The organism is Companilactobacillus sp. HBUAS59699 (genome assembly GCF_036913575.1).
Classification (GTDB): Bacteria; Bacillota; Bacilli; order Lactobacillales; family Lactobacillaceae; genus Companilactobacillus.
The window spans coordinates 1-115,343 of the sequence record NZ_JAYKTV010000002.1 but is presented as its reverse complement, the minus strand read 5'-3'; the positions used below and the strand labels follow the sequence as shown (position 1 = coordinate 115,343).

The following is a 115,343-nucleotide window of genomic DNA, read 5'->3' as shown; positions in this document are numbered from 1 at the left end:
CGATGTCGATGGATTGTACCTAGTAGGTGGAACGGCTTGTCTCGGTGGACTTGAAGATATCATCGAAGCCAGAACTAAGATTCCAACGTTCAAACCGGCCAATCCAATGTTTGTTACACCATTAGGAATCGCCTTAAGTTGTACGGATCAATTAATGTAAAGGATGAGGAGGAAACACCATGGACTTAAGAATTATCAAATCACCTGGCGAAGGAACACTTGCCATATTGAAGCGTCGTAAAGGTTCAGGACCTAGAGAAGAAATCCCAACTCCTGATGCAGTTGGTCTAGTACAAGGCAAACTGATTGAAATGGTTTGTGCAGCAGATTTGGCTGAAAAAGCCGTAGGTGTAACTGTTGAAGATATTCGTGGGTCATGTCCACAAAATATGATTATGCTAGCGATCTTTGGTGACACCGCATCAGTAATATCAGCAATGGAAACCATTCAAAAGGGAAGCAAGGCTCAAGAAGAATGGTAACAGCGAAACTAGTCGATAATATCTGGGCAACCAGAAAATCCGAACAGTTAAACGGCTTGAAGCTAATGCTTGCGGAATTGATCGGCGGCTCCCGTGATGGGGAACGATTAGTAGTCTGCGATGTAATTGGCGCAGGAATCGGTGATCGTGTGATTATTACCACTGGATCTTCTGCAAGAAGAATGCTGGGAGATGATGCGATTCCAGCTGATGCGGCCGTAGTCGGAATTATTGATGAAAATTGCGAATCTGTATAGGAGAGGGCTAGGCTATGAAAAAATTGATATGTGCTGACGATGTTACGAAGGCACACGAACAAGGCACTCAGACGATTTGTATTGATAGTAAGAACACCATAATTACTCCTTCAGCAAGAGATATGGCAGATACGTTAGATCTCAAGTTTGAAGAAGGAGCACCTAAAGAAGAGAATTCTCTGAATGTTGCCTTACCAAAAGATTTGACTAAAGAGACACTCGTGGAAATGCTAAGAGCAATCTTAGCTGGAGATACAGCTAGTGATAAACCCTATATTTACAAGAAGCATAGTAACGGCTTAAAGACCGTTGATGGTTCCAGCGTCAAGATGGATGTGTTCGAAACAGGAAATCCAGATGCAAACGTTCATTTTCAGGAAATTATTAGTAAAGAAGAATCTCATATAAGTGCGGGATTCCTGGAAATCGACCATTCACATTTTGACTGGGAATTAACTTATGAAGAAATCGATTATGTTATCGATGGAACATTAACAGTTGATATCGATGGAACAACTTATACAGCCACTGCTGGAGATGTTGTCTTCGTACCTAAGGGCAGCAAAGTAACATGGGGATCACCAGATAAAGCAAAGATCTTCTATGCAACGTATCCAGCCAACTGGGCCGATTTGGTCTAAAGGAGTAAGCGATGAAAGCATTAGGATTAGTAGAAACCCATGGTTTGATTGCTTCGATCGAGGCTCTCGATGTCATGTTGAAAACAGCAGAAGTACAGCTACACTCTAGAGAGTTTGTCAGAGGCGGATTAGTAACAGTCACAGTTGTTGGCGATGTCGGCGCCGTTAAGACAGCTGTAGATGCAGCTGATTCTGCAGTCAGAAATCTCGGTGAAGAATTACTTTGTTCAACTCATGTAATTCCAAGACCTGATGGAAGTATCGAGGGATTGTTTCCAAAAGGACCCGAAACAATCAGATCAGACGAAGATGATGTAGAAGAATTAATGAAAGAAACAGAAAACCAAATAGACGAGGTCAAATCCAGATCGAACCAAAACGATTCGGATGTAACTGATAAACATGATGAAGTTGATTCAGAAGAGCAATCGGCAGAAGAAGCAAACCCAACAGAGGATGTTTCGACAAATAATCCAACTGACAATGCGGATTCGGCAGATGTTCCAAAGACTGAGACTTCTGAAGGTGGAATTACTGAAGATGAATTAAAGAACATGAAGGTAGTCGACCTACGCAATATGGCTAAAAAGCATTCGGATTTTCCGATAGCTAGAAAAGATATCTATCGAGTCAATAAAGAGAAGCTTATTAAGGCATTGTTCGACTACTTTAATAAAGATTGACCTGAGGAAGTAGAGGAGTATCAGTAATGAATAACTTTGACAAGGATTTACGCTCAATTCAAGAAGCACGTGATTTAGCAAGAGCAGGACATAAGGCAGCCGTTGAAATGTCAACTTTCAATGAGACACAAGTTGATGCCATTCTTGAAAGCATGAAGACAGCCGCAGAAAAATTCTCCGTTAGCTTAGCTAAAGCAGCCGTTGATGAAACTGGTTTTGGTAAGGTAGCTGATAAAGCATATAAGAACCATGCCGCATCAACATTGCTATACGAACAAATCAAAGACGAAAAGACAGTAGGGATCATTCATGAAGACAAAGAAAAAGGTCTTCTAGATGTTGCTGAACCAGTTGGATTAGTTCTTGGTATCGTACCTTCAACTAACCCAACATCAACCGTGATCTTCAAAGCTATGATTGCCTTGAAATCAAGAAATGCTATCGTCTTTGCTCCACATCCAGCTGCTGCTGAATGTACAAAGAAAGCCGCTGATATGATGAATCGTGCAGCCGTTGCTGCCGGAGCACCAGAAGGTATCATCAGTTGTGTTGGTAACTCAACAATGGGTTCAACTAACGAATTGATGCACGCTAAAGAAGTTAAATTGATCATCGCCACAGGTGGTCCTGGTATGGTTAAAGCCGCATATAGTTCTGGTAAACCAGCCATCGGTGTTGGTGCTGGTAATTCACCAGCTTACATCGAACGTAGCGCTAACGTTAAAGATGCAGTTGCCAAAATCGTTGCAAGTAAGACTTTTGATAACGGAACAATTTGTGCTTCAGAACAATCGATCATCTGTGAAGAAGCCAATAAAGCTGAAGTTATCAGTGAATTGAAAGCTAAGGGTGCTTACTTCATGTCACCTGAAGAAACAAAGATGGCTACTAAAGTTCTCTTCAAGAACGGTGGACACGCAATGAATGCTAAATTCGTTGGACGTACTCCACAAGTTATTGCTAACGCAGCTGGCTTCACTGTTCCATCAACAGCAACATTGTTGATCGGGGAGCAAGGCGGAGTTGGTGAAGGTTATCCACTTTCATACGAAAAACTTACAACTGTTCTTGGATTCTACGTAGTTAAGGATTGGGAAGAAGCTTGTCATTTAAGTATCGACCTATTACAAAATGGTATTGGTCATACAATGAGTATTCATACTAATAACCGCGATATGGTCTTGAAGTTTGCCGCTAAACCAGCATCACGTATCCTTGTAAACACTGGTGGTAGTCAAGGTGGTACAGGTATCAGTACTGGCTTGCCAATTGCCTTCACACTAGGATGTGGTACTTATGGTGGAAGCTCTGTATCAGAGAATGTTAGTCCTAAACATCTTCTTAATATCAAAGAAGTAGCATATGGATTAAAAGATGTAACAACATTGGTAGAAGACGATAAGTCATTCAACCATCCAGAATTAGTTGATAGTTTTGGAGCAGATGAAGATTGTGAAGGTTCAAGCTGTCAAACAGCTCCGGCATCACAACCAGCAACTGCTAAGAAGGACTTCTCAGATGATGATTTGAAACAATTGTCAGATGTAGTTCGCAAAGTATTATCACAAATGAATGCTTAAGGAAAGGTGGGTAATAATGGAAGATTATGAAGAATTATTAGGTACGCTTCTTGAGAAATTAAGCCCAAGTAGTAGCAATGCTGCTAAGATAACTAATTCAGCAGCAACTACAACAACGGCATCTAATGATCAAACAATTCCAGTAGGAATTTCAAATAGACACATTCACCTTTCTCAAGATGCATTAGATAAGCTTTTTGGAACAGGCTTTCAACTTACTAAGTTGAAAGACTTGTCTCAACCAGGTCAATACGCAAGTAAAGAATGCGTTATGATCTGTGGACCTAAAGGGATGATCAATAAAGTGAGAATCTTAGGTCCAGTTCGTCCCCAAACTCAAGTAGAGATCCTACAAGGAGACTCATTCAAACTTGGAGTTAAAGGAGTTCTCCGTCTGTCAGGCGACTTGAGTGGAACTCCAGGGATCACAATCATTGGACCTAAAGGTTCACTTGAAATTCCCGAAGGTGTGATCGTGGCCAAACGTCACATTCACATGCTTCCAGAAGAAGCAGCTAGATTCGGTGTTACAAATGGCGAATCAGTTGCTATCAAGTTTGATGGTCCAAGAGGCGGTACATTAACAGATGTTATTATTCGTGCTAAAGCGAATTCTGGCTTAGAAGTACATATAGATACTGAAGAAGCCAATGCACTAGGAGTTACACCAGGTACAAAAATCAAAATTATTAAGAGTGAAAATTAGGAGGAATAAAAAATGAAATCAGATGCATTAGGTATGATCGAAACTAAAGGATTAATCGGTTCAATTGAAGCAGCGGATTCTATGGTAAAGGCTGCTAACGTAACACTTGTAGGTAAAGAAAGAGTTGGCGGTGGTATCGTCACAGTTATGGTTCGTGGAGATGTTGGTGCCGTTAAAGCAGCTACAGATGCCGGAGCAGCAGCTGCACAACGTGTTGGAGAATTACTATCAGTTCACGTAATTCCTCGTCCACACGCAGAAGTAGAATCAATTTTGCCACACACAAACGCAGCAGTTACAGAAGACTAATTTAAAAATTCAAATTAAGAAGCTGACCGGATATCATTCGTAGATGGTTCAGCTTCTTTTTTCTTAACTTAATTATCGATGAATTAAGCAGGTGAAAAAATGAAAACAATCATAATTGGTTCAAATCACGCCGGCATCGCTGCCGCAAATACTTTGTTAGACAATTATCCAGATCAAGAAGTAACGATGATCGATCAAAATAGTAATCTAAGTTATTTAGGATGTGGAACAGCGCTCTGGGTCGGACGTCAGATCGACTCGTATGAAAAACTGTTTTATACCAAGAAGGAAGATTTTGAAGCTAAGGGAGCCAAGATTTATTTAGAGACATCCGTTTCAAAAATCGATTTCTTCACTAAAAAAGTCTATTGCAACACACTTGATGGCAGATCATTCGTTGAAAAATACGACAAGTTGATTCTGGCAACTGGTTCTGTTCCAATCAAACCCAATATTCCTGGAGCTGATTTAGATAACATTCACTTCCTCAAGTTATTCCAAGATGGTCAAGTGGTCGATAAATTACTGGAACAATCCAATATTCGTAATGTTGCTGTTATTGGTGCAGGGTATATCGGCGTCGAGATAGCTGAAGCCATCAAACGTCGTAACAAAAAGGTTCTATTGTTCGATACAGCCGATCGTTCGTTGTCGAGTTATTATGACAAAGAATTCACTGATAAGATGGACGAGAATTTGATTGAACATGGGATAGATGTCCATTTTGGTGAGCGTGCTCAAGAATATAAAGGAACTGAGAAGGTCGAAGCCGTTGTTACTAACAAGGGTGAATACCCAGTTGATTTAGTAATCAATGCTATTGGATTCTTGCCAAACAATTATCTTGGTAAAGATCATTTGGAGTTGTTCCGTAACGGTGCTTACTTTGTTGATAACCATCAACAGACATCTGACCCGTCAGTTTATGCTGTTGGTGATTGTGCAACTATTTACTCCAACGCATTAGAAAAGACGACCTACATTGCACTAGCGACTAATGCTGTTCGTTCAGGAATCGTAGCTGGACACAATGTCGGTGGAACCAAGCTCGATGCTACTGGTGTTCAAGGTTCAAATGGTATCTCTATCTTTGGCTTGAACATGGTGTCAACAGGAATATCAGTGGCGGCAGCTGAGAAAAATGGCTTTAAGGTCTTACATACGGATTTTGAAGATCTACAAAAACCAGGATTTATGAAGGAAAACGCAGAAGTTAAATTGCGTATCGTCTATGATGCTGACAATCGTCGAGTTTTAGGTGCTCAAATGTGTTCAACTGCCGATATTTCAATGGGAATACACATGTTCTCACTGGCAATAGAACAAAAGGTGACGATCGATCAACTTAAGTTGTTGGATATTTTCTTCCTACCACATTTCAATCAGCCATATAATTACATTACAATGGCAGCACTGAACGCTAAATAGTGTTGATATATCAGTGTTTATAACCCTTTTACAATTAATTGATATACTCAAATTAGACTTGACTAAAACGTTTTCAAATGTTAGATTATGTTTGAAATAAACAACAACAAACAGTAAAAGGGGAATGCGTTTAATGAGTACATACGAAGATTTTCAAAAATTAAATCCAGATTATAAAATATTAACGATCGATGATCCTGATTTTAAGAAGTACGGAACCGTTTATAATGATTACGATATTAGTGAAATCAATGACTTTATGAATGATAAAGTTAAAATCTCCAGTCCAGGTAATACTTATGTGCCTTCTAATCCTGATCTTGAAGCAATTCCTACTATTCAAGAGATCGGTACAGATGTTTTTGCTGGTATGCCAATTGAAGCTGGTGAGTGTACAGGACAATCAACAAGTTTTACAGCAATTGAATATCATCAAGGAAGTGAACTAAATATCTTCCAAACTGACGTCATCATGGTTTTAGGTAAACGCCAAGTATTAGATACTAAGGGATTGTACAGCCCAAGTGAAGATGGACAAATTTTCTTTGTTCCAGCAGGTACAGTCGTTGAATTTTACAGTGATACACTTCACTATGCTCCAATCAAAGTACACGATTCAGGTTTCAAGTTTATCGTTATGTTGATTGCTGGTACAAACCAAGAATTACCTTCAGACTTCAAGAGCAACAATCCTCGTATTGTTAAGAAGAATAAGTTCCAAGTTGTTGATCCAAGTAGAAAAGACAAAATTGCTATTGGTGTTAAAGTAGGCTTAACAGGCAAGCTAGTAACAATGAAACCATTAGCTGAATAAAAGTGTTACAAAAGATAATCAAATAGGTCCAGCATTTATTCGTAAATGCTGGACCTATTTTTATTGAACAAAAAGTATGCGATCATCGAATTATTTTGATTTGGTATTAATTGAACTTGATAATAATAATTTGTAGGATATATTTTTAACAGGTAGTTACCACTTTCAGGAAAATAAATGGTAGTTACCAATTGTGAAAAATGATTTTTTTGGTATAACCGCGATATAACAGCATTTAAACCGATAAACAAATTGAAAATCTGATTTAGAAATCTATTCATGATGATGATCTTATGCAAAAATAAATAAATTCTTAATAATTTGAACAAAAATATGAAAGAATGTTTGAATATCTGTCTTTTCAATTTTTCTTAATGTACGCTATTGTTTTAACCGAACATTAACAAACTTTGGTGCATACCGGTTCTACAAAGGATGATATGCTTGATTTATCGCGGTTTGGAACCTATAAATAATTCAAATGTAACTCCAAAAACCGAATATTTTTTGTTTAATCAATTAGCAATTTGTGTGCCAATTGAATTTTTTTGTTTAAAGTGGTGTTTTTTTTCTGAAAAAATGATATTATGAAAGGGTTCACATGAAGGGTGAGCTCATTAAAGCGTTTTAATTATGAAATAATTCATTTTTATTTTTGTGTTGGAGTTACCATAAGGTAGCTTATGTAAGCGCTTTAATACATATACAATTTATATAAGGAGGATTAAAGATGGTAGGGATTATCATTGCTAGTCATGGTGAATTCGCCAAGGGTATCAAACAATCCGGTTCAATGATTTTCGGTGAACAAGAAGATGTTCAAGCCGTTACATTGATGCCTGATATGGGACCTGATGACTTAAAAGCAAAGCTTGAAGAAGCTATTGCAACTTTTAAAGATCAAGACCAAGTCTTGTTCCTAGTCGATCTTTGGGGTGGTACACCTTTCAATCAAGTTAATGGCTTGTTTGAAGCACATAAGGACAAGTGGGCAATCGTCGCCGGCTTGAACTTACCAATGTTGATCGAAGCATATGCTTCACGTCTATCAATGGAAAGTGCACAAGAAATTGCCGCACATATCATTGAAACAGCAAAAGAAGGGGTTAAGGTTCGTCCAGAAGCTCTTCAACCTAAAGAAGAAGCAAAGGCTGCTGCACCTGCTGACAACTCTGCTAATGCTGGTAGACCTGGATCATTCGATTACGTCTTAGCACGTATCGATTCACGTTTACTTCACGGACAAGTTGCTACTGCTTGGTCAAAATCAGTATCACCTACACGTATCATCGTTGTATCTGACGCTGTTGCTAAAGATGATCTACGTACTCAATTGATTCAACAAGCTGCACCAGTTGGTGTTAAGGCTCACGTTGTTCCAGTTGACCAAATGATCAAATTAGCAAAAGACGACAAGCACTTTGGTGGTCAACGTGCATTGCTATTATTCGAAACACCACAAGATGCATTACGTGCTATCGAAGGTGGAGTTCCACTTAAAGAACTTAACGTTGGTTCAATGGCTCATTCAGTTGGTAAAGTTCAACCTAACAAGGTTTTGGCTTTCGACCAAAATGACATTGACACGTTCAAGAAGCTTGAGGATAAGGGTGTTAAGTTTGACGTTCGTAAAGTCCCAACAGATTCAAAGGACAATATGGATGCAATCTTAAATAAAGCTCAAGAAGAATTAAATAAGAATAAATAATTTTTAGATATTTTATGGAGGGTTAATACTTATGCAATTAAATGCTATTCAAATTGTATTAGTCGTTCTAGTATCATTCCTAGCTGGTATGGAAGGTATTCTTGATGAATTCCATTTCCATCAACCAGTTATTGCATGTACTTTAATCGGCTTAGTTACAGGTAATTTAGTACCTTGCTTGATCCTAGGTGGTTCATTACAAATGATCGCTTTAGGTTGGGCTAATATCGGTGCTGCCGTTGCTCCTGATGCTGCTTTGGCATCTGTTGCTTCTGCAATTATTTTGGTTCTTGGTGGCGAAGGTAAGGCTGGTGTTACATCAGCTATTGCTATCGCTGTTCCACTTGCCGTTGCTGGTTTGTTACTAACAATCATCGTTCGTACAATCACAACTGGTATTGTTCATATCATGGATAAGGCTGCTGAAGAAGGTAGTTTTAGAAAGATTGAAATGTGGCAAATTATTGCTATTTGTTTACAAGGTATTCGTATCGCTATCCCTGCAGCATTGATTCTTGCTGTTGGTGCTGGTCCCGTTAGAGGAATGCTACAAGCAATGCCTACATGGTTAACTGATGGTCTTGCCGTCGGTGGTGGTATGGTTGTTGCTGTTGGTTATGCAATGGTTATCAACATGATGGCTTCTAAGGAAGTATGGCCATTCTTCGCAATTGGTTTCGTTCTAGCTACAGTTACAGATCTTACACTTATCGCACTTGGTACTATCGGTATCTCACTTGCCTTGATTTACCTAACTCTTTCAAAGAGCGGTGGTTCAAACAACGGCGGTGGCGGTTCAAACACCGGTGATCCAGTTGGCGACATAATCGATAATTACTAGGACGGAGGAAGAATAAAAATGGCAGAAGAATTAAAGTTATCTAAAAAAGATCGAATCTCCGTTTGGTGGCGTTCAACTTTCATCCAAGGTTCATGGAACTACGAACGTATGCAAAACGGTGGCTGGGCATATTCATTGATCCCAGCACTTAAAAAATTATATACAACTAAAGAAGACCGCGCTTCAGCATTGAAACGTCACTTGGAATTCTTTAATACTCACCCATACTTAGCCTCACCTATTTTAGGTGTTACTATGGCTCTTGAAGAGGAACGTGCCAATGGTGCTCCTATTGACGACGTTGCTATCCAAGGTGTTAAAGTTGGTATGATGGGTCCTTTGGCCGGTATTGGTGACCCTGTGTTCTGGTTCACTGTTAAGCCTATCGTTGGTGCCCTAGCTGCTTCACTTGCTATGACAGGTAGTATCTTAGGACCAATCATTTACTTCGTAGTATGGAATGCAATTCGTATGGGATTCATGTGGTATACACAAGAACTAGGTTACAAAGCTGGTTCTGCTATCACAGAAGATATGTCTGGTGGTGTTCTACAAGACATTACTAAAGGTGCTTCAATTCTAGGTATGTTTATCCTAGGGTCCTTGATCAACCGTTGGGTTGTTGTTAAGTTCACACCTACTGTTTCAACAGTTAAACTTGACAAGGGTGCTTATATTGATTGGGCACATCTTCCAGCAGGCGCACAAGGTATTAAGGAAGCTCTTATTCAACAAAAAGCTGGTCTATCATTGACAGCTCACAAAGTTACAACATTGCAAGATAACTTGGATCAATTGGTACCAGGTTTGGCTGCTTTGCTTCTAACATTGTTCTGCATGTGGTTACTAAAGAAGAAAGTTTCACCTATCGTTATTATTCTTGGACTATTCGTAGTCGGTGTTCTTCTACATGTTGTTCACGTTATGTAATAATTTAATTGAGCATTTGGCTCCTTTTGGATGGACTCTTATGGGTTCATCCTTTTTTAGTTGTATAATGTTAATAATTATTTATATCAGAGAATGGAGTGGATTAGATGGTCCAATCGATCAACACGAAGGCTGATCTTGTAATTGACGGAACTTCACATATGGGCTTGTCAGAATATGGCAAGATCATGATTGGTGATAAGGGATTTGAATTTTATAGCGATCGCGATAAGAAGAACTTTATTCAAATTCCTTGGAATGAGGTAGATAAAGTGATCGTTTCAGTTATCTTTAAGGGTAAGTGGATACCTCGTTATGCCTTTAGAACTAAGAAGAATGGTCTCTTTACATTTTCATCTAAAGATCCTAAGAAAGCTTTGCGAACAATTCGTAAATACATTGATCCCAATGACATAGTACAATCTCTAGGATTCTTTCAAGTGCTTAGTCGTAGTTTAAAAAATATTTTTACTAAAAAAAATAAATAGACGCCAATTTGGCGTCTATTCAGTCTGATGGCTTCCAATTTCAAAATTGGAGGCCATTTTTAATAATTATTTTAATACCTCAACTGAGATGGGAACAGAGGTTGCGGCAAAGATAATGCTAATAAAAGGACTCTCTTTCATACCTAAAACGTAAGTTAGTGCGACTGGAACGATTATACCAAGAAAACCAATATGTTATATATATCTTTTAAAAATTGCATATAGTTATGTGTTTATTCAGAATCCAGACCGTGCTTAGTATAAGCGTAGATAAAAATCAAAATGCTTAAAATTGTCCATACTGTTAGAACTGCTATATCTTTGAAGTTTGGAGAATAAGTTTTTGTCAGCATATCATTTATAAAATTAATGAATGTTCCTGAATATGTGAATGAAGTGATTTGCGCAACAGTTTTGTTGATCATCTGAAACATCGGCGTCATAGTAAATGTCAAAAGAATTGGCATACTGATATTACCAGCCTGCATTTGGTTTTTTGAATATATACCGATTATGTAACCGATCAAGATACTGATTAATCCGCATAAAGTTGTGTAAATCATGTATATTGGCCAATCAATTTTATTCATAGGAATCCCAGCGACTGGTACCAAAATAATGTTTACGATAATTATTATAAGAATTGATGGAATAATACTACCGATTACAAATTCGGTACCATTGACTGATGACGTCATCAGAACTCTCAATGTGTTCTTTTCCTTTTCTTCGGCCAATGGATAGCTCCCCATCATAATTCCACCCATTATTGCATTGAATAATACTCCAAATCCTAGTAAAAAAGCTCCAGTCATAACCGCCTTAGGCATCGATATTTTCATTATAAGAACGAATCCAATGGCCAGTAATGGTGCAACCATAATAGATACATTGGTGATGATTGATTGTAATTTCAATTGTAAAATAGCATTTATTTTTCTAAGCGATAAGTTCAAATTAGGTTCCTCCCAGTGACTTCTAAAAAGACGGTTTCCAATGTTGGTTCACATGAATGAATAGTTACTAATTCATTGCTAGTCATCCACCAATTTATCTTTTGCACAGTTTCTTCAGATTGTGATAAAACCAGTTCTTCATTATTTTTCAATAAAATTTTATAGCGTTTTTTCTTGTTGTGATTTAGTCGTATTTCTTGAGGAGTTCCTGTTTCAACAATTTTGCCGTCATTTAATAATGCTAAGTGGTCACAAAGTTTTTCTGCTTCTTCCATATTGTGGGTAGTTAAAAAAATTGCCGTTCCTTTATCTCTCAATTCTCTAATCAGTCTATGAATTTCTACTTGAGTACTAGGATCTAAGCCACTGGTTGGTTCATCTAGAAAAAGTACTTTAGGACTATGGAGAACCGCACGTGCTAAAACCAGTCTTTGACGCATTCCCTGAGATAATTTGCCCGCATTCTTTTTTCTATCTTCAAATAATCCAACTTTTTTGAGAGTTTCATCAATTTTAGAAGTCTGAACATTTAATAGTTTACTGAATATTTCTAAATTTTTGTATACTGATAATTTGTCATATAAACCACTATTATGTGTAACGATGCCTATTTGTTCGTAGATGTTTTCGTTTATTTTGTCTGTGGAAACATTAAGAACTGATGCGAAACCAGAACTTTGTTTCATTTGTCCCGTAAGAATTTTTATAGTAGTGGTTTTTCCAGCTCCTGAAGGTCCTAGAAATCCAAAAATTTCTCCAGCTTTAATGGTGAAATTTAGATCTCTCAAAGCTTTTTGATCTTTAAATTGTTTAGATATGTGTTGAACATTTATAATATTGGATTGTGTCATTGATTTCTCCTTTACGTTTTATGTGATTTATATTAGGAGAAAAGATGGTGTATGTATTAAAAAATTGCCCAACTGTGTCAGGTAATCTCTGAGTTGTACATTGTTTTTACCGTTATGACTCAATTAATTTACGAAGTTCTTCCACCTTGGTTCGTGACAACGGAAGCTTTTCTTTGCCTGGTCCCTTTAATATCAGTGTGTAGCTATTCCGAGAATAACTAATAAGTTCAGATATTCTTTGTAGGTTGACCAAGTAGGAACGATGGCAACGATAGAATCCGAAGCGTGTTAATTTTTGTTCTAAATCATTCATTGTTAGTGCAGAAGGATAATATTCGTCACCAATCCGAATGTTACTGACAGAATTGATACTTTCAATGAAATCTATTTCATCAGGACTGAAGAATATTGTTTTATCAGCCATCTTACAAGCTATTTTAAATACATTTCTAGGTTTGAACTTATTGATATTAACATCATCAGCATTATTATCACTTGTTTCAGCAATATCGGTTTTTTCAAGGCCACTTTGTACGTTATAACGATAAACGTCATCACTCAAAAGCAATAGTTCTTCCATATAGTTGGACGTAAACATAATCGTTATTCCTGATTTTCTAACAAAATCGACTGATTTTAAATATAGCTCAATTCCTTCATCATTAAGATTGGTCAGAGGACTTTCAATTAATATAAGAATTGGAGAGGCAACAAACATACGAAATAGACTTATTCGCTTTCGCTGATTATTCGATAAGTATTTAATTTTTTTATTCCAAATATCTTCAATTGAAAATTCTTGCAGGTAATCTGCAAGCGATATGTCAACGTTAGAAATTCTTTGGAACAGTTTGATATATTTTTTTACTGTAAGTGATTCATACAAACCATCATCACTCAATTCAGAAACAATTAATTTTTTACTTCTGGTAATTGATCCGCTGGATATAGGGATATTCCCTTTAATTAATTCAAATAATGTTTTTGTGGCAGCTGATGATATTTTGATACCGATCTTAGATTTATCATCGATATCTAGAGTGAAGTTTTTGAGTTCTATTTTATCATCAGTACGTTTTGTGACATCGTTCATCGTAATTATTGGCATCATATAGTTACTCACTTTCTAAAATTACATAATTGTTACATTAATTATATAGTTTTAATATCTTTCTTCGATATTATTTAAATACAAATTTGTCGACGGATACAAAAATGAAAATATTTCAGATAACAGATACTCTTTTAACACCGCGCAACTTTCGCGTGTCTGAACATCGAGAAGTTAGTAAATGTAGTCAGTTAAACGAAGAGAATATCCTTACTTTTTTATTATCCGAGACAAAAAAGAAGACAAACTTATGATTTACTTATCGATAAATCTAGTTTGTCTTCAGTCTGAATAGACACCGATAGGCGTCTATTATTTTATATATTTATTTTATGATCATTTTCATGACCGACTTGAAAGAATCATTGAAGGGTGAGTACTTTCAAGAAGAATTAAAGATAATTAATGGGAGGTACCGAAAGATAGTGGTAACGACCACTATCTTTCGACATTTATAGAATACTATATCGAACGCGTTCCATGTCAAGTTATTTTTAAAAATAATTAAAAATGTTAAGATTAGTCAAAAAAGAGAAAGTGGCGATAGGTATAATGAAAATTATAAAATCTTTGCCTCTGAAAATATTTGCAGTGTGGCTGATCTTCCCGGTCATGTTATATGCCGCAGTGTGGGTTATTCCAACGCGATTATCATCAAATATCAAGCAAGGATTAGCTGATCTCTTAGTATTTTTAGCGGCTTATTTTTTGAATTATTTATGGTTCCATCAAAAAATTCATTGGTTCAATTCAGATAGACTCTTTGATCAATTTAGTACAGCTTTACCGACGATCATTTTTGTTGCATACTCAAGTTTTGCAATGTTTTTTGTAAGAGATATGACATTTCAATTTGAAATCGTGTTAATGACGATATTAGTCGGTTTAGCGGAAGAGTTTTGCTTCAGAGGACTGTTGATACCATTGTTCTTGAAACAGTTCAGAGGCAATGCTTACAAAGCCGTGATCGGTTCAAGTATCTTGTTTGGGCTAATGCATCTGATCAATCTTAAGAGTATTTCTTTTGGTTATGTATCTATCCAAGTTATTTTTGCCATTTCCTTCGGACTGCTCCTGGGTGCCATCTACGTTAAAACGAATAATTTGCTACTTGTAGTGGCTTTGCATATGCTTAAGGACGTATTCCCATTATTATCACCAAGTACGCTTAGAGAGGCAGCAAAGATGCAATTCTCGATGTTGTCTTTGATTGTTTGCATAGTGTGGTTGATTTTAACGATAGTTATTGCTCGTAAGCAGACTAAGGGGTTGATGATAGAGTCTTATTAGGATTGATTAGGATGTTTCTGGATGTCGCTTCGGTTCAGCAGTAATTCCATCTGTGACAGGAACAATTTGAGCCGTTTGCATAAACCACAAATCAAGAAAGACGTCCAGTGCTGTAAATATGGAATACCACCGTATTAACACCATTTTTACCACGGATTCCATTACTGCTAACTTCCAGCTGAATAATATATTAGATTGTTAAAAAAAGCCGCAAATCACAGTGATTTGGATAGTATTATTTATCCATTTATCGTGATTTGCGGCTCTTTATGATTATTTATAAAATATGATTTAATGCAAAGTAGTTACTAGTTTACTAGTAATAATACGGATTTAGCTGAGGGCGGACAACAATGGAATCCGCCGTAAAAGTGTTCCTAGCGATTTATCGCTTAGAACACTGGACGACTTGGAAGACTACAGGCTTCCAAGCGAGGTCGAAGACGAAGACTGAGACCGGTCCACGGCAGATGGAATTGTTGTCCACCCTCAGCGGCAACAACAACACCCACAAACAATTATTATTTCAATTTAAATGGCTGCATAGTATCCATCAAATCGTTAGTTTTGATATTTCTGAAGTACATGTTCACATCTGAGTCAGTGTTATCGACTTTGACCAATAAAGCACCGTCGAAACTCTTACCAGGTTGAACTTGTTGCGTATTAGTTGCATTGATCAAGTCGGCGTAATCACCAGTAGCAGAGGTAGGTTCTAGTTGCTTGTCGTCTTGCTTCAAGATGATGTAATTGGCTTGAACTTGTTGTGGTACCTGAGCTGTTTGAGTCTTGTTAGTGTAATTGTATTTAACTAGTAGTGAAGCTTCGCCATTAGCGTTTTTTACTAACTTAACATCGTTGGATAATTTGAAAGTAAACCAATCGGTATCATAACTTAATTTGTTATATGTACCAGCATTATTGATTGAATCGTCCTTGGAATCATTCTTTTGTTCGTTATTGTTAGTATCGTTTGTTTCATTTTTTGCTTTCTGTGCTTCTTGTTTTTCAGCTTTTTTCTTTTTAGCAGCCTTTTTGGGCGTCTTTTTCTTACTAGATTGCACTTTTTCAATGTTGTTTGGTTCACTAGTAGTCTTCTTGGAAGCATTGACACGCCAGATGATGACACCTGCAGCAATGACTACGATGGCAGCGATGATCATTGAAATAATAAATGAGTTTTTCTGATAAAACGGCATGTTTTGACGGCGTTTTGCACCCCGAGCAGCCCGGCTGGAGCCGGTTATATTGTTACTGCGTGATTGTTCACGTTGTTGTACGTTACGTTGAGATCTGCTCGGTGTATTGTTACTACGTTTATTACGATTTTCCCTATTAGTACGTCTATCCATTATTTTCTCCCTAAGATACGTATCTAAAATAACTAAACACATTTAAGTAAACGATTTACTATTAATAACAATAATATCATATTTTTTTTTAGGGAAAATAAGAACTATCACTCAAAAATTATTTTTAAAAGAATTTGAGCAAAAGGTGTTGTATCGTCCTCTAGAAAGTGGTATAAATATCTGGTCGAAACATCAGGGGTGTTTATCATTTTATAAAAGGGGGTCACAATGATGTTGTTTTTTGGTAATCATGGCGATTATGAAGTAACATGCAAATTCTTAGATAAGACAGGCCAACGTATTGCTAAGAAGCGCATTTGTCACAACGTTTCTAAGAGAGAAGCCAGTGACAGTATGAGAGATTATGTTACTAACAGATTCTCTGATATTATTGATGTAGCTCATCCAATCAAAGTTGTAGCTAAGCCAGCTGTGACTAAGTAAGGAAAACATTTGAATATATAGTAAGTCGAGTGTCAGATCGGCTTATTTTTTTTGCATTTTTTTTGAAAATGGTAAGATGTAGGCAAAAGGAAGTGATGCCATGGATCATACAAAAATCACTGGAAAAAGATTCTTAGCTGTCACTACATTGAACTTAATAATTACTGTTGCGGAATTCCTCGGTGGTATTATCTCAGGAAGCTTGGGACTGCTATCTGATGCAATACACAACCTGGAAGATTCCATTTCGATCGTTATTTCGTATGTAGCTAATGTCATTGGTCGTCGTCACAATAATTCTGAAAAAACATTTGGTTACAAACGTGCTGAAATATTGGCGGCCTTCGTTAATTCGAGTGTTCTAATGGTTATTACGGTCATGATGATCATTGAGTCGATCCGAAGATTTCAAACTCCTCAACATATCAACGGGACGTTGATGATGATAATTTCGATTATCGGATTGTTGGCTAATTTGATATCTATGTTGGCACTGTGGTCTGGATCAAAAAACAATTTAAATATCAAGGCAACGTTTTTACACATGCTATCTGATACATTGTCGTCAGTCGGTGTTTTTGTAGCCTCGATTTTTGTCACATTGTTTAATTGGAACTGGGTCGATCCGGCAATAACGATTATTATCGCTATATGGCTTCTTAAAGAAGCTTTTGACGTTGTTAAGGAAACTATCAATATTTTGATGGAAGCTAGTCCTGAGATCGATTTAGAGGCTGTTAAAAAGGTTGTACTGACTGTACCTGATGTTGTAGGTATCCATCATGTACACGTCTGGATGATCGATGAGAATTTTATCATTCTCGATGCACATATTAATGTTCGAAAGAAATGCAACATGGATCAACTAGAACTTGTTTACGATCAGGTGGATAAGTTGTTGAAAGAAAAATTTGATATTTCTCACGTTACCTTACAAGCTGAATGTACACGAGGACTGGATGAACCAATGATCGATTAAATTTATAAATAAAAAATGAATGAAAATCAATACGAGATTTTCATTCATTTTTTGTGATAATATTAGTAGGGAATATTGCAAGAAAGTTGGTAATGTCGGAATATGGTAAAACTTATCATGGTAAGACATGGACAAAGCACAGCTAATGCGACTAACGATTACACTGGCTGGAACGATGTTGATTTAACAAAAAAGGGAATTGAACAAGCACATGAGGCTGCCGCACAGATTCAGAATATGGACATTCAATGTGTTCATACTTCGGTATTAAAGCGGGCGATTATGACTGCTTATATTATTCAAGATGATCTGGATATCAATTATGTTCCGATTATCAAATCTTGGAGATTAAATGAACGTCACTATGGTGCATTAAGAGGACAGAATAAGGATGAGACTAGGAAGGAATATGGGGTTGAACAAGTTAGATTGTGGCGTCGTAGTTACTATACAATGCCGCCTAAGTTGGCTAAGCCAGATCCTTCAGTAGGACCTTACAAGTATCTAGATCCACGAGTAATGCCGGTTTCAGAGAGCCTATTTCAGGCATACAAGCGTATCATACCTTATTACCTGGATACTATTGCTCCTCAATTGCTTGATGGCAAGAATCAATTGATCGTAGCACATGGCAGTACTATCAGAGCATTGATCAAGTACTTGGAAGATGTTAGTGATACCGATATTGATGGGGTTGAAGTTGCCAATGGAATCCCATTGGTCTATGAAATGGATTCAAAATTGAGAATCATCAAAACAAATCGCAAATAAAAAGAGCTGATTTCCAAACGGAAATCAGCTCTTTTGTTATTCGTCATCATCATCGTCAATTGGTTGATCAATTGGGATATCTTGTAATGCGGAACGATCTTTACGAACCAGACGAAGACGGTTCATAGAAACCTTACCTAGAACGAGAGGAACTCGTTCTTCCATAACATCACTGTATGACAGTCCGAACCAGTTAGCAGGTGAAATGAATTTTTGTAATGCTAAACGAGCATGAATGATGCTCTTCTTAATTCCACTGATCTTAGTGTCAGGCGAGAGAACTTCTTTGATAAGTACAAATGAGAAGTCACCAACTTGGCGATCGGGGATAGTTGTATATTTCTGAGGTTGTGGTTTGATCTCGCCGTTTGACATCATATCATTGACGACTTGTCGTAGATAGACGTTAACCTTTTGATCAACACGGAAACCTAAGTATAATTGAACGCTGACCATATAGTCGGTATCGAATGTTTCAACTGAATAAGCGGCAGTATATGGCTCATCAGTAACGTTTACAGTAACGAACCAATATACTTCAGCCCGTTTCGGTCGTTTATCCAGAATTGAATATAAGATATTTTTCTTGATACGATAACCGTCATGAACCTTTGTTAGATAGACCAAGTTAGTTGTATAGAGTGGGTAACTTGGATCTTTTCTCAAGTCATTCAATTGATGCTTAAATGCCAATAGCGATGCAAAATGACTTCTAAAGGTATTATCGTCCATCAGTCGGTCACCATATCTCCAGATGAACATAACGCTGATAAGAATAGCAGCGATAGCCATTGTGATGTAGGCACCGTGAATGAACTTGCTACTGTTTGTAACGAAGAAGATACTTTCGATTATGAAGAAGAAACTAATAATAACGGTCGTGAATAATCGGTTGACACGTTTCATTAATAGCCATTGATGGAGCAAGATAGTTGTCATCAACATTGTGATCGTGATTTCAAGACCATAAGCATTTGACATGTTTTCAGAAGTCTTGAAGAAGATAACGATGAATAGACAAACTACCCAGATAATCGAGTTAACAGTTGGAATATATAATTGTCCCTTAAAGTTTGTAGGATAATAAGTCTTCAAACGTGGGAAAATCCGTAATTTAGTTGCTTCAGATACTAACGTATATGAACCAGAGATCAAAGCTTGTGAGGCAATGATGGCGGCGAATGCTGACAATAAAATTCCGAATAATCTTAAGTTTGCCGGCATTGATTGATAGAACGGATTCATGGCTGAACCCATTTGTTGTAGAGCCGCATTGTCTTTGAGACGTAATAGCCATGTAGCTTGACCTAAATAACTCAGTAGTAGGCAAATTTTAACAAATGGCCAACTGGTATAAATATTAGGACGTCCAACGTGTCCCATATCTGAGTACAGTGCTTCAGCACCAGTCGTAGCTAGGAAGATACTACCGAGAATGAAGATACCACGGATATTCATTGGACTACGTAATAGTTCAAAAGCATAGTAAGGATTCAAAGCACGTATGATAGTCCAGTCAAAGGAAATGTTATAGATCCCCATTAGTCCAAGGAATGCGAACCAAACTAACATGATTGGGCCAAAGGCGCGACCGATCAATTGAGTACCGAATCTTTGAATGAAGAACAACGTCGAGAGGATGATCAAAGTAATGATAATAACTTGTGTCTGATTAGTGATCAGCACATTGTTATTGAACTTGATTCCCTTAAGACCTTCAATTGCCGCAGTAACAGTAACCGCAGGTGTCATCATACCATCGGCTAAGAAGGTCGCACCACCGATCATGGCTGGGATAAGCAGCCACTTGGCACGCTTTCTAACCAGTGTATACAAGGCAAAGATACCACCTTCACCACGGTTATCAGCACGCAAAGCAATTAAGACATACTTGATTGTTGTGACCAAAGTAAGTGTCCAAAATATTAAAGATACACTACCCAAAATAAAGTCAGTAGACATTTTATCAAGTCCACCGTTTCCCACCATCAATGAGTGCATAACGTACAGAGGTGATGTACCGATATCCCCATACACGATTCCTAAAGCAATTAAGAATCCCGCAAGACTCATTTTTGAATGGGGATTACTTTTTAGTGAATTTAATTGATTTTTTTCCATTATAAATAATCTCCAAATTAAACAGTTCAACGGCGATTATAACATTAGAAATGGCTGCATGGAACCTTTTAATTTTGGTCTAGTTGAGCAACCTTGATACTAATGTTAAAACCTCTTTTTGGTTTAAAATATTTAGTCTTTATGAATTGGAACTAAAATATTAGACTCGCCAGTTTGAATTGAGTATTCAATATCTTGATTACCACGGACAGTCATTCCAAAGTCTGTTGCATAGATGATCAAGCCCAATTTATGTCCCTTAGGAAGACGATAGAATGTAGGCTGTAATTCAACGGAAATTGGATAAAAAGTATTTGGCTCAAGGCTGCTTACTTTATACGCATTTTCTCGATTTTGCAAGTTTATGTGACCTTTAGTTATCATCTTGGAATTTGTCTCTTGTCCAAGGGTGAATTCACGGAGGTCATCTTCGCGCCAATCATAAGTTTCAGCTAATCCATTGTGAGCCAGTAAGGTAGGCGAAACTTTGAAACGCTTAGATTTACCATAGTCTATCAACTGGAAGCTCAACATACCAAGATTTTGATTAGAAGCAACTTTAAGATTGACGATTGTTTTGCCGTCAATAATAGTTTCTTCCATATTGTCGGTTGTAAATATCAGTCGATGGTCAGACATGTTATGAGATGACAGATCGGTTAAATCGATTTGCCATTCATCGTTATGATTCTTATAACGGTTAAATAAATCGGTACTTAGTTGATCCTTAAAGGACAACACTGAATAGGAAACATCATCGGTAACTAATTTATCACCAGATAAATCATATTTGATCTTTGCATCTTCATCGTTACTCCAGTCAGAATAACTATTCCAAGTTTCAGGAGTGACATTATCCTGGACTATCACATCAGGGATGATTTTTTCAGCTTGATTATCGATTCCGAGTAATTCATGAGTCAACCAGAGATTGATAATGTCTGTGTAATCAATGGAACGGAAAGCATTTATATAAATATGCTGACCTTGATGTAAGATTATTTTTTGCATAACACCGTTATGACGAATTCCATTCCATAGTCTTTCAACATTTCGTGGCTTAACGTTCCAGTCATTGAGGCCGTGAACCATTAAGACGTCAGCTTTGATGTTTTTAAAATCTTTGTGGTAATTACGAGCATCCCAGAATGTATTGTAATTTCCAGTTGTACGATCTTGATCATTAGTTATTTCTTTTAGTTTTTTATCCCATAACGGTTTGATTTTATGGAAGTCACCAGGTTGTAATCTGCGACTGAAGGTTTCTTCAGCCAAAACATCTGCATCCTCACCGGGGAAACCCCCTGGAGCAATGACTAGTCCGCCATCGCGGTAATAGTCATACCAGCTGGAAATAGCAGCTTCACTTATAACGGTCTTAAGACCTTCAACACCAGAGGTGGCAGCGGCAGTGGATAAGGTTCCGAGGTACGATCTGCCAGTCATAGCAATCGATTTGTTTGACCACCAAGCTTTGATGGAAATGTTGTCAGTCTTGTTAGTGAAGGCGGTACGATTACCAGCTAGCCATTCAATTATCGATACGGTAGAAGTTGTTTCTTCAGGATCTCCAGTTGTTCTTACTCCGTCTGAATCTTTAGTACCGATTCCAGCTGCGTAAACTACCGCAAATCCTCGAGCTAAGAAGTAGTCATTCAGCGTATAAGATTGTTCTCTAGCGAAAGTTTCTTCAGCTACTTCAACGTGGGCAGTGACAGTTCTTGGTTTAGGAAGTGTTACTTTAGGTTTCTTGTATTCAATATCTTCATATGATAGGTTGTTTGGTTGTTTGTGTTCTAAAGGAATATTGACATCGTGCATTAATTTATCGCCCGTTTCATCATTGGTACCTTGATTATAAGGGCTAGCAGTATACAGCACAGGCACTTTTAAGCCGTCTTCAGTTTCAGCAGGACGAAGGATCTCGGCTTTGAGCAAATCTAATTTGCCATCATTATCAGTGTCTTGTGGTGACTCAACGTAGACAACTTCACGAATTAACTTGTGAGGATCGAAGACGGGCATGGACTTACCATTGAAGAATAATGGTTCACCAATTTCACCATAGAATTGCACGAAGTAACCGTCAGATGCAAGTGAATCGATGTAAGTTTGTCCGTCCTTATTGTGGGTTGCTAGTAACCAATACCAAGCAGATTTTAATTCATCGATATCGAAGTAGTCAGTCTTATGATCGGCAATTTTTAATTGGATTTTTTTCATTGCTGCGAGTGGATCTTCGAATGAGAAGTCAACATCAGGATTGAACTTCAAAAGTTGTAAACCGATATTATAAAAGGCTTTAACTGATAATTTTTGATTATTTTGAAGATATTCAAGCGCATCCTGATCTGGTGTTGCTAGATAAGTTGATAATTTTTGCTCAAATGAGGCTTTTGACTTAGCTCTTAAGAAGCTAAGTTGTAATAGATCTGTGAATAGATCGATCGGACTATTCATCATTTCATTATTAGAGGTCAAAAAATGCAGATCTTGTAATTCTTGGATTTGAGTGTCAAAGTCAGTTGGACGAATGGCAAATTGATTATTTTTCATATGCACAACTCCTTTTTATTATAATTTTCATTATAGGGTATTGGGGATATTAAAAAAAGAGAGCATGACAGAACGCACATGATATTCTGAGTATAACTAAAAGAGACCTAGTATTTATTTTGAAAATACTAGGTCTCTTTATGTAGTAAATTTTAAGCTAAGGCACCCATTGGATCCCATGGAGCAAGAACCTTAGGTTCTTTAGATTCTGTTTCAAAGGTCTTTTTAAGGTCATCACTTAAGTATTTCTTGTTGATAACTAATTGGTAAACATATTCATCGAACCAAGAATCACTCATAACGAAGTAACCCTTTGTTCCGACTTTTTCACCCCAAGAATTTTCAACTTTCCACTTAGTTGGTTTGCCATTTTCGTCTAGATCAACACCAGTAAGTACCATGGCGTGTGTCATCATACTTTCAATGTAATCTAGTCTTTCGGCTTTGGTCATTGATAGATCAGTGTTGAATAAGCCAGCAACATCGTAAATGTTAGTGTCCATAATTCCAATCTTACGATCAGAACTTTGACCAACATCACTACCGAACCAAACGGCTTCACCATCTTGCAATTGCTTGATAGCTAGGCTCTTGAAGTCATTGATTTCAAGATTCAAATGACGTACTTGACGTCCGCCCAAGACATTACCAAGCATTTCAACAGTGTAGACGTGATTGTATGGTTTGTCAGCAGTTGGTGCGTTGATAGTTGAGATATAACTGTCTAAGTCCCAACCAACGTATTTCTTAAAGAATTCTTGTGGAGTAATACCAGTTTCCTTGTGATAATTCTTATCATCGTCACGGTAAGCCCAGTCAAATTTTGCAGGTGGTTCGCCGACTGTGTAAACCAAGATCTTGTAGATTTCACTTAGCATTTCATTCTTTACACGTTCAACGTCTTCTTCTGATTTGCCAGAGTTGACCATATCACGTAATGCAATAGCATTTTTACGTAATTTAGTATTAAGAACAGTATTTAATTCTGATGATTTAGTTCTGCTGTAAGTATCAGGCATGACACTCTTTGGAACGACACCGTACTTTTGCACAAGTGCCATGATCATGTCCCATTGGCCACCATCTTGTTGAGGAGTTGTCATCAAGAAGTCAACTTTACGATCACCAACAGGAAGGGCTGCAGTATTAATAACATTTTCGTAGAAGAAATTAGATTTTTCCAATTTGTCCCAGAATAGCATGTATCCTTCTGAAAGTTCGAAACCTTTGATCTTGAATTTAGCTTGGATCGGATGTCTCATAGTATTCAGGGCAGCGAAGACCCAGCATAATCCAGATTGCTTTTGATCAGAAACAGATCCAGTATCTAGTTCAACTGAAAAGGTAGGATCCATAGCGACTTTAGATGCAATAGTTTCACTTGATTGTAAGATACCGTTGTTAGCAACAGCATTTTTGATTGCGGATGAACCTGGAGTTTGTTCAAAGGCAGTTTGAAATTTTTCTAGTTCTTTTGAAGTAATTTCCTTCATAAAATCTCTCCCTTATTGATTATTTAATTAACGAACATCCTTGATAACTTTAGGACCGTCATCATAACCGACGATAACTGTGTTTACTAGATCTAAGAATAATCCATGTGCTACGATGCCAACTTGGTGATCTAACCAATCAGCTAATAGATGGGGATGATTGATTTCACCCATCTTTAAGTCGATGACATAGTTCTTGTTATGAGTTAATACTCGTTTACCATTGTCATCCAAACGGAACTCCGGATGCAACTCTTCTGCCTTGAGGTCAGCAAAAGTTTTTTCACAACCGAAAGGAATGACCTCGAGAGGTAGTGGGAAACTGCCTAATTTATCAGCCATCTTTGATTGATCAACGATCCAGATGTTCTTGTGTGAATTTGTAGCGACCATCTTCTCTAACAAGTGTGCGGCACCGCCACCTTTGATACCTTGAAAATTCTTGTCGATTTGATCGGCACCATCGATAGTTAGGTCGATGTGATCAACGTCGTTGAGGTCTTTCATAGGAATACCTAGATCTTCGGCTTGCTTTTGAGAACGTGAAGAAGTTGCAACACCAACGATATTTTTGATTTCACCAGCTTGGTATCTTTTACCAAGTTCCTCGATCATATAATAAACGGTGGATCCAGTACCCAGACCAACTACTGTGTTACTTTCAATGAAGTCAACGGACTTAATACCGACGGCTTTCTTTAATTCATCTTGATTCAACTAACGTTCCTCCTCTAAGAGTTTTTGGTAATTTTCGGTTAATAAATAACGTATCTCTGGCTTATTTTTAAATGCAAATTTAGCATAAGAACAGACAGGAACGATTTTTAAGTTATTAGTGTCCGCGTAGTCCAATACTTCGTTTAATAATTTGCCAGCAATACCTTGTCCACGATAATTTTCATTTACAAAAGTGTGGTCGATAGAAATAATACCCTCTTTAACGGGTGAGTATGTTATTTCACCAACCAGTTCATTTTCTTCAATAAAAAAACGACCGTCTTCTTGTTTTATTTCCATAAACTACCTTCTCTCTATTTATTTACCTTAATATTACCGTATTAGTAGAAGAAAGTCAGTCTAATCAATAGTTTTATATTGTTTTAAATGCTATTATTTTAAGTATCTAATGATAATGGGAGAGTTTCGATTTGACAAAAAAACGTGGCTTTGAAATTGTAAAAAAGTATCAAGATAAAGGCATCAACTTGCCGGTTCGTCAGACTAAAAACGCTGCTGGATATGACATTGAGAGTGCTGAGGATTTCGTCGTGCCATCAGTGTGGAAATTCGGCGTCTTGAATGTTATCAAATTTATTTTTGGTAAAGGTAAGATCGATGAATCGAAGACGGAAGAGATTCAAAAAAATATTAAACCCGTGTTAGTTCCAACTGGTGTTAAGGCTTATATGCAAGATGATGAAGTGTTGATCATTGCTAGCCGTTCCAGCAATCCCTTGAAGCGTGGTTTATCGATTCCTAACGGAATTGGTGTCGTCGATGCCGATTACTATAACAATGCGGGAAATGAAGGAGAACTGTTTATTCAGTTGATCAATTTCTTCCCGTTCGATTATACAGTTAAGAAGGGCGAACGCTTAGCCCAAGGAATCTTTATCAAATATTTAACTACTGATGAAGATGAAGGCGGTCTGAAGAAACGTCAAGGTGGATTTGGTTCATCTGGAATATAATGTACCTAGAAAGGAATTAATTTATTGGCTAAATCAAAATCTAAATTTGTTTGTCAGAACTGCGGTTATGTTTCACCTAAATATTTAGGACGTTGTCCTAACTGTGGTGCTTGGAATCAAATGGTTGAAGAAATAGAACATGCTGAATCGAGTAAGGCGACACCTAGTCGAAGAACTAGTGATCTAGTAACTAAGCCGGTTAAAATCAATGATGTTTCTTTTGAGAGGGAACCACGCGTTAAGACGGATCTGTCAGAATTGAACCGTGTCCTTGGTGGCGGCATTGTCCCGGGATCATTGATCCTGATTGGTGGGGATCCTGGTATTGGTAAATCAACACTTTTGACCCAAGTGGCGGGTCAATTGCAAAGTGTCGGTGGCAAGGTTCTCTATGTTTCTGGAGAAGAGAGTGCTTCGCAGATCAAAATGCGTGCCGACCGTCTAGGCGTTCATGGGGATGACTTATACATTTATCCTCAGACAGACATGAGCTATATTCGAGAAACTATCAATGATATGAATCCTGATTATTTGATCATCGATTCAATTCAGACAATGGATGAACCTGAGATTTCATCAGCTGTCGGCAGTATTTCACAAGTAAGAGAAGTTACGTCGGAATTGATGAATATTGCTAAGCAGCAAAATATTACTGTATTCGTTGTTGGACATGTTACCAAGGGTGGTGCAATTGCTGGTCCTAAAATACTGGAACATATGGTAGATACTGTTCTATACTTTGAAGGAGATACTCATCACAGTTATCGCATCTTACGTTCAGTTAAGAATCGTTTCGGATCGACTAATGAAATTGGTATCTTCGAAATGCAGACGAAGGGATTAGTTGAAGTAGCTAACCCGTCAGAGATATTCCTCGAAGAACGTTTGAAAGATGCTAATGGATCAGCGGTTGTAGTATCTATGGAAGGAACACGTCCGATTTTGGTTGAGATTCAATCATTAATTACACCGACTATTTTTGGAAATGCTAAGCGTACTGCTACGGGATTAGATCATAATCGAGTTTCAGTTATCATGGCAGTATTGGAGAAGCGTGGCAATCTAATGCTTCAAAATCAAGACGCTTATTTGAAGTCAACTGGTGGTGTAAAATTAGATGAACCAGCAATTGATCTAGCTTTAGCGATGGCGATTGCTTCGAGTTATAAAAATATTGGAATCCCTGCAACAGATTGTTTTGTTGGTGAAGTCGGATTAACTGGCGAAGTACGTCGAGTTAATCGTATTGATCAACGGGTCAATGAAGCTGAGAAACTTGGATTCCAACGAATCTTTGTCCCTAAGAATAACTTGGGTGATTGGACCAAGAATAATAAAATTCAAATTGTTGGTGTAAGTACTGTTCTGGAAGCAATGAACAAAATATTTAATTAGGAGGTATATACTTATATATGCGAAAATATATTGTTAATGCAGTATTTGCATTATTTGGTATAGCAGTAGGTATTACTGTTTTTCCAATTTTGTGGAATATTGCCGGATTGACAGATGTTCGTTTAATAAATAACGGCTATTTTGATGGACTTATTGGATTGATTATATTTTATTTCTTGTCGTTTTTGTTTGTTAAACCCATCTCGGATTTAAATACAAGGATTGAGAAATACCTTAATTCACGTTCACCAGGTTGGATCATCTTTGGTTCGTTATTCTTGATTGGTGGACTTATTTTAGCAAATATTATTTCAATTCCGTTTTACATGATGCACAATATGTTTGCTAACATTATCCCGGTTATTTTGATGATCATTTTTGGATTCTTAGGATTCCGCATGGGAACTAGTCGTCGAAACGATTGGAAGAGTTTTTCGTTATCCAAGCGTAAGAATAATGATACCAACGATGATAAGAAAGACATGGATTACGACGGAGAGATCATGCGTCGCTCATCCAAAAAAGATTTTTATCCATACAAGATCCTTGATACATCAGTAGTTATTGATGGCCGAATCCATCAATTAGCACAGACGGGATTCCTTGAAGGAAAAATCATGATCCCAGACTTTGTCGTTCATGAGTTACAACTTATTTCTGATTCCAGTGATAATCAGAAGCGTGAACGTGGTCGTCGTGGGTTGGACATCTTGAATGAGATGAAGATGGATACAACCATCAATATTGAGACAACTACTCGTGATTATGATAATATTCCTGAAGTTGATATGAAATTACTTAAATTAGCTAAAGAAATAGGTGGCGCTGTTCTAACGAATGACTATAATTTAAGTAAGGTAAGTGAATTTCAGAACGTTCAAGTACTTAATATCAATGAATTAGCCAAAGTTTTGAAACCGATGGTTTTGCCAGGCGAAACAATGACTGTTAAAGTAATTAAAGAGGGTACTGAGCGAGAACAAGGTGTTGCATACTTGGAAGACGGAACAATGGTCGTTGTCGAAGATGGTAAGTACTTCATCGACAAGTCAGTTGACGTCGTTGTAACAAGTGCATTGCAAACTGATGCTGGTAAAATGATTTTTGCTAAGCCTAAGCATTCAATGAATGGTATCCAGAGTAACACAGGTAACAATAGTAATAGGAAGAATAGTTCTAAAGAGAATTCAAATAATGCCAATAAGAATTCTAAGAACAATTCTAGAAATAAAAGGGGAGAACGTAGAAATGGCAAACAAGTCAGATAATAAAATTCGTGTGAGATATGCACCAAGTCCAACAGGACATTTACACATTGGTAATGCTAGAACAGCTATCTTCAATTACCTATTTGCAAGAAGTCACAAGGGAACTTTTGTGATCCGTATCGAGGATACAGATACAAAACGTAACGTTGAAGGTGGAGAACAAAGTCAACTAGAGAACCTTAAGTGGTTAGGTGTTGACTGGGATGAAGGTCCAGATGTCGGTGGAGATTACGGTCCATATCGTCAATCAGAAAGAAAAGACATCTATCAAAAATACATTCAAGAATTACTTGATAAAGGACTAGCTTACGAATCATATCTGACTGAAGAACAGCTAACAAAGATGCGTGAAGAACAAGAAGCTAACGGCGAAATGCCTCATTATGAGTATGAGTTTGCGGGAATGTCTGAAGAAGAAAAGGCAGCTAAGATCCAAGAAGCAAAAGATGCCGGATTGACTCCAGTTATCAGATTCCACGTACCAACAGGCAAAACATACGAGTGGGACGATATCGTTAAAGGCAAAGTTTCAATTGATTCAGACACGATCGGTGGAGACTGGGTTATTCAAAAACGTGATGGTATGCCAACATACAACTTCGCAGTTGTAATTGACGATCACTTGATGGAAATCAGTCATGTTCTTCGTGGTGATGACCATGTTGCCAATACTCCAAAACAATTAATGATTTATGAAGCACTTGGCTGGGAAGCACCTAAATTCGGCCACATGACACTTATCATCAATACTGAAACAGGTAAGAAGCTAAGTAAACGTGATGAATCCATCTTACAATTCATCGAACAATATCGTGCTTTGGGTTACTTACCAGAAGCTATGTTTAACTTCATTACATTACTAGGTTGGTCACCAGTTGGTGAAGAGGAATTATTCACTCGTAAACAATTCATCAAGATCTTTGATGAACATCGTTTGAGCAAGTCACCTGCTAAGTTCGACCAAAAGAAATTAGAATGGGTCAATAACCAATATGTTAAAGCCGCTAACGTTAGTGAGATCACTGACTTAGTACTTGAAAACTTGATCGAAGCAAAGCGTATTCCTGATAATCCAGATACAAATACAATTCAATGGGTAAGACATTTGACAGAGTTGTACATGCCACAAATGTCATATACACAACAAATCGTTGAACTATCAGATATCTTCTTCAATCAACCAGACGTATTGACTGATGACGAACAAGCTGAATTAGAAAACGATGATTCACGTACAGCTATCGAAGATCTACGCGGTAAGCTAGAAAAAATCGATCGTTTCACAGCTACACAAATCATGGCTGCTATTCAAGGCGTTCGTGCTGATACTGGTGTTAAAGGTAGAAAACTCTACATGCCAGCAAGAATCGCTGCAACACGTACAATGCATGGTCCAGCAATCGCTGAAGCTATTGAATTGATCGGTAAAGAAAAAGCTCTAGCTAATATTGATAAAACATTGAGACAAATGAAATAAAAATTACATATCTTAAAAGAGAGGTTGAAGGAAAACTTTTGTTTTGCCTCAATCTCTTTTTTCTTGTAGAAAGGAGAATCTATGCTAAAAATATTTAACACACTAACACGTGAAAAAGAAGAATTTAAACCAATAAATCCCGGTGAGGTTCACATGTATGTCTGTGGTCCGACTGTCTACAATTACATTCATATTGGTAATGCTCGTTCAATCGTGGCTTTTGACACCGTTCGCCGTTATTTAGAATATTTAGGTTACCAAGTTAAGTTTGTTTCTAACTTCACTGATGTTGATGACAAGATGATCAAAGAAGCTAATCGTGAGAATATCACTGTTCCCGAAGTTGCAGATCGATTCATCAAAGCCTTCTTTGAAGATATTGATAAATTAAATGTGCAACGTGCCACTGTTAATCCACGTGCAACTGATAACATTGAAGATATTATTAATTTTATTTCTGATTTGGTTGATAAGGATTACGCTTATGAATCAGATGGGGATGTCTTCTATCGTGCTCGTAAGTTCCGACACTATGGAGAATTGTCTGATCAAAATATCGATCAATTAGTTCAAGGTGCGAGTGAACACATTGGTGAAGCCGAGTTTGATAAGAAACAAGATCCAATTGATTTTGCTCTGTGGAAAAAAGCTAAACCAGGTGAAATTAAATGGGATTCACCTTGGGGAGAGGGACGCCCTGGCTGGCATATTGAATGTTCAGTAATGTCAACTAAGTATCTTGGCGATACTTTTGATATTCACGGTGGTGGGCAAGATTTGGAATTCCCTCATCACGAGAATGAAATTGCCCAAAGTGAAGCTAAGACGGGTAAAAAGTTCGTCAATTACTGGATGCACAATGGCTTTGTGACAGTTGAGAATAACGAAAAGATGAGTAAATCACTCGGTAATTTCGTAACAGTCCACGACCTAGTTAAATCTGTTGATCCACAAGTATTGAGATTCTTCTTATCCTCAACTCACTATCGCCGTCCATTGGAATACTCACAATCCAATTTACAAAAGGCAGCTGATAATTATGAGCGTATCAAGACAGCGTATAATAATTTAAGCTTTAGATTGGAAACTGCTGACGGTGCTGCTGATGACATCAAGTCAGCGGTCGATGATATTACCGATAAGTTCAAGGATGCTATGAATGATGATTTCAATGTCCAAAACGGTATTACTGAAATCTTTGAATTGGTAACTTTAGCTAATAATTACAGTGCACAAGACAGTGTCAACGCTGAAAGTGCTAAGTATATTTTGACAGAGCTAGCTAACTTATCAGGAATTTTGGGAATTCAATTTGGTGAAAAAGAAGACTTGTCTGAAGAAATTCAAGCAATGGTTGAAAAACGTGATCAAGCTCGTGCAGACAAGGATTTTGCAACTAGTGATGAATTACGTGATAAATTAAAGGAAATGGGAGTAATCTTGGAAGATACTCCTCAAGGAACACGGTGGCATATAGATGGTTAAGATCGAACAATTAAATGGTGTAACTTTGGCCTACTTAGGGGATGCGGTATATGAAGTATTCATTCGTGAACACTTGCTGGATCTCGATATTACCAAAGTAAACCAATTGCAAAATAAAGCGACACATTATGTTTCAGCTAAAGCGCAGGCAGCACTGATCACATTGATGATAGATGAAAATGTCTTGTCTGATGATGAGATACGCATCTATAAAAATGGTCGTAATGCTAAAAAATACACTAAGGCAAAGAATACCAGTGTTGTCACTTATCATATGTCCACAGGTTTTGAAGCACTATTTGGTTATTTGGATGTCAGTGGACAAAAGGACCGTGTAGCCGAACTTGCACAATGGTGTATCGACAAAGTAGAATCGGGGGAAACTGATGCAGAAGAATTCAAATAATAATCGTGATAATAATGAAGAAGTTGAATTAGTATTTGGTCATCATTCAGTAGTTGAACTATTGAAATCACCAACAGCTGGTCAACGTGTTAATAAGGTTTTGGTCCAAAAAGGGCTGAAGAGTGAACATATTGGGGAAGTTATTGAACTAGCTAAGCGCAGTAAGTTGATCGTTCAAGAAGTTCCTAAGAATAAGTTGGATGACATCAGTAATGGTGGTAATCACCAAGGGATGGCTGCTTATATCGCTCCGTATCAATATGCGGAATTGGACGATATTTTTAAACTAGCTAAGAAACGTAATGAGGATCCTTTTATTCTGATCTTAGATAGAATTGAAGATCCACATAACTTAGGCTCTATCTTGAGAACAGCTGATGCTGTCGGCGTACACGGTATTATCGTACCTAAGCATCGTTCAACTGGCTTGACCTCGGTTGTCGCTAAAACTTCAACAGGTGCCATAGAGCACGTTCCAGTTGTACGTGTTACTAATTTGGTCAATACGATCAATGATCTTAAAAAAGAAAATGTCTGGGTCTTTGGTACAGCCATGGAAGGTGACAATTATCGGACATGGAATGCTAAAGGTGCTATTGCTCTAGTAATTGGTAACGAAGGTAAGGGAGTTTCGCCACTAGTTCTCAAACAAGTGGATCAAACTTTGAGTATACCAATGGTAGGACACGTTCAAAGCTTGAACGCCAGTGTTGCCACTGGTGTGTTGTTGTATCAAGCTTTTGCTTCTAGACATTCTTAAAAATAGAAAAGGATTTCATCTATTGATAACTGATGAAATCCTTTTTTTATATAATAATGTTTTCATAGATAATGATTCAAAATAACCAACGAAGTTTTTGTAAACAAATGTTCTCTTAAAACGGCATAGGATACATGATAACTTTAAATATGGAAAACCATTCAAAAATATTATGAATGGGAGAAGAGTGCATGAATAATGTGGAACTTGCACTTATTAATTTAGTAAAGGAGGATGCTAATTCACTTGCATTGGAATCATTGGTCGAACGATATCGACCGATGATAGACAACTTGTATTTCCAGTATAAGATAGGTCTATATGACAAGAATGACTGGTACCAAGAAGCACTGATCGTTTGTTACGCCACTTGTCAAATTTTTGACGGGACAAGTGGTTCAAAGTTCGGCAGCTTCTACAAATTAAAATTTAAAAATCATATTATTGATATCGTTCGAAGAGAGAATACAGTTAAAAGACAGGCCAACCAATTAGCGTGTTCCTATGAGCAAATTATTACTGACGAAAATCCGACTGAATTCGTCAAAAATCATGCTCATTTACTAGATACTTCAAGCCATTTGCAGCAAGCAGTTCAGGAATTGAGCAAGTTAGAATTGATTGCATTACAGTTTTTGTTGGGTGAAATAAAAATTCATATTGCTTGTGAAATGGCAATGTGTGATGTGCGCCAAATTCATAGAGCTGCTAGTAGATGTAAAGACAAATTTACAAAGTATTTATAAAATCGATGATTATTTATTTTTTTGAAGGCAAGTAATCGTAAAAGAAATAATTTACAGGTATAGAAAATAATATTAAAATCAGAGATAACATTATTCCCTTTAAGGATATTCTATTACCTGTTTTTTGCGAGAATAGCATATTACTAGCGAGAAAGAACATTATTATTTGTGATATAAAAAAATATAAATGATTTTTGAAAAAATTAATTTTTGGCATATTGGATCCCCCACGTTTGTTTCGTATTTAATATATAAACTATTATATATAATTCCATTGTATGTCGCTGTGAAAGAACACACAATCTGTGGAAACAAAATAAAAATAACGGAGGGAATTAAGTTTTCATTTGAAACAGAATACCATATCTATTTTTTATGATATATATGTTTATATAGTGGGATAATTACATGAATTACTAGATGTATGGTCATATAAAGGTATGCATAATTGAACACATGTAATTTGTCATCTGTTTGTCATGGACTTTTCTTGCTTTAGATTCTATAATGTATAAGTTAAAGACTGCATAGAATGTGGAGAGACTCATGGGATTAAGAAAAGTAGCATTAGCTTGCAGCGTTTGTGGATCTAGAAATTACACTATTTCTGAGAATCCAAACCGCACAGAAAGACTTGAAGTTAAAAAATTTTGTAAGCATTGTGGCAAGCACACATTGCACAAAGAAACACGCTAATCTGGAGGACTAAATGAAATTATTTAAATTTTTTGGTAGTGTAAAAAAAGAAATGAAATTGGTTGTTTGGCCTACTGCAAAAGAGAACAGACGTGATACATGGACTGTTATTGCTACATCTTTGATGTATGCTATTTTCTTTGCTGTTATTGATTGGGGATTAGTAACTTTACTACAACAATTCGTAATGGGAAGCAAATAAGATTGTAAGTATACGAATAATTTGATATTATTTTAATAACGAAAGAAAACTTCGACCTTGTTCGAGGTTTTTTTATTTTGATTTTTGGAGGAAATTATGGCTGAAGCTGGCGACAAACAATGGTATGTCTTACATACCTACTCAGGATACGAAAATAAAGTTAAGGAAAACTTGGAATCACGTGCCTCATCAATGGGTATGGAAGACTATATTTTCCGTGCAGTAGTACCTGAAGAAGAAGAAACAGAAACAAAAAATGGTAAACAAAAAACAGAAATGAAGAAGACTTTCCCAGGATATGTTCTAGTTGAAATGGTTATGAGTGATGAATCATGGTTCGTTGTTCGTAATACACCTGGTGTTACAGGTTTTGTTGGAAGTCACGGTTCAGGAAGTAAGCCGGCACCATTATTACCAGAAGAAATTGATCACATTCTTGATGACCTTGGTATCAGCGTTAAAGCTGGTAACGACTTTGAAATTGGCGAGAACGTTACGATCGTTAACGGACCATTCGCTAATATGACCGGTAAGGTTACAGAAATTGACGACGATCATGACAAGGTCAAGGTTGACGTTGACATGTTTGGACGTATGACAAGTGCTGAAGTTGACTTCAGTGATGTTCAAAAATAACAAATTATATTGATAAAGGATTAGATCCGTGCTACTATAATACGGTATGTTTTTTGAACGTACATGTGGGAGAGAAAATTTAGATTCTCAATATGACCACATCACGGACTAAGGAGGTATGCACCGTGGCTAAAAAAGTTGCTAACGTAGTAAAATTACAAATTCCTGCTGGTCAGGCTACTCCAGCTCCACCAGTTGGTCCAGCTTTAGGACAAGCTGGTATTAACATCGTTGCATTTACAAAGGACTTTAATGCACGTACAGCAGATCAACAAGGAATGATCATTCCTGTTGTTATCTCTGTATATGAAGATCGTTCATTCGACTTCGTTACTAAGACACCACCAGCAGCAGTTCTTTTGAAGAAGGCTGCTGGTGTTGAAAAGGGCTCTGGCGAACCTAACAAGAACAAGGTTGCCACTGTCACAAACGACCAAGTTCGCGAAATTGCTGAAACCAAGATGAAAGACCTAAACGCTGCCAGTGTTGAATCTGCAATGCGTATGGTTGCTGGTACTGCAAGAAGTATGGGCTTTACAGTAGAAGACTAGACAATAAGCAGTTTACAGGAATACGAAAGTATTCTTAACAAGTGGGAGGGGAAAATCCCCAATAGACCACAAAGCAAGGAGGAACTTAGCATGGCTAAGCATGGAAAAAAATATATTGAAGCTATGAAGCAAGTGGATAAGGATAAGACTTACACTGCTACAGAAGCTGCTGACTTACTTAAGAAAGTAAATTACGCAAAATTTGACGCAACTGTTGAAGTTGCTATTAACTTGGATGTAGATCCAAAACAAGCTGACCAACAAATTCGTGGTGCCCTTGTTCTACCTAACGGAACAGGTAAATCACAAAAAGTTATCGTCTTCGCTGAAGGTGAACAAGCTAAGGCTGCTGAAGCTGCCGGTGCTGACATCGTTGGTTCTGATGATCTTGTTGAAAAGATCCAAGACGGTTGGTTGGACTTTGATGTTGCCGTTGCAACACCACCAATGATGGCTAAAGTTGGACGTTTAGGTCGTGTACTTGGACCTAAAGGTTTGATGCCTAACCCTAAGACAGGTACTGTAACAATGGATGTTACAAAGGCTGTTAATGATATTAAGGCTGGACAAGTTACTTACCGTGTAGATCCTAATGGTTTGATCCACGCACCTATCGGTAAGTTGTCATTCGATACTGACAAGATTGCTGCTAACTTTAACGCATTCTATGACGCTATCGCAAAGGCACGTCCTGCATCATTGAAGGGTAACTACATTGTTAGTGTTAATATGACATCAACATTTGGCCCTGGTCTAAAAATCAACGCCTAGTGTTGACTTATAACCAAAATAATGATAATGTACAATAGTTGATTTCTACCGAAGACTCAGGTGATGAAGATCTTAATATCCTGCCGAGGCCAGAAGATTGTTAATTAATCTCTGTGTCCTTCGGGCGCAGAGATTTTATTTTTAGCCGAAATTTGTAGAATTAACTAAAATAAATTGTGGAGGTGAAACGTAATAATGAAGCAAGAAAAACTAGCACAAAAAGAAGCACTCGTTAAAGAAGTTGCTGCTAACCTTAAAGGCGCTAAGTCAGTTATCGTTGTTGACTACTTAGGTCTTACAGTTGAACAAGCTACTAACATGCGTGCTGAATTACGTGAGCAAGGTGCTACTATGAAGGTTATCAAGAACACTGTCTTAAGACGTGCTGCTGAAGAAGCCGGACTAGAAGGTCTTGAAGAATTCTTTGTTGGCCCAACAGCCATCGCTTATTCTGAAGAAGATCCAGTTGCACCTGCTAAGGTTGCTGCTAAGTATGCCAAAGATGTTGAATCCGTTGAAATCAAGGGTGGAATCATCGAAGGTAAAGCTGCATCTCTAGAAGAAATTCAAGCACTTGCAACACTACCAAACAGAGACGGTTTACTATCTATGTTGGTATCTGTATTACAAGCTCCAGTTCGCGACTTCGCATTGGCTGTTAAAGCTGTTGCTGAAAAGAAAGACGACGAACCAGCTGCTTAATTTTTAAATAAAAAACAAACATAATTTGGAGGACATTAAAATGGCTTTAGATACACAAAAGATTATCGATGATTTAAAAGATGCTTCAATTCTAGAACTTAACGACCTTGTTAAGGCTATCGAAGAAGAATTTGACGTTACAGCTGCTGCTCCAGTTGCTGCAGGTGCTGCTGCTGGTGGCGACGCTGCTGCTGAAAAGGACTCATTTGACATTGAACTTACAGAAGCAGGTCAAGAAAAGGTTAAGGTTATCAAGGAAGTTCGTGGTATCACAGGACTTGGCTTGAAGGACTCAAAGGACCTTGTTGATGGTGCTCCTAAGGTTATCAAGGAAGGCGTTGCTAAGGCTGACGCTGACGACATGAAGTCAAAACTAGAAGCTGTTGGTGCAACAGTTACATTGAAGTAATAACCTTTTATAAGTTTATTATGATAAAATTAATCCTCGTAAGAGGATTTTTTTTTACCCTCATTTTTGCTTTTTAGAAAGGAAACAAATATGGCCAACCAATATTTTGAGAATTCAGATAATCTAGAACACGAGATCAAAGAGTTCAATTTTACTTTGAGAAATAATAATCTAACTTTTACTTCAGATGCAGGCGTATTCTCACGTCAAACGGTGGACTTTGGTTCGCGTGTTTTGATAGATGCAATTAATTTTGATGAAGTTCCAAGTGGTAATATTTTGGACGTTGGCTGTGGCTACGGTCCAATTGGACTATCTCTTGCCAAAGAACAAACATCACGAACAGTCGATATGACTGATGTTAATTTACGAGCTATGGATTTAGCCAAGAAGAATGCTGAAACTAACCGAATCAATAACGTTAATATTTTCGAATCCAATGTGTACGAAAAGATAGACAACAAATATGCTTTAGTAGTTTCAAATCCACCGATCCGAGCGGGTAAGAATGTTGTATCAGGTATTATCAGTGGCGCTAAGGAACACTTAGTCGAAAATGGAGAACTTTGGGTCGTTATTAAAAAGAAACAAGGTGCTCCTTCAGCTAAGAAATTAATGGATGCAACATATGGTAATGTTGAAATCGTTACTCGTGAAAAAGGATATTATATTTTAAGAAGTAAGCTGGTTTAGTTAGATGATTTTTTCAGAAGAACAAATTAATCATTATATGGATCAAGCGATTGATGAAGCTTTGAAGGCTCAAGAACGTGCTGAAGTTCCTATTGGTTGTGTAATTGTTGACAATCAAACTGGCAAAATAATCGGTCGTGGATCGAATGAACGTGAAGAAACCCAAGATGCCATTAAGCATGCGGAGATCATTGCGATTGAGGAGGCGTGTGCTTCAATTGGAAGCTGGCGCTTGGAACATACGAGTTTGTTTGTAACGCTTGAACCTTGTCCAATGTGTGCAGGGGCAATTATTAACAGTCGCATCGAAGAGGTTATTTTTGGTGCCAGTGATCCCAAAGCTGGTTCAGCTGGATCGATCGTTAATTTACTGACTGATACTCGATACAATCATCAGCCGGATGTCTTGGCTAATGTCAAGGAACAAGAGACCGGCGACTTGTTGCGGAATTTCTTTAGAGAAATCCGCCGTAAAAAGTAGCATTAATTATTGATTTATAGTATTATAGTTAGTGCCGAAAGGCCTTAGGGCAATGGTGCTCTTGTGAATCGTGTCAGGTTCGGAAGAAAGCAGCACTAAGTGAGTTGTGCCATGTGCCTTTTGTTATGTATATTAGCCTCCTAATCTTAATTGATTAGGAGTTTTTTTATTTTTAGATGTGTAATCAATTTCGTAAGTCTGTGTGATATTTTGTGGTAAAATTTAAGTAATGTGTTAAAGCAAGGAGGAAATATGGCATATCAAGCACTATATCGAGTTTGGCGTCCCCAAACTTTTTCAGATGTAATTGGTCAAGGTGTAATCACGCAAACCTTACGTAATGCTGTGGCAAGTAACATGACCAGTCATGCCTATTTATTCAGTGGTCCACGTGGTACTGGTAAAACTTCTTGTGCCAAGATATTAGCGAAGGCAGTTAACTGCCTGAATCCACATGATGGTGAGCCTTGTAATGAATGTGAAATCTGTAAGGCTGCGAATGAGAATCGTTTGAATGATGTGATTGAGATCGATGCCGCCTCCAATAACGGTGTTGAGGAGATCCGTGATATTCGTGATAAGGTCAAATATGCACCTACTGAAGCTAAGTTCAAAGTTTATATTATCGATGAGGTTCATATGCTTTCACAAGGTGCTTTTAATGCTTTACTGAAGACTCTGGAAGAACCACCTGAGAATGTTATGTTTATTCTCGCAACTACGGAGCCACAGAAGATTCCAGCAACAATTATTTCAAGAACTCAGAGTTTTACTTTTAGAAGAATTTCTCGTCAAGATATTCTTGATCGAATGGTTTACATCTTAAATGATAAGAACATCGAGTATGACGAAGAAGCTTTGAATATTATTGCTGCTTCTGCAGAAGGTGGAATGCGTGATGCCTTGAGTATTTTGGATCAAGCATTGTCATATGGTGATGATACCTTGACGTTGAAGAATGCTCAAGAAGTCACAGGAGCACTGAGTAACGAACAGATCGTATCGTATATGACGGCCATTGCTGACAATCGTCCTGCAGATGCCTTGACTAGTTTGTATCAGATTTTGGCTAGTGGTCGTTCAGCAGTCCGATTCACTGAAATGATAATTCGAGTTTGTCGTAATTTGATCTTGTACAATTCCAATTCTGACCTATCTCAACAGATGGATAAGTCAGTCATGACGGATGAATTATTGGCAATTGCCGATAAGTTCGATAATACTAGATTGTTTTATATTGTCGATCAAGTCAGTGCAACTCAGAAGAACCTGAAGAATTCCAATCAGACTGATGTTTATATGGAGATTTTAACTGTTAAGATCAGTGAACCTAAGGTTGAACAACAAATGATCACTACTGCTCAACCTCAAACAAACAATGAAGAGTCGGTGGATAATCATCGAGTAGATCAACTTGGTGATGAAATTGCTAATTTGAAACAAGAAGTAAAACAATTATCGAATCAGGCACCAGTACAAAATAATAATCAAAGATCGAATAATAAGCCTAAACGAAGCAGTAAAAAAGGAACTCATCTAAATAAAACGGCTATCTATCAAGTCCTAGAACATGCTACAAAAGCTGATCTGAATACGGCTAAGGATATTTGGCCGGATCTAATGAGTATGCTGTCGATCACTCAGAGATCGATCATGAGTATTTCTGAACCGGTGGCAGCTTCTAATGACGGAATCGTCGTTGCCTTTGATTATGAAATGTGGTTTGAAACAGCTCAAGATGGTTTCTTAGATGAATTGACTAATAATGTGGGCAAGTTGTTGAAGAAGGATTGCCAAGTTGTATTGGTACCAAAAGCCCAATGGCCAATAGTTCGAAAAGAATATATTGATAATAATATTGATTCTAACAAGAGTAACAATGTAGAATCTAAGTCAGAACAAAAAAAGACTGATCCCACAGTTGATGAAGCCTTGAAATTATTCGGTGACGATGGTGTGGTTGAAGTTAAAGATGATTAATAAAATAACTAATTAAAAGGAGAATTACTTATGAGTAAAGGAATGCCAAATATGGGTGGAATGGGTGGTAACATGGCCAATATCATGCGCCAAGCCCAAAAGATGCAAAAAGAAGTTGCAGCTGCTCAAGAACAATTAAGCCAAACAGATTATGAAGGACATTCAGTTGACGATTTTGCTATCGTTAAAATGAATGGTGACAAGAAAATCTTAGATATTAAAATCGATGAAAAGATTATTGATCCTGACGATCCTGATACATTGCAAGATATGCTTATCGATGCTTTGAATGATGGTATGGCCAAGGTCGACAAAGATAAAGATGCCAAGTTAGGTAAATACACAAACGGGTTGATGTAATCAATGAGATATCCAGAGCCAATTTCAAAATTAATTGATAGTTATATGATGTTGCCAGGAATTGGTCGCAAAACAGCGACAAGAATGGCGTTCTTTACATTAGGCATGGATAAGAGTCAGGTACAAGAATTTGCCGACAATCTTATGTCTGCTAAGAATGATTTAAAATTTTGTAAGATCTGTGGAAATATTACTACAGACGATATCTGTTCAATTTGTCGTGACAAGAATCGTGACCAATCAACAATCTTGGTTGTTGAGCAGCCAAAAGATATAATGTCATTGGATGATATGAATAGTTATAATGGTTTGTATCATGTCTTGGGGGGAGTTCTATCACCAGTTGATGGCGTAGGTCCTGAAGACTTGAACATCAAGCTATTGCTTAATCGTTTACGTGAAAATAGTAAAGTGCAGGAATTGATTATTGCTACAAACGCAACTCCAGAAGGAGAAGCAACAGCGCAATACTTAGCCAAACTGGTAAAACCGGCAGGTATAAAAGTAACTAGACTAGCTCATGGATTAGCCGTTGGATCAGACATTGAGTATGCCGATGAAATGACTTTGAAAAGTGCTGTTCTAGGTCGCAGGGAGATCTAACATGTTTGGTAGAAAAAAAGATAGTGTTGAAAAAATCGAAAATGATCGATTGATGGATAGTATTCATAGAATTCAACAACAGATCAGTAATTCGCAGCATATAATGAATAATTCACTAGAAGTTTCAGACGAGGCCAGATTACAATTAAGAATCGATCGTGCCAAGTATCAGTTCTTGTATTTAGAAGCCAGACGCCGCAAAGCACAGGCCAAACATACAACTGATATTATTTTTGGCGATGAAGATACATTTTTGAAACAACCTAGCCGAGCTGAGAAACATTGGTAGAGAGTGGAGAGGTGACGGGCAGACCATGAGCATTACCTAGGCTAAACAATGATGCGGTTTTGGCATCCTTGTTTAGGCGTAGTAAGCGCAGTGGTTGGTCACCTCGCAACTCGTTTTAGAACCCACAAAGTCGCTATCTACAAGTAGATAACGGCTTTTTCAATAGCTTGTTTACCAAAACAATATCAAGTAAAATAGAACCAATGTATTAAAAGGGAGAGTACTAGATGTCAGGTATATTTATATCATTCGAAGGTCCAGATGGAGCCGGTAAGACTACGGCCTTGAACGCACTGATTCCAATGTTGAAAGAACGTACAAGTAAGGAATTAGTTGAATCACGTGAACCTGGTGGCAGTGAAATAGCCGAACAGATCAGAAAAATCATATTGGCTGTTCACGATGAAAAAATGGATGATAGAACAGAAGCTTTATTATATGCAGCAGCTCGCAGACAGCATGTGGTCGATGTCATCAGGCCAGCTTTAGCTGCTGACAAGGTTTTGTTAAGTGATCGCTTTGTTGATAGCTCCATCGCTTACCAAGGTGGAGGCCGCAAGATAGGTACCAAAGAAGTGGCTGAAATCAATGATTTTGCAATTGAAGGTACTTTACCAGATTTGACAATTTATTTTGATATTTCACCAGAAGTTGGTCTATCTAGGATTCGTAAGGATCATGAAGGCGAAATGGATCGCTTAGAGCAAGAAGCTTTGAGCTTTCACAAGCGAGTTCACGACTCTTATCTTGACTTAGTAGCAGCTAATCCTGATAGAATAAAGAGTATCAATGCAGAACAGAAACCGGAAAAAGTTGTTTCCGATACATTAGAAGTAATTATTACGAGATTTCCAAACGTATTCGATGGAGGTAAATAAAATGAAAGTAATTTTAGCAATTGTTCAAGATAAAGATAGTCAACAATTACAGACACACTTAGTAAAGAGTGACTTCAGAGCAACACGTCTTCCTTCAACCGGTGGATTTTTGAAGTCCGGTAACTCAACTTTTATTATTGGTGTCGAAGATGATAAAGTTGATGCAGCGTTGGAAGTAATCAAGAAGACTTGTCATACTAGAACACAATATGTCACTTCAACATTTGCATTGCCAGAAGCCACAGGGATCAATGATCCAATCGAAGTCCAAGTCGGAGGAGCTACTTGTTTTATCCTACCTGTGGATAAATTTGTAAGATTTTAAACAATGGGAAACTTACTAAGCGAGCAGCCACGAGTACTGCATGAATTTCAGAAGATTATTCAGTCTAATATGTTGTCCCATGCTTATTTGATCGACAGTGCTTCATCGAAGATAAGGCAGCAGGTAGCGATTTGGTTAGCACAGAGTCAGTTCTGCGATAATTTGCAAGATGGGATGCCGGATCAAACTTGTCAAAAATGTCAGACGATAGCACTTGGGGATAATCCGGATGTTTTGGAAGTCAAAACAGATAAGCAAAGTATCGGTGTCGATGATATTAAATACTTCAAAAAAGAAGCTAATATGACAGCTACTCAAGGTAACCGTCGTATCTTGATCATCGATGAAGCTGAAAAAATGACTAACGCTGCCAGTAATAACTTGTTGAAGACTATCGAAGAACCTGAAGGCAATCTGATGATGATTTTGTTAGCAGATTCTGCTAAGCAAATGTTACAGACGATTCGTTCACGTGTTCAAATATTTCATCTATCTAACAGTAGTAATGAAGAAGAGATCGATAGTTTAGTTAAACTCGGATATAAAACTGAACAAGCACAGACAGCGTTAAAAATTTCTGATATCAAATTCTTACAGGCAACAACTGGTGAAAATTATCAACAACTGGCTGCTGCTTTGAACGTCTGGATGAAAGAATGCAATCAGAAAAAAATAAATAGTTTTATAGACGTACAGACTGATATAATGCCATTGGTGGAGAATAAGAGCCACCAGCATTTGGTTTTCGATATGATGAATCAGATGTTTAGTGATATATTATCAATTAGGTACAATTTAAATAAATCACTTCTTATTAAAGAAGATGTTCTTTCAAATAAAAGTATTCAACAGATCGTTAGTTTTTCGGATGAATTATTTAAGGCTGAAGAAATGTGGAAGAGTAACGTCGCATTTCAAGCAATTTTAGAGGATTTGTCATTAAAATTTGTGGGTTAGTAGGTGAGACAATGGCAGAAAAGGATTTGTATGACGAGTTTGCATCTATCTCTAATCAATTAGGTAGCTTGAGTAACCAAATTGATGCGCTCAAGGAACAACTATCGAAAGATTTGGAAGAAAAAGAAGAACTCAAGATGGAGAATCACAATCTTCGCAAACAATTGGAAAAACTTGGATATGAAGACAAGAGTTTTAACGAAAGTGAATTGCCTACTTCACGTTTGAACTTAGAGAAGTTGTACCACAAGGGTTTCCACGTGTGCCAACAATTTTATGGTTCTCATCGCAAAGAGAATGAAGAGTGTGTTTTCTGTCTCGGAGTAATTTACGGGCATCACAGTAAGCCGAATAAAAATAAGTAAGGGAGCATTTTGAATGAATGAACAAAGGAGTTTTGTTAATAATTCGAAGGGCTGCCTTTTTTTAGTGCCAACACCGATTGGCAACTTAGATGACATGACCTTTCGAGCCGTCAAAATTTTGCAAGACGCAGATTTGATCGCGGCAGAGGATACTAGAAATACGAAGAACCTATTGAATCATTTTGAGATCACGACAGACTTGATCAGTTTTCATGAACACAATACAGCACAACGAATCCCTGAGTTGATCGAAAAAATGAATTCAGGAATCAATATTGCTCAAGTGAGTGATGCTGGAACACCGTCGATCAGTGACCCTGGTAAGGAATTAGTTAAGGCCGCGATCGAAGCTGATATTGCCGTAGTTCCACTACCCGGTGCCAGTGCTTCAACCACCGCGCTCATTGCTTCTGGAATTGAACCACAACCGTTTTATTTCTATGGTTTCTTACCGCGTAAAGGTAAGGAACGCACGGAAGCACTTGAGGACTTATCACAACGGATCGAGACTTCGATTATTTATGAATCACCATATCGAGTTGTTAAGACAGTCGAAGATCTGAAGCGATTCTTTGGTGGAGACCGTCGAATAACTCTTGCCCGTGAGCTAACTAAGATTCACGAAGCATTCTTACGTGGGACTATCGATCAAGTGATCGAATATTATCAAGAACATGACCCCAAAGGTGAGTACGTTTTGATTTTATCAGGGAAGACGGTCGAAGAAGTTGAAGATATGTCTGACTCAGAGATCATCAATTCGATTGATTTATTGATTCAATCAGGCGAGAAGCCTAACAAAGCTATTAAAGAAGTGGCCAGTCAAAATGACCTCCGTAAACAGATCGTTTACAATTTATACCATGGAATTGGGAAGGAAGAATAAAGTGACAGAACAAATCTATTCACAGGAAATAGAATTTCCATTTTATTTCGCTAATTTAACGGGTGACATGCGTCTATCATCATTAGTCGATGCAATGTTATTGATCTCAGAGAAGCAATTACACGAGTCAGATTCTGATAGTTCAGAGATGGTCCAACGAGGATTAGGTTGGGTCGTCGTTCAATATCATATGGATATTAAAAAGATGCCCACTCTGGGTCAAAAACTAAAAGTAAGTACTCGTGCAACGAGTTATAACAAGTACTTCTTCTATCGTGATTTTTGGATCGATGACTTAGACGGCAACCGCATGGTCGATCTTTCCAGTGCCTTTGTTATTATTGATGTTAAAGCACGTAAGATGGTTAGTGCAGCTGATCAATTGACAGATTTCTTTGGAGCTGAAGAAATTACTAAGATCAAACGCTTTGCCCGCTTGCGTGAGCCAGAAGACTATGACATCAAGAAGAGTCAACATATTGGCTATTACAATATTGACGTTAATCGCCATGTGAATAATTCTTATTATTTTGATTGGATGGTTGATTCATTAGGAATCGACTTCGTGGAAAAGCATCGTGCTAAGAGTATGGATATTAAGTATGACAAGGAATTGAATATCCACAGTGAACCAGAAGTTTTCGCCAAGATCGATGAAGAGAACTTAACCACAACTCATTGGATCAAGAGTGATGGTGAATTGAACGCCGTTGCTAAGATAACTTGGGAAGAAAAATAATTATATCAAGTTATGAAAAAGGTTGTAAGCATAATCCTTAGGTCGAATTATTAACTTATGGTAATATGTTCAAGTAAAATATTTTTGGGGTAGGATTCAAAGCGTAAAGTGCCGGCGGAACGGAATGTGAACACCGGACGAAGAGCTATTGCTTGCGATTTTGTTTCCGCATTCGCCACTTTATATAGTTAGTTAATTCGTTAGCCTCTAGTTATATGTTGTGGCAGCTCCTACGAGGAGATGTCGTGAATGAATACGAAAAGTCGTGTTATCAATGTCCACGAAATGACGTGGATGGCTTTATTAATTGCAATGGAGATGGTTTTGAGCAAACTGTCGATCGGTAGCAATACCTTGAAGGTTGGCTTCAGCTTCATAGCAATAGGACTAATGGGATATTATTTTGGACCTTATAAGGCAGCAATCGCTAATGTGGTCGCTGATATTATTAGTAACGTAATAATGCCAGCACCGGGAGGTTTCTTCTGGGGCTTCACATTTTCAGCGTTAGTAGCTGGTCTGATCTATGGTTTTGTACTTTACAACCACAAGGTAACGATCTGGAGAACCTTCGTGGCTGTCTTGTTGATTACGGTGATCGTTAACACAGGATTGAACACGTTGTGGATTCAAATGATGACGAACTTGCCATATTGGACATTGTTAGTTCCAAGAATTCTCAAGGAATTATTTAGTTTAGTTTATCAAACAGGATTGTTATACTTGGTTCTTAAATGGATCAGCAATTCTAGATTTAATAGAATCGGCCGTTGATGGTCGATTTTTTTATTTCCAGAATGGATCCATGGTATAGTTCATTTTCGTTATATAATTATGTGGTAGAATATTCCTATTAAGATTGAGGGGATCATATGAAAATTTTAGCTTTTGATACATCAAATAAGCCATTAAGTGTTGCAGTTGTTGAGGATGGTAAGGTTCTCGCACACGTTGAATCTACTGAAAAGAAAACACATAGTATTACATTATTACCCGATATTCAAAAATCACTCGCAGATGCTGATTTATCAGTAAACGATATCGATCGAATTGCGGTTGCTGACGGTCCGGGATCTTACACTGGAGTAAGAATTGCAGTAACAGTTGCTAAGACATTAGCCTTTACTTTGAATAAACCCCTGGTAGGAATCTCTAGTTTACAATTACTAGCAGCTGACGGTAAGGAAGACAAACTCTGTGTTCCTTTGATGGATGCTAGAAACGATAATGCTTATGCAGGTGTGTATTTGAATAAACAAGGAGAGATCGTTAATATCGTTGAAGATCAACACATTACGATGAACAAATTGTTAGATTTATTACAGAACTATGATGAAGATAAGCTAGAATTCATTAATGCCACTCAAAGATTGACCGATTTGATAAGAGAGAAATATCCGACTGCCGATATCATGTCTGATGAAGATAGTTTGCCAGATGCAACTAAGTTGGCGAAGTTAGCAGAACATGCTGAAACCGTAAAAGATATTGATAGCTTTGTACCAACATACTTGCGCCTAACACAGGCTGAACATGATTGGTATGAAAAAGGTCACAAGGACGATGGCAATATTTCCTATGTTGAGGAAGTTTAAAGAAACACTTTGGCCAACAGGACATGTAGATAAGTATCCCTTTGAGCAACAGTCGGTTAGTATTGATGGTAGAAATTTCATACTGCGTAAATCGAATTCAAGTGATACTGGTGACTTTATGAATATTCAAGAAAAAGTTTATTCACAGCCAGTACCGTGGCCAGTTGATATCGTTGATATGGAATTGAGAAATAAAAATGCTTTGTATTTGTCACTAGTGGAAGATGCCACTTGTGTGGCATTTATTGGAGTGTCCTTGAAAAACAAAAACGAAGCTCATATTACTAACATTGCTGTAATGCCGGGATTACAACATCTAGGTATTGGACATTTGTTTTTAAATCAAGTATTTGATTATTGTCGTAAATATGAGTTCTCGTCCCTTTCACTTGAAGCAGATATTGAGAATGATTCTGCAATTAGTCTTTATCGAGCATTTGGGTTTAAAACTAGAACTATTCATGAGAAGTATTACTTTAGAAATCACCATGATGCTTTGGAGATGGTGGTGGATCTGTAGGTGGAAGAAATTTTGAAAAAAGATACATTGATATTATCGTTCGAGAGCAGTTGTGATGAGACCAGCGTAGCTGTTATTAAGAATGGTAAGGAAATATTATCAAATATAATTGCAACACAAATCAAGAGTCATCAACGATTCGGTGGAGTCGTTCCAGAAGTAGCCAGTCGTCATCACGTTGAGGAGATCACTCATTGTATCGATTTAGCAATGAGTGAAGCTGAAGTAACTTATGATGATATCGATGCAGTAGCTGTTACTTATGGACCAGGATTAGTTGGTTCATTACTGATTGGAATCATGGCCGCTAAGACAGTGGCGTTTGCCCATAACTTACCATTGATCAAAGTAAATCATTTGGCAGGTCATATTTATTCGGCTAACTTCGTAACAGATTTGAAGTACCCATTCATGGCCTTATTAGTGTCAGGTGGACATACTGAACTAGTATTGGTCACAGCTCCAGGAGAATTTAAGACTCTCGGAGATACGCGTGATGATGCTGTTGGTGAAGCCTATGACAAGATCGGTCGAGTACTAGGTATCAATTATCCTGCCGGTAAACAAGTCGACCAAATGGCTGCAGTCGGTAAAGATGTCTTTGATTTCCCACGTGCTATGGTTCAGGAAGATAACTTGGACTTCAGTTTTAGTGGTCTTAAGAGTGCCTTCATCAATCGTGTTCACCACGCTGATCAGGTGCATGAAGATTTGAACAAAGATGATCTTGCCGCCAGTTTCCAAGGAGCAGTACTTGATATTTTGAGTAATAAGACCTTCCGTGCCTTGAAGCAACATCCGGTTAATCAATTAGTTGTTGCTGGTGGAGTTGCTGCCAATCAAGGACTTCGCAAAAGATTAAAAGAAGAAATCGAAAAACGTCATTTGGACATGGAATTAGTTTTCCCGCCACTTAGACTTTGTGGTGACAATGCTGCTATGATCGGTGCCATTGCTCAGATTCAATTTGAAAAGGGTGATTTCGCCGATTTGAGTTTGAATTCGGATCCTAGTTTAGATTTTTAAGCAAAAAATAAATAGCTAATATATTGAGATTGTTTCTCAGTATATTAGCTATTTTTGTTTTTTATATACAATTTTTTACCGGTATAGTTATGATATATTAAACTTATATACTTCTATTGCCAGGGGGATAATTAAAATGGGCAGAAAAATTAGTTTAGGACTAGATATTGGTGTAGCTTCAGTTGGTTACAGTGTTATTGACATAGAAGCTGGGAAAATTATCGAACTAGGAGCTAGATTGTTTAATAGCAGTGTCGCTGCCGAGAATGAAACACGTAGAGGCATGCGTGGGGCGCGCCGATTAAGCAACCGTAAGAAGCAACGTAGAGAAGATGTTTTTAAGCTATTTAAAGAGTCTGGACTACTTAGTTCATCAGATGATCATTCATATTTTGATGAATTTGATAATAATGCCAACCCGTATGAATTGAGGGTAAAGGGGCTATCTAAGCGACTTACTAAGGAAGAATTGGCTACCGCTTTGTATAATTTGGTGAAACGTCGTGGTATTAGTTATGACTTAAAGGATGCTGATGATGAATCTGAAGGGACGGATTATGCCAATAGTCTTAAGTTGAATACTTTGGAATTAAAGGAAAAAACACCCGCAGAAATTCAACTTGCTAGATTAAATAAATATGGTGCGGTTCGTGGTAAAGTTTTAGCTGCCCCAGATGAAGACAACTCAGATGTTTTACTCAATGTATTTCCAACTAAGGAATTTGCTAAAGAAGCCAAGAAGATAATTGCGACACAACAAGAATATTATCCGGATATTTTAACCGATGACTTTGTTGAACAGTATCTTGAAATTTTAACAAGAAAGAGACAATACTTCGAAGGACCTGGTAGTGAAAAGTCTCGTACCGATTATGGTATCTACAAAGAAAATGGGCGCACACTTGATAACTTATTTGAAGAATTGATTGGTCACGATAAAATCTATCCGGATGAATTGCGTGCTTCAGCGGCATCTTACACGGCCCAGAAGTTTAATGTTTTGAATGATCTTAACAACTTGAGAATTTTAAATCACGAAGATCAAAAATTAACTACTGCCGAAAAGAACGAAATAATTGATCAATTGACTACGACTGAAAAATCTATTCGAATGATTAATTTAATTAAAAAAGTTGCTAAGTGTACAGATGATGATATCAAAGGATATCGGGTAGTTGACAAAGATAAACCTGAAATTAGTTCAATGCAGGTATACCGCAAAGTTAGAAAAGATTTCATAGCAGAAGGTATAGATATTACTCAATGGCCAATTGAATTTCTAGATGAATTGAGTTTTATTATTACTCTGAATACTGAAAATGGTGAAATCAGAGAACAACTGCATGATCGTTTGGCATCTAAATATGATTTTTTAAATGATAATTTGATTCAATTCATCATTGATCACAAAACAAGTTTTGATATTAAGAGTAATAACAAGTGGCATCGCTTCTCATTAAAAACGATGAATGTTTTGATTCCTGAAATGATCAAACGTCCGGTTGAACAAATGACGCTTATCAATGAAATGGGATTGATCAAAGATAATGGCAAACGTTTCGTTAACAATAAATATTTGCCATATAAAGAAATTGCTAAAGATATTTTTAATCCCGTGGCTTCTAAGGCTGTTCGAGAAGCATTGAAGATTGTTAATAAGATTATGAAGGATTATGGACATATTGATTACTTGGTTGTGGAAATGCCTAGGGATGCCAATGAGGATGAGGCTAAGAAACAAATTACTGATTTCCAAAAACGCAATAAGGCCGAAAAAGATAGTGCTTTGGTAGCTATTACGAATGATATTGGCAGTAAAAAAGAAGTTGACGATGCATTACGTGTGTATGGTGCAAAACTATTCTTTAAGATCAGACTTTGGTACCAACAAGATGGAATAGATCTATATAATGGAAAAGCCATTTCTGCAGCTGATTTGTTGAGAAATCCTGATAAGTTCGAAATCGATCACATTATTCCACAATCAATCTCATTGGATGACAGTATTAATAATAAGACACTTTGTTATGCGGATATGAATCAAGTCAAAGGACAGAATACTCCTTTAGGATTCATGTCTGAAGGTCATGGTCAAGGCTTTGACGTGATGAAAGCTATGGTGATGAAGAATAGTAAATTGACAGCTAAACGTAACAATTATCTGTTTGCTGAAGACATCAATGATATCGAGACTAGAAAGAGATTCATTGCCAGAAACTTAGTAGATACAAGATACTCTTCTAGAGTAGTTCTTAATAGCCTGCAAGATTTCTTTAAAGAGAAGGAAACAGGCACTAAAGTAACAGTTATCCGTGGTAAGTTCACTTCTAATATGCGTAAGCATTGGCATATCAATAAGACTAGAGAAACATTCCATCATCATGCTATTGACGCTTCGATTATAGCTGCAACACCATTCTTGAGAATTTGGAAGAAAGGTGCAAGCATGTTTCCAGTGAAAGTTGAAGGTAATAGTGTCGATATTGAAACTGGTGAAATACTAGACGATAAGAGCTTCGATAAAGAAGTCTATGAACAGCCCTCTAATGGTTTCGTTGATGAATTAATGAACGCTGATGATAGAATTAAGTTTTCTCATCAAGTCGATAAGAAGATGAATCGTAAAGTTAGTGATGCTACAATATATTCGACAAGAATGGGTAAGTTGGCTAAGGATAAGAAAGATTCTGAATATGTTCTGTCTAAGATCAAGAATATTTATGATGCTTCGGAATATGCTAAGTTTAAAAAATTGTATGACAAGGATAGTAGTAAATTCCTATTGGCAAAATATGACCCTCGTAGTTTTAAGAAGTTGGAAGATATTATGCAGCAGTATCCTGATAGTATTGAGACAATGCAAAGAAATGGTAAGATCAAACCAGTTGATATTTCACCATTTGAATTGTATCGCCGTGATCATGGTATGGTTAGAAAATATTCGAAGAAGGATAATGGTCCGTTTATTAAACAATTGAAGTATTTGGATAAAAAAATTGGATCAAATATCGATATTACTCCGAAAAATGCCAAGGGTAAGCACGTTATATTACAGAACTTGACTCCTTGGAGAACGGATGTTTATTTAAATCATGATACTGGTGAATATGAGATAATGGGTATAAAGTACTCAGATTTGAAATTTAATTCTTCTGAAGGATACGGTATAAAAAAAGAAAAATATTTAGAAATCAAAGACCGTGAAAAGGTGTCTGATGATTCTGAGTTTATGTTCACACTTTATCGAAAAAATAGAATTAAAGTAAAAAATATTAGTACAAATGAAAGCGTAGAAATGCTATTTTGGTCTCGTACTAAGGATAAATCTAAAGGATATGCGGAATTAAAACCAATTTTTAAATATAAAACAGATCCTGATGATGTGTGGCCAATCTATGGAACTGCAAAATCTCAAATTGTGAAAAGAATGATCCCAAAAGGATGCAAGATATGGAAGGTAAATACCGACATATTAGGAAACCCATTCTACATTGAAAAAGAAGGAAATGAACCTAAAGATATTCTTGATTAAAACACAGTGTATATGATATTATATTACCCGTAAGGGACGCCTTATAATGCATGCATTTTGTTTTATCATTGCTAAATCTTTAAGGATCTACAGAAATAAGGATTTATTCCGAATTTACCACCTATAGATATATAGGTGGTTTTTTTTATATAAAAATTTGGAGGATCAAGCTTATGGCATGGAGAATTGTACACATTAAGGAAGGGGATGTTTTGCGGTTAAGACTTGATAGTATCGAGATTTTTAAGTTAGATAATCCTTATCGTATTCCACTTTCAGATATTTCGATGATCGTATTAGAAGGTAATCGAACGACTATTACTACTAAGCTATTATCTAGATTAAGTGAGAATAATATTGGATTAGTCATTTGTGACGATAAGTATTTGCCAGTTGGGATGTACCTACCATATGGACAACATCACCACACAGCCAAACGTGTTATCAATCAGTCTAGTTGGACTGATGAACAAAAAGAAGATGTTTGGCAACGGGTTGTCAAACAAAAGATGGATAACCAAGTATCTTTCGCAAAGTATAAAGGTGTGGAGCAGGAACGTCTTGAACTGATGGAGGACCTAGTTAGTAATTTGGTTTCAGGAGATAAGACTAATCGAGAAGGACACGTTGCCAAAGTATATTTTGATTCATTGTATGGCAAGTCGTTTACCAGAGATGATGATTGCTTAGTTAATTATGCTATGAATTTTGGCTATGCTATTGTCAGATCATGTATGGCTAGGGTAGTAGTTGGTAGTGGACTTATTACAATGCTTGGTATATTCCATCATAATGAGTTCAATAGTTATAATTTAGCTGATGATCTTATGGAACCGTATCGTCCGTTAATGGATTATTGGATTAACAAATATGTTATCGATGATGAAGAATATCTTAGTTACGAATCGAGACGGAATATTATAAGTTTTATGCACAAGAATATTATTGTTAATGGTCAAAAAATGACAATTGATAATTCTATGCAAAACTTTGTTGCCAGCTTTATTTCGGCGATGGATAGTAGTGATCCAGATTCAATTTTAAAAATCGAACTTAAGAATTTTATAGGTGAAGAAAGTTGAAATATCAAAATATGAGATTATTATGTTTATTTGATTTACCCATGGATACTTCTGCTGAGAAGCGTCAATATAGAATTTTTAGAAAAGAATTATTAAGAAACGGATTTTCGATGTTACAGTATTCTGTTTACTACCGTGCTATTCAAAATCGATCAGCTGGTAAAAAATATGAACATGCTATTAGTAAATTTTTACCTGAGCACGGTGAAGTCAGACTTATTCCAGTAAGTGAAAAACAGTTCACTGACATGTCAGTTTTGGTCGGTAGCCGTAGTAAACAAGAGATTGTTGTTGGTAATAAGGACTTGGTGTTCATATGATATTAAAAGTAGAATTAGAAAACCAAAAATTTTTAGATATTGATTTTGATAACATAGCTTATCTGACAGGAAGTAATCAGAAAAATCTTTGGAAAGTATTCCGTAGTTTGTATTATTACTTTAATAAGAGACCGAGCTTAACTACTAATATTTACGGTGAAAACAACATCGAAGTATTACTTAATGATGATAAAGTATCGACTAGAAATACTGATGTGTACTTTATTCATGATCGAGAGAGTATTTATAATCAGATGTTGTATAAAAAAGGCAGCCTGTTGTACAACAACTTAAATGAATTAGATAGTGATTTTGAAATCAGTAAGATAATGGACAGCATGAACGATGATAATTTGAAATTAGAAATTGCTGTTCAAGATTATCTTAAGCAATTTTCTAATAACGTTCAGGTTGAATTCAGCGACTTTAATTATATGGACATATTGAAGAACTTTTTAACACTAAGTTACGAAGAAGATTCATTGACTTATCCATTGGAATTTATGGATACTGAGAGTTTACTTGATGAATTTTTAAATTTTGTAGAATTTGGACTGAAAAATAATGGTAGTCCAACTTGGGTAGTTTTGTACAACGTTGGTAACATTATTTCTGGTTCTGATGAATATGAGTTTATTAGTAACTTAAAAAAACTAGTAGAAAATTATGATTTAAAGATCATTATTATTAATCAAAATCTAGATAATGTTCCAATCGATGAGACCGACATTGAGAATATAACCATCTCAGCCAATGAATTTCATCAGTTATTACCGGTTGATGAATTGTTGAGATCCGTGAAGATGAGGTATCCGAATGAATTAGAAATAGAAACTTCAGAGTTTGTAGATTCGATTAAAAGAATTACCTCTTTAGTAGGAAATAATAAAAAGGTGCATATTGCGGGTAAAGATTTGGTATTATTAAAGGTAGTAAATGAGATTTTAAACTACGAGACGTCGTACACTTTAAATGATCATTTACTAACCAGTGCAGAAACCAAATTTTTAGAGAAATAGCGAATTGTATGTAATTTTTTTAAATTTGAGGTTTCTGTACTCTTAAAGATTTAGCAATGATAAAACTTTCAGGAGCAACTACCGGCGAAATGAGTAGTTTCTGTACTCTTAAAGATTTAGCAATGATAAAACGCATTGGACTGGATAATGTCTTTTTCCCCTGTTTCTGTACTCTTAAAGATTTAGCAATGATAAAACAAAAGAATTTTGGAATAAGAGGAGTGTGATGGTTTCTGTACTCTTAAAGATTTAGCAATGATAAAACTGTTGTAACAAGGTAATTCTCATCTCCGTAGTTTCTGTACTCTTAAAGATTTAGCAATGATAAAACATCACATTGCCTTATATGGAAAGGATTTTAGTTTCTGTACTCTTAAAGATTTAGCAATGATAAAACCATTTTAAAGTCATCTATAACTAGTAATCTGTTTCTGTACTCTTAAAGATTTAGCAATGATAAAACGGTCTATGATTATTTTGAGTACCTCTATTAGTTTCTGTACTCTTAAAGATTTAGCAATGATAAAACAAGGAAGCAAAGTGAAGAGCCATATCGTGAGTTTCTGTACTCTTAAAGATTTAGCAATGATAAAACCAAGAATGGCCAAAACAGTGTTAAAAATTCGTTTCTGTACTCTTAAAGATTTAGCAATGATAAAACTTGTTTAAGTGCTGAGGTTACTAATGAATTGTTTCTGTACTCTTAAAGATTTAGCAATGATAAAACTCCAAAACGCTTCAAATAAAATTCTGATAAGTTTCTGTACTCTTAAAGATTTAGCAATGATAAAACTTGTTTAAGTGCTGAGGTTACTAATGAATTGTTTCTGTACTCTTAAAGATTTAGCAATGATAAAACTCCAAAACGCTTCAAATAAAATTCTGATAAGTTTCTGTACTCTTAAAGATTTAGCAATGATAAAACTTTCGCCGGCTCGCAACGTTACGGGCTCGTGTTTCTGTACTCTTAAAGATTTAGCAATGATAAAACCTGCAATTTACGCAGCATGGTCGTCCAACTGTTTCTGTACTCTTAAAGATTTAGCAATGATAAAAATTTTTTTTAGATATTTATTCTTTACCGTATTCCAAAAATAAATCAATACATCAAAAAATACCGTCCAGTCCTACAAAAAAGTAAGACCAGACGGTATTTTTATTTATATTTATCTTCCAAGCGGCTCATCCAAAGTCCCAACAAAGCGCCACATACAAATGCTACAGCACTAAACAAAATAGTACTACTAGTAACACCGGCATACGAGATACTCTCAGAAGAATAAGGACTAGGGACAAGTATTAATATAGTACTAGCTAACACAATTCCTAGTATAAAGTGATAGACCCGTGAATGATGATGATCGATCAGGTATTCCATCCCTTTAGAGAACAGCACCATTGCCACGGCACCACCGATGGCGATAGGTAAGAAGACTCCAACGATATCGAAGTTCTTGAATCCTGTCAGCATGGGCGAGTACAGTCCTAATATCAACAATAGATTAGAAGGACTGAGTCCCGGGACTAGAACTCCTAGTGCAATCAACATTCCAGCCACAATAAATCCTAAAAAGTTAGCAGGGATAGTCCCAAAGATCTTACTCATGAAGAACAAGAATAAGCCTCCGAATACTAACATGAATAAGAACCACATGACGTCGATCATATCGCGGCGGCTTCGTGAGGTAGAAGCACGTATCAGTGAAGGTAAAGTACCGATAATAGCTCCAGCAAATCCCCATAGAACGATCACCTGATAGTGTTCTAATAAGAATTCCAGTGGTTTAGATAATAGTCCAATACCTACAACTCCACCGATTCCAACTGGTAAGAAATACATGAAGTCGACTTTGAAGTTCTCACGAATGTGAGCCATAAAATGCAGCAGTCGTTCATATATTCCCAGTATGGCAGCGAGTACGCCGCCGGAGACGCCGGGTAAAATAAATCCAAGGGCAATTATGACACCCTTAAAAAAACGGATGAGAAAATTCTCTTGTTGTTTGTTTTGCATATTATTCTCGACTTGTTTTATTTAATTAGTTTATTTAGAAACTTCAGAATATCAAAATAATTATAACAAGGCAATAGATAAACTATTCCATATCTTCAAGTTCCATTGACAATTCAGTCCATTGATCCTCTAAGTCACTTTGTTTAGCTTTGTTTTCATCAAGTTCCTTTTGAAAATCAGCTAGTTTAGTATACGAAGACAAGTTTTCATCTTTGGTCATTTCAGTTTGAATTTCTTCATTACGCTTGTCGATTTCAGAGATCTGATTCTCCAAATCTTCAACTTGACGGCGTAGTTTACGTTCTTGTTTTTGTTGTTCTTTGGATTGTTGATATTGAACTTTTTTCTCACTAGTAGTGTGTTCAATGGTTTCTTCAGATACTTCTTTATCTTCGGTGGTTTTCTCGAGATAGTAGTCGTAGTCACCAAGGTAAATCTTACTGCCGCTGGAGCCGATGTCGACGATTTTGTCAGCCAAAGTATTAAGTAAGTAACGATCATGTGAGACGAATAGAACTGTTCCAGCAAAGGCGTTCAATGCGTCTTCCAGTACTTCCTTACTGTCAATATCCAAGTGGTTAGTAGGTTCGTCCATTACTAGGAAGTTATCGTGTTCCATCGATAATTTAGTCAAGGTAAGACGAGCTTTTTCACCACCGGATAATCCAGCAACTGGCTTCAAGACATCATCACCGCTGAACAAGAATGATCCTAAGGTATTGCGAATAACTTGTTCATCAAGTAGCGGGTAACGATCCCAGATTTCGTGTAAGACATCTTTGTGAGGATCTAAGTTGTTCAAGTTCTGATCGTAGTAACCGATTTGAACGTTGGCACCAAATTGATAAGTTCCTTCTAGAATCGGGATCTGTCCCAAGATAGTTTTAAGCAGTGTTGATTTACCGATACCATTAGGCCCAATAATGCCGACGCGTTCGCCTTTTTTGACGTCGAGATTGATAGGCTTAGACATGACCTGATCTTTCTCATAACCGATGGCTGCATCTTTGATCAGGAGAACGTCATTTCCACTCTCCTTATCGATTTGGAATGAAAAGTGAACAGAACCTTGGTCAGAATCAGGTCGATCCATGACGTCCATTTTTTCGAGCTTTTTACGACGACTTTGTGCCATCTTAGTTGTTGAAGCACGAACGATGTTCTTTTGGATATATTCTTCGGTCTTTTTGATCTCAGCTTGTTGTTCTTCGTAATGCTTCCATTCAACATCTTGGTTACGTTTCTTTTCTTTCAAATAAAAAGTATAGTTACCAGAATAATGAGTTGAAGAATGATGATTGATCTCAACGATTTCAGTTACGACTTTGTCTAAGAAGTACTGATCATGGGAGATAATGACTAGTGCTCCACGATAATTCTTCAAATAACCTTCCAACCATTCAACTGTATCGATATCCAAGTGGTTAGTAGGCTCATCTAGTAGCAAGATGTCATGATGTTCGAGTAACATCTTGGCCATAGCCAAACGAGATCTCTCACCACCAGATAGGGTCGAGATCTTCTCTTGCCAAACGTCCTCATCGAAGCCAAATCCTTTAAGAACACTTCTGATCTCTGATTGATAACCATAGCCGTTTTCTTGACGGAAGGTATTCTGCAGTTGATCATATTGTTTTAAGATTTGGTCATAGTCACTGACGGTGTTGTCAGCCAGTTTAGCTTCGAGGTCGTGCATTTGCTTCTCTTGTTTCTTGAGATATTCGAAGACTTTTTCCATCTCATCGAAAATTTTATTGTCGCTATCTAGTCCAGAATCCTGGGCTAAGTAGCCAATATTTGTGTCTTTTTTGAGTGCAATATTGCCACTATTGTAACTCTCTTGATCAGAAATTATTTTTAGCAGAGTAGATTTACCTACTCCGTTTCGACCAACGAGTCCGATTCTGCTGTTATCTTGAACTTCAAAACTCACATTTGAAAAAAGTTTTTTTGTTCCAAAATTTTTAGTTATGCTTTGGGCTTGTAATAAAATCAAGTTAATAAACTCCTTTGTATATTCACAATTTTATCATTAATTAGAATTTTCTGCCTTTTCTAGCCGTAACCTGTTGCGTTTTCATCCGTTTTTAATTACTATAATAGTTAGTGAAACTACGCACATAACGGTGGGATAATATGACAAAAACAACAGTACCAAACGCAACTATAAAACGTTTACCAATTTATTACCGATACTTTCAATTCTTAAAGGATGAAGGTACCAAGAAAATTTCTTCAGGTGAATTATCTGAAGGTGTAAAAATCGACAGTGCTACGATCAGACGTGACTTTTCATATCTGGGTGCACTCGGTAAGAGAGGATATGGCTATGATGTTAATGAGCTAGTTGCCTTCTTCAAAAAACTCTTGAATCAAGATAAGAGAACCAACGTTGCCTTAGTTGGTGTTGGTAATTTGGGTAATGCCTTATTAAATTATAACTTTTCTCGTACCAATAATGTGAGAATTGCTGCAGCTTTTGATATCGATGAGTCGATCGTCGGAACAGTTAAGAGTGGAGTTCCTGTATATCATGTGAATGAATTGAAAGAACAACTCAACTTACAACAGATCGACGTATGTATTTTGACTGTATCATCGAACGCTGCTCAAACAACTGCAGACTTATTGGCTGATGCTGGGGTTAAGGGAATCCTTAACTTTACACCTGTGATCATTAATGTACCAAGCTCGATCCGTGTACATTACGTTGACTTGGCCAATGAGTTGCAGACATTGATTTTCTTCTTAGACCGCGATAAGTCGCTGGAAGAAGAAAAGAATGAGGATCAATAATTTAGTTATAAAAATATTGGAGGGTTATTTGCATGAGTGAACCATTATTTTTGAAACCTGTTTTTCATAAGAAAATCTGGGGTGGACGCAGACTAGAAACAAAATTCGGCTATGATATTCCTGATGGTGATATCGGTGAATGTTGGGCTATCTCTGGACATCCCCACGGTCGTTCAGAAGTGAAGAATGGTGAATTCGCTGGTCAATCTGTTGAAGAACTATGGAGTGATCACAAAGAATTATTCGGCAATCCTAAGGGTAGAGTATTTCCATTACTAACAAAGATCTTGGATGCCAATGCTAGTTTGTCAGTTCAAGTACATCCGGATAATGATTATGCTTGGAAACATGAACATGAATTAGGTAAGACTGAATGCTGGTACATTATTGATGCCGAACCAGATTCATACTTGGTCTATGGACATCATGCTAAGACTAGAGAAGAATTAGACAAGATGATCGAATCAGGCGACTGGGACCACTTGTTAAGAAAAGTTCCGGTTAAACCAGGCGAATTCTACTACGTTCCAAGTGGTACCGTTCATGCCTTGAACAAGGGTATCATGGTTCTTGAAACACAACAAAGTTCAGATACAACTTATCGTCTGTACGACTATGATCGTGTGGAAAAGAGCACAGGTAAGAAACGTGAATTACACATCAAACAATCTGAAGATACAATTACAGTACCTAATAAAGATCCAAAACTAGATATTCAAAGTAAGACTGAAGGTAAGAACAAGTTTACTACTTTCGTTAAGCCACCAATCTCACCATATTTCTCAGTTTATCGCTGGGAGATCAAGGAACCAGTTACCTTGAAACATGATATTGGCAAGTACACATTGATTTCAGTTATCAGTGGTAATGGAAAAGTTACTGTTGATGGAACTGACTATGACTTGAAGAAGGGTGATCATTTGATCATGCCGGCAACGGTTGATTCATGGGCTATCGATGGTGATCTTGATATTATTGCTTCAGAGTCTGGCGAAGACTAACACATTAAGCACCTCGTTATTTGAAATACACAAATAACGAGGCGCTTTTATTGTTTAAGTCAAAATTTGTTGTAGGATACTTATTATGAAAATAAAAATAGCAGAAACAACTTTAAATTATAAGATCCACGGTACCGGCAAGCCAATCTACTTCTTTCACGGTATGAGCCTAGATTCAACGAGTATGGAAGAGATATACGAGCCGTTGATGAGTGACTCTAATTACCAGCGAATTTACTTGGATCTACCAGGTTTAGGAGACTCGCAGGACATTAAGAATATTCATAACTCAGATGATGTTTTGCAGATAGTCATTGAATTTATTCAGCAATTATCTGGTAATGATCCCATCATGATCTGTGGTCATTCTTTTGGCGGATATATTTGTTTGGGATTATTAGTAAAATTAAAAGATCAAATAACCGATGTCTTCTTGACTAGCCCAGTAATTAACGCTGATAGGGATGAACGTGATGTCAGTGAGCATCATAATATCTTCAATGGTGAGGTCAAGTTAGATAAGAATAAGGACTATTATCAAGACTTCTTGGCCAGCTGTGTGATAATCAATCAAACTGCTTGGGAATTGTATCAACGCATGGCTATACCGGGATTAAAAAAGAACAATCGGAGTTTTTGGAGTGAAATCAAAACTGCTCATCATTATAGTTTTGAGTTTGAAAAAGATATACCGCTTATATTAGAGAATTCTAAGGCTAATATGACGATTCTGTTGGGTAAGAATGACCAGGTCGTGGGATATCGTGATCAATTAAAATTATTGAGTTCTAATAATAATGTACAAATTGCGGTTTTAAACAATGCAGGTCACAATCCTTTTACTGATAAATTTATGGACTTAAAATTTTATTTTGATAATTTCACTAAAAAATATTAATTTTATTTTAATATGATTAAATTTGTAAAAAATCTGCTATAATAAAAACCGACGTTCTAAGGGGGCATTAAATTGCAAAAGCAAAAGTTTTTTCGACTTAGTCTAGGCTGGCAAATTATTATCGGTCTGGTGCTAGGTATAGTTTTAGGACAAATTTTTTATCACAATAAGGGTGCAATTACGGTCATGCAGAACATTGGTACAATGTTCATTTCCTTGATCCAAATGATCGTTTTGCCAATCGTTATTTCGTGTTTGACAGTTGGTATTGCCAATATGGGTGATATCAGGAAGTTAGGTCGAATTGGTTTGAAGACATTGGTTTACTTCGAAGTAATGACGACTCTAGCTATTATTATTGGTATTATTGTCGCAAACGTTACACATCCCGGTTCATATATCAATATCAATGAACTGAAGGGTTCAAGTATTTCACAATATACGGCTTCAGCCTCGGCAGCTAAGCATTCTGGCATCTGGTCAGTCTTAATGGGTATCATCCCTACTAATATCTTCGCTGCCATGGGTAAGGGTGATATGCTTCCAGTTATTTTCTTCTCAGTATTATTTGGTTTAGGAACAGCCTCACTCGGTAAGGAAGGTAAGATCATTACTGACTTATTGAACGCTGTTGCCAATGTAATGTTCAAGGTAACTAACTGGGTTATGCGTACAGCTCCAATTGGTGTCTGTGCTTTGATCGGTGTTACAGTTGCTGAAATGGGCTTTGATTCTTTGAAGCCATTAGCACTGTTCATCATAATTGCCTATGCAACTATGGCATTCTTCGTCTTCGTTATCATGTACTTTGTCGGCAGAATGTTCCATGTTGATTTCTTTGAATTATTTAGAATCATTGAAAACGAATTTGTTTTAGCTTTTACAACAGCTAGTTCAGAAGCTGCATTGCCAAAGATGATGGATAAAATGCAAAAATACGGAGCAAGTAAAGGTATCGTTTCCTTCGTTATTCCAACTGGTTATACTTTTAACCTTGATGGTTCAGCGATTTATCAATCACTTGCCGCACTATTCTTGGCACAGGCTTATCACATTAACTTGTCGATCGGACAACAGATCACATTGATCGTTGTTCTAATGTTGACATCAAAAGGAATGGCTGGTGTCCCTGGTGCTTCATTCGTGGTCTTGTTAGCCACTGTTTCAACCATCGGTGTACCAATGCAAGGATTAACATTTATCGCTGGTATCGACCGTTTAGTCGATATGGGCCGTACTGCTGTTAACGTTGTTGGTAATTCACTTGCAACAATCATTATTGCTAAGAGTGAAGATGAGTTCGATGATGATAAACGGAAAAAATACGTTGCCGCGTACAAACGTGGTATGTAATTAAAAAAGTTGAGACTTCCAAAGCGGAAATCTCAACTTTTTTTATCTCATACTGATCATGACGACTAATGTATTCATAACCAAGTGACTACCAGCACTGACATAAATATTTTTTGACTTGTAATAAATAAATGAGAACCATAGTCCCATGGCCACATAAACAATGAATCTAGTATCTTGATGCATCAAAGCAAAGAAAATAGCTGAGATTGCGGCTGCCCAGTAGATATTAGTGGGCTTGATCAAATTGGCAAAGAAGACGCGTCTAAAAATTATTTCCTCCATGATGGGAGCACAGATCAAAACGTATGCGAAGTAATATGGATAAGCGTGTACCAAAGTTAATAGCTGTAAAGTATTAGCTGAGGTCGTACTAGTGTGAAAGATCTGCTGATCGATGAATCCTAATCCTAGTTGCAAAATCAAAGCACCGACAGCACCAACGATGATCCATTGTAATTTGTGATTTAGATCAGTTTTTTCTTCTAATTCGTTTGGAGTACTTTTTTGTGTTAAAAAAATCATGATCCCAGTCGCTAAAATTGCGGCCAAAGTAATGATGATAAAATACGCTGACCCAGTCACCTGAACCATTGACAGCAGTGAGCCGATGAAGAGTAAAACGACATATGTAGCCAGAGTTAAAAATTGATTTGTTGAATATTTCATAATTTCTCCTATTTTTTCTAAAGGTAAATACTTGCATGTTCACAATAAAATGTTAATATAAAACATGTGATTAGCACAACAGAACTTGGAGTGCTAAATTAAAATAAATATTAATCATCGGAGGCATTCAAATTGTTAAAACCACTTGGAGACAGAGTTATTGTAACAGTCGATAAAGAAGAAGAGAAGACAGTAGGCGGCATTGTTCTTGCTAACAACGCTAAAGAAAAGCCACAAACAGCTGAAGTTGTAGCTGTTGGTGAAGGCTCAATAACAGAAGATGGAAAGACATTACCAATGCACATTAAGGTTGGCGACAAGGTACTTTTTGATAAGTATGCTGGCTCAAATGTTAAGTTTGATGATACCGATTATTTAATCTTACACGAAAAAGATATCATGGCAATCGTTGAAAAATAATAATTTAAAATGAGAAGTTAAATTACAAAAAAATTATTGGAGTGTGAAAGTATGGCAAAAGAAATTAAGTTTTCAGAAGATGCACGTTCAAAAATGTTAGACGGTGTTAACAAATTAGCTGACACAGTTAAAACAACTATCGGACCAAAGGGTAGAAATGTTGTTCTTGAAAAGAACTATGGTTCACCAGAGATCACAAATGATGGTGTAACTATTGCTAAGAGTATTGAATTAGAAGACCACTTCGAAAACATGGGTGCAAAGCTTGTTTCTGAAGTTGCTTCAAAGACAAATGATATTGCCGGTGATGGTACTACTACAGCCACAGTCTTGGCTCAAGCTATCATCAAAGAAGGTATGAAGAACGTTACTGCTGGTGCTAACCCTGTTGGTATCAGAACAGGTATCGAAAAGGCTACAGAAGCAGCCGTTGACCAACTACACAAGATTTCACACAAGGTAGCTGGCAAGTCAGATATTGCTCAAGTTGCTTCAGTTTCATCAGCTAGTGAAGAAACTGGTAAGTTGATCGCTGACGCTATGGAAAAAGTTGGTAACGATGGTGTTATCACAATTGAGGAATCAAAGGGTATCGATACAACACTTGATGTTGTTGAAGGTATGCAATTTGATCGTGGATATATTTCACAATACATGGTTACAGATAATGACAAGATGGAAGCTGACTTAGACAATCCATACTTGTTGATCACAGATAAGAAGATCTCAAATATCCAAGATATTTTGCCATTACTACAACAAATCGTTCAACAAGGTAAGTCACTATTGATCGTTGCTGACGATATTGATGGTGAAGCATTACCAACACTTGTTTTGAACAAGATCCGTGGAACATTCAATGTTGTTGCTGTTAAGGCTCCAGGCTTTGGTGATCGTCGTAAGGAACAATTACAAGATATCGCTACATTAACTGGTGGTACAGTAATTACTTCAGATCTTGGACTAGAACTAAAAGACACAACTATGGATCAATTAGGTCAAGCTGGTAAGGTTACAGTTACAAAGGACAGCACAACAATCGTTGAAGGTGCTGGTCAAAAAGAAGCTATTGATGAACGTGTTGACACAATCAAGAAACAAATTGCTGACACAACATCAGACTTCGACCGTGACAAGTTACAAGAACGCTTGGCTAAGTTATCAGGTGGTGTTGCCGTTGTTAAAGTCGGTGCTGCTACTGAAACAGAACTTAAGGAACGTAAGTACAGAATTGAAGATGCTCTTAATGCTACACGTGCTGCCGTTGAAGAAGGCTATGTAGCTGGTGGTGGTACAGCATTCTTGAACATCATCGATACAGTTAAGGCTGTTAAGGGTGAAGGCGACGTTCAAACAGGTATCAATATCGTTGTTAGAGCTCTTGAAGAACCAGTACGTCAAATTGCTGAAAATGCCGGTCTTGAAGGATCAGTTATCGTTGAACACATGAAGGATCAAAAGCCAGAAGTTGGTTACAACGCAGCAACTGACAAGTGGGAAAACATGGTTGACGCCGGAATCATCGACCCAACTAAGGTTTCACGTTCAGCTCTACAAAACGCTGCCAGTGTTGCCGCATTGATCTTGACAACAGAAGCAGTTGTTGCTGACAAGCCAGAACCAAAAGACGCACAACCAGCCGCAGGTGCTAACCCAGCTGCCGGTGGTATGGGCGGCATGATGTAGAGAGTTGTCCATCGCAAACGCGATTCAGCTCCAAAGTATCAAAGCTCCAAAAACTTAAACAAACTACTATAAAAGTTACTTAGACAATAACTTAAAAACAAAACCAAAATAACCATTTCTACACCAACGTAGGAATGGTTATTTTTTTGACTCTTGTAAAGTGAAATGACTTAAAGACAAAAAATAACGCTAGTTCAATGATAATTAACTTATCATCGGACTAGCGTCTTTTACTTCAATATCAAATTTTAAGTAGTGTAAAAAGGAATCTATCAGTTCAGTTTCAGCCGCACTTAGAGTTTTGTCAGCTGGGTGGGCAATGAAATAATTCAAAGAAATTAAATCCAGTGGCAACTTATAAATATTGATCGGTGAATCAGTCTTAGGAATAGGGACACTCTCTGGCAAAAATGTGACACCGAGATTATTAATAGCTAATGCTACGATAGTAAAAATGTTATTACTCTCCATTACGACGTTTGGTTGGATCTTGAATTTGTGAATTAAATAATCGACCTGGCGCCTAATGGCTGAACCGTGAGTTGTTAATATCAAATTTTCTTTGAGCAGTTCTTTGATAGAGATACTATCTGGTTTTAAGATGGTTTCTTTCGGTTGGTAAAGCTTAGACGATTCCGGGATAATGGCGTAATAACCATGCTTTCCTTGATCGTGAACGATTAGTCTGGGAGAAATAGTCTCTGGATTTTGACCGATAAAGAAGTCCAGATCACCATTGAGAGTCTTCTTTTCATTCACATCGGGGATTGCTTCGTGTAATTCAATCTTCACATTGGGATGGGACTTAAGATACGTTGGTAAGAATAATGGTAATAAATACGTTCCTAGGCTAGACAGCACGCCTATTCTAATAATCGTGTGTTCGGTCGAAGCATATTGTGAGATACGTTTCCGAAAGTTATCTTGTTCCACTTCCATCGAGTTCAAATATTGATAATAAATTCGACCGGCCTCAGTCAATTGCAGAGGAGTATCGTGACGGTTGATGATCTCAATGTCGAGTTCCTTCTCGACTTTTTTTATTGTCTGAGTCAAGTAAGGTTGCGAGATATAGAGGCTTTTTGCAGCTTTGGTATAGTTGCCATATTTAAGTAAGGTATCTAGATATTGAAGCATGTTAGGTGAATCGATCAATGCCATTATCAACACTCCAGTCTTAATTACCCCAATTATAACAAATTTGTTATAGGTTAATAATTAAATAAATATTTCACAAGAAGAGCTTTGTAATCTAAACTTTAAATTAAGGAGTTTTCTAGAGGTTCATTCGAGAATTCAACTTTTTTTTGAAATCATTTGTGAAATTTAGAACAAATATTGAAAGGGGTATTAATATGAAATTTATCGGAATAGTTGGTACTAATGCTGTCAAATCAACTAATCGTCAATTATTACAATTCATGCAAAAACAATTCTCACAACGAGCAGAAATAGAAATCTGTGAGATCAAAGGTCTACCAGCCTTCAATCAACCAGAGGATCGTGTAGCTCCGGAGAAAATCAAAACTTTATCAGACAAAATCGAAGCTGCTGACGGAGTGATTATTGCAACACCAGAATATGATCACACGGTTCCAGCACCATTGAAGAGTGTTTTGGAATGGTTGTCATACACATCACGTCCATTTATTGACAAGCCAGTAATGATCGTTGGTGCCTCGTATGGAGCACTGGGTTCTTCACGTGCTCAAGCACATCTGCGCCAGATTTTGGATGCACCAGAGTTAAAGGCTCGTGTAATGCCTAGTGAAGAATTTTTATTGGGTCATTCATTACAAGCATTTGATGACAATGGCAACTTAGTTTATGAAGACAAAGTTACGGAATTAGAAGAATGCTTTGATCAATTCTTATTGTTTGTTGATATTACCAATCAATTAGTAAAGGATCATCGCTTCCAAGCAAATCAAAATAAGAAGTTTACTTGGGAAAAGGCCACTGAAGGGGGTAATGACTAATGAAATTTATCGGAATTGTTGGAACCAATGCAAAGAAGTCATACAATCGTATGTTGCTACAATTTATGAAGAAACATTTTAGTGATAAAGCCGAAATTGAAATTCTGGAATTAACTGATGTACCAATGTTTGACGAATCAGATGATCAATCAGAGAGTGACGTTATTCAAATGTTCAACACTAAGATCAGTGATGCTGATGGAGTTATCATTGCTACACCTGAACACAATCACTCAGTACCATCAGCATTGAATAGTATTCTTGAATGGTTATCATTCAACTTACATCCCTTTGACGGTAAGCCTGTAATGATCGTTGGAGCTTCACTGCATCCTCAAGGCTCATCGCGCGCACAACTTCACTTGAGACAGATTCTTGATGCGCCAGGTGTTAATGCAACGGTCATGCCGGGGTCTGAGTTCTTGTTAGGGCAAGCACCTAAGGCCTTTGATGAAGATGGAAATTTGAAGTCAGAAGGAACAGTTGATTTCTTAGACAGCTGTTTTACAAAGTTCCAACGCTTTACGGAGATTGCTAACTTGTTAAATGTTCCAGAAGATTTGAACTTCAAGCCAGGGACTTTTGAAGTTACAGCCAAAGGACACAATGGTGATCTACCAATGTCAGTTACCTTATCAGAAGATCGCATCGAAGATATTGATATTGATACATCGACTGAAACACAAGGTATCGCTGACGTTGTCTTCACTAAGATCCCTGAAGAAATCGTTAATGGTCAAACCTTGAACGTTGACGTTGTCTCTGGAGCTTCAATCACAAGCCATGGTGTTATCGATGGTGTGGCTAGGGCCGTTAAAATGGCCGGTGGTAATCCAGAGATCTTGAAGAAGCGTCCTAAGGCATCAAATGTTGTTCAAAATGACGAAGAATATACAACTGATGTTGTCGTTGTCGGTGCTGGTGGTGCTGGATTAACAGCCGCTGCTAAGGTCCTAGGTGAAGGTAAAAAAGTTATCGTTGCCGAAAAATTCCCATCACCAGGTGGAAATACAGTTCGTGCCGGTGGTCCAATGAATGCGGCTGATCCCGAATGGCAAAACAAATTTGACGCTATTCCTGGAGAAGCTCATCGTCTAAAGGAAATCAAAGATATGAAGTTAGACGATATCGATCCAGAATACCGTGATGACTTCAAAGAATTACAAAAACAAATCGGTGAATACCTTGATAACGATGGCAATTATTTGTTTGATTCTAAATTATTGTTCCGTATTCAAACTTACCTAGGTGGTAAACGAACCGATCTACAAGGAAATGAGATCCATGGACAATATGATTTGGTAAAGATCCTTACTGATCATGCTTTGGAATCAGTTAAATGGTTAGAAAAGATCGGGGTTGAATTCGATAAGAACGAAGTCACAATGCCAGTTGGTGCCCTTTGGCGTCGTGGTCACAAACCAATGGGACCAGAAGGATTTGCTTATATTCAAGTCTTGAAGAAGTATGTTGAAGACAATGGCGGCAAGTTGATGACTGAAACACCGGTCAAAGAATTGATCATGGAAGATGGCAAGGTTAAAGGTGTGATTGCTCGAGGAGCCAATGGTCAAAAGATCACTATTCACGCTGAATCGGTTGTACTTGCTTCTGGTGGCTTCGGTGCCAATACGAAGATGCTGAAAAAATACAATACTTATTGGACTGAAATCGATGACGATATCAAGACTTCTAATTCACCAGCTATCACAGGTGACGGTATCAAATTAGGATTGAGTGCCGGTGCAGATTTAGTAGGAATGGGCTTCTCACAGATGATGCCAGTTTCAGACCCAGATACAGGTGAGTTATTCACAGGATTACAAGTTCCACCTGCTAACTTTATTATGGTCAATCAACAAGGTAAGCGATTCGTCAACGAATACGGTAGCCGTGATCAATTGACACAAGCAGCAATCGACAATGGTAGTTTGTTCTACTTGATTGCTGATGATGAGATCAAGAAGACAGCCTACAATACATCTCAAGAAAAATTAGATGCCCAAGTTAAGGCTGGTACTTTGTTCCGTGATGATACGCTCGAGGGTCTAGCTAAACAATTGAAGATGGATCCAGAAGTGTTCGTAGATACTATCGCCAAATACAATTCATACGTTGATGCTGGAAGTGATCCAGAATTTGGCAAAGACGTCTTTGATCTAAAAGTAGTCAAAGCACCATTCTATGCTACACCGAGAAAACCAGCTGTTCACCATACAATGGGTGGCTTGAAAATCGATACTGGTACACATGTATTGAATACAGATGGTGCAGTTATTGATGGTTTGTACGCTGCTGGAGAAGTTGCTGGTGGACTTCACGCTGGTAATCGTCTTGGTGGTAATTCGTTGGCAGATATTTTCACCTTTGGTCGTATTGCTGGTGAGAATGCCGTTGAAGATAAGGTTTTGGACTAGAAATTCGTGTTAAAGTGTCAGGAAAATTGAATAGGGGTGAACTACAATGACTAAAAAAATTAATCGTTGGCAAGTGTTAGTCGCATCAACTGCAATTTTACTTTGTACCGGAGCTGTCTATGCTTTTAGTGTTTTTGCTGGACCATTGAGTGCCAGTAAAGGGTGGGGCATGGCAGAAATCATGTTAGCTTTTACGATCAATTCCGCAATTAGTCCTATTCCCATGATCTTGGGAGGATTTTTGACAGATAAACATCTAGCTAAATGGACTATCGTTGTAGGTGGATTGATGTTTGGTTTAGGATTCTTCTTGACAGGCTTAGTTACAAGTCCAAGTATGTTGTACCTTACATATGGTTTGATTGGAGGCCTTGGTCAAGGCTTGGCTTATTCAGGATGTTTGAGTAATACGATCAAACTATTCCCCGACAAAAAGGGACTTGCTTCAGGTATTATCACTGCTGGTATGGGTGGCGCTGCAATCATTGCTGCACCTATCGCTAACAGTTTCATTCAAAGTCACGACGCACTGTACGCATTTCGTATGTTAGGAATCGCCTATATGGTCGTTGTTGCTATTGCTAGTTTCTTTATCAAAGAAGCACCAGCTGGTTTCAAGCCAGCCGGCTGGAATCCTCCTGAAAGAAATGGTAAAGGTCTTCCTAATAAAAATTGGATTGCCATGTTTAAGACACCATATTTCTATTTGATTTTCTTGATGCTCTTCACTGGAGCTTTTTCAGGTTTGATGATCGCATCTAATGCAGCAGTTATTGGACAACAAATGTTCAAGCTATCTGCTGGAACAGCTGCACTTTATGTTAGTTTGTATTCTTTGAGTAATTGTGCTGGACGTGTAGTCTGGGGCACTGTTTCAGATAAGTTAGGTCGTAATAATGCTTTGAATATTATCTTAGGTGTTATTATTTTGGCCTTTGTCGTTCTAGTTACCGTTTCATCACAAGCAGGATTTGCAATTGGTATTATCGTCTTAGGTCTCTGCTTCGGTGGTGTCATGGGAGTATTCCCACCACTTGTAATGGAGAATTACGGACCAGTTAACCAAGGTGTTAACTACGGAATTATCTTCTGTGGTTATTCCGGTGCCGCATTCTTCGGACCTAAGGTTGCTGCCAACATGGCCGCCGCTAATGGTGGAGATTTCTCCAAGGCATTTTACGTTGCAATCGTTGTTGCCTTAATGGGATTAGTATTTAATTTAGTATACATGCAGCTTAAGAAGAGAGAATCTGCTGAAGTTGTCACAGGATAAAAAATAGCGTTGAAATCATTTGATTTCAGCGCTATTCTCTTGCTAAGAAAGATTTTGAATTTAAAAGTGAGGTCGATAAGATGAATCAACTATTTACCATTGGGCAACTGTCGAAGTTATTCAATATAAAAATAGCAACTTTAAGATATTATGATGAAGTTGGTTTATTGAAACCGGCAAAAGTTGATTCCGAAACACATTACCGTTATTATTCGACCGAGCAATTTGAACGTCTAGACGTTATTAAGTATTTCCGAGCTTTGGATCTATCAATTGAATCGATCAAGGATTTTTTTGATGCCAAAGACATTTCTATTTTGGAAAAATTACTCAAAGAACAACAAGCAAAAGTCGATCAACAGATCAAGACCTTACAGACAGTTAATAAGCGAATCGATACTAGATTGAAGCAAGTTAAGAGTGCTAAGAAGGCCATTTTGAATAAGGTGGAATTAGTAAATTTACCTGAGATACCAGTTATTCACTTGCAACAAACTTATCAAACAGGTGAAGATATTGAATTACCATTAACCACCATGCGCCAGCAATTTGGTTTGGATAAATCAATTTTTCTAGGAAAAATATCCTTGTCGATGAGCAGGGAGAATATATTGTCGAATAAGTTTGATCAGTATAATGGCATACTTTTGATTTTAGAAGCTGGTGATATGGGGGAAGCAACATCGGTATTGCCACAAGGTTCTTATTTAAGGATAAGGTTTCATGGAACGCATGAGAATGCTACTGAATCTTATCGACGACTGTTACGATTCAGTGAAGAACATCTGTTGACAATTATTGGGGATGCCATCGAAACAGCACTGATAGACTATGGTATCACCAATGATTATGATAAATACGTCACTGAAATCAGAGTTCCTGTTAGATAAATAGTATTGACACTCGAGTAACTAGAGAGTTTATATTAGAGTTATCGATTTATTTATATGAGGGGAACGATTTTATGATAGGAACTTTTTTTAATGTTCTGATGATCATACTTGGGAGTGTCATTGGAAGATTTTTGCACAAGGGGATAAAACCTGAATTTCAAAAGATTTTAACACAAGGATTGGGCTTGGCCGCAATGGTTATAGGAATCAATGCAGTAGTCGAACACATGCCTGGAAGTAAGTACCCAGTGTTGTTTATTGTTAGTTTAGCTGTCGGTGGATTATTCGGGCAGTGGATAGATCTGCAGTCAAGATTTGATAAGTTAGTTGGTAAGTTTTCTGGCGGTAATCTGGCTGAAGGACTTGCAACAGCTATCTTATTATATTGCATTGGATCACTATCGATCTTAGGTCCAATCGAAGCGGCTTTGAAACAGGATTACACATTTTTATTTACTAATGGAATGCTTGATGGGATCACATCGATTGTTTTGGCTTCGACTTTTGGTCTAGGTATCTCTTTAGCAGCAATTGCCGTTTTCATGTGGCAAGGCAGTATTTATGCGATTGCCTTTTTGCTGCAAGGGTCGATCAATACTAGCATGATCAATGAGTTGACTATTGTCGGTGGAATTTTGATTTTAGCATCAGGATTGGGACTGTTAGAAATCAAAAAGATCAGTGTATTAAACTTGTTACCATCTTTATTAGTACCGATCATTGTAGTGCCAATATTACAAATGTTTTAGATTTTCGACACTTCTGAATTTTCAGAAGTGTTTTTGTGTGTTGTGAGCACACTCGCTTTTTAATTCTCATCAATATTGATACAATATCATAGGTAAAGATGGGGGAATTTTATATAATGAAAATACTTTTCGTTGGAGATGTCGTTGGTAATGTTGGTCTTAAGACGGTGGAGAATTATTTGCCTAAGATCAAGCAAAAGGTTAAGCCACAGTTGACGATCGTAAATGGTGAAAATGCCAATGGTGGCAAGGGTATCAAAGTTGACGACTATCAAAGAATTCAAGTAGCTGGAGCAGATGTTGTTTCTGGCGGTAATCATATTTGGGATAAGCGAGAGGTATTAGACTTTATAGATGATCCCAAGAAGAACATTTTGCGTCCGTATAATTTCTCAGGTGATAATGTTCCCGGACGTGGAATAATCGAAAAAAAAGTCAATCAAAAGAAGGTCTACATTATCAATATGCAAGGTACTGCTTTGATGCAGCCTTTGGATAATCCTTTTTTGGCGTTTGATAAATTACTACCAACGTTGGATAAAGATGCAGTCAAATTTGTTGATTTTCATGCGGAAACTACTAGTGAGAAGATTGCAGTTGCTAAGTATCTAACGGGTAGAGTATCAGCAGTTGTCGGTACACATACGCACGTTCAAACTAACGATGCCCGTGTATTTGATAAGAAGACAGCCTATTTGACTGATGTGGGAATGACTGGTTCATATGATGGAATCTTGGGTGTCAAAGATGAACCGATCATTACAAGATTTTTAACACAACGTCCTACTAAGTTCGATGTTGATGAAGACGGACGGATGCAAATTGGCTTTTGTGTGATCGATATTAATGATCAAACTAACTATGCTCGTAGCATTAAGAATTATGTTATTAGTCCGGATAATCAAAGCTTTTTAACTTTTTAAATTAATTACAATGGTGGAGGAAATTCATGCCACAAAAAACTAAAGAAACACCGATGATGCAACAATATCTGGATATGAAGAAAGAATATCCAGATGCTTTTTTGTTGTACCGTGTTGGTGACTTCTACGAAATGTTCTATGACGATGCCATTAAGGGTTCACAAATATTGGAACTGACATTGACGTCGAGAAATAAAAAAGCCGATGAGGATATTCCCATGTGTGGAGTGCCTCATCATGCTATTCAAGGTTATATTGATACACTTGTGGATAAAGGTTACAAGGTTGCCATTTGTGATCAACTGGAAGATCCTAAGTTAGCTCAAGGGATGGTCAAACGTGGCATTACCCGAGTGGTAACTCCTGGTACGATCATGGATGAATCAGCCAATCAAGCGACTGAAAACAATTATATTACTGCGATCAATCGCCAGAAGAATCGTTTTGGGTTAGCCTATGCGGACCTTTCGACAGGTGAAGTCAAAGTCACATCGGTTGATAATTCGATGGACTTGATCAATGAACTACAAAATTTAAATACAAAAGAAACAGTTGTTAATAGTGATTTTCCACAGAAGTATTTGGATCCGATCAAGAAGATAGGAATTCTTGTTTCTACTATCGATGGTTTAGATAACAACTTTGCATTTGATTACAGTCATGTGACAGAAGAACTGCAGGTTGATACCGTCAAGACATTGATCAGTTATTTGGTCGAAACACAGATGCGATCATTGGATCATTTGAAGGCTGCTGAGACATACAAGACAACGGCTTATTTATCTATGGATCACACTGCCCAGAGCAACTTGGAATTGTTTAGAAACCTGCGAACAAATAAAAAATCCGGAACTCTATTGTGGTTATTAGATGAAACAAAGACAGCAATGGGTGGTCGTTTATTAAAACAATGGCTTGCTAGACCACTATTGAATCAAACAGAACTGGAAAAACGTCAACACATCGTACAAGTTTTCTTGGATAATTATTTCCAACGTTCATCATTTCAAGATTACTTGACTAAAGTGTACGATCTCGAAAGATTAGCTGGTCGTGTTGCTTACGGTACAGTTAATGGTCGTGACTTGATCCAATTGAAAACATCTTTGGAACAAGTTCCTAAGATCAAAGAGATTCTTTTAGACATTGGCGACTACGATCTGGATGCTTATATTGAACAGATCGATGACGTGAACGATGTTCGTAAGTTAATTGAAGAGGCAATCGTCGATGAACCGCCGATTTCAACTACTGGTGGTGGACTTATCAAGGAAGGCTATAATGAACAACTCGATAAGTATACTGATGCGTCTAAGAACGGTAAGAAGTGGATCGCTGAACTTCGTGCGCAAGAGCAAGAAGTAACAGGAATCAGCAACTTGAAGATCGGTTATAACAAGGTCTTCGGTTATTACATTGAAGTAACGAAGTCGAATATCGATAAGGTTCCTGAAGGCCGCTATCAACGTAAGCAGACTTTGACCAACGCTGAAAGATACATTACGCCTGAATTAAAAGAAAAAGAGACTTTGATCCTTGAAGCGGAAGATAAGTCGCAGGCATTGGAACATCAATTGTTTGCTAAGATCCGCACAGCGGTTAAGGATCAAATCAGACGTCTTCAAGCTTTAGCTAATATCTTGTCACAGCTTGACGTATTACAGAGTTTTGCTGTGGTCAGTGAAACCTACCATTATGTAGCACCTAAGTTTGTCGATGGTCATGATCTGAAGATCGTTAACGGACGTCATCCGGTTGTGGAAAAAGTTCTCAGCAACAACAGTTATATTCCTAATGACGTAACTTTCGACAATCAGACTGATATTCTGTTGATAACTGGACCTAATATGTCTGGTAAGAGTACTTACATGCGTCAAATGGCATTGACGGTCATTATGGCACAGATGGGGTGCTTCGTTCCGGCTGAATCTGCGACGATGCCGATCTTTGATCATATATTTACTCGTATTGGTGCGGCCGATGATTTGATCTCGGGTGACAGTACTTTTATGGTCGAAATGCGTGAAGCCAACGATGCTTTGAAGAATGCCACGAAGAATAGTTTGATCATCTTCGATGAGATCGGTCGTGGAACGGCCACTTATGACGGGATGGCACTTGCTCAAGCGATTATTGAATATATCGACAAGAACGTTAAGGCGATGACAATGTTTTCGACACATTATCATGAATTAACAGAACTAGAGAGCCAATTGCCAGGTGTGAAAAATGTACATGTGGATGCTTCAGAAGAGAATGGAACTTTAGTGTTTTTGCACAAGGTTTTACCTGGGCCTGCGGATAAATCATACGGTATTCACGTCGCTAAATTGGCTGGATTGCCGGATGAAGTTTTGACACGTGCTGATACGATTTTGAGCAGTTTGGAAGATACTGCTCCTAAAGGTATTAAGGTTGAAAAGACGGTAGAACCAAAGGCCAAAGTTACAAAACAAGTACCAGTTGATGATAAAATTAGTGAACCAGAAGTAGAATCACAATTGTCACTTTTCCCTGAACTTGATACTAAGCCTAAGGATAAGTTGAACAAGGGTGAGAAAAAAGTTGTTACTGAATTACAAAATCAAGATTTGATGAGCGTGACACCAATTGACGCTATCAATCTACTATATAAATGGCAAAAAGAACTTAAATAAAAGAAGGTGGAAAAGTTGGGGTTGATTCATGAATTGCCAGTTGAATTGAGCAATCAAATTGCGGCAGGTGAAGTTATTGAACGACCAGCATCAGTTGTTAAGGAATTAGTTGAAAACTCAATCGATGCTAAGGCGACACAAGTTTTGATAACCGTTAAACAATCTGGTCTCAAGTCAATTGAAATCAACGATAATGGTGTAGGTATAGCTGCCGATGATGTTGAGATCGCATTTCAACCTCACACGACTAGCAAAATTTCCACCGATCATGATTTGTTTAATGTCATAACCTTAGGATTTCGTGGTGAAGCTCTTGCCAGTATCGCCTCAGTATCTAAGTTGACCGTTGTAACTAGTACTGATGGTAAGTCAGCTGTTCGAGCTGAATTTGCAGGTAATACTTTATTAAATAAGGAGACTCACGCTCGTTCGATCGGAACAACGATCACAGTAGAAGATTTATTTTTCAATACACCGGCACGATTGAAGTACGTTAAGTCACTACATACTGAATTAAACAAGATCGTTGATATTGTTGATCGACTAGCAATGGGACATCCTGAAATTTCCTTTCGTTTGATTCATGAAGGTAAGGATATTGTTTGGACTTCGGGAAATAGTAATTTGCAACAAACGATTGCCGGAATCTATGGACGTACGATCGCTAGTCATATGATGGAATTCGAAAATTCTGATGAAGATTATACGATCAAGGGATATTTTTCAAAGCCTGATACAACGCGGTCTAATCGCTCATATATCTCGTTGATCCTGAACGGACGTTACATCAGAAATTACCAATTAGCTAATGCGGTTATTCGCGGTTATGGTTCTAAACTGATGGTCGGCAGATTTCCCATTGCGGTGATTGATATTGGCTTAGATCCTAGTCTTGTGGATATTAATGTGCATCCAACTAAGCAAGAAGTTAGATTAACTAATGAGGGTCATATTGCTGATTTGATCAGTGAAGGAATCAAGAATAAGTTATCCACACAGAATCTTATTCCCGATGCCGTCAAGAACTTGAACCGCAAGACAACTGTCGATCAAAAACCCAAAGTTAGTTATAAGTCAGAGCAGATCAGCTTTGACGATTTGGCATTGATGAATCAAATCAGTGAACCCTTGCCCACAAAGTTACCGGAGAAAGCCCCAGATGATGAGGCGAACGATCCACAAGTGGAAAAGTCAGACCAGCAATTGTTAGGAACACCGATATTTGATGACCCTGAACATCTCAAATCTTGGGATGAACGGATGAAACAAGAACAGGCTGAGAAAGTCTCAGTCTTAGATGATAATGCTAATTCAACAGATAACGCCACTGGATTCCCTGATTTGAGATATATCGGTCAGATCCATGGAACGTATTTGGTTGCGGAAAGTCCAGATGGTTTTTATTTAGTTGATCAACATGCGGCGCAAGAACGGGTCAATTACGAATACTATCGTAAAGAAATCGGAAAAGTATCCGATGATCAGCAGCGTTTGTTAGTTCCAATCGTGTTGGATTATCCTAATTCGGAGAGTATTCTGATCCGTGAAAAAAAGGATATCTTAGAGAGTATCGGGTTGTATTTAGAAGATTTTGGTCAAAACAGTTTTGTCGTTAATACACATCCCACTTGGTTTGTTCCAGGTCAGGAAGAATCAACGATTCGAGAAATGATCGATTATGTCCTAAATGATTCTAAGATCAGTGTAGCGGCCTTTCGTGAGAAGAATGCAATTATGATGAGTTGTAAACGAGCAATCAAGGCAAACCACCACTTGGATGAGGTTCAAGCAATTTCATTGCTGAAGAATTTGACTAAAGCAGAAAATCCATATAATTGTCCACATGGACGTCCAGTATTGGTAGAATTTAGTAATAAAGATCTTGAGAAGATGTTCAAACGAATTCAAGATCCTCATGACACTAGAGAAAGTGAATAATTATGTTTGAATATTTAAATGGAATAATTACTTATATTGATCCAACTTATGTAGTAGTAGATGTGAATGGTATTGGCTACAAGGTGCAAGTTGCTAATCCGTACCGTTATCAACAAGATGAGAAAGCCAAAGTTTATGTCGAACAAATCGTTCGTGACAATGAGCAATCTCTGTATGGATTTTATGATATCAATGAGAAGCGTATTTTCTTGCATCTGATTAGTGTATCGGGCATTGGTCCTAAGAGTGCACTAGCTATTTTGGCAGGGCAAGATTTAAATGGCTTGATCTCAGCCATCGAAAATAACGATGTAAAATTCTTAACCAGATTTCCTAAGATCGGTAAGAAGACGGCTCAACAGATTATTTTGGATCTGGGTGGAAAGATGTCAGCTCAAGGACAGATGGTCCTTGGTGAAGATCCGACACCGCTTAGTTCTGGTAATCAAGAACTAGAAGATGGTATGTTGGCTCTGGAATCACTTGGTTATACTGCTCGTGATATAACTAGGATCAAACCAAAACTACAAAAAGAAAACTTAGATTCAGCTGATGCTTATTTGCGTGCTGGACTTAGATTGTTAACTAAATAATAAGGAGGTTAGCCAATGGAAAATGATAATGATCGTTTAACTGATGCAGATGCTTTGAATGAAGCTGAAGATATGGCGGAACAAACCATTCGTCCCCAAACTTTCGATCAATACTTAGGTCAAGAAAAAGCCAAAAAAGAACTGGAAGTATATATCAAAGCTGCTAAGCAGCGTCAACAAACGCTAGATCATGTATTGCTTTACGGACCTCCTGGGCTTGGTAAAACAACGTTAGCAATGATCATTGCTAATGAAATGGGAGTAAATATCCATACAACAACAGGACCTTCAATTGAGAAGTCAGGTGATTTAGTCGCTGTCTTAGATGAATTGGAACCAGGTGACGTGTTGTTTATTGATGAAATTCATCGTATGCCTCGCGCAATTGAAGAAGTACTGTATTCAGCTATGGAAGATTTTTATATCGATATAATCGTTGGTCAAGGAACTGAATCACGTTCACTTCATCATGAATTAGTACCATACACATTGATCGGTGCGACAACTACTTCCGGTAAGTTATCAGCACCACTACGTGATCGATTTGGAATTGATATTCATATGGAGTATTATTCTGAAGAAGAATTGTCGAAGATTGTTTTCAGAACCGCCGGAGTTTTGAATATCAATGTTGATGAGGAAGGCGCACATGAGATTGCACGCCGCTCTAGAGGTACACCGAGAATTGCTAATAGATTGCTAAAGCGTGTTCGTGATTTTGCTCAAGTAGCAGGTAAGGACATGATAGATTACGATATTGCCGAATCGGCTTTGAATCAATTACAAGTTGACGACGCTGGATTGGATCGTCTGGATCGTCGGATTCTGTCGATGATGATCGAGTTATATGGTGGCGGACCACTGGGTATTAAAGTGATTGCCGCTAATATCGGTGAAGATCAGGAAACAATTGAATCAGTCTATGAACCATATTTGATGCAAAAGGGATTTTTGAAGCGTACGGCAAGAGGAAGAATCGTAACCAAAAAAGGTTATGAACATTTAGGTTATGCTTATCCAGAAAAGAGAGAATAGAAGAATGACATTAACAACCGAAGATTTTGATTATAATTTACCAGAAGAACTAATTGCACAAACACCTATCAAAGATCGTGATCACTCACGTTTACTAGTTTTGGATCATGAAACAGGCGAATATCAAGATAAGCATTTTTATGATATTTTAGATTATCTTAATCCCGGGGATGCTTTGGTTATGAACAATTCCCGTGTTTTACCAGCTCGCTTGTATGGTACTAAGGAAGATACTGACGGTCACGAAGAAGTATTGTTGTTGAATAATACTGAAGGTGACAAGTGGGAAGTTCTAATGAAACCAGCTCGCCGTGCCAAAGTTGGAACAAAAGTTAAATTTGGTGACGGTCAACTTGAGGCTACTGTTCTGGAAGAACTAGAACATGGTGGAAAGATCATTGAATTTCATTATGACGGTATTTTTCTAGAAATATTGGAGAAGTTAGGTGAGATGCCTCTCCCTCCATATATTAAGGAAAAACTAGATGATCCTGATCGTTATCAAACGGTTTATGCTAAAGAGAATGGTTCAGCTGCTGCACCAACTGCTGGTTTGCATTGGACAAAGGACTTACTAGAAAAGGTTCAAGAAAAAGGCGTTAAGCTAGTTTATTTAACTCTCCACGTTGGTCTAGGAACATTTAGACCGGTGACTGAATCAGATATTAGTAAACATGTCATGCATTCAGAGTTTTATCGTTTGGACGAAGATTCGGCTAAGACTTTGAATGAAGTTCGTAAGAATGGTGGCAAGATCGTCGCTACCGGAACAACATCGATCAGAACCTTAGAAACAATAGGAACTAAGTTCAATGGTGAAATCAAAGCCGATAGTGGTTGGACAGATATCTTCATTAAACCAGGATATGAGTGGAAAGTAGTTGATGAATTCATTACTAACTTCCATTTACCTAAGTCAACATTGGTAATGCTAGTTGCTGCATTTACTGGTAGAGAAAACATTTTAAACGCATATGAACACGCCATCGAAGAGAAGTATCGCTTCTTTAGTTTCGGTGATGCAATGTTTATTAAATAGAGAGAGTGAACAAAGTCGGTAAATTTGACTTTGGTAGCTTTTCAAATTGAGAGGGGAATACATGGAACCAGCTGTTAAATATACTTTAATCAAAAAAGAAAAACACACTGGCGCACGTCTTGGAAAACTAGAAACACCGCATGGTACTTTTGAAACCCCAATGTTCATGCCAGTTGGTACAGAAGCTTCAGTTAAAAACATGGCTCCAGAAGACTTGGATAAGATCGGAGCCAGCATTATCCTAGCTAACACTTATCACTTATGGCTTCGACCAGGTGAGGATATCGTCAAAGAAGCTGGCGGATTGCACAAGTTCATGAATTGGGACAAAGGTATCTTAACTGATTCTGGTGGTTTCCAAGTTTTTTCATTAGCTAATACGCGTGATATCACAGAAGCTGGAGTTCATTTCAAGAATCATTTAAATGGACGTCGAGAGTTTTTGTCACCTGAAAAGGCAATTAAGATCGAAAACTATTTGGGACCAGATATTATGATGAGTTTGGACGAATGTCCGCCATTCTTCGAAAGCTATGATTACATCAAGAAGTCAGTCGAGCGTACTAGTCGTTGGGCTGAACGTGGTCTCAAAGCTCATCGTAATCCTGATTGGCAAGCACTATTTGGAATCGTTCAAGGTGCTGGTTTTGAAGACTTGCGTAAGCAGAGTGCTGCCGATCTAGTAAGCATGGACTTCCCAGGTTATTCGATCGGTGGATTATCAGTTGGTGAATCAAAGGAAGAAATGAATCATGTACTTGATTTCACCGCTCCACTATTACCTGAAAACAAGCCTAGGTACTTGATGGGCGTTGGATCAACTGATGCCTTAGTTGATGGTGTAATCCGTGGTATTGATATGTTTGATTGTGTTTTGCCAACTAGAATCGCCAGAAACGGTACATGTATGACAACTAAGGGTCGCTTGGTTATTAAAAATGCTAAGTATGCTCGTGATTTCCGTCCATTAGACGAAAATTGCGATTGTTATGTATGCCGTAACTACAGTCGGGCTTATATTCGTCATTTAATTAATGCTAATGAATTATTTGGTACACATTTAACTAGTTATCATAATCTTTATTATCTATTGAACTTGATGAAGGGCGTTCGTCAAGCCATTCGAGATGATAACTTATTAGAATTTAGAGAACATGTTTTTGAGGAATATGGTCTAAATAAAGAAAATGCACGAAATTTCTAAGATTATTTTTAATTAAAAGGCAATGTATGTGGTTTGAATAATAAATTTTTGATACCATATAAGTATGTAAACTATTAAGAGGTGGAAAATTTGAATTATTTAACATTAGGCGCTGCAGCAGGTGGATCATCAACGATTTTCTTAGTATTTATTGTGATCATGTTCGTTGGTATGTACTTTATTTCTATTCGTCCACAAAAGAAGCAACAACAAAAACGTCAAGAAATGCTTAATCAAATGGGTAAAGGCGACAAAGTTGTTACACTTGGTGGTATCAAGGGAAGCATCGCATCAATCGATCGTGACAACAAAGAAGTTGTTGTTGATTGTGATGGTATTTATTTAACATTTGATTTGAACTTTATTCGTAAAGCTACACCTGGTGACAAAGTTAAGGCATCAGATGGAAAGAATAAGCCAGAAGCAAAGGTTGAAGAAAAGACCGAAGAAGCTCCTAAGGAAGAAGCTAAACCTGAAGAAGCCAAAGCAGAAGAAAAAACTGATGACGCTTCAAAGGAAGAAACAAAGACTGAAGAAACCACTGAATCAACTGAAAAGGCTGAATCAGACGATAAAGCTGAAGAAAAATAGTTATTTGAGATTGAAATGTGAAAATTTCAATCTTTTTTCTTGCCTTAAAGTATGCTCTAAGGTTTAGTATTAGTTCGGTAATTAAAAAACAAAGACTAAAAAGACAATATTACAGATGTTTAATTGTACATGTTGTAAAATATAACTAATGACGTTATCTAAAGGGGTTTGGAAAATGGCTACAGAAAAATCAGCAATTTTTATTATATTTGGAGGTTCTGGTGACTTAGCTCACAGAAAACTCTATCCTGCACTATATCGTTTGTATCAAGCTGGAATGTTAAAAGATCATTTTGCTGTGATCGGTACAGCACGTCGTCCATGGAGCGATGAATACTTCCGCGAAACAGTTGTAGCCTCACTTAAGGACATTGATGATGACAAGGACAAGATGGAAGAGTTTGCCAAACACTTCTTCTATCAATCACACAATGTCAATGATTCAGAACATTATATTGCATTGAAGGAATTGGCTGCTAAGTTAGATGACCAATTCGATGCGGGTCACAATCGTGTTTACTACATGGCAATTGCACCAAGATTCTTTGGTACAGTAGCAGAACACATCAAGTCAGAAGGCTTGAAGACTGAAGGAGGTTACAATCGTTTAGTTATCGAGAAGCCATTCGGTCGTGACCTAGCAAGTGCTACAGAGTTGAATGACTCACTAACAAAAGTCTTCCCAGAAGATGAAGTCTATCGTATCGATCATTACTTAGGTAAGAAGATGATCCAAGAGATCTCTAATATTCGTCTGAAGAATCCTAAGTTTGAGGAAGCACTTAATAGTAAGTATGTTTCAAACATCCAAGTCACTTTGGGTGAATCATTAGGTGTTGAAGATCGTGGCGGCTACTACGAAACATCAGGAGCTTTGCGTGATATGGTTCAAAATCACATTATGCAGATCATCGGTTCGATTGCGATGGACAAGCCTGAAGAATTAAGTGCTGAAGCGGTTCATAAGGTTAAGACAGACTTGTTTGCTAGTTTGAAGGTTCTACAACCTGATGAAGTTGATAAGGACTTCGTCCGTGGCCAATATGATACTGATAATTTAGGCGACCAAAAAGCCTATCGTGATGAAGATAAAGTCGCCGAAGATTCAAATATTGAAACTTACGTAGCAGGTAAGATCGAATTCGATGATGAACGTTGGAATGGTGTACCATTCTATGTTCGTTCTGGTAAACGTATGCCTGCTAAGTCATCAAGAATTGATATTGTCTTTAATGACAAAGTTGCAGAATTGGGCATCAAAGCCAACACAACGGTTAGCTTTTTGATTGAGCCTGAAGATGGTCACAGTATCTTAGTTAATGGCATCGACTATCTTGAAGCTAATCAAGAAGTTATCAAATTCCCAGAAGATAAGACTTACTTCGACAATGCTCGTGAAGCCTATGAAAGTTTGATCATCGATATCTTGGCTGGAGATCATGTCCACTTTACTTTGTGGGACGAATTACAAAGTACTTGGAAGTATATTGATGTTATTAGAGAGCAATGGGATGCTGAAGAACCTGACTTCCCTAACTACCTTAGTGGAACAATGGGTCCAGAAGCAGCTGATACATTGCTAGAACGTGATGGTAATTCATGGGTCTGGGACGACTAGGCTAGGTGGTGTTAAACTATCGGATTTTTAAAGATACCAATTAGAATTGAAGAGAATCGAAAGATCATCCATGTTGACATGGATGCTTTTTTCGCTTCTGTGGAAGAACGCGAACATCCCCAATATAAGAAGAAATGTCTGATCGTTGCACCTGATCCTAGAAAGAATCATCATCATGGTGTCGTCACTACCGCTAATTACAATGCACGAAAATACGGTGCACATTCAGCAATGCCGGCTCAACAAGCAATTGAATTGATTCCACGCGAAAAATTAATTATTGTTCCACCAAATTTTGAATTGTATCGTAAAACTTCCAATTATATTCACAGTATTTTTGCGGAAGTAACGGATAATTATCAGTCGGTTGCATTAGATGAAGCCTATCTTGATGTAACTAAGAATAAGTTGAACGAATCCAATACATTGAAGATTGCTAACTATATTCAACAAAAAATTGTCAGGGAAACGCACTTAACTTGTTCAGTCGGGATCTCTTACAATAAGTTTTTGGCGAAGATGGCATCGGATTATCGTAAACCATTTGGTCGGACGATCATTCTAGGACAATATGCCGAAGATTTTTTGAAGCCCATTCCAATTGAAAAGTTCAATGGTATCGGTAAGGCGATGCAGAAGAAGTTACATGATATGGATATTTATACCGGTGGAGATTTACAGAACTTGGATCAAGATGTATTCATTAATACATTTGGTAAGATGGGCTATGTCATGTTCAGACGTGTGCATGGCATTGATGATGCTCCAGTAGAAGGACATCGGGTCAGAAAGTCCATTGGACGTGAAAGAACCTATAATCAAAACTTAGTTTTAAAAGAACAAGTTGAAAAAGAATTAAAATTTTTGGCTGATTTAGTTAGTAAGGATTTAAAAAAGCAACGTCAACATGGCAAGACGGTGGTTCTAAAATTGCGTAACTCGGAGTTCGAAACGGTTACCAAGCGTATGACATTTCAAGATTATGTTCAGGATAAAGGTGAAATATATCGTATTGCCAAAGAGATTTATGATAAATTAGACATAAGTGATCAAAAGATCAGGTTGCTTGGTATTACACTTACCAATTTAGATCCGTTATCTTATGAGGAAGTTTCTTTAAACTTATTTAATCCGGAGGGAAATCAATGAATAGTTTTTCAGATATTATCGAAACAATTAAAAAGTATGATAAGATTGTTATCTTACGCCATCAGAATCCAGATCCTGATGCCTTAGGTTCACAAACAGGACTTGCTACAGCTTTGCGTGAAGCCTATCCAGATAAAAAAATCTTGATCGGTGGTCACAACGCTGAAGGTCTAAAGTGGCTGTCAACAATGGACGAAGTGAGCGATGACGACTATAATGGAGCCTTGGTTATTTCTGTTGATACTGCTAATACACCGCGTGTTGATGATGATCGTTTTAACAACGGTGACTTTTTGATCAAGATCGATCATCATCCCAACGATGAAGCATACGGTGATCAGTTATTTGTTAACACAGATGCAAGTTCTTGTTCAGAAATCATTGCTGACTTAATTGATTCAACTGAAGAGCTAACTTTGACCAAATCCGTTGCGTATTATTTATATGCTGGTATAGTAGGTGATACTGGTCGCTTCATGTACCCATCTACAACTGAGCATACATTGAATATTGCTGCTAGATTAGTTAGTCTAGGAATTGATTTTTCTGGTATAAATCAAAGTATGAATGAAATTACTTTGGCACAAGCCAAACTACAAGGTGAATTATTTAATCGCTTAAAAGTTGATAAGTCAGGCGCTGCAGTTGCTGTTATCGACTTAGATTTAATGAAGAAATTAGGAATTAATCAAGAAAAGGCTAATTCTGTAGTTTCAACACCAGGACGTTTGCACGAAGTAACATCTTGGCTTGAAGCGGTTCAAAAGGACGATGGCACTTTTAGAATGCACCTACGTTCTCAAGGACCAGTTATTAATGGCTTGGCAAAAGAACATGATGGCGGTGGACATCCATTAGCTAGTGGTGCCAACGCTAAGAATTTGGATGAAGTAAACCAAATGTTTAAGGAATTGATTGAAATCGTTCAAGATTTCAAATCGAAAGGTGAATAGATGACTAAATTTTCACAATATAATTTTAATGATGCGATCAATAAATCGCTAAAGGAGATACACTTCGACGAACCAACACCAGTTCAAGAAGCTGTGATCTCACTTATTAATAAGAAGAAAGATATAATTGTTCAATCAGAAACTGGTTCTGGTAAGACACATGCCTTCTTATTGCCAATTTTGAATTCAATTACTAAAGAGCAGACTGTTCAAGCATTGATCGCTACTCCAAGTAGAGAATTGGCTTATCAAATATATGAAGATACACAAGCTATCCTCAAGAATTATCCAGAAGAATACAACGCTTTTATTTACGTCGGTGGTGCTGATCGTGATCGTCAAAAGAGAAAGCTGGAAGCACATCAACCTCAAATCGCTATCGGTACTCCAGGTAGATTGTGGGATATGATTCGCGAAAACGACTTACACGTTGATGACGTTGAACGCTTCGTTGTTGATGAAGCTGATATGACTTTGGACATGGGCTTCTTAGATGACATCGATCACATTGCAAGTAAGATGCCTGAGAACCATGAAATGATGGTCTTCTCAGCTACGATCCCACAACGTCTGGAACCTTTCTTGAAGAAGTACATGAAGGGTCCTCAACGTGTAGAGATCAAGAATTCTAACGTTATTGCCAAGAACGTTGAGAACTGGCTAATGTTTGCTCACGGTCGTGACAAAAAAGAAATGATCTATCAACTAATGACTCTGGGCTCACCATATTTAGCTTTGATCTTTGCCAATACGAAGAAGTCTGTCGATGAAATCTACAATTACTTGAAGTCTAAGGGCTTGAAGGTAGCTAGAATTCACGGTGGATTGACACCTCGTGAGAGAAAACGGGTCATGAAACAAGTTGAGAATATGGAATATCAATTCGTTGTTGCAACTGACTTGGCTGCGCGTGGAATTGATATCAATGGTGTATCTCACGTTATTAATGCTGAGATTCCTGATGACTTGGACTTCTTTATCCACCGTGTTGGTAGAACTGGTCGTAACAAGATGTCAGGTATCGCAATCACTCTGTACAATCCTGGTGAAGAGAACAAGATTGCTGAATTGGAACACATGGGTATCAAGTTCTTGCCAAAGGATCTGAAGAATGGTGAGATCGTTGAAGCGTATGACAGAGACCGTCGTACGCAACGTCATGCTACTCAAGAAAAACTTGATCCAAAATTAGTTGGATTCGTTAAAAAACAAAAAACAAAGAAAAAACCTGGATATAAGAAAAAGATTAGACAAGCTATTTCAACTGATAAGCGTCAAAAGAACCGAATTAAGAATCGTCAAGCTATGAAAGCACAACGAGACAAACGTCGTAAAAGTTAGTAGTTGACTTTTTTTCAATCGGTAGTTAATATTTTCATTGGATATATCTGACTGTCAATCCTATCAGAGAGGGCTATTGGTGTGAATGCCTAGGTTGTTGGTCGTCAGATGCTGCCAGTTAAAATGTAAATAAATAATTTGTTGAGAGGCTAACGAAAATCGTTGCAAACAAGGTGGTACCGCGCAGTGGCGTCCTTGGACATGCAACGGTTTTCTCTTTTTTTAAGGGGAGTAAAAATGAAAAATTTATCAAGTGCTGAAATCAGAAAGATGTTTTTGGACTTCTTTCAAACAAAAGGTCATATGATTGAACCTAGTGCATCACTAGTACCAGTTAACGATCCAACATTATTGTGGATCAACTCAGGTGTTGCTACATTGAAGAAGTATTTTGACGGTACAGTGATTCCTAAGAATCCACGTATCACTAATGCTCAAAAGTGTATTCGTACTAATGATATTGAAAATGTCGGAAAAACTGCACGTCACCAAACATTCTTTGAGATGCTTGGTAACTTTTCAGTTGGTGATTACTTCAAGAAGGAAGTTATCCCTTGGGCCTTTGAGTTCTTAACAAGTCCTGAATGGCTAGATATGGATAAGAATCTTCTATACGTAACGACTTATCCTAAGGATACTGAAACTCAAAAACTCTGGGCAGAAGTCGGAATTGCTCCAGATCATATTTTAAAGATCGAAGATAACTTCTGGGATATCGGTGAAGGTCCTTGTGGTCCTGATTCAGAGATTTTCTATGACCGTGGTCAAAGCTTCAATAATTTGGCTGAAGATGATCCAGAGAATTATCCTGGTGGAGAAAACGAAAGATATCTAGAAGTTTGGAATATTGTCTTCTCAGAACTAAATCATTTGCCAAGTGGCAAGTACGTAGAACAACCACATAAGAACATTGATACGGGGATGGGACTAGAACGTCTAGTTTCCATTCTTCAAGGTACAAAGACTAACTTTGAAACTGACTTATTCAAGCCAATTATTGACCATGTTGAAATATTAAGTGATGGTCGTAAATACGGTGCAAGTAAGCAAGATGATGTTTCATTCAAGATCATTGCCGATCACGCTAGAACTGTTTCTTTCGCTGTTGGTGACGGTGCATTGCCTTCTAATGAAGGACGTGGATATGTTATCAGACGTTTGATCAGACGTGCGGTTCTTAATGGTAAGAAGTTAGGGATCGATGGACCATTCTTGTACAAGCTAGTTCCAATCGTTGGTCAAATCATGGAGAGTTACTATCCAGAAGTTAGCCAACAAAAGGACTTTATTGCTCAAACTATTGAATTAGAAGAGAAACGTTTTTCTGAAACCTTAAATGATGGTTTATCACTATTAAATGGTATAATTGACTCTCTTCATAAGAATAATGAAAAAGTCATCGATGGTGCTGATGCCTTCAAACTTTACGATACTTACGGTTTTCCATTAGAAATGACTCGTGAGTACGCTCATGATGAAGGACTTGAAGTTGACGAAGATGGATTTAAAGAAAACATGGAAGAGCAAAAGCAACGTGCTCGTTCAGCTCGTGGAAATTTACAATCAATGGGTATGCAAGATGAAACTTTGATGGAAATCAAAACTCCAAGTGAGTTCGTTGGTTATGATAACAATGAGATCAAGGCTACATTGAAGGATATTGTTGTAAATGACTCCGAAGTAGAATCTGTTAGCGAGGGTCAAGCTCAATTGATCTTTGACAAGACACCATTCTATGCTGAGATGGGTGGACAAGTTGCTGATATCGGTGGTATCTATGATATGAACGGTAATCAAGTAGCTGAAGTTACTGATGTTCAACATGCACCTAATGGTCAAAACATTCATATCGTCAATGTTTCAAGTGCTTTGAATAAGAATACTGAATATGAATTGAAGATCGATGGTGAATTCCGTGAAAAGGTTCGTCACAATCACACTGCTACCCACTTGTTAGATCAAGCATTGCGTACAGTTGTTGGTGAGAGAACACATCAAGCCGGTTCATTAGTTGAACCAGGTTACTTGAGATTTGATTTTAACAGTAATCAAGCTCTAACATCAGATCAAATCAGTCAACTTGAAAAGATCGTAAATGAAAAGATTTGGGATGCTATTCCAGTTAAGACCGAAGTATTGCCAATTGAAGAGGCTAAGAAGAAAAAGGGCGCAATCGCAATGTTCAGCGAAAAGTACGGTGACATTGTACGTGTCGTTGAAATCGATGACTATTCAGTTGAATTCTGTGGTGGTACACATGCCAGAAATACTTCTGAATTAGGACTATTTAAGATTATTTCAGAATCAGCTATTGGTTCAGGTATTCGTAGAGTAGAAGCCGTTACCGGTGAAGAAGCCTTCGAATACCTAAGCAATCAATTGCAATTATTACAAGAAACAGCAAAGAATATGAAAGTCAATCAATTGAAAGATGTGCCTGCTCGTGCATCACAATTAGTTGACGAAAACAAAGCTTTGACTCGTGATAACCAAAACTTGAAGCTAAAACTTACAAGTCAAAAATCAGCTGAAGTCTTCAACAAAGTAGATGAAATCAATGACTTCAAGGTTATTGCTAATGTCATTCCAGCTGATATGGCAGCGTTGAGACAATTAGCTGATAAATGGAAGAATGATCAGACATCTGATATTTTGGTATTAGGTGGTAGTGCCGATAAGAAGGCTAGTTTGGTCGTAGCTGTAAGTAAAGATGCTCAAAGTCGCGGCGTTAAAGCTGGAGATCTAATTAAAAAGATTGCCAAAGAGATTCAAGGTGGCGGTGGCGGCCGTCCCGATATGGCCCAAGCCGGTGGTAAAAATCCCGCTGGTCTTACAAATGCGTTACAATTAGCCAAAGATGTTATTAAATCTTATTAAAGTGGGCTATAATTGTAATGAATCTTTCTGGTCACTTAAATTTTTGCTATATGGAGGTTTGCCATGAGTTCACTTGATAAAACAATGAGTTTTGATTTTAATGAAAACAAAGGCAAGGACGTCAAAGAAACATTGCAAAGTGTTTACCAATCTCTAGAAGAGAAAGGCTATAATCCAATTAATCAAATTGTTGGATACCTATTATCAGGAGATCCTGCCTATATTCCACGTCATAATGACGCTAGAAACTTGATCCTAAAACATGAACGAGATGAGATAATCGAAGAATTAGTTAAGAGTTATCTCAACCAGGACAAATAATGCGTTTATTAGGATTAGACGTCGGCTCCAGAACTGTTGGTGTAGCTGCAAGTGACTTGCTGGGATGGACTGCTCAAGGTGTAGAGATTATTCGAATCAATGAGGATAAAGAGGAATTTGGTTTGGATAGACTCGGTGAAATCATCAAGGAAAAACAAGCAACAGGTGTTGTCTTGGGATTACCTAAGAATATGAATAATACCGAGGGCCCAAGAGCTGAGAAGTCTCGTGAATATGGGAAAATGGTAGAAGATAAATTTAACTTACCAATTGATTTTATTGACGAAAGATTAACAACTGTTCAAGCTGAAAGAATGTTGATCGATGAAGCAAATGTTTCGCGCGGTAAAAGAAAAAAAGTTATCGATAAGATTGCAGCAGAGATGATCTTACAAAATTATCTCGATGCAAAAGGTAAATTAACGAAGGAATAATCGGGCTGTGTGCCTGTTTGAGGTGATATTTATGAATGAAAATCCAGAATCACCAAAAGATTTGGATGAAGTTACATTAAGTGACGATCAAGGTAATGAAGAAGTTTACAAGATTCTCTTTACTTTTGATTCAGAGGATTATGGTAAGTCTTATGTCTTCCTATATCCCAAAGCAGATGAGGATTCTGACGAAGTAGAACTTCAAGCTTACTCGTTTGAACCAGATGAAAACGGCGATGTTACTGCCGGAGATCTTCTACCAATTGAAGACCCAGAAGAATGGGACATGGTTCAAGAAGTTTTGAATACTTTTACGTCAGATGACGGTCAAGATCAATAGTTTATCAATGACCATGGATCGATTTATTTGTTGATCCATGGTTTTTGGAACTTTTTATTAAGGGGATATAATGCTGAGTCTGTTACTTATTTTATTTTTAGTCTATGGTTTTTACGTTGGTGCCCGACGTGGACTAGTTATGCAAGCATTTTTTACAGTTGGATATGCGATTTTCTTTGGAATCGCTATGGTGTCCTTCAGAGCATTAGGACCAAAATTTGAAATGATTGTTCCTTATCCTTCTGCTAGTTTAGGAAGTGAATTTGCTTTCTTCTCAACTAAAGTGGGAATGGAATTGGATGATGCATTTTATCGTGCTTTTGCTTTTATCTTTGTGTGCTTCATTGGATGGATAATCGTACGTTTTGTAGGATTGTATTTTAAACGTCTGACTTATTATCCAATGTTCAATGATGTTAATTTGTTGAGTGGTGGGATCCTAGGATTACTAGTTACGTATGTAACGTTATTTATGGTCCTTTTGCTGCTCGCAATGATTCCCGTCAGTGGGATTCAAAATGCTTTGCAACACTCATTTATAGCTTCAACAATGATTAGAAGCACGCCAGTTTTAACCTCGATGTTAACTGGTTTATGGATATAAAAATTAATAATTGGGCTGAGACAATTTATTTTGTTTCAGCCTTCTTTTATACGTATAGGGAGTAGATATGAATAATAAAGCTTTAAACGTGTTAGAGTTTGACAAGATCAAAGCTGAAATTGGCAAATTCTTAATTACTTCACGTGGAAAGACACTTCTCAAGAAGCTTATGCCTATGTCAGTTGAGTCGATCGTTCAACGTTTGATCGACCAAACAAAAGACGGAATGGATATCGTCCGTCTCAAAGGGGAAATTCCGGTTAGAAAATTAGCTGATCTGCATGATCAGGCTAACCGATTAAAAAAAGATGGAAATCTTAACGGAACAGAATTAGCTTCGATTGGTGAAGTCTTAAAAAATACTAGTGAATTAAAAGAATTCTTTGAAAAATTAAAAGATGACGAGGTCGATCTTCGTCAACTGTATGATTTAAATGAAAAATTGATCGATAATCCTAGTTTAACTACTAGAATTACTAAGTCAGTGGATGATACTGGTCGTGTATTAGATACTGCATCTGATGATCTTAAGTACATCAGAGAACAGATCAGTCGCTTAAATGCTGAAATAAGAAGTGCGATGGAACGTTACACTCGTGGTAAGGGTACGAAGTATCTAACTGAAGCAATCGTTACTTTACGTGATGATAGATTCGTTGTTCCCGTAAAAACCGAGTATCGTGCCAAATTTGGCGGTGTCGTCCATGATCAAAGTGCTAGTGGACAAACACTCTACATTGAACCAGAAGCGGTTGTAGGGCTTAATAATCGTCTTCATGACTCACAGACATCAGAAAAACTCGAAGAAATCAGAATTTTGAATCAATTGTCTGATCTAGTCCGCCCAGAGATCGATGATATCGTTAAGAATAATGAAGTTCTAGGTGAGTTTGACTTAGTCAATGCTAAGGCAAAATACGCCAATGAGATCAAGGGAACTGAACCGCTAATATCTGAAGATCACGTAGTTGATCTGAGAGAAGCCAAGCATCCCTTGATTGATCCTGAACGTGTAGTAGCTAACGATATTGAGATCGGCGATGACTACAAGACAATGTTAATTACTGGTCCTAATACTGGTGGTAAAACTATTACCATGAAGACTTTAGGTTTGATTCAGGCAATGGCTCAAGCAGGATTATTTATTCCAGCTCATGAAGAAAGCAAAATTGCTGTCTTCGATGAGATCTTTGTAGATATTGGTGATGAACAATCGATTGAACAGAATTTGAGTACGTTCTCGTCTCATATGGATAATATCATCAACATCATGCACAAGGTTTCAGATCGTAGTTTAGTCTTGATCGATGAGTTAGGTGCTGGTACTGATCCTCAAGAAGGTGCTGCAATTGCGATTGCTATTTTGGAAAAACTATCGAAGTCTGATTGTGTCATCATGGCAACGACTCACTATCCTGAACTGAAGGTATATGCCTACAATACAACGGATACGATCAATGCAAGTATGGAATTCGATGAGAAATCTCTGAAGCCGACTTATCGTTTGATGATCGGTATTCCCGGTTCAAGTAATGCCTTCAACATTGCTTCTCGATTAGGTATGGATCGTGATGTAGTAGATCGTGGTCAGAGTTTGATGAGTGGCGAGAGCCAAGATCTTAACAATATGATCAAAGATCTTGAGAACCGCCGTAAGGAATTTGAGAAGAAGAACGAAGATTTGGAATCTCAATTAACTCGCAACAAACAGATCGAAGATGATTATGAACAAAAGCGTACTGAATTGAATAATTCAAAAGATTCAGAGATCCAAGCTGCCAAGGTACGTGCTAATCAGATCATCTCTAAGTCACGTAAGGAATCTGACAAGATTATTGCTCGTTTACGTAAGTTGGAACAAGATGGTGTGGCTGTTAAGGAAGATCAAATCATATCAGCCAAAACTGGATTGAAGAATCTCCATCAAGACGAGACAGTCAAGAAGAATAAAGTGCTCCGACGTAATAAACGTAAACAGGCTCTTAAGGTCGGCGATGAAGTCAAAGCTCTTACATATGGTCAGATCGGTACGATTGTTCGCAAAGATAGGAATGATCAATACGAAGTGCAATTGGGAATTCTGAAGATGAAATTCTCAGGTGATGAGTTGGAGAAAACCAATGCCAAGCCTGAAGAGACTGAAAAGAAGCCAACAATGGTCAAGAGAACTAAGAGTTCTGGCCTATCAAGTAAGTTGGATCTTCGTGGTAAGAGATATGAAGAAGCAATGACTGAATTAGATAGTTATATCGATTCGGCCTTGTTAGCAGGTTACAATCAAGTGACGATCGTGCACGGATTCGGAACTGGTGTCATTAGAAAAGGTGTTACTAAATACTTGCAACGTAATCCACGTGTTAAGTCATTTGGTTACGCCCCAGCTAGTTCCGGAGGATCTGGTGCTACGATAGTTGATTTGTAATCTTGAAACAAAATATTTCCTTGTAAAGTAGTGAAGTGTTAATATTTTATGGACAGAGTATATAGAGGAGTGATCTTATGGTTGATGAACTAACAGATAAGGATTTTGCTGAAGAAACAAAAGATGGCGTTGTAATTACAGACTTTTGGGCAACATGGTGCGGTCCATGTCGTATGCAATCACCAGTGATTGAACAATTGTCAGAAGAGAATGATGCTGTTAAATTTACAAAGATGGATGTTGATGCTAATCCAAAGACACCAGAATCATTTGGAATTATGGCTATCCCAACATTGGTTATCAAAAAAGACGGCGAAGTAGTTGAGAAATTGACTGGTTTCCACAGCAAGGCTCAATTAGCTAAGATTCTTGATGGCTACACAGACTAATTATTTAGTTAAATAATTTGCATAAAAAAAGATGCTTAGGCGGTTTTGCCTAAGCATCTTTTTTGTTGTAAACTTTAGTTTCGATCAATTTGAACTTTAATTGAAACATTCTTTGCTTTGCTGTTGACAGTATATGTACCTAAACAGAAAGCCTCAATAGTCTTTTCGACAGTTTCAGTAATTATTCCGGTTTCGAGCGAGAATTCTGGATTGTCGTTGTTAAGATTAAAACGTTGTTCTACTTCGGGACCAGTCAAAGTATATTGATAGCTGTTTTTGGTTTGCTTAGTAATTTCCAGCTTGCCCAAACCAGCCTTTGAGAATAATTCTGGTAGACTTGTCATATCAAGAATCAACTGTCTACTTAGGTTCTTTCCAGCCCAGTACAGTAGTTCAACAGTATCTTTGTCCAACAGATCAGGGAGAACGAAATCACGGAGTACTGAAACTGCAAAATAACTTTCAGTTAACTCATCTGCGCTTTCACCGTCTTTGCCAGATTTTAAAACGTCAGGGATGTCAGTTAACTCTTCTTCAGTATTTTTTGAAGCATCTTTAGATTTTGCGGCCATTATTTTTACTCCTTTTTCTAGACAATTTATTATATCATTAGACTATTAGGTTTTTAAGCTATTGTATAACACCAGCATAAGAATTTTAATTAAATAGAGAAATAAAAAAATAGAAGGTGCACTATGAGTGATAAAAGACCAATCGGGTTATTAGACTCAGGATTAGGCGGTTTAACTGTTACTAAAGAAGTTATCAAGCAAATGCCAGATGAAGACATCGTATTTATTGGTGATGAAGCTAGAATGCCATATGGTGTTAAGACTAAAGAACAGATCACTGAATATACACGTGAGTTGGTAAAGTATCTTATCTCGCAAGATGCTAAGGTTATTATTTATGCTTGCAATACAGCAACGGCAAATGCTTTGCCAACGTTAAAAAATGAATTTTCCATTCCCATGTTTGGTGTCATTCAACCTGGGGCAGTTGCCGCAAGTTTAAGCACAAGAACAAAGCATGTTGGAGTTATTGGTACAGAGGCTACCATTAGATCCAAGAGTTATAGTAAGGCAATTGAAGCGGCAGATCCTTCAATTGACGTTCTAGGAATTGCTGCACAAGATTTTGTATCGTTTGTAGAAAATGACGAAGCTGATTCGGCTACTGCTAAGAAGAACATTGCCGAAACTTTGAAACCTTACAAGGATCCTAAGTTTGATACTTTAGTTTTGGGATGTACACATTTCCCAATGTTAAAGCCACAGATCAGAGAAGTGTTAGGAGACAAGATCAAGTTAATTGACTCTGGAGTAGAAACAGTATCATACGTCAAGGATTATCTAGAAGCTAATCACTTATTAACGGACGATAATAATAACGGTAGTATTAAATTACACGCTACTAGTGGATTACCTGAATTCAAACGCTTAGCCAAAGAATGGTTGAAGACGGATGTTGACGAGATAAGTTTAGTTAATGTAGGAGATAAAGAATGAAAGAAATAATCATTGCTACTAAAAATCCTAACAAAGCAAAGGAATTTAAGCGAATTTTTGATGAATCAGAGATCACATTGAAGACTCTATTAGATTTCCCGGATTTTCCAGATGTTAGAGAAACAGGTTCGACTTTTGAAGAGAATGCAAAATTAAAAGCTCATGCAGTAATGCAAAAATTTAATTTACCAACGATTGCTGATGACTCAGGCTTGCAAGTAGATGCATTATTCGGACAACCGGGTATTTATTCTGCTCGCTATGCTGGTGATCACAATGATGCTGCCAATAATGCTAAGCTGTTATCTGAATTGGGTGGTATTCCCATGGAGAAGCGAACGGCTAGATTTGTTACGACGTTAGTCTTTTCCAATCCTAATAATGATGATGATCTAGTTGTTGAAGGTGAAGTAAAAGGCTTGATTGCTACTTTACCAGAAGGCGATGACGGCTTCGGATATGATCCGTTGTTTTATTTGCCAGAGATGGGTAAAACGATGGGGCAGATCTCAATGGATGAGAAGAACAAGATAAGCCACCGTGGACGTGCCATCAGAAAACTCGAGAATGAGTGGCAAAATTGGATTAATTGGTAATTAATTGCCGTAAGATTGTTATAATGCTAGTATAAAGTACGAGAAACATAGAGAGCGCATACAGGAGGATTACATTATGACATTGGGACAAATCGCAGGACTTATAGCTGCACTGGCTTTTGTAGTTTTGGTATTGTATTTAGCTAAGATGCTTGTTTCAACAGCTAAGTTATTGAATGAGTTACAGGATACAGTTAAGGAAACAACCAAGATGGTTGAAGTACTATCAAAGAATACTGATGATATCATGCAACAAACTAATCAATTAGTTGATAAGACAAATACTTTGATGGACGATGTAAATAGTAAATCTAGTAAACTAAATCCATTGTTTGATACAGTGGAGAACTTAGGTAAGAAGTCAGCTAATGCTACTGCTGAGAAACCTAGTTCAGGATTTGGATTACAAAACATTATGACAATTGGAAATGTTGCTACGCTTGCTAAAACAATTGCCAAATTCATGCCAAGAAAGAAGAGATAATTATGAAGAATAATCAATTTTTACTTGGAATAATTTTAGGTAGTGCAGCCGGTTATGCAGCTTCGAAGTATTTGACAAGTGAGTCTGGACAAGCAGCATTGGAAAATATTAAAACCATTCGTGGTGATTTTAATAATGGTGGCGTTGGTTTTGCCGGTAATAATGATTTAGTTAATAATTTTACTGAGAAAACTGATGCTCTAAAAGAACAAATGCTCGCTACGGCAGATAAGATCCGTGAAGATGAAGATGCATCAAACATTGTTTTTGATGAAGGGGATTTGGAAACATCTTCTAAGAAAAATACAGAAGATTCAGATGATGCAGATGCAACTAGTGGTGCTTCAGAAAATTTTAATAATGACTCAGAAAATTAAAAAATCCATCCGAATGATCATTCGGATGGATTTTTGTTATTAATCGATATATGTTAATTCTTTTGATGTATGTGTAAATGGTTCGCAGCCGTCTTCTGTGATATAAACACAATCTTCAATTCTAACACCAGCAACGTGTGGAATATAGATTCCTGGTTCAATAGAGAAGCACATACCTGGTTTAAGTACCATGTCATTACCTTCCATGATTGATGGGAATTCGTGCTCTGAAGTACCCATACCGTGACCAAGTCGATGAATGAAGTATTCACCGTAGCCAGCCTTAGTAATGATGTCACGGGCAACTTTATCTAATTCTGCAGCAGTGATACCAGGTTTAGCTGCATCCATAGCTGCTAGATTAGCTTCCAAGTCGACTTTATAGATATCAAGGGACTTATCATCAGGTTTGCCAAAGGCAACGGTTCTTGATGCATCACTGATATAACCGTCATGAATTGTACCAAGATCAAACAAAATCAATTCGTTAGGTTTGATAGCATTCTTTTCTGGACCACCATGTGGATTAGCCGCATTATCACCGGCTTGAACGATTGTGTCAAAACTCATGTGCATAACGCCTTTTTTCATCATAGCGTATTCTATCTCCGCAACGATTTCTTGCTCTGTACGGCCTTCTTTGATAGCTTTAAACGCAACTTCGAATGCGTAGTCTGCTTCAGCACCAGCAGCCTTTAATTTTTCGATCTCTTCACTGGTCTTGATCAATTTGGCATTTTCCATGTATCGTGAAAGATTGCCAGGGAATGTTGCATCTGGAAATTGTTTCTTAATGGATTCTAGTTTTTCAACGGAAAGATCGTCTTTTTCAATTGCCCATTTAGCAGGGATGCCAACGGCATCCTTGATGTGGCCAGCCATTAGTTCAAATGGATTCTCGTGATCTAAGTATCCGAAAACATCTTTATCCCAGCCAGCCTTCTTAGCAGCTTCTACTTCTAGTTGAGGGGCAAAGATAAATGGATCTTTGTCAGGAAAAACTAAAAGAGCCAAAATTCTTTCTTCCGGTTCACTGTAAAATCCAGTAAAATAGTTAATGTCTGTTGGATTTGACACGTATGCAGCGTCGTAACCATTTTCTGATAAGTACTTTTGTAATTCAATTAGTTGCGTCTTCATGAAAAATACTCCTTTATAATTTTGTACCAAGTATATCATTGAAAATGATTTTCTTTTTGAAAAAATATGAAAACTTGTAGTGATAATATGGAAACCGCTTGCAAAATGTGAAAACTTTTGATAAATTAGAGTTATCTAAATGGAAATTTGTTTGAGAGAGTGGATATTAATGGAAAAAAAAGTAGTAACAATATATGACGTAGCCGAGGCCGCCAACGTTTCCATGGCGACAATATCTCGTGTAGTTAACGGAAACGCAAATGTAAAAGAAGAAACAAGAAAGAGAGTTCTCGAAGTTATTGATCGTTTGAACTATCGTCCAAATGCTGTAGCTCGTGGATTAGCAAGTAAGAAGAGTACAACGATCGGTGTTATTTTACCCGACATCACTGATCTGTACTACGCTTCACTTGCCAAAGGTATTGATGATGTTGCCTCAATGTACAAGTACAATATTATTTTGACTAGCTTGCAAGAATCAGTTGGTGATGAAGAGCAAATCTTGAATAACTTACTTTCAAAGCAAGTTGACGGTTTGATTTACATGGGCAAGCAATTGTCTAAGAAATTAAAGCGCACATTGTCAAATTCAAAAACACCTATCGTTTTGGCCGGTTCAGTTGATAAGAACAACGAAACAGCTAGTGTAAATATTGATTTTGCGGATGCTGTATGCAGCGTTGTTAATCAATTAGTTCAAAATGGTCACAAGAAGATCGCCTTTGTTGGTGGTAGTCTTGAGAATCCTATCGATGGCAAGTTCCGTCTTGACGGATACAAGAAGGCTTTGAAGAAAGCTCATATTAATTTCTCATCAAACTTAGTATTCGAAGCAGAATATTCAGTTAGAGCTGGAGAAGCAATTTGGGATGCGGTTAAGAACAGTGGTGCAACTGCTGCTTATGTAACAGAAGACTTGTTGGCTTCAGGTTTGTTGAACTCAGCAGTTAAGTCTGGAGTTAAGATTCCCGATGACTTTGAAGTGATCACAAGTAATGACACAGTTCTTTGTGAAGTAACTCGTCCTAAGATGAGCTCAATCGAAGAGCCATTGTACGATATCGGTGCTGTTGCTATGCGTCTCTTGACTAAGATGATGAACCAAGAATCAATCGACGACAATACAATCAAACTTCCATATTCGATCGTAAAACGTGAATCAACTAAATAATTGTTTTTGCTTCCGCTTCCGGTCAGCAGTAATTCCATCTGTGGCAGGGATGATCTGAGCCAAAATGCGGTCTCAGATCTCGCTTTCTTGCTTTGCATAAACCCGCAAATCAAGAAAGACGTCCAGTGCTGTAAATACGAAAAATCACCGTATTAACACCACTTTTGCCACTGATTCTATTACTGCTGACCTCCAGCTAAATATATATATCAATCAAAAATAGCATATCGTAGCAATTTGGATATATGAATATCCGGTTGCTGTGATATGCTATTTTAATTTGTAAAATAAAAATTTTAACATTACTTTATTTCAAAGTAGATGGTAATTCAGAAGTAATACAAAACTAGCTGAGGGTGGTCAACAATGGAATCCGCCGTAAAAGTGTACTTAGCGATTTATCGCTTAGTACACTGGACGACTTGGAAGACTACAGGCTTCCAAGCGAGGCTTAAGACGAAGACTTAAGCCGGTCCACGACAGATGGAATTGTCGACCACCCTCAGCGGCATCAATCAAGGTCATTTCTTAGTAGATCGACGCTCTTTAGCAGAACGATAAATGAAGACGATACATACTATAATGAAGATAATAGTAATGATAGTATTAACGATTTCTAGACTTGCCGGAATACTTACGAAACCGATAAAGGTCGTATAAATAGCATAGACAACGATCAAGCTAAGTAGAACCGTGTCGGTAGTGAAGATTTTTTCCTGCTTGTTCCATTTTGAAAAAATATAAATTGCGTAGATGACGATTAACAAAACTGAAATAGCAATGGTAATGACGTCCTTGGCTAATTCAGTATTGCTGACATTACTAAATGTGTTCATGATGCTTCCCCCAAAGATAATAATTATTTATTGTTTAGTGTCTTTTTTTGTTTATGTAGATCCCACAAGATCACTACAACATATCCTAATGATACTAATGAAAGACCGCCAGTTACAACGGAACTTAATTCGTAGGGTAGATTAACAAACCTTTCAAGTAACGAATAAAGTACGTTTAACAAGACGACAGCAGCAAGGGAAAAAGACTTATCCCAAAACTTAATATTGTGGCTGATCTTATAAATAGATACACCAATCATAAAGATTATAAGCACTGCTGCTACTACATAGAGCGAGTTCTGTAAAAATTCTGGACTAAAGTACATTTGATTCTCCTTAATCTTGACAATAAGAATAACGTTTTCATTCTATCATTACTAGCTCATTAAATCGAATAATTATTTTAATAAAAAAGATGGCCACAAAAAAATCTCGTATTCATTATTGAATGCGAGATTTTGATTTATCGATAAAAATTGTTTTATACAGCTGCATCACCGGTGACTTCATTGGTTGTGCCCCCAGTGCCAGTTTCAGATCCGGAAGTACCACTGTTGTCAGTACCAGGGGTTGAAGCGGTTGTGTCGCCAGTTGAGGTTGAACCTGAGCCTGTATTTGAACCTGAACCGCTTGATCCAGATCCAGTACCAGTCTCACTGGTTCCGTTGCTAGTTGTAGAATTTGTAGTTCTAGAACTAGATGAGCTTGAAGTAGTTGTACTTGTTGTGACATCTGATGAGTCACTATTATTCGTACTATTGCTGAAACCAGAAGTACGACCACTACCATTCTCAGAAGCTAATTCGTCAGCAGACTTGCTAGTTTCACCAACTGTTGTAACGACGCCATAGCCATTACTGCGCCCGAAGTAGTTATTCCAGAATAGCTTGTAATTCTTAGCTTTGGCTCCGATAGCGAAGTTTCCATAGGACATTTCTTTAGGACTACCTTTGTAGTATAGGGAAGTAGTCGTATGTTGATTGACCTTAGCGTTCATACCGTTGTATTTGATCGTACCAGTCTTAGTACCGGTTTCTTTATCGACCTTATAACTCGTTACCCCGGAAGGTTTTTTGAATTGTTTATGGACATTCATGGCTGCTGGTTCTTGCTTGTAAACGGCATTAGCCATTCGTGACCATAACTCTTGGTTAATATCAGTGGAATTACTTGCTAAGTTATAGTTGTGACCGTAGACATTGTCATAACCGATCCATGATGCAAGTGTGATGCCATCGGTACTACCGATGAACCAGTTATCACGGTAATCATTAGAAGTACCAGTTTTACCGAACAAGTTCTTAGTACTGAAGTTTGCTTCGTATGATAGGGCAGAGGCAGTACCCTTTGTAACAACGCCATGTAACATATTCTTGATAATGTATGAAGTCTGTTTACTAAAGACATGCTTCTTAGTAGATTTATGAGCGTAAATTGTTTTACCAGATGGGTCAGTGATCTTTGAGACCACATATGGATTTACGTGGACACCTTTATTGGCAAAGGTAGAGAAAGCACTGGCTTGTTGAAGTACAGTAACACCTTGAGCCGTACCACCTAAGGTAATACCTAATTGACTGTATTCTTTGTCAGATAAGTCGATACCCATCTTCGACATATACTTACTTGAATCTACACCTTGGCTTCTTATGTAATTGTATAAGTTAACTGAAGGAATATTGTATGACTCTTCCAATGTCTCACGAGCTGATACGAAACGATTTTGAATTGTTTGCCCGTAATCAGTAGGTGAGTAATTCTTGAACTTGGTCTTAAAGTCAGCAAGCATAGTTTGTGAACCGATCAAACCATTTTCAATTGCTGGTGCGAATGTGATCAATGGTTTGATCGATGAACCTGGAGATCTATTTGTACTGAAAGCGTGGTTAAGTTGTGATTTCTTGAAGTTCACACCACCAACGAATGATAATACTTGTCCGGTCTTATTATCAAGAAGGACGGAACCGTTTTGAACTGGTTCTGAGACTTTGATAGTTTTACCAGTATTAGGATCAGTAGCAGTACTGTTGTGTGTTGTACCAAGGTTAGCTTTGAATGATTGTGCTTGTTCATTCATTGCAATATAAAGATCCTTGTCAATAGTACTGTCAATTCGATAATTCTTGTTGTGCAATTCGGTAGTGGCTTGTTCAGCGTATTTGTCGTAAAGGTTTTGGTCCTTCTTGAGTTCGCTGTATTTAATGCCATCGTTTTTGGCTAAGCGTTTGATCAAGATGGTTTCAGCTTGTGCTGTTAACAAGTTATAAACATATCCATACTTGATTTTTTTCTCTTTAGCTTTAGCAGGTTTTTGGAAATCACTTGCTAAGTCAAACTTCTTAGCCTTTTGATATTGAGATTCAGTGATTTGTTTATCACGGTACATACGATAGAGAACAATGTTTTTACGTTTTAAACCTAAGCTGTAGTCATCTTTTAATTTACCAGTTGTAGAATCATACGGTGTATAGATCGATGGACTCTGAGGAAGACCGGCGATGAAGGCTGATTCAGCAATATTCAAATCAGCAGCATCTTTACCAAATAGCCCTTTAGCAGCGGCTTGGACACCTTGAATGTTTTGACCTTTATTGTTACTTCCGAAGGTTGCTGCATTCAAATAGTCTTGTAAGATCTCATCTTTGGTGAAGTACTTGTCAACTCTCATTGCCAGGAAGATTTCGACAGCTTTACGTTTCCAAGTTGTTTCAGATGATAACATCTGCATCTTGACAGTTTGTTGAGTTAAAGTTGAACCACCAGTTTGAGCACCGATTCCAGTAATATCAGAAATAATGGCTCTAAAAATAGACTTTGGAACGACACCGTTGTGACGATAGAAGTCACTATCTTCAGTTGAAACGATTGCCTTTTTCAAATAAGGTGACATTTCAGATAGCGGAATACTTTTACCGGTAAGATCCTTTTGAAGATCTTCAACTTTTTGATCGTTAGCAAAGTACAAGGAAGTAGAATTGTTAACGTCTTGCAGTTCTGATTTCATCTCTTGTTTAGTTGGCACACTGACTTGACTAGTCAAGGCCGAAACGTATCCCATTCCGAGACCAATGGCTAAACTTAGTAAGATAAGAATTCCTGCGATTATATAAAGAATGATTCGTCGAATTACTTCGATAGTTAAGTTAGCTCTAGCAGCAAAGTCTGACCAGCTCTTGATGTTCTTAAAGCTTGAGACAATGCTATTCCATAAATTTTTCACTTTTAAATAAGCCCCTTTAAAAAGTTACATACACCAATTATATAATAAAATTTTATAATAAGTGCAAAAACAAAAAAGTTCTATGGAAAGAACCTTCCACAGAACTTTGGCTAATTAGTTATTTTATTAATCTATAAATGGCATCAGCATAGATTGCTGTTGACTTGAATAGTTTGTCCAAATTGATGTATTCATTTGGTTGATGCATGACATTTTCATCGCCAGGGAACATTGCACCAAAGGCAATTCCGTGCTTCAAAATACGACCATAAGTACCACCACCAACAGTGAATGGTTCAGTGTCATCATCGGTGTGATCACGATAAGCACCAACTAAAGCTTGTACTAATGGATCGTCAGCTGGTACGAAATGAGGAAGTTGATTGTGACCCTCAATAACAGCATTTACACCATCTGGCAAAGCAGCATTGATCTTCTCAGTCAAGGTATCACCAGTATCACCTTTTGGATAACGAATATTTAAGAGGATGCTTGCTTCAGAGTTATCAAAGACAAAGATATCAGGCGTCATCGTTAAATCACCCATAACATCATCGGTGTTTTGAATACCTAGTTTTGAACCAGCAAAATCTAAATGTAATTCGTTAGCAATGAAGCTGAAGTATAGTTTTTGGTTATCATTTAAGTCAAGTTCATTCAAGAACTTAGCTAGATAAGTTGCAGCGTTCACACCGTTGAATGGTTCCATGGCATGAGATCCCTTACCGGTTACATGTACTGTAGCGACTTCTTCATTTATCTCAATATTACCTTTGATCTCAGCGTTATTCTTCAAGAAATCATTGAAGGCATTTTTGATAGCGTCGACATCGCCATAGTTCAAATCTAATTCTGCGGTGGCATTTTGAGGCACCATGTTAGGTCTAATTCCGGCTTCAAAGCTTTTGACTAAGCCAGTTTCTGGAGTAGGAAAGTTGACTCTGAAGGAGACGATACCTTTTTCCCCATTGATAGCAGGAAATTCAGCGTCAGGTGAGAAACCAGTTTCAGGCATAGTTTCTTTTTCCATATAATGGTTCATTCCGACCCATTCGCTCTCTTCATCAGTTCCTAGAATTAAATCTACTTTTTTAGTTGTAGGTAATTTTAATTCCTTAATAATCTTTAGAGCATAATATGCAGCAAGACTTGGACCTTTGTCATCACTAGTTCCACGAGCATACATATTTCCATCCTTAATAACAGGTTCGAATGGATCAGTCTTCCAACCTGGACCTTCAGGAACGACATCAACGTGACCTAGTATGGCAATAGTGTCGTCACCTTCACCAAATTCAATTCTACCGGCAAGATTATCGACATTTTTAGTTGTGAATCCGTCTCTTTCTGCGAAATGCAAAAATGTTTGTAGTGCTTGAGCTGGTCCGGGACCTAGTGGATAATCACTAGTCTTGTGCTCGATATCTCTTTGACTATTGATACTGACTAGTTCAGATAGATCATTGATCAATTCATCTGAACGATGTGCGACTTCTTTTTCCCAATCTATAGACATATATCTATAACCTCCGCATGAAATGATTTTCATTTATAAAAGCTATTTTACCAAATTTTACCAGACGTTGTTACATTAAGCCAATTGACTTAGATGTGATTTAAAGAATCGTTCTCATTGTCAAACTCAAATGGGGCAATACTCTTTTGTAGATCTCTTATTAAAGTAGTGTTATGAAGCTGTTTGTTTGCTACAGGTTCCCAGGATGTTAAATATTCGAGTAAGTCGATATTTCTGAATCTTTGACTGACTGGCAAGCTGTGATAACTTAGTTGACTGTTGTTACCTAAGTAGTTTTCGTCAACTAATTGAATTAAAACGTATTTTGCTTGAATCCAGCCACCACTCAGTTTGATCCAAGTATTGCCGCTAGTTTTTTGAACAGCTTTGATCTGTTCAGGTTTATTAGGATCCAACCAGTCGATTATTTTGGAAGATTTCTTTGGTTCAGCGTAGAGATAATTATTAGGCTGCTGATCACGATAAACGGCTTTGGCTCCAAAGTATGGACGTAATTCGCTCAATTCATAGTCAGGATTAAAGCTTTCAGCGTTAGCAAATTTATTCTCACCTAACTGAACGTATTCTTCGCCGTTGAACTTGACGATATTAGTGATGTGGAATCCGTCTAGGGGATGAACTGATTTACTAGTTTTTATCAATCTATAAGGATTTTCATATATCGGTTCCTCTTTACTGCTCATATAATAGACATTTTGATTGATAGTCTCGCTCTTAGATTGATCCTTTAAGTTACGATACTCATTACCGGTAGCCGGGTAGTTCGTAACCACTCCATCGATCGGCATATTGATCACCGTATTCCACTTTTTAGGACTTTCATTCATTTCGTCCCATATGTAGACTGATTTTCCCATATAATGGAGAGTGTTGATGATTTCGGGAGTTATGATTTTTGATGAAAGATTCACGCCAGTAACGTATGAAAGGACTTCAAAGTTAACACGCTTAATAGTTCCAGCGATAAAGATCCTTGGAATGTCAGGCATTAGTTCAGCTTCATTTTGCAAACTTTTGGTTGAAAAACTGTGAAACATGACACGCTTTTGCATTCCGTATTTATCAATGCAAGTTTTCAAAAGAGCCTCCATATTTTGAGGGTTACCTTTACTAGTTTTCTTTGTCTCAACTAGGAACTTTGCGTTAGGATTGTTCTTGTAGTGGGCAAATACTTCATCCAAACTGTGGATGGGTTCACCATTTTTTTGAGTCAGTTGACTGAGTTCGGAGAAGTTGTGCTGGGATACGATGTACGAGGTACCAGTAACACGTTCTAGATTTTTGTCATGTGAAACGACTAAGACATTGTCTTTGGAAACATGCAGATCTAATTCAACGTAATCAGCACCTTCAGAGAAGGCAGTGTCAAAACTTTGGAAGGTTTCTTCGGGTGCTTTGATCGGATCACCACGATGACCGATAACGGTGAAGCCACTGGCAAACAAAAAGATCGATAATGCTAGTACGAAAGTAATAAGAGATTTATTTCTAGAATTCATAATTAACTCCCTATGGAACTGAATATTATATACTTAATAGATAGTAATAATTGTGAGGTACGAATAAAATGGATAATGAAGAACTATCACTCGATATTATCGAGCAGATTACACGTAATGATGGCACAAAATATTATGAAATGGCAAATGTCTTAATGAATGGACGTGCTGAAAAGGCAGCCGAACTTGGCTTGATCAAAGAAGTCCGTATTCTTAAACTAAATATTCCCCATTCATCAGCTGTGGCCATCTATGAAGATTACGTTAATAAGAATTATACCGTACCACCGATGAATATGTCGGAATGGATTGAATGGAAGAAGCCGGAAGGTCGAATTCGTGACGCATTTAATGATATTCTAAAGGCAAACAAAATTAATTTGAAAGAAGACCAGGCTGAATAATGAATTATTTCATTGCAGATACACATTTTTATCATTACCAGTTACTTGAGCCGAATAACTTTGCTCCAAGGCACTTTGGTGATGTTGATCAAATGAACCAAGCAATGATCGATGCGTGGAATGCTCGAGTTGACGATAACGATACGGTCTATCATCTAGGCGACATTTCAATGCGCCCTCAGAACACACCAACTAATGAAGATACGTATGCGATGTTGAAACAATTGAACGGTCACATTGTTTTGATCAAAGGAAATCATGACTATCGTGAATTGTTTAAGTTTTTAGCTAAGCGTAATCCAACTATGCCTGATGGCCAGCCCAAGTACACTTTTGAAGATGTGGGAGCTTTGTTGAAGTTCGATCATCATCAATTTTATTGCACACACTATCCGATGTTGTTGGGTAAAGTTGAGAAGATCATCAACTTACATGGTCATATTCATCATTATAGTGTTCCTATCGCAGAAAATATCAATGTAGGTGTCGACGCACCCGAGAGAGATTACTTATCAGAAGATTTGCCGTGGGGTTCACCTTTGCGTGGTGAAGAAGTTTTGGAAATGTACGACAAAAAGAAAGTCGATATTGCAAAATTAAATAGAAAGTAGGGGCTTGTATGGAAACTATAAAAATCATGCACACCAATGATCTACATTCTCATTTTGAAAATTTTCCAAAAATCAAAAGATTCATTGACGATTCCAGAAAAAATAGCACCGAAGATGATTTTTTCTTATTTGATATAGGGGATGCTATGGATCGAGCTCATCCATTGAGTGAGGCAACTAATGGTCAAGCCAATATTCAATGGATGGATCAGCTTCATTATGATGCAGCTACTATTGGCAATAATGAAGGATTAGGTAACAGTCGAGAAGAGTTGAAGCATCTGTATGATGATGCTAATTTTCCAATTGTCGTTGGTAATTTGTATGATAAAGAGACTAGTAAACTAGCTAGTTTTGTAAAACCCTACATTATTATAGAAACAAAAGCTCATACTAAAATTGGAATATTAGGATTCACAGCACCGTATATTTTGACCTATCCACTATTAGGCTGGGATATACGACTCATCCAAGAAATGATGCCGAAGTGGTTAGATGAATTGAAAAAGCAAAACTGCAGTGTCATAGTTCTGCTATCACATCTTGGTGTTTCGATGGATCGCTTGATCGCTAAGAAGCATCCTGAAATAGATGTAATAATTGGCGCTCACACACATCACTTATTTAAGAATGGTGAGCTAGATAACGGAGTTTTGCTAGCCGCTGCTGGTAAGTATGGTTATTATGTAGGAACTATAAATCTAACTTTAGATGACGGCAAAGTTATAAAAAAAGTTGCTACTACACAGAAGACTTCAGAATTACCTGAGCAAACTGGTGATAAGCAATGGATCAATGACCAATTTGAAAAGGGCGAGCGACTATTAGATGAGAAGAAAGTGGCCAATATTCCTCACGACATGAGTCAGGATTATCAAGCAGATAATGCTGTTATCGAAGAGGGCTTAGATGCTATCATGGATTATACTCATGCTGATGCCGGAGTCTTAAGTTCAGGACTATTCTTGGAGAGCTTACACAAGGGAATAATTACCGAAAAAGACCTGCACGATATACTGCCGCATGCAATTCATGCTATGAAGACAACCATGCGTGGAGCTGATGTGTGGCGCTTAATTATGGAAATGGAAAAAAATCGTCCATATTTACGTAACCATAATCAAAAAGGTCAGGGATTCCGTGGTAAAATATTTGGCGAACTAGTTTATCGTGGTATCACAATCGATGAAAAGAGAAATGTTTATATTAACGGTGAAGAATTGCAGATGAACAAGGAATATAGTCTTGCACTATTGGATCATTATTTGTTCGTGCCATATTTTCCTTCAATTGAAATTGTTGGACGTAATGAGATTCTTTATCCTAAATTTTTACGAAATGTTTTTGGTGATTATTTGAGTAAAAAATATCCATTGTAAAAGTGAGGTGAAATTTTTGCAGGAACCAGAAGAAAAAGAAGTTGCTAAACAAGCTGATGTTATCGTCTTGACTGACAAACTGATTACGATCAATGGTGAAAAATACGATATTGTTGAGAACCATGATGATGGCTTTGACCAAGAGAAGGTCGAAGAACGTTATAATACTGTTCTCGATAAGTATGATTTCATTGTCGGTGATTGGGGATACGATCAACTTAGATTTAAGGGCTTCTATGAGGATGAACGGAAGGAAAGCGGCATTGATAATCGAATTTCCCACTTAGAAGATTATTTGATAGAATATTGTAACTTTGGCTGTGCTTATTTCGTTCTTGAAAAAGAGAAAAAAACACCTATTTCTAAACGACGCCGTGGTCAACAACGCGGGAATCATAAGGGTAAGATCCGTAATAATAGAAATGCAAGTCATGGAACTAGTCATAATAAGAAGAATACTAACTTGCATGCTCCTAAGATCCATAAGAACAAGAAGAGAACTGTGACACATCACAATAAGAAGAAAGTCAACGGTTCTACTAAAACACGTAATTTTAAAATTAGAAAAATAGGTGAGAAAAACTAATGAAAAAGTACCAAACATACTTAATTGATCTTGATGGAACTATGTACCGAGGTAAGGACAAGATTCCAGAAGCAAAGATATTTATAGATAATTTGAATGCTAATAATTTGAATTATTATTTTTTGACGAATAACACTACTAAGACCCCACAACAAGTGGCTGATAATTTGATGAACAATCATCAAATTACAGCGACAGCTGAACAAGTTATTACTCCATCACTAGCTACAGCAGATTACGTTAAGAAGATGTTTGATGATGGCGCAGAGAATCATTCAGCTTATGTGATTGGTGAATACGGTTTGAAGAGTGCCATTTTTGGTACAGGAATCCATTTGAATGAGACTGATCCTGACGTTGTTATTGTGGGATTGGACTATGATGTTACTTATCATAAGTTTGAATTAGCTACTTTGGCTATCAAGCGTGGTGCATTTTTCATCGGAACTAATGCGGATACTAATCTACCTAATGAACGTGGCTTAGTACCTGGAGCGGGATCAGTGATTTCATTGGTTGAAACTTCTACACAACAAAAAGCTAAGTATATCGGCAAGCCTGAACGAGATATCGTCGATTTTGCTGTCTCCGCCAAAGGCTTTGATCCAGAGACGGCTATTATGGTTGGCGATAACTATAATACTGATATCAAATGTGGTTTAAGTGCAGGATTGGACACTTTGATGGTTTATACAGGTGTCAGCACCCATGAGGACATTGCCGCTCAAGCTAAGAAGCCAACTTATCAAGTAGAAAGCCTTGATTTGTGGAATGTCTAATTTTCAGAAGGATACATTTTATACGATAGTAATGGCGTTCTTTATTTTGACCTTGGCGATAACTGTAACGATTTTTGCTAGTTACGGTATTTTTTACTTTAGCATCGGTCATTTTAATTTGGATCAAATCGTCTATATGAGTAGTGGAAGAATAATGCACAACTACAATCAAATGATGAATTATTTGGTCAATCCTTTTCAGTCGACCTTTAAGTTGGATGATTTCCAATCTTCAGTTGCGGGAAGACTTCACTTTGCGGATTGTAAGAAACTATTCATGCTGAACTTTGGTGTATTCATTATCTCGGAAATCTATTTGTGGTTTCAACGTAAGCGTCGAGCCTATTTCAACAAGGTATTTAAGTACATTGCCATTGTCGGCGTGGTATTAGTTATCTTGATGATGATCGATTTCGATGGCTTCTTCGTTGTTTTTCATGAGTTGTTGTTCAGAAATAGTGATTGGCTGTTTGATCCAGGAAAAGATCCAGTAATCAACATTCTTCCTGAAGAGTTCTTTACTATGTGTTTTGTATTGTTCTTCGTGTTATTCGAAGGATTGAATATTTGGAAATTTATGTCAAAAAAAAGAAGCTAGGACATTGTGTCTTAGCTTCTTTTGCTGTATTAAGCAGCTTTTTTCTTACGATTTTTCAAAGCGGTAATCAAAACTGGAATTAATGATACAAGTACGATTCCCAGGATAATCATTGAAAAATGTTCTTGAACTGCTGGAATATTTCCGAAAAGATGTCCGGCTAGTGAACAAACTAGCACCCAGAGAAATGCTCCAATAACATTAAATTCAAGGAATTTTCTGTAATGCATCGTACCACTACCAGCAACGAATGGTACGAAAGTTCTTATTAGAGGGATGAAGCGTCCGATGGCAATTGTTTTTCCACCGTGCTTTTCAAAGAAGGCATGCGCTTCATCGAGGTGCTCTTTGTTTATTAGTTTGCTCAAATATCGATTCTCGGTGGCAAATTTACCAAAATGCTCGCCGATTTCGTAGTTCATAGAATCGCCGATCACAGCGGCAAATAGAAATACGAAAAACAATCCAATACTGGATAATCCATATTTGGGGTTAGCTGCCAGAGCCATTGCCGCAAATATTAGTGAATCACCAGGTAAGAATGGGAGAATAACCACACCAGTTTCAATGAATATGATCAGAAATAGTATAAGGTATGTCCAAAGCCCGAAGTTATTCACGATATTGATCATGTGACTATCAATGTGCAGAATAAAGTCGACTAGACTCATTATGTAACTCAATCAATCAACTCCAAAATTTTCAAATTAAACTACATTATACTAGCTTAGCTTAAAATAGTTTTAAAAGGTATAGGAAATTTAAAATTATTTCTCAAATAATGAAGTACTGTGTTGGAAGTAATCTCTACCTGGATAGATATTGCGTAGAGCTTTAGTGACTGCGATCGGACCTTCAGCAAAAGCTGTGGCTAATAATTGCAACTTACCAGGGTAAGTAATAATATCACCAATAGCGAATACGTTTGGCAAGTTTGTTTCCATTTCGTGGCTAACTTTGATGAATGGACCTTCTAGTTCAATGTTCCAGTCACGTAAGATCTTAGAATCAGAAATGAATCCATAATTTACTAGTAGCTTGTCGACAGTTATAACTTTGATATCATCAGATTTGATCATTTTTAAGGTAACATCGATCTTGTCATGGTCATCGGCATTGAATTGGACATCTTTAATGATATAGGGATTGAGTTGTTCAACGCTGGAATCATTTAATTCATCAACACTAGATTCCATAGCACGATATCTGTTTCTTCTATGAATGATTGAAGTGTGCTTAGTCAATTCGTTCAAGTGAATTGCCCAATCAACAGCGGAATCACCACCACCTGCAACAGCAAGATCTTTGTCACGATATTCTTCCATATCATTTACGAAGTAACTTAGATTGTTCTTCTCTAGGGCCTTATCATAATCAAAAGTAAGTTTACGTGGCTTGAATGCACCATTACCAATTGCAATAATTACAGAACTACTATAGATAGTTTCTTTATTAGTAGTTACTTTCCAAATGTCATCTTCTCTGGTTAAGTCTGTGACGGAAGTTTCTAAGTATTCATCACAGTTAAGCAGATGTAATTGTTCTATTAACTTATTAGAAACATCGGTACCGGATATTTTGGAGTAACCAGGCATATCATAGATGTCCTTTTGAGCGTATAGCGTTTCAGGTTGTCCACCTAATTTAGGCAAACTTTCTATTAAAGCAACGTTGAGTTTTCGAAGGCGAGCGTAGTAGGCTGCATAAATACCAGCAGGGCCTCCACCAATTATTGTAATGTCGTAAGTCTCTTTATTCATATTAGTCACCAGTTTCTGTTATATAATCTGTTACAATATATTGTTGCATAGATTCAATACAAAGTTAATGGAGGAAATCATGAAAATTGGAGATAAAGTATCCGGTACAATTTCCGGAGTACAACCATATGGAGTATTCGTTAATCTCGACAATGGTGAACAAGGCTTGATACATATTTCAGAATTGAAGCATGGTTTTGTTAGTAACATAGAAAGTAACTATAATGTAGGCGATAAAGTGAACGTTATTGTTATGGGAATTGACGAATACAATGGCAAGATCAGTTTGTCGATACGTGCATTGGAAAAGAAGAAGATAGGCAGACCGATATTACACAAGCATTTCTGGACAGATTACAGGAATAAGATCGGTTATAAGACAATTGCACGTGAAAAAGATCAGTGGATAAAGACTGCTATGACGGCAATTTCAAAAGAAAAACAAAAAAAATGAAGTTTTTTTGCAAAAACACTTGCATACATCAATTCTAATTGGTAATATATTACCTGTTGTTGCGATACAGCAACGGCGACAACGACTTCAGAGCTTCTTGTTCTCAAGTTGTTAAATAATTAATTTAAAAAAGTTCTTGACATCATGTTCGGTTCTTGATAAACTAATTAAGTCGCTTGTTAAGAAGTTCAC

General features: G+C 37.5%; 116 protein-coding genes, 1 other RNA gene, 2 pseudogenes, 1 CRISPR repeat array, 1 riboswitch and 1 other annotated feature (1 of these 122 running past the window's edge). Of the genes and pseudogenes, 96 read left to right on the top strand and 23 right to left on the bottom strand.

Annotated features, from left to right (window positions below):
• The 14 genes from eutJ to U8519_RS04115 all read left to right on the top strand — a co-directional run.
• Positions 1–160, top strand: the 3' portion of a protein-coding gene (gene eutJ / locus U8519_RS04180; RefSeq protein WP_334329503.1) for an ethanolamine utilization protein EutJ. The gene continues 677 nt to the left of window position 1, outside the view; the window shows 160 of its 837 coding nt (coding positions 678–837); its start codon lies off the left edge, out of view; the stop codon is at positions 158–160.
• 19 nt (positions 161–179) lie between these two features.
• Positions 180–482, top strand: a complete 303-nt coding sequence (locus U8519_RS04175; RefSeq protein ID WP_334329075.1) for a BMC domain protein — start codon at positions 180–182, stop codon at positions 480–482.
• Positions 476–739: a EutN/CcmL family microcompartment protein gene (locus U8519_RS04170; RefSeq protein ID WP_334329074.1), complete on the top strand. Its 264-nt coding sequence runs from the start codon at positions 476–478 to the stop codon at positions 737–739. Before U8519_RS04175 ends, U8519_RS04170 begins: the two co-directional genes overlap by 7 nt.
• Before the next feature lie 14 nt (positions 740–753).
• Positions 754–1,380: a cupin domain-containing protein gene (locus U8519_RS04165; RefSeq protein WP_334329073.1), complete on the top strand. Its 627-nt coding sequence runs from the start codon at positions 754–756 to the stop codon at positions 1,378–1,380.
• 11 nt (positions 1,381–1,391) lie between these two features.
• Positions 1,392–2,063, top strand: coding sequence for a BMC domain-containing protein (locus tag U8519_RS04160; RefSeq protein WP_334329072.1), 672 nt, complete (start codon positions 1,392–1,394; stop codon positions 2,061–2,063).
• Positions 2,064–2,089: 26 nt separating this feature from the next.
• The gene (locus U8519_RS04155; protein ID WP_334329071.1) at positions 2,090–3,643 is read left to right on the top strand and encodes an acetaldehyde dehydrogenase (acetylating); all 1,554 of its coding nucleotides are present in this window, start codon (positions 2,090–2,092) and stop codon (positions 3,641–3,643) included.
• Positions 3,644–3,659: 16 nt separating this feature from the next.
• Positions 3,660–4,349 (top strand): phosphate propanoyltransferase, encoded by a 690-nt coding sequence (pduL, locus tag U8519_RS04150; RefSeq protein ID WP_334329070.1) that lies wholly within the window; start codon positions 3,660–3,662, stop codon positions 4,347–4,349.
• Positions 4,350–4,361: 12 nt separating this feature from the next.
• Positions 4,362–4,658, top strand: a complete 297-nt coding sequence (locus tag U8519_RS04145; RefSeq protein WP_125565717.1) for a BMC domain-containing protein — start codon at positions 4,362–4,364, stop codon at positions 4,656–4,658.
• A gap of 99 nt (positions 4,659–4,757) precedes the next feature.
• Positions 4,758–6,086 carry a H2O-forming NADH oxidase gene (nox, locus tag U8519_RS04140; RefSeq protein ID WP_334329069.1) on the top strand — a complete coding sequence of 443 codons (1,329 nt, stop codon included), beginning with the start codon at positions 4,758–4,760 and terminating at the stop codon, positions 6,084–6,086.
• Between the two features lie 133 nt (positions 6,087–6,219).
• A complete protein-coding gene (locus U8519_RS04135) occupies positions 6,220–6,900 on the top strand; it encodes a DUF4867 family protein (RefSeq protein ID WP_334329068.1) in 681 nt (226 codons plus the stop codon).
• Positions 6,901–7,630: 730 nt separating this feature from the next.
• The gene (locus U8519_RS04130) at positions 7,631–8,608 is read left to right on the top strand and encodes a mannose/fructose/sorbose PTS transporter subunit IIA (RefSeq protein WP_334329067.1); all 978 of its coding nucleotides are present in this window, start codon (positions 7,631–7,633) and stop codon (positions 8,606–8,608) included.
• Between the two features lie 31 nt (positions 8,609–8,639).
• A complete protein-coding gene (locus U8519_RS04125; RefSeq protein WP_334329066.1) occupies positions 8,640–9,449 on the top strand; it encodes a PTS mannose/fructose/sorbose transporter subunit IIC in 810 nt (269 codons plus the stop codon).
• A gap of 18 nt (positions 9,450–9,467) precedes the next feature.
• The gene (locus U8519_RS04120; protein WP_334329065.1) at positions 9,468–10,379 is read left to right on the top strand and encodes a PTS system mannose/fructose/sorbose family transporter subunit IID; all 912 of its coding nucleotides are present in this window, start codon (positions 9,468–9,470) and stop codon (positions 10,377–10,379) included.
• Positions 10,380–10,486: 107 nt separating this feature from the next.
• Positions 10,487–10,867, top strand: coding sequence for a DUF956 family protein (locus U8519_RS04115; RefSeq protein ID WP_334329064.1), 381 nt, complete (start codon positions 10,487–10,489; stop codon positions 10,865–10,867).
• A 69-nt stretch (positions 10,868–10,936) separates the two neighbouring features.
• Here the strand turns inward: U8519_RS04115 and U8519_RS04110 are convergent.
• From U8519_RS04110 to U8519_RS04095, 4 genes and pseudogenes are all read right to left on the bottom strand, one after another.
• Positions 10,937–11,059: pseudogene (locus U8519_RS04110) on the bottom strand (sodium:proton antiporter); the annotation flags it as partial.
• Positions 11,060–11,100: 41 nt separating this feature from the next.
• Positions 11,101–11,823: an ABC transporter permease gene (locus tag U8519_RS04105; RefSeq protein ID WP_334329063.1), complete on the bottom strand. Its 723-nt coding sequence runs from the start codon at positions 11,821–11,823 to the stop codon at positions 11,101–11,103.
• Positions 11,820–12,674, bottom strand: coding sequence for an ABC transporter ATP-binding protein (locus U8519_RS04100; protein ID WP_334329062.1), 855 nt, complete (start codon positions 12,672–12,674; stop codon positions 11,820–11,822). The genes U8519_RS04105 and U8519_RS04100 overlap by 4 nt, the downstream gene beginning before the upstream one ends.
• Before the next feature lie 112 nt (positions 12,675–12,786).
• Complete coding sequence (locus tag U8519_RS04095; RefSeq protein WP_334329061.1) at positions 12,787–13,785, bottom strand: LytTR family transcriptional regulator DNA-binding domain-containing protein; 999 nt, start codon at positions 13,783–13,785, stop codon at positions 12,787–12,789.
• Between the two features lie 552 nt (positions 13,786–14,337).
• Here U8519_RS04095 and U8519_RS04090 point away from each other — a divergent pair.
• Both U8519_RS04090 and U8519_RS04085 read left to right on the top strand, forming a co-directional pair.
• Positions 14,338–15,075 (top strand): CPBP family intramembrane glutamic endopeptidase, encoded by a 738-nt coding sequence (locus U8519_RS04090; protein WP_334329060.1) that lies wholly within the window; start codon positions 14,338–14,340, stop codon positions 15,073–15,075.
• 353 nt (positions 15,076–15,428) lie between these two features.
• Complete coding sequence (locus tag U8519_RS04085; protein ID WP_334329059.1) at positions 15,429–15,674, top strand: hypothetical protein; 246 nt, start codon at positions 15,429–15,431, stop codon at positions 15,672–15,674.
• On the opposite strand, the gene U8519_RS04080 is transcribed toward U8519_RS04085, so the two are convergent.
• Entirely contained in the window at positions 15,597–16,427 is an 831-nt protein-coding gene (locus U8519_RS04080) for a DUF5067 domain-containing protein (protein ID WP_334329058.1), read from the bottom strand. The two genes, U8519_RS04085 and U8519_RS04080, sit on opposite strands and share 78 nt — an antisense overlap.
• A gap of 228 nt (positions 16,428–16,655) precedes the next feature.
• On the opposite strand from U8519_RS04080, the gene U8519_RS04075 reads away from it, so the two are divergent.
• The 3 genes from U8519_RS04075 (at position 16,656) to U8519_RS04065 (ending at position 18,621) form a co-directional block, all read left to right on the top strand.
• The gene (locus tag U8519_RS04075) at positions 16,656–16,871 is read left to right on the top strand and encodes a hypothetical protein (protein ID WP_334329057.1); all 216 of its coding nucleotides are present in this window, start codon (positions 16,656–16,658) and stop codon (positions 16,869–16,871) included.
• Between the two features lie 100 nt (positions 16,872–16,971).
• Entirely contained in the window at positions 16,972–17,850 is an 879-nt protein-coding gene (locus U8519_RS04070) for a cation diffusion facilitator family transporter (protein ID WP_334329056.1), read from the top strand.
• 102 nt (positions 17,851–17,952) lie between these two features.
• Positions 17,953–18,621 (top strand): 2,3-bisphosphoglycerate-dependent phosphoglycerate mutase, encoded by a 669-nt coding sequence (locus U8519_RS04065; RefSeq protein ID WP_334329055.1) that lies wholly within the window; start codon positions 17,953–17,955, stop codon positions 18,619–18,621.
• Between the two features lie 36 nt (positions 18,622–18,657).
• Here U8519_RS04065 and U8519_RS04060 read toward each other — a convergent pair whose 3' ends face one another.
• The 5 genes from U8519_RS04060 to U8519_RS04040 all read right to left on the bottom strand — a co-directional run bounded on the left by U8519_RS04060 (position 18,658) and on the right by U8519_RS04040 (position 25,808).
• Positions 18,658–20,742: a KUP/HAK/KT family potassium transporter gene (locus U8519_RS04060; RefSeq protein WP_334329054.1), complete on the bottom strand. Its 2,085-nt coding sequence runs from the start codon at positions 20,740–20,742 to the stop codon at positions 18,658–18,660.
• Positions 20,743–20,874: 132 nt separating this feature from the next.
• Positions 20,875–23,298, bottom strand: coding sequence for a Xaa-Pro dipeptidyl-peptidase (locus U8519_RS04055; protein WP_334329053.1), 2,424 nt, complete (start codon positions 23,296–23,298; stop codon positions 20,875–20,877).
• Between the two features lie 152 nt (positions 23,299–23,450).
• Positions 23,451–24,791: an aminopeptidase C gene (locus U8519_RS04050; RefSeq protein WP_334329052.1), complete on the bottom strand. Its 1,341-nt coding sequence runs from the start codon at positions 24,789–24,791 to the stop codon at positions 23,451–23,453.
• 27 nt (positions 24,792–24,818) lie between these two features.
• Entirely contained in the window at positions 24,819–25,508 is a 690-nt protein-coding gene (gene rpiA / locus U8519_RS04045) for a ribose-5-phosphate isomerase RpiA (protein ID WP_334329051.1), read from the bottom strand.
• A complete protein-coding gene (locus U8519_RS04040; protein WP_334329050.1) occupies positions 25,509–25,808 on the bottom strand; it encodes a GNAT family N-acetyltransferase in 300 nt (99 codons plus the stop codon).
• Between the two features lie 131 nt (positions 25,809–25,939).
• Here U8519_RS04040 and U8519_RS04035 point away from each other — a divergent pair, with 131 nt between their 5' ends.
• The 36 genes from U8519_RS04035 to csn2-St all read left to right on the top strand — a co-directional run bounded on the left by U8519_RS04035 (position 25,940) and on the right by csn2-St (position 55,636).
• Positions 25,940–26,482, top strand: coding sequence for a dUTP diphosphatase (locus U8519_RS04035; protein WP_334329049.1), 543 nt, complete (start codon positions 25,940–25,942; stop codon positions 26,480–26,482).
• Between the two features lie 24 nt (positions 26,483–26,506).
• Entirely contained in the window at positions 26,507–27,877 is a 1,371-nt protein-coding gene (gene radA / locus U8519_RS04030) for a DNA repair protein RadA (protein ID WP_334329048.1), read from the top strand.
• 17 nt (positions 27,878–27,894) lie between these two features.
• Complete coding sequence (locus tag U8519_RS04025; RefSeq protein WP_334329047.1) at positions 27,895–29,145, top strand: PIN/TRAM domain-containing protein; 1,251 nt, start codon at positions 27,895–27,897, stop codon at positions 29,143–29,145.
• On the top strand, positions 29,126–30,622 hold the full coding sequence (gltX, locus tag U8519_RS04020; RefSeq protein WP_334329046.1) for a glutamate--tRNA ligase: 1,497 nt from the start codon (positions 29,126–29,128) through the stop codon (positions 30,620–30,622). The genes U8519_RS04025 and gltX overlap by 20 nt, the downstream gene beginning before the upstream one ends.
• An 81-nt stretch (positions 30,623–30,703) precedes the next feature.
• Positions 30,704–32,107, top strand: a complete 1,404-nt coding sequence (gene cysS / locus U8519_RS04015; protein ID WP_334329045.1) for a cysteine--tRNA ligase — start codon at positions 30,704–30,706, stop codon at positions 32,105–32,107.
• Positions 32,100–32,513 (top strand): Mini-ribonuclease 3, encoded by a 414-nt coding sequence (locus U8519_RS04010; protein ID WP_334329044.1) that lies wholly within the window; start codon positions 32,100–32,102, stop codon positions 32,511–32,513. Before cysS ends, U8519_RS04010 begins: the two co-directional genes overlap by 8 nt.
• Complete coding sequence (rlmB, locus tag U8519_RS04005; RefSeq protein WP_334329043.1) at positions 32,494–33,273, top strand: 23S rRNA (guanosine(2251)-2'-O)-methyltransferase RlmB; 780 nt, start codon at positions 32,494–32,496, stop codon at positions 33,271–33,273. Before U8519_RS04010 ends, rlmB begins: the two co-directional genes overlap by 20 nt.
• A 191-nt stretch (positions 33,274–33,464) precedes the next feature.
• Positions 33,465–34,019 carry a sigma-70 family RNA polymerase sigma factor gene (locus U8519_RS04000; RefSeq protein WP_334329042.1) on the top strand — a complete coding sequence of 185 codons (555 nt, stop codon included), beginning with the start codon at positions 33,465–33,467 and terminating at the stop codon, positions 34,017–34,019.
• A 546-nt stretch (positions 34,020–34,565) separates the two neighbouring features.
• Positions 34,566–34,715 (top strand): 50S ribosomal protein L33, encoded by a 150-nt coding sequence (gene rpmG, locus U8519_RS03995; protein WP_076613567.1) that lies wholly within the window; start codon positions 34,566–34,568, stop codon positions 34,713–34,715.
• A 13-nt stretch (positions 34,716–34,728) separates the two neighbouring features.
• Positions 34,729–34,917 (top strand): preprotein translocase subunit SecE, encoded by a 189-nt coding sequence (gene secE, locus U8519_RS03990; RefSeq protein ID WP_334329041.1) that lies wholly within the window; start codon positions 34,729–34,731, stop codon positions 34,915–34,917.
• 96 nt (positions 34,918–35,013) lie between these two features.
• Positions 35,014–35,553: a transcription termination/antitermination protein NusG gene (gene nusG / locus U8519_RS03985; protein ID WP_334329040.1), complete on the top strand. Its 540-nt coding sequence runs from the start codon at positions 35,014–35,016 to the stop codon at positions 35,551–35,553.
• Between the two features lie 125 nt (positions 35,554–35,678).
• Positions 35,679–36,104 carry a 50S ribosomal protein L11 gene (rplK, locus tag U8519_RS03980; protein WP_125565663.1) on the top strand — a complete coding sequence of 142 codons (426 nt, stop codon included), beginning with the start codon at positions 35,679–35,681 and terminating at the stop codon, positions 36,102–36,104.
• Between the two features lie 90 nt (positions 36,105–36,194).
• The gene (gene rplA / locus U8519_RS03975; protein ID WP_334329039.1) at positions 36,195–36,875 is read left to right on the top strand and encodes a 50S ribosomal protein L1; all 681 of its coding nucleotides are present in this window, start codon (positions 36,195–36,197) and stop codon (positions 36,873–36,875) included.
• 30 nt (positions 36,876–36,905) lie between these two features.
• Positions 36,906–37,023 (top strand) — a sequence feature (ribosomal protein L10 leader region).
• A gap of 47 nt (positions 37,024–37,070) precedes the next feature.
• Positions 37,071–37,577 carry a 50S ribosomal protein L10 gene (gene rplJ / locus U8519_RS03970; protein ID WP_334329038.1) on the top strand — a complete coding sequence of 169 codons (507 nt, stop codon included), beginning with the start codon at positions 37,071–37,073 and terminating at the stop codon, positions 37,575–37,577.
• 40 nt (positions 37,578–37,617) lie between these two features.
• Positions 37,618–37,986, top strand: coding sequence for a 50S ribosomal protein L7/L12 (gene rplL / locus U8519_RS03965; RefSeq protein WP_334329037.1), 369 nt, complete (start codon positions 37,618–37,620; stop codon positions 37,984–37,986).
• Positions 37,987–38,076: 90 nt separating this feature from the next.
• Entirely contained in the window at positions 38,077–38,679 is a 603-nt protein-coding gene (locus U8519_RS03960; RefSeq protein ID WP_334329036.1) for a class I SAM-dependent methyltransferase, read from the top strand.
• Positions 38,680–38,683: 4 nt separating this feature from the next.
• Entirely contained in the window at positions 38,684–39,160 is a 477-nt protein-coding gene (locus U8519_RS03955; protein ID WP_334329035.1) for a nucleoside deaminase, read from the top strand.
• 43 nt (positions 39,161–39,203) lie between these two features.
• Positions 39,204–39,286, top strand: an RNA gene (gene ffs, locus U8519_RS03950) — signal recognition particle sRNA small type.
• A gap of 126 nt (positions 39,287–39,412) precedes the next feature.
• A complete protein-coding gene (gene dnaX, locus U8519_RS03945; protein WP_334329034.1) occupies positions 39,413–41,140 on the top strand; it encodes a DNA polymerase III subunit gamma/tau in 1,728 nt (575 codons plus the stop codon).
• Positions 41,141–41,191: 51 nt separating this feature from the next.
• On the top strand, positions 41,192–41,500 hold the full coding sequence (locus U8519_RS03940; RefSeq protein ID WP_442892128.1) for a YbaB/EbfC family nucleoid-associated protein: 309 nt from the start codon (positions 41,192–41,194) through the stop codon (positions 41,498–41,500).
• Positions 41,501–41,503: 3 nt separating this feature from the next.
• Positions 41,504–42,103, top strand: coding sequence for a recombination mediator RecR (gene recR, locus U8519_RS03935; protein ID WP_334329032.1), 600 nt, complete (start codon positions 41,504–41,506; stop codon positions 42,101–42,103).
• Position 42,104: 1 nt separating this feature from the next.
• A complete protein-coding gene (locus tag U8519_RS03930) occupies positions 42,105–42,392 on the top strand; it encodes a YaaL family protein (protein ID WP_334329031.1) in 288 nt (95 codons plus the stop codon).
• 227 nt (positions 42,393–42,619) lie between these two features.
• Positions 42,620–43,270, top strand: coding sequence for a dTMP kinase (tmk, locus tag U8519_RS03925; RefSeq protein ID WP_334329030.1), 651 nt, complete (start codon positions 42,620–42,622; stop codon positions 43,268–43,270).
• Position 43,271: 1 nt separating this feature from the next.
• The gene (locus U8519_RS03920) at positions 43,272–43,595 is read left to right on the top strand and encodes a cyclic-di-AMP receptor (protein ID WP_334329029.1); all 324 of its coding nucleotides are present in this window, start codon (positions 43,272–43,274) and stop codon (positions 43,593–43,595) included.
• 3 nt (positions 43,596–43,598) lie between these two features.
• A complete protein-coding gene (locus U8519_RS03915) occupies positions 43,599–44,552 on the top strand; it encodes a DNA polymerase III subunit delta' (protein WP_334329028.1) in 954 nt (317 codons plus the stop codon).
• 11 nt (positions 44,553–44,563) lie between these two features.
• Positions 44,564–44,917, top strand: coding sequence for an initiation control protein YabA (locus tag U8519_RS03910; protein WP_334329027.1), 354 nt, complete (start codon positions 44,564–44,566; stop codon positions 44,915–44,917).
• A 13-nt stretch (positions 44,918–44,930) separates the two neighbouring features.
• Positions 44,931–45,803, top strand: a complete 873-nt coding sequence (gene rsmI, locus U8519_RS03905) for a 16S rRNA (cytidine(1402)-2'-O)-methyltransferase (RefSeq protein WP_334329026.1) — start codon at positions 44,931–44,933, stop codon at positions 45,801–45,803.
• A 1-nt stretch (position 45,804) separates the two neighbouring features.
• On the top strand, positions 45,805–46,542 hold the full coding sequence (locus U8519_RS03900) for an acyl-[acyl-carrier-protein] thioesterase (protein ID WP_334329025.1): 738 nt from the start codon (positions 45,805–45,807) through the stop codon (positions 46,540–46,542).
• A gap of 83 nt (positions 46,543–46,625) precedes the next feature.
• Positions 46,626–46,722, top strand: a riboswitch (THF riboswitch).
• Positions 46,723–46,791: 69 nt separating this feature from the next.
• Entirely contained in the window at positions 46,792–47,316 is a 525-nt protein-coding gene (locus tag U8519_RS03895) for a folate family ECF transporter S component (protein ID WP_334329024.1), read from the top strand.
• Positions 47,317–47,414: 98 nt separating this feature from the next.
• Positions 47,415–48,137, top strand: a complete 723-nt coding sequence (gene tsaB / locus U8519_RS03890; RefSeq protein ID WP_334329023.1) for a tRNA (adenosine(37)-N6)-threonylcarbamoyltransferase complex dimerization subunit type 1 TsaB — start codon at positions 47,415–47,417, stop codon at positions 48,135–48,137.
• Positions 48,106–48,657 carry a ribosomal protein S18-alanine N-acetyltransferase gene (gene rimI / locus U8519_RS03885; RefSeq protein WP_334329022.1) on the top strand — a complete coding sequence of 184 codons (552 nt, stop codon included), beginning with the start codon at positions 48,106–48,108 and terminating at the stop codon, positions 48,655–48,657. The genes tsaB and rimI overlap by 32 nt, the downstream gene beginning before the upstream one ends.
• 12 nt (positions 48,658–48,669) lie before the next feature.
• Positions 48,670–49,683, top strand: coding sequence for a tRNA (adenosine(37)-N6)-threonylcarbamoyltransferase complex transferase subunit TsaD (gene tsaD / locus U8519_RS03880; protein ID WP_334329021.1), 1,014 nt, complete (start codon positions 48,670–48,672; stop codon positions 49,681–49,683).
• 136 nt (positions 49,684–49,819) lie between these two features.
• Positions 49,820–53,215: a type II CRISPR RNA-guided endonuclease Cas9 gene (gene cas9, locus U8519_RS03875; protein WP_334329020.1), complete on the top strand. Its 3,396-nt coding sequence runs from the start codon at positions 49,820–49,822 to the stop codon at positions 53,213–53,215.
• Positions 53,216–53,388: 173 nt separating this feature from the next.
• Entirely contained in the window at positions 53,389–54,297 is a 909-nt protein-coding gene (gene cas1 / locus U8519_RS03870; RefSeq protein ID WP_334329019.1) for a type II CRISPR-associated endonuclease Cas1, read from the top strand.
• Between the two features lie 11 nt (positions 54,298–54,308).
• Positions 54,309–54,617 (top strand): CRISPR-associated endonuclease Cas2, encoded by a 309-nt coding sequence (cas2, locus tag U8519_RS03865; protein WP_334329502.1) that lies wholly within the window; start codon positions 54,309–54,311, stop codon positions 54,615–54,617.
• Positions 54,614–55,636: a CRISPR-associated protein Csn2-St gene (gene csn2-St, locus U8519_RS03860; protein ID WP_334329018.1), complete on the top strand. Its 1,023-nt coding sequence runs from the start codon at positions 54,614–54,616 to the stop codon at positions 55,634–55,636. The genes cas2 and csn2-St overlap by 4 nt, the downstream gene beginning before the upstream one ends.
• 30 nt (positions 55,637–55,666) lie before the next feature.
• Positions 55,667–56,693: a CRISPR direct-repeat array (repeat unit 36 nt; unit sequence GTTTCTGTACTCTTAAAGATTTAGCAATGATAAAAC).
• A 99-nt stretch (positions 56,694–56,792) separates the two neighbouring features.
• On the opposite strand, the gene U8519_RS03855 is transcribed toward csn2-St, so the two are convergent.
• Positions 56,793–57,650, bottom strand: coding sequence for a DUF368 domain-containing protein (locus U8519_RS03855; protein ID WP_334329017.1), 858 nt, complete (start codon positions 57,648–57,650; stop codon positions 56,793–56,795).
• Between the two features lie 82 nt (positions 57,651–57,732).
• A complete protein-coding gene (locus U8519_RS03850; protein WP_334329016.1) occupies positions 57,733–59,646 on the bottom strand; it encodes an ABC-F family ATP-binding cassette domain-containing protein in 1,914 nt (637 codons plus the stop codon).
• A gap of 140 nt (positions 59,647–59,786) precedes the next feature.
• On the opposite strand from U8519_RS03850, the gene U8519_RS03845 reads away from it, so the two are divergent.
• The 4 genes from U8519_RS03845 to U8519_RS03830 all read left to right on the top strand — a co-directional run bounded on the left by U8519_RS03845 (position 59,787) and on the right by U8519_RS03830 (position 63,698).
• Complete coding sequence (locus tag U8519_RS03845; RefSeq protein WP_125565617.1) at positions 59,787–60,446, top strand: redox-sensing transcriptional repressor Rex; 660 nt, start codon at positions 59,787–59,789, stop codon at positions 60,444–60,446.
• A 32-nt stretch (positions 60,447–60,478) separates the two neighbouring features.
• Complete coding sequence (gene manA, locus U8519_RS03840; RefSeq protein WP_334329015.1) at positions 60,479–61,447, top strand: mannose-6-phosphate isomerase, class I; 969 nt, start codon at positions 60,479–60,481, stop codon at positions 61,445–61,447.
• Between the two features lie 85 nt (positions 61,448–61,532).
• Complete coding sequence (locus U8519_RS03835; RefSeq protein ID WP_334329014.1) at positions 61,533–62,345, top strand: alpha/beta fold hydrolase; 813 nt, start codon at positions 61,533–61,535, stop codon at positions 62,343–62,345.
• Positions 62,346–62,417: 72 nt separating this feature from the next.
• Positions 62,418–63,698, top strand: coding sequence for a cation:dicarboxylate symporter family transporter (locus U8519_RS03830; protein WP_334329013.1), 1,281 nt, complete (start codon positions 62,418–62,420; stop codon positions 63,696–63,698).
• A 42-nt stretch (positions 63,699–63,740) separates the two neighbouring features.
• Here U8519_RS03830 and U8519_RS03825 read toward each other — a convergent pair whose 3' ends face one another.
• Positions 63,741–64,367 carry a CPBP family intramembrane glutamic endopeptidase gene (locus U8519_RS03825; protein ID WP_334329012.1) on the bottom strand — a complete coding sequence of 209 codons (627 nt, stop codon included), beginning with the start codon at positions 64,365–64,367 and terminating at the stop codon, positions 63,741–63,743.
• 132 nt (positions 64,368–64,499) lie between these two features.
• On the opposite strand from U8519_RS03825, the gene groES reads away from it, so the two are divergent.
• Both groES and groL read left to right on the top strand, forming a co-directional pair.
• A complete protein-coding gene (groES, locus tag U8519_RS03820) occupies positions 64,500–64,787 on the top strand; it encodes a co-chaperone GroES (protein WP_025023713.1) in 288 nt (95 codons plus the stop codon).
• Positions 64,788–64,838: 51 nt separating this feature from the next.
• Positions 64,839–66,473: a chaperonin GroEL gene (groL, locus tag U8519_RS03815; protein ID WP_334329011.1), complete on the top strand. Its 1,635-nt coding sequence runs from the start codon at positions 64,839–64,841 to the stop codon at positions 66,471–66,473.
• Positions 66,474–66,677: 204 nt separating this feature from the next.
• Here groL and U8519_RS03810 read toward each other — a convergent pair whose 3' ends face one another.
• Complete coding sequence (locus U8519_RS03810; RefSeq protein WP_334329010.1) at positions 66,678–67,634, bottom strand: LysR family transcriptional regulator; 957 nt, start codon at positions 67,632–67,634, stop codon at positions 66,678–66,680.
• Positions 67,635–67,828: 194 nt separating this feature from the next.
• Between U8519_RS03810 and U8519_RS03805 the strand changes: the two genes are divergently transcribed.
• The 24 genes from U8519_RS03805 (at position 67,829) to trxA (ending at position 96,212) form a co-directional block, all read left to right on the top strand.
• Positions 67,829–68,452, top strand: coding sequence for an NADPH-dependent FMN reductase (locus U8519_RS03805; protein WP_334329009.1), 624 nt, complete (start codon positions 67,829–67,831; stop codon positions 68,450–68,452).
• A complete protein-coding gene (locus U8519_RS03800; protein ID WP_334329008.1) occupies positions 68,452–70,869 on the top strand; it encodes a flavocytochrome c in 2,418 nt (805 codons plus the stop codon). Before U8519_RS03805 ends, U8519_RS03800 begins: the two co-directional genes overlap by 1 nt.
• Positions 70,870–70,915: 46 nt before the next feature.
• A complete protein-coding gene (locus U8519_RS03795) occupies positions 70,916–72,142 on the top strand; it encodes an L-lactate MFS transporter (RefSeq protein ID WP_334329007.1) in 1,227 nt (408 codons plus the stop codon).
• An 80-nt stretch (positions 72,143–72,222) separates the two neighbouring features.
• Entirely contained in the window at positions 72,223–73,032 is an 810-nt protein-coding gene (locus U8519_RS03790) for a MerR family transcriptional regulator (RefSeq protein ID WP_334329006.1), read from the top strand.
• A gap of 74 nt (positions 73,033–73,106) precedes the next feature.
• On the top strand, positions 73,107–73,784 hold the full coding sequence (locus U8519_RS03785; protein ID WP_334329005.1) for a DUF554 domain-containing protein: 678 nt from the start codon (positions 73,107–73,109) through the stop codon (positions 73,782–73,784).
• A gap of 116 nt (positions 73,785–73,900) precedes the next feature.
• The gene (locus U8519_RS03780; protein ID WP_334329004.1) at positions 73,901–74,707 is read left to right on the top strand and encodes a TIGR00282 family metallophosphoesterase; all 807 of its coding nucleotides are present in this window, start codon (positions 73,901–73,903) and stop codon (positions 74,705–74,707) included.
• A gap of 26 nt (positions 74,708–74,733) precedes the next feature.
• A complete protein-coding gene (gene mutS, locus U8519_RS03775; protein WP_334329003.1) occupies positions 74,734–77,364 on the top strand; it encodes a DNA mismatch repair protein MutS in 2,631 nt (876 codons plus the stop codon).
• Between the two features lie 15 nt (positions 77,365–77,379).
• Complete coding sequence (gene mutL / locus U8519_RS03770) at positions 77,380–79,302, top strand: DNA mismatch repair endonuclease MutL (protein WP_334329002.1); 1,923 nt, start codon at positions 77,380–77,382, stop codon at positions 79,300–79,302.
• Positions 79,303–79,304: 2 nt separating this feature from the next.
• Positions 79,305–79,895, top strand: coding sequence for a Holliday junction branch migration protein RuvA (ruvA, locus tag U8519_RS03765; protein ID WP_334329001.1), 591 nt, complete (start codon positions 79,305–79,307; stop codon positions 79,893–79,895).
• Positions 79,896–79,910: 15 nt separating this feature from the next.
• The gene (ruvB, locus tag U8519_RS03760; RefSeq protein ID WP_334329000.1) at positions 79,911–80,930 is read left to right on the top strand and encodes a Holliday junction branch migration DNA helicase RuvB; all 1,020 of its coding nucleotides are present in this window, start codon (positions 79,911–79,913) and stop codon (positions 80,928–80,930) included.
• Between the two features lie 4 nt (positions 80,931–80,934).
• Positions 80,935–81,969 (top strand): tRNA preQ1(34) S-adenosylmethionine ribosyltransferase-isomerase QueA, encoded by a 1,035-nt coding sequence (queA, locus tag U8519_RS03755; protein WP_334328999.1) that lies wholly within the window; start codon positions 80,935–80,937, stop codon positions 81,967–81,969.
• Positions 81,970–82,030: 61 nt separating this feature from the next.
• Positions 82,031–83,173, top strand: a complete 1,143-nt coding sequence (gene tgt, locus U8519_RS03750) for a tRNA guanosine(34) transglycosylase Tgt (RefSeq protein ID WP_334328998.1) — start codon at positions 82,031–82,033, stop codon at positions 83,171–83,173.
• A gap of 90 nt (positions 83,174–83,263) precedes the next feature.
• Positions 83,264–83,764 carry a preprotein translocase subunit YajC gene (gene yajC / locus U8519_RS03745; protein ID WP_334328997.1) on the top strand — a complete coding sequence of 167 codons (501 nt, stop codon included), beginning with the start codon at positions 83,264–83,266 and terminating at the stop codon, positions 83,762–83,764.
• A 175-nt stretch (positions 83,765–83,939) separates the two neighbouring features.
• Positions 83,940–85,382, top strand: coding sequence for a glucose-6-phosphate dehydrogenase (gene zwf / locus U8519_RS03740; protein WP_334328996.1), 1,443 nt, complete (start codon positions 83,940–83,942; stop codon positions 85,380–85,382).
• 18 nt (positions 85,383–85,400) lie between these two features.
• Complete coding sequence (gene dinB / locus U8519_RS03735; RefSeq protein ID WP_334329501.1) at positions 85,401–86,531, top strand: DNA polymerase IV; 1,131 nt, start codon at positions 85,401–85,403, stop codon at positions 86,529–86,531.
• Complete coding sequence (locus U8519_RS03730) at positions 86,528–87,484, top strand: DHH family phosphoesterase (RefSeq protein WP_334328995.1); 957 nt, start codon at positions 86,528–86,530, stop codon at positions 87,482–87,484. Before dinB ends, U8519_RS03730 begins: the two co-directional genes overlap by 4 nt.
• Complete coding sequence (locus U8519_RS03725) at positions 87,485–88,825, top strand: DEAD/DEAH box helicase (protein ID WP_334328994.1); 1,341 nt, start codon at positions 87,485–87,487, stop codon at positions 88,823–88,825.
• Between the two features lie 237 nt (positions 88,826–89,062).
• Positions 89,063–91,702, top strand: coding sequence for an alanine--tRNA ligase (alaS, locus tag U8519_RS03720; protein WP_334328993.1), 2,640 nt, complete (start codon positions 89,063–89,065; stop codon positions 91,700–91,702).
• A 63-nt stretch (positions 91,703–91,765) separates the two neighbouring features.
• The gene (locus tag U8519_RS03715) at positions 91,766–92,023 is read left to right on the top strand and encodes an IreB family regulatory phosphoprotein (protein WP_076613517.1); all 258 of its coding nucleotides are present in this window, start codon (positions 91,766–91,768) and stop codon (positions 92,021–92,023) included.
• Entirely contained in the window at positions 92,023–92,457 is a 435-nt protein-coding gene (ruvX, locus tag U8519_RS03710) for a Holliday junction resolvase RuvX (RefSeq protein ID WP_334328992.1), read from the top strand. The genes U8519_RS03715 and ruvX overlap by 1 nt, the downstream gene beginning before the upstream one ends.
• A gap of 31 nt (positions 92,458–92,488) precedes the next feature.
• The gene (locus tag U8519_RS03705; protein ID WP_125565582.1) at positions 92,489–92,797 is read left to right on the top strand and encodes a DUF1292 domain-containing protein; all 309 of its coding nucleotides are present in this window, start codon (positions 92,489–92,491) and stop codon (positions 92,795–92,797) included.
• A 70-nt stretch (positions 92,798–92,867) separates the two neighbouring features.
• A complete protein-coding gene (locus U8519_RS03700; protein ID WP_334328991.1) occupies positions 92,868–93,401 on the top strand; it encodes a CvpA family protein in 534 nt (177 codons plus the stop codon).
• A gap of 67 nt (positions 93,402–93,468) precedes the next feature.
• Positions 93,469–95,823, top strand: coding sequence for an endonuclease MutS2 (locus U8519_RS03695; RefSeq protein ID WP_334328990.1), 2,355 nt, complete (start codon positions 93,469–93,471; stop codon positions 95,821–95,823).
• Between the two features lie 77 nt (positions 95,824–95,900).
• Complete coding sequence (gene trxA / locus U8519_RS03690) at positions 95,901–96,212, top strand: thioredoxin (RefSeq protein WP_334328989.1); 312 nt, start codon at positions 95,901–95,903, stop codon at positions 96,210–96,212.
• Between the two features lie 74 nt (positions 96,213–96,286).
• On the opposite strand, the gene U8519_RS03685 is transcribed toward trxA, so the two are convergent.
• Positions 96,287–96,784, bottom strand: coding sequence for a DUF2507 domain-containing protein (locus tag U8519_RS03685; protein ID WP_334328988.1), 498 nt, complete (start codon positions 96,782–96,784; stop codon positions 96,287–96,289).
• Positions 96,785–96,907: 123 nt separating this feature from the next.
• On the opposite strand from U8519_RS03685, the pseudogene U8519_RS03680 reads away from it, so the two are divergent.
• From U8519_RS03680 to U8519_RS03670, 3 genes and pseudogenes are all read left to right on the top strand, one after another.
• Positions 96,908–98,316 (top strand): annotated as a pseudogene (locus U8519_RS03680) (XTP/dITP diphosphatase).
• A gap of 76 nt (positions 98,317–98,392) precedes the next feature.
• On the top strand, positions 98,393–98,800 hold the full coding sequence (locus U8519_RS03675) for a DUF948 domain-containing protein (protein ID WP_334328987.1): 408 nt from the start codon (positions 98,393–98,395) through the stop codon (positions 98,798–98,800).
• Positions 98,801–98,802: 2 nt separating this feature from the next.
• The gene (locus tag U8519_RS03670) at positions 98,803–99,177 is read left to right on the top strand and encodes a hypothetical protein (protein WP_334328986.1); all 375 of its coding nucleotides are present in this window, start codon (positions 98,803–98,805) and stop codon (positions 99,175–99,177) included.
• 39 nt (positions 99,178–99,216) lie between these two features.
• Here U8519_RS03670 and U8519_RS03665 read toward each other — a convergent pair whose 3' ends face one another.
• Positions 99,217–100,317 carry a M24 family metallopeptidase gene (locus U8519_RS03665; RefSeq protein ID WP_334328985.1) on the bottom strand — a complete coding sequence of 367 codons (1,101 nt, stop codon included), beginning with the start codon at positions 100,315–100,317 and terminating at the stop codon, positions 99,217–99,219.
• Between the two features lie 169 nt (positions 100,318–100,486).
• On the opposite strand from U8519_RS03665, the gene ccpA reads away from it, so the two are divergent.
• Complete coding sequence (ccpA, locus tag U8519_RS03660) at positions 100,487–101,488, top strand: catabolite control protein A (RefSeq protein WP_334328984.1); 1,002 nt, start codon at positions 100,487–100,489, stop codon at positions 101,486–101,488.
• Positions 101,489–102,009: 521 nt separating this feature from the next.
• Here the strand turns inward: ccpA and U8519_RS03655 are convergent.
• From U8519_RS03655 to U8519_RS03635, 5 genes are all read right to left on the bottom strand, one after another.
• A complete protein-coding gene (locus tag U8519_RS03655; protein WP_334328983.1) occupies positions 102,010–102,324 on the bottom strand; it encodes a hypothetical protein in 315 nt (104 codons plus the stop codon).
• A 23-nt stretch (positions 102,325–102,347) separates the two neighbouring features.
• Positions 102,348–102,650, bottom strand: coding sequence for a hypothetical protein (locus U8519_RS03650; protein ID WP_334328982.1), 303 nt, complete (start codon positions 102,648–102,650; stop codon positions 102,348–102,350).
• 155 nt (positions 102,651–102,805) lie between these two features.
• Positions 102,806–105,544: a transglycosylase domain-containing protein gene (locus tag U8519_RS03645; RefSeq protein WP_334328981.1), complete on the bottom strand. Its 2,739-nt coding sequence runs from the start codon at positions 105,542–105,544 to the stop codon at positions 102,806–102,808.
• Positions 105,545–105,662: 118 nt separating this feature from the next.
• Complete coding sequence (gene pepV / locus U8519_RS03640) at positions 105,663–107,060, bottom strand: dipeptidase PepV (protein WP_334328980.1); 1,398 nt, start codon at positions 107,058–107,060, stop codon at positions 105,663–105,665.
• An 89-nt stretch (positions 107,061–107,149) separates the two neighbouring features.
• Complete coding sequence (locus U8519_RS03635; protein WP_334328979.1) at positions 107,150–108,580, bottom strand: glycerophosphodiester phosphodiesterase family protein; 1,431 nt, start codon at positions 108,578–108,580, stop codon at positions 107,150–107,152.
• A 68-nt stretch (positions 108,581–108,648) separates the two neighbouring features.
• Between U8519_RS03635 and U8519_RS03630 the strand changes: the two genes are divergently transcribed.
• From U8519_RS03630 to U8519_RS03605, 6 genes are read left to right on the top strand one after another with little or no spacing between them, the layout of a single operon-like run.
• Entirely contained in the window at positions 108,649–108,984 is a 336-nt protein-coding gene (locus U8519_RS03630; protein WP_334328978.1) for a hypothetical protein, read from the top strand.
• Positions 108,984–109,595 (top strand): metallophosphoesterase, encoded by a 612-nt coding sequence (locus U8519_RS03625; protein ID WP_334328977.1) that lies wholly within the window; start codon positions 108,984–108,986, stop codon positions 109,593–109,595. The genes U8519_RS03630 and U8519_RS03625 overlap by 1 nt, the downstream gene beginning before the upstream one ends.
• Before the next feature lie 8 nt (positions 109,596–109,603).
• Positions 109,604–110,974, top strand: a complete 1,371-nt coding sequence (locus tag U8519_RS03620; RefSeq protein ID WP_334328976.1) for a bifunctional metallophosphatase/5'-nucleotidase — start codon at positions 109,604–109,606, stop codon at positions 110,972–110,974.
• A gap of 16 nt (positions 110,975–110,990) precedes the next feature.
• Positions 110,991–111,560 (top strand): YutD family protein, encoded by a 570-nt coding sequence (locus U8519_RS03615; protein ID WP_334328975.1) that lies wholly within the window; start codon positions 110,991–110,993, stop codon positions 111,558–111,560.
• Positions 111,560–112,339, top strand: coding sequence for a TIGR01457 family HAD-type hydrolase (locus U8519_RS03610; RefSeq protein WP_334328974.1), 780 nt, complete (start codon positions 111,560–111,562; stop codon positions 112,337–112,339). The genes U8519_RS03615 and U8519_RS03610 overlap by 1 nt, the downstream gene beginning before the upstream one ends.
• Positions 112,332–112,937, top strand: coding sequence for a TIGR01906 family membrane protein (locus U8519_RS03605; protein ID WP_334328973.1), 606 nt, complete (start codon positions 112,332–112,334; stop codon positions 112,935–112,937). The genes U8519_RS03610 and U8519_RS03605 overlap by 8 nt, the downstream gene beginning before the upstream one ends.
• Before the next feature lie 29 nt (positions 112,938–112,966).
• Here U8519_RS03605 and U8519_RS03600 read toward each other — a convergent pair whose 3' ends face one another.
• Together U8519_RS03600 and U8519_RS03595 are read right to left on the bottom strand one after the other, a co-directional pair.
• The gene (locus U8519_RS03600) at positions 112,967–113,611 is read right to left on the bottom strand and encodes a DedA family protein (protein ID WP_334329500.1); all 645 of its coding nucleotides are present in this window, start codon (positions 113,609–113,611) and stop codon (positions 112,967–112,969) included.
• Positions 113,612–113,704: 93 nt separating this feature from the next.
• Positions 113,705–114,697: an NAD(P)/FAD-dependent oxidoreductase gene (locus tag U8519_RS03595; protein WP_334328972.1), complete on the bottom strand. Its 993-nt coding sequence runs from the start codon at positions 114,695–114,697 to the stop codon at positions 113,705–113,707.
• 79 nt (positions 114,698–114,776) lie between these two features.
• Here U8519_RS03595 and U8519_RS03590 point away from each other — a divergent pair, with 79 nt between their 5' ends.
• On the top strand, positions 114,777–115,151 hold the full coding sequence (locus tag U8519_RS03590) for a CvfD/Ygs/GSP13 family RNA-binding post-transcriptional regulator (protein ID WP_334328971.1): 375 nt from the start codon (positions 114,777–114,779) through the stop codon (positions 115,149–115,151).
• Positions 115,152–115,343: the final 192 nt, after the last annotated feature.

Bases quoted from the DNA above. Each gene is read 5' to 3' on its own strand.
- U8519_RS03595 (WP_334328972.1), bottom strand. From the start codon at position 114,697: ATGAATAAAGAGACTTACGACATTACAATAATTGGTGGAGGCCCTGCT.
- rplJ (WP_334329038.1), top strand. From the start codon at position 37,071: ATGAAGCAAGAAAAACTAGCACAAAAAGAAGCACTCGTTAAAGAAGTT.
- U8519_RS03895 (WP_334329024.1), top strand. From the start codon at position 46,792: ATGAATACGAAAAGTCGTGTTATCAATGTCCACGAAATGACGTGGATG.
- U8519_RS03730 (WP_334328995.1), top strand. From the start codon at position 86,528: ATGAATAGTTTTTCAGATATTATCGAAACAATTAAAAAGTATGATAAG.
- cas2 (WP_334329502.1), top strand. From the start codon at position 54,309: ATGAGATTATTATGTTTATTTGATTTACCCATGGATACTTCTGCTGAG.
- cas1 (WP_334329019.1), top strand. From the start codon at position 53,389: ATGGCATGGAGAATTGTACACATTAAGGAAGGGGATGTTTTGCGGTTA.
- ruvB (WP_334329000.1), top strand. From the start codon at position 79,911: ATGGAAAATGATAATGATCGTTTAACTGATGCAGATGCTTTGAATGAA.
- U8519_RS04160 (WP_334329072.1), top strand. From the start codon at position 1,392: ATGAAAGCATTAGGATTAGTAGAAACCCATGGTTTGATTGCTTCGATC.
- U8519_RS03790 (WP_334329006.1), top strand. From the start codon at position 72,223: ATGAATCAACTATTTACCATTGGGCAACTGTCGAAGTTATTCAATATA.
- manA (WP_334329015.1), top strand. From the start codon at position 60,479: ATGAGTGAACCATTATTTTTGAAACCTGTTTTTCATAAGAAAATCTGG.
- rsmI (WP_334329026.1), top strand. From the start codon at position 44,931: ATGAATGAACAAAGGAGTTTTGTTAATAATTCGAAGGGCTGCCTTTTT.
- alaS (WP_334328993.1), top strand. From the start codon at position 89,063: ATGAAAAATTTATCAAGTGCTGAAATCAGAAAGATGTTTTTGGACTTC.
- U8519_RS03630 (WP_334328978.1), top strand. From the start codon at position 108,649: ATGGATAATGAAGAACTATCACTCGATATTATCGAGCAGATTACACGT.
- U8519_RS03920 (WP_334329029.1), top strand. From the start codon at position 43,272: ATGAAAGTAATTTTAGCAATTGTTCAAGATAAAGATAGTCAACAATTA.
- U8519_RS03825 (WP_334329012.1), bottom strand. From the start codon at position 64,367: ATGAAATATTCAACAAATCAATTTTTAACTCTGGCTACATATGTCGTT.
- U8519_RS04075 (WP_334329057.1), top strand. From the start codon at position 16,656: ATGATGTTGTTTTTTGGTAATCATGGCGATTATGAAGTAACATGCAAA.
- U8519_RS03650 (WP_334328982.1), bottom strand. From the start codon at position 102,650: ATGTACTTTAGTCCAGAATTTTTACAGAACTCGCTCTATGTAGTAGCA.
- gltX (WP_334329046.1), top strand. From the start codon at position 29,126: ATGGCAAACAAGTCAGATAATAAAATTCGTGTGAGATATGCACCAAGT.
- U8519_RS04120 (WP_334329065.1), top strand. From the start codon at position 9,468: ATGGCAGAAGAATTAAAGTTATCTAAAAAAGATCGAATCTCCGTTTGG.
- U8519_RS04125 (WP_334329066.1), top strand. From the start codon at position 8,640: ATGCAATTAAATGCTATTCAAATTGTATTAGTCGTTCTAGTATCATTC.
- trxA (WP_334328989.1), top strand. From the start codon at position 95,901: ATGGTTGATGAACTAACAGATAAGGATTTTGCTGAAGAAACAAAAGAT.
- U8519_RS03635 (WP_334328979.1), bottom strand. From the start codon at position 108,580: ATGAATTCTAGAAATAAATCTCTTATTACTTTCGTACTAGCATTATCG.
- secE (WP_334329041.1), top strand. From the start codon at position 34,729: ATGAAATTATTTAAATTTTTTGGTAGTGTAAAAAAAGAAATGAAATTG.
- U8519_RS04095 (WP_334329061.1), bottom strand. From the start codon at position 13,785: ATGATGCCAATAATTACGATGAACGATGTCACAAAACGTACTGATGAT.
- U8519_RS03605 (WP_334328973.1), top strand. From the start codon at position 112,332: ATGTCTAATTTTCAGAAGGATACATTTTATACGATAGTAATGGCGTTC.
- U8519_RS03910 (WP_334329027.1), top strand. From the start codon at position 44,564: ATGGCAGAAAAGGATTTGTATGACGAGTTTGCATCTATCTCTAATCAA.
- U8519_RS04055 (WP_334329053.1), bottom strand. From the start codon at position 23,298: ATGAAAAATAATCAATTTGCCATTCGTCCAACTGACTTTGACACTCAA.
- cas9 (WP_334329020.1), top strand. From the start codon at position 49,820: ATGGGCAGAAAAATTAGTTTAGGACTAGATATTGGTGTAGCTTCAGTT.
- rimI (WP_334329022.1), top strand. From the start codon at position 48,106: ATGGCAATATTTCCTATGTTGAGGAAGTTTAAAGAAACACTTTGGCCA.
- U8519_RS04130 (WP_334329067.1), top strand. From the start codon at position 7,631: ATGGTAGGGATTATCATTGCTAGTCATGGTGAATTCGCCAAGGGTATC.
- U8519_RS04165 (WP_334329073.1), top strand. From the start codon at position 754: ATGAAAAAATTGATATGTGCTGACGATGTTACGAAGGCACACGAACAA.
- rplL (WP_334329037.1), top strand. From the start codon at position 37,618: ATGGCTTTAGATACACAAAAGATTATCGATGATTTAAAAGATGCTTCA.
- nox (WP_334329069.1), top strand. From the start codon at position 4,758: ATGAAAACAATCATAATTGGTTCAAATCACGCCGGCATCGCTGCCGCA.
- U8519_RS04155 (WP_334329071.1), top strand. From the start codon at position 2,090: ATGAATAACTTTGACAAGGATTTACGCTCAATTCAAGAAGCACGTGAT.
- U8519_RS04050 (WP_334329052.1), bottom strand. From the start codon at position 24,791: ATGAAGGAAATTACTTCAAAAGAACTAGAAAAATTTCAAACTGCCTTT.
- U8519_RS04170 (WP_334329074.1), top strand. From the start codon at position 476: ATGGTAACAGCGAAACTAGTCGATAATATCTGGGCAACCAGAAAATCC.
- rlmB (WP_334329043.1), top strand. From the start codon at position 32,494: ATGCAGAAGAATTCAAATAATAATCGTGATAATAATGAAGAAGTTGAA.
- U8519_RS03715 (WP_076613517.1), top strand. From the start codon at position 91,766: ATGAGTTCACTTGATAAAACAATGAGTTTTGATTTTAATGAAAACAAA.
- nusG (WP_334329040.1), top strand. From the start codon at position 35,014: ATGGCTGAAGCTGGCGACAAACAATGGTATGTCTTACATACCTACTCA.
- U8519_RS04115 (WP_334329064.1), top strand. From the start codon at position 10,487: ATGGTCCAATCGATCAACACGAAGGCTGATCTTGTAATTGACGGAACT.
- dnaX (WP_334329034.1), top strand. From the start codon at position 39,413: ATGGCATATCAAGCACTATATCGAGTTTGGCGTCCCCAAACTTTTTCA.
- tsaB (WP_334329023.1), top strand. From the start codon at position 47,415: ATGAAAATTTTAGCTTTTGATACATCAAATAAGCCATTAAGTGTTGCA.
- U8519_RS03590 (WP_334328971.1), top strand. From the start codon at position 114,777: ATGAAAATTGGAGATAAAGTATCCGGTACAATTTCCGGAGTACAACCA.
- U8519_RS03695 (WP_334328990.1), top strand. From the start codon at position 93,469: ATGAATAATAAAGCTTTAAACGTGTTAGAGTTTGACAAGATCAAAGCT.
- U8519_RS03855 (WP_334329017.1), bottom strand. From the start codon at position 57,650: ATGCAAAACAAACAACAAGAGAATTTTCTCATCCGTTTTTTTAAGGGT.
- rplA (WP_334329039.1), top strand. From the start codon at position 36,195: ATGGCTAAGCATGGAAAAAAATATATTGAAGCTATGAAGCAAGTGGAT.
- U8519_RS04085 (WP_334329059.1), top strand. From the start codon at position 15,429: ATGGAATCCGCCGTAAAAGTGTTCCTAGCGATTTATCGCTTAGAACAC.
- U8519_RS03785 (WP_334329005.1), top strand. From the start codon at position 73,107: ATGATAGGAACTTTTTTTAATGTTCTGATGATCATACTTGGGAGTGTC.
- U8519_RS03780 (WP_334329004.1), top strand. From the start codon at position 73,901: ATGAAAATACTTTTCGTTGGAGATGTCGTTGGTAATGTTGGTCTTAAG.
- U8519_RS03705 (WP_125565582.1), top strand. From the start codon at position 92,489: ATGAATGAAAATCCAGAATCACCAAAAGATTTGGATGAAGTTACATTA.
- U8519_RS03955 (WP_334329035.1), top strand. From the start codon at position 38,684: ATGATTTTTTCAGAAGAACAAATTAATCATTATATGGATCAAGCGATT.
- pepV (WP_334328980.1), bottom strand. From the start codon at position 107,060: ATGTCTATAGATTGGGAAAAAGAAGTCGCACATCGTTCAGATGAATTG.
- U8519_RS04060 (WP_334329054.1), bottom strand. From the start codon at position 20,742: ATGGAAAAAAATCAATTAAATTCACTAAAAAGTAATCCCCATTCAAAA.
- U8519_RS04070 (WP_334329056.1), top strand. From the start codon at position 16,972: ATGGATCATACAAAAATCACTGGAAAAAGATTCTTAGCTGTCACTACA.
- zwf (WP_334328996.1), top strand. From the start codon at position 83,940: ATGGCTACAGAAAAATCAGCAATTTTTATTATATTTGGAGGTTCTGGT.
- U8519_RS04090 (WP_334329060.1), top strand. From the start codon at position 14,338: ATGAAAATTATAAAATCTTTGCCTCTGAAAATATTTGCAGTGTGGCTG.
- U8519_RS03930 (WP_334329031.1), top strand. From the start codon at position 42,105: ATGTTTGGTAGAAAAAAAGATAGTGTTGAAAAAATCGAAAATGATCGA.
- U8519_RS03610 (WP_334328974.1), top strand. From the start codon at position 111,560: ATGAAAAAGTACCAAACATACTTAATTGATCTTGATGGAACTATGTAC.
- U8519_RS04100 (WP_334329062.1), bottom strand. From the start codon at position 12,674: ATGACACAATCCAATATTATAAATGTTCAACACATATCTAAACAATTT.
- tmk (WP_334329030.1), top strand. From the start codon at position 42,620: ATGTCAGGTATATTTATATCATTCGAAGGTCCAGATGGAGCCGGTAAG.
- U8519_RS04025 (WP_334329047.1), top strand. From the start codon at position 27,895: ATGCGAAAATATATTGTTAATGCAGTATTTGCATTATTTGGTATAGCA.
- U8519_RS04010 (WP_334329044.1), top strand. From the start codon at position 32,100: ATGGTTAAGATCGAACAATTAAATGGTGTAACTTTGGCCTACTTAGGG.
- U8519_RS04040 (WP_334329050.1), bottom strand. From the start codon at position 25,808: ATGGAAATAAAACAAGAAGACGGTCGTTTTTTTATTGAAGAAAATGAA.
- csn2-St (WP_334329018.1), top strand. From the start codon at position 54,614: ATGATATTAAAAGTAGAATTAGAAAACCAAAAATTTTTAGATATTGAT.
- U8519_RS03670 (WP_334328986.1), top strand. From the start codon at position 98,803: ATGAAGAATAATCAATTTTTACTTGGAATAATTTTAGGTAGTGCAGCC.
- tgt (WP_334328998.1), top strand. From the start codon at position 82,031: ATGGAACCAGCTGTTAAATATACTTTAATCAAAAAAGAAAAACACACT.
- queA (WP_334328999.1), top strand. From the start codon at position 80,935: ATGACATTAACAACCGAAGATTTTGATTATAATTTACCAGAAGAACTA.
- ccpA (WP_334328984.1), top strand. From the start codon at position 100,487: ATGGAAAAAAAAGTAGTAACAATATATGACGTAGCCGAGGCCGCCAAC.
- pduL (WP_334329070.1), top strand. From the start codon at position 3,660: ATGGAAGATTATGAAGAATTATTAGGTACGCTTCTTGAGAAATTAAGC.
- U8519_RS03700 (WP_334328991.1), top strand. From the start codon at position 92,868: ATGCTGAGTCTGTTACTTATTTTATTTTTAGTCTATGGTTTTTACGTT.
- U8519_RS04080 (WP_334329058.1), bottom strand. From the start codon at position 16,427: ATGGATAGACGTACTAATAGGGAAAATCGTAATAAACGTAGTAACAAT.
- U8519_RS03960 (WP_334329036.1), top strand. From the start codon at position 38,077: ATGGCCAACCAATATTTTGAGAATTCAGATAATCTAGAACACGAGATC.
- U8519_RS03675 (WP_334328987.1), top strand. From the start codon at position 98,393: ATGACATTGGGACAAATCGCAGGACTTATAGCTGCACTGGCTTTTGTA.
- U8519_RS03625 (WP_334328977.1), top strand. From the start codon at position 108,984: ATGAATTATTTCATTGCAGATACACATTTTTATCATTACCAGTTACTT.
- rpmG (WP_076613567.1), top strand. From the start codon at position 34,566: ATGGGATTAAGAAAAGTAGCATTAGCTTGCAGCGTTTGTGGATCTAGA.
- groL (WP_334329011.1), top strand. From the start codon at position 64,839: ATGGCAAAAGAAATTAAGTTTTCAGAAGATGCACGTTCAAAAATGTTA.
- U8519_RS03810 (WP_334329010.1), bottom strand. From the start codon at position 67,634: ATGGCATTGATCGATTCACCTAACATGCTTCAATATCTAGATACCTTA.
- U8519_RS04175 (WP_334329075.1), top strand. From the start codon at position 180: ATGGACTTAAGAATTATCAAATCACCTGGCGAAGGAACACTTGCCATA.
- cysS (WP_334329045.1), top strand. From the start codon at position 30,704: ATGCTAAAAATATTTAACACACTAACACGTGAAAAAGAAGAATTTAAA.
- U8519_RS03620 (WP_334328976.1), top strand. From the start codon at position 109,604: ATGGAAACTATAAAAATCATGCACACCAATGATCTACATTCTCATTTT.
- U8519_RS04065 (WP_334329055.1), top strand. From the start codon at position 17,953: ATGGTAAAACTTATCATGGTAAGACATGGACAAAGCACAGCTAATGCG.
- U8519_RS04145 (WP_125565717.1), top strand. From the start codon at position 4,362: ATGAAATCAGATGCATTAGGTATGATCGAAACTAAAGGATTAATCGGT.
- U8519_RS03835 (WP_334329014.1), top strand. From the start codon at position 61,533: ATGAAAATAAAAATAGCAGAAACAACTTTAAATTATAAGATCCACGGT.
- U8519_RS03800 (WP_334329008.1), top strand. From the start codon at position 68,452: ATGAAATTTATCGGAATTGTTGGAACCAATGCAAAGAAGTCATACAAT.
- U8519_RS03805 (WP_334329009.1), top strand. From the start codon at position 67,829: ATGAAATTTATCGGAATAGTTGGTACTAATGCTGTCAAATCAACTAAT.
- U8519_RS03845 (WP_125565617.1), top strand. From the start codon at position 59,787: ATGACAAAAACAACAGTACCAAACGCAACTATAAAACGTTTACCAATT.
- U8519_RS03915 (WP_334329028.1), top strand. From the start codon at position 43,599: ATGGGAAACTTACTAAGCGAGCAGCCACGAGTACTGCATGAATTTCAG.
- U8519_RS03725 (WP_334328994.1), top strand. From the start codon at position 87,485: ATGACTAAATTTTCACAATATAATTTTAATGATGCGATCAATAAATCG.
- mutS (WP_334329003.1), top strand. From the start codon at position 74,734: ATGCCACAAAAAACTAAAGAAACACCGATGATGCAACAATATCTGGAT.
- U8519_RS04000 (WP_334329042.1), top strand. From the start codon at position 33,465: ATGAATAATGTGGAACTTGCACTTATTAATTTAGTAAAGGAGGATGCT.
- U8519_RS03665 (WP_334328985.1), bottom strand. From the start codon at position 100,317: ATGAAGACGCAACTAATTGAATTACAAAAGTACTTATCAGAAAATGGT.
- U8519_RS03685 (WP_334328988.1), bottom strand. From the start codon at position 96,784: ATGGCCGCAAAATCTAAAGATGCTTCAAAAAATACTGAAGAAGAGTTA.
- ruvX (WP_334328992.1), top strand. From the start codon at position 92,023: ATGCGTTTATTAGGATTAGACGTCGGCTCCAGAACTGTTGGTGTAGCT.
- U8519_RS03655 (WP_334328983.1), bottom strand. From the start codon at position 102,324: ATGAACACATTTAGTAATGTCAGCAATACTGAATTAGCCAAGGACGTC.
- U8519_RS03940 (WP_442892128.1), top strand. From the start codon at position 41,192: ATGGGTGGAATGGGTGGTAACATGGCCAATATCATGCGCCAAGCCCAA.
- recR (WP_334329032.1), top strand. From the start codon at position 41,504: ATGAGATATCCAGAGCCAATTTCAAAATTAATTGATAGTTATATGATG.
- U8519_RS04135 (WP_334329068.1), top strand. From the start codon at position 6,220: ATGAGTACATACGAAGATTTTCAAAAATTAAATCCAGATTATAAAATA.
- ruvA (WP_334329001.1), top strand. From the start codon at position 79,305: ATGTTTGAATATTTAAATGGAATAATTACTTATATTGATCCAACTTAT.
- U8519_RS03795 (WP_334329007.1), top strand. From the start codon at position 70,916: ATGACTAAAAAAATTAATCGTTGGCAAGTGTTAGTCGCATCAACTGCA.